The organism is Streptomyces sp. NPDC056161 (assembly GCF_042268025.1).
In the GTDB taxonomy this organism is placed as follows: Bacteria; Actinomycetota; Actinomycetes; order Streptomycetales; family Streptomycetaceae; genus Streptomyces.
In genome coordinates this window covers 1-112910 of the sequence record NZ_JBHJUV010000026.1, presented here as the reverse complement: position 1 = coordinate 112910, position 112910 = coordinate 1, and the positions used below count along the sequence as shown (strand labels likewise).

Genomic DNA, 112910 nt, shown 5'->3' with positions numbered 1-112910 from the left:
TGACCGTGCTGGGCCATCCGCTCACCGCCGAGTCGACGGCCGCCGTCGCCGCCCGGATCGCGAAGACCGGCGGCAACATCGACCGGATCTTCCGGCTCGCCAAGTACCCGGTGACCGCGGTCGAGTTCGCGGTGTCCGGCGTGGAGACCGAGCCGCTGCGCACCACCCTGGTCTCGGACGCGGCGGTGCTCGGCGTCGACATCGCGGTCGTCGCCGCGGGCCTGCACCGGCGGGCCCAGCGGCTGGTCGTGATGGACGTCGACTCGACCCTCATCCAGGACGAGGTGATCGAACTCTTCGCCGCGCACGCCGGCTGCGAGGACCAGGTCGCCGAGGTGACGGCCGCCGCCATGCGTGGGGAACTGGACTTCGAGCAGTCACTGCACGCGCGGGTGGCACTGCTGGCGGGACTGGACGCCTCGGTGGTGTCCAAGGTGCGCAGCGAGGTGCGGCTGACGCCGGGCGCGCGGACCCTGATCCGCACGCTGAAGCGGCTCGGCTACCAAGTCGGCGTGGTGTCCGGCGGATTCACCCAGGTCACCGACGACCTCAAGGAACGGCTGGGGCTTGACTTCGCCCATGCCAACACCCTGGAGATCGTCGACGGGAAGCTGACCGGCCGGGTCATAGGTGACGTCGTCGACCGGGCGGGCAAGGCGCGGCTGCTGCGCCGGTTCGCCGCCGAGGCCGGTGTACCGCTCGCCCAGACGGTGGCGATCGGCGACGGCGCCAATGACCTGGACATGCTGAACGCGGCCGGTCTGGGCGTCGCCTTCAACGCCAAGCCGGTCGTCCGCGAGGCCGCGCACACCGCGGTGAACGTTCCCTTCCTGGACACGGTCCTGTATCTGCTGGGCATCACCCGCGAAGAGGTCGAGGCGGCGGACGCCCACGACGAGACCGACGCGGCGGGTCCGCACGACGAGAGCTGACCCCCCCGGACCGCGCTCCCCCACCCCACCACTACCCGACGGCGTGTCCGGCGGCGCTGTGGCCCCGGCGGGCCCGCCGGGTAGGGCGCGGCGCCATATCCGCCGGGTGGTGCGCGGCGCCATCCGGTCCTGTCGGGTCCGGACACCGTGGCGGCGCCGGACCCTGACTGCGTCGTCTCCCCGAGCGAATCCCCCGACGGAGTCCCCCGCCCGTGCCGGACCCCGGCCGGCCCCGACGAGGCCGACGGAGATCAGCCGGTCACTCGGAGGGCGCCCAGTAGTCCGCCAGCGCCGCCTTCCCCGGCTCCAGGCCCTTCCACGAGCAGTCGAAGGACAGTACGGCGAAGGCTGCGGCGGGGAAGCCACGGCGCTCCATCCGCTCATGGGCGTCGCCGTCGGCGGTACCGGACAGGATCTCGGCCAGGCCGTGCACACCCGGGTTGTGGCCGATCAGGATCAGGGTCCGGATGTCGTCCGGGACCTCGTTGAGCACGGCGATGATCTCGCCGGGCGACGCCTCGTAGAGCCGCTCCTCGTAGACGGTTTTCGGCCGGTGCGGAAGTTCCTGCACGGCGAGCTTCCAGGTCTCGCGGGTCCGGACCGCGGTGGAGCACAGGGCCAGATCGAAGGAGAGGCCGTTGTCGGCCAGTCTGCGCCCGGCGACTGCGGCGTCCATGCGGCCCCGCTCGGCGAGCGGCCGCTCGTGGTCGGTCACCTGTGGCCAGTCGGCTTTCGCATGCCGGAAGAGGACGATCCTACGGGGTTCTGCGACGCTCATGAGATCCAGCTTCGCATGAAACAAACCGTGCGGCGCAGGGAGTTGACCAGCGGCATCCGGGCCTGCGGGCGCCCGGCCTAGCGGGCCACCAGCTGCTGCACACGTTCTATGAGGTGGGTGACGCCCGGATCACCGGTGGCCGCCTGGGCGTCCGAGGGATTCAGGACCAGCACCAGCAGGACGACGAAACCGAGCGTGGGAAGGGCCAGCGCCCACCAGGGCAGCCGGATGCCGACGCCGGCCGTGGTCGCCGAGCGGGGCTGTGTGCGCGTACGGGCCGACATGATCGCCTCCGCTGGTCTCCGAGTGGTCGGTGACCGCCTGGCGCGGTCACATCTCGAAGGTAGGCAATCCGCGGGCACCAACCCATCCGGTGATCCACCTACTTCACCCTGACACTCACCCCCTAGGGGATGGGGGGCTTTCCCCACCCCCGGGCGGCCGGGATGTGATCAGGGGGACAGGAGGGTCGCGACGATGGCGATGAGCGCGAAGATGGCGAAGAACGAGCCGAAGACGATCAGCATCTTCTTCTGGCCGTTCTGAGGGTTCGGGTCGAGCACGGGCATGCCGCCCAGTCTCGCATCCTCGGGGCGCGTCCGGGCCGCCGGGGCACCCGGAGACCGCTCCGGGCGGGTCGCGGTGGGCTGCGGCCCCACTCGCGTCGAGAGGGCGCCGCATCCGGATCACGGGCATGCCGCATCCGGATCGAGAGCGAGCCGCGCCCGGACGACGTCCGCACGGGCCGGCGGACGAAGGAAGACGGAGGACGGCCCCTCGCCCGAGCCGCCCTCCGTCCCGTCCGCCCACTCCGCCTCGTCCGCCGACGCCGTCCGCTCCCCGTCCTGTCCGCCCGCTCCGCCCGCTCCGGCCGCTCCGGCCGCTCCGGCCGCCGACTCCGTCCGCTCTGCGGGAGGTGCTGGTGGATGCGTCAGCCGGCCGCCTCTTCCTCGACGGTCCGGTCGCGGCCCGCCAATACGCCCACCGCGATCTGCGGGATCATGAGACCGGCCATGAGGGCGATGGGCAGGCCCCAGCCGCCGCTGCTCTGGTAGAGCACCCCGACCAGCAGCGGCCCGGGGATCGATATCAGGTAGCCGGTGCTCTGTGCGAACGCGGAGAGCTGCGCGACGCCCGCGCCGGTCCTGGCCCGCATGCCGACCATGGTGAGGGCCAGCGGAAAGGAACAGTTGGAGATGCCGAGCAGCAGGGCCCAGGCCCAGGCGCCGCCGGCCGGGGCCAGGTACAGGCCCGCGTAGCCGGCCAGGCCGCAGATGCCGAGCGCGAGCACGATCGGCCCCTGGCTGGGCAGCCGGGCGGCCAGCCGCGGAATCACGAAGGCCAGCGGTACGCCCATGAACATCGTGACGGCGAGGAGCAGACCCGCGGTGCTCGCGGAGACACCCGCGTCGCGGAAGATCTGCGCCATCCAGCCCATGATGATGTAGGCGGCGGTGGCCTGGAGCCCGAAGAAGACGGCGAGCGCCCAGGCCGTGCGACTCCGGGCGATCCGCAGCTCGGGCGCCTGGTCCCGCCCGGCCACCGCGGGCTCGGGCGCCTGATGCCGCGCATCCGCCGCCGGCCCCGCTGCCCGGGACCGCTCGTCGGTCGCGGGCCCCGAGGCCCGGCCGGGGGCGGTCCGCCGGTCCCGGACCAGCGGCAGCCACGGCAGGATCGCCGCGGCGGCGAGCACCGCCCACACGCCGAGCCCGGCCCGCCAACTGCCGCCGAGCGCCTCGGTCATGGGCACGGTGACCGCCGCGGCCAGCGCGGTGCCGAGGGCGAGGGCCATCGAGTACAGCCCGGTCATGGAGCCCACCCGGTCCGGGAACCAGCGCTTGACGATGACCGGCATGAGGACGTTGCTGACCGCGATGCCCATCAGCGCCAGGGCGCTCGCGGCGAGGAACCCGGCGGTGCCCCCGGCGAACGGCCGTACGGCCAGGCCCGCGGTGATGGCGGCCATGCCGGCGCACACCACCGCACCCGGGCCGAAGCGGCGGGCGAGCCGGGGGGCCATGACGCCGAAGACGGCGAAGCAGAACGGCGGTACGGAGGTGAGCAGCCCGGCCACGCTGCCGCTCATGCCGAGGCTGTCGCGGACCTCCTCCAGGAGCGCACCGAGGCTGGTGATGGCCGGGCGGAGGTTGAGCGCGGCGAGGACGATGCCGACGACGACCAGGCGCATCGCCCACGCGCGCGTGCCGTCCGCCGGGGGTGCGGAGGTGGCGGCGTCCGCCCCGGGGCGGGTGCCGCCCGCGGCGGGCGGCGCGTCCGTCTGCCGCTTCGTCGTGTCCGTCGGCCGGGTTTCCTTGCTCACCATGAATCTCATCATAGAATGATGGGATGATTGGCTGTCCATTCCCGGGGCTCCGCCCCCCGGGCCCGGCGTGCGAAGGTGTGCCATGCCCCTGAGCCATCCCCGTCGCTCGGCGCTGTCCGAGCAGGTCATCGCCGAGCTGCGGAACCAGATCGCCTCCGGCGAGTGGCCGGTCGGCTCCCGCATCCCGACGGAACCGGAGCTGGTCGAGCAGCTCGGTGTCGCCCGCAACACGGTCCGTGAGGCCGTCCGCGCGCTCGCCCACAACGGCCTGCTGGACATCCGCCAGGGTTCCGGCACCTTCGTCGTGGCGACCAGCGAGCTGGCCGGCGTGATGCACCGGCGCTTCGCCGACGCCGATCCGCGGCACATCGCCGAGCTGCGTTCCACGCTGGAGTCGTCCGCGGCGAGACTGGCCGCCGAGCGGCGCACCGAGAAGGACCTGAAGCAGTTGGAGGCCATCCTCGTGCGGCGCGAGGAGATCTGGGAGTCGGGTGACCCGGAGGCGTTCGTGACCGCGGACGCCACCTTCCACCTGGCCGTGGTGGCGGCCTCGCACAACGACGTCATGACCGCCATGTACGCCGACCTGGGCGAGGTGCTGCGGGACTGGCTGCGCGCGGACGTGGGGACCGGTCTGACGCCGGAGACGTACATGGACCACGCCCGGCTGGTCGACGCGATCCGCGCGGGCGACGCGGAGACGGCCGGGGCGGAGGCCGCGAGCTATCCGTTCCTGTGCCGTCCGGGCCGGCTCAGCCCGCCGTCTCCCGGCTGAAGGACGGGGAACACCACCGCGGGCACCGGCTGACGGCCGACCGTGAGGTGCTCCGCCCGGCCGGGGCGGTCGGCCGGGGCGGTCGGCCGGGGCGGTCGGCCCGGGGCCCAACAGGCTGAACGGACTAACGGGCCGAACGAGCCGAACGGGCCGAACGGATGGATCCCGACCGGCGGGGGCCCGCATGCGATCCCGAACGGGCCGAGGCCCGTACCCCTGCGGGTACGGGCCTCGGTCCACGGCCGGACGGACGGGCAGACGGCCGGCGGCCGGACGGACGGGCACGCGGCCGGTGACCAGTCCTCGGTCAGACGGCCGGTAGCCAGTCCTCGGTCAGACGGCCGGTGGCCGGTCCGCGGTCAGGCGCCGATGGCGTGCAGACCGCCGTCGACGTGGATGATCTCGCCGGTGGTCTTCGGGAACCAGTCGCTCAGCAGAGCGACGATGCCCTTGCCGGCCGGCTCGGGGTCGGCCAGGTTCCACTCCAGCGGGGAGCGGTTGTCCCAGATGGAGGCCAGGCCGTCGAAGCCCGGAATGGACTTGGCGGCCATGGAGGCGAGCGGGCCCGCCGAGATCAGGTTGCAGCGGATGTTCTGCTTGCCCAGGTCACGCGCCATGTAGCGGTTGGTGGCCTCCAGGGCGGCCTTGGCCGGGCCCATCCAGTCGTACTGCGGCCAGGCGAACTGGGCGTCGAAGGTGAGGCCCACGACCGAGCCGCCGTTCTGCATCAGCGGCAGGCAGGCCATGGTGAGCGACTTCAGGGAGAACGCCGAGACGTGCATGGCCGTGGCGACCGACTCGAACGGGGTGTTCAGGAAGTTGCCGCCCATGGCGTCCTGCGGCGCGAAGCCGATGGAGTGCACGACACCGTCGAGGCCGCCCAGCTCCTCCCCGACGATGTCGGCCAGCCGGGCCAGGTGCTCGTCGTTGGTCACGTCCAGCTCGATGACCTTGGTGGGCTTGGGCAGCTTCTTGGCGATGCGCTCGGTCAGCGTCGGCCGCGGGAAGGCGGTCAGGATGATCTCCGCGCCCTGCTCCTGGGCCAGCTTGGCCGCGTGGAAGGCGATGGAGGACTCCAGCAGCACACCGGTGATCAGGACGCGCTTGCCGTCGAGGATTCCGCTCATGGTGATCAGTGACCCATTCCCAGTCCGCCGTCAACGGGGATGACGGCTCCAGTGATGTACGAGGCGTCGTCCGAGGCGAGGAACCGCACCGTCGCGGCGATCTCCTCCGGCTGCGCGTAGCGGGCGAGCGGCACCTGCGCGACGATGTCCGCGCGCTGCTCGTCGGTGAGCGCCCTGGTCATGTCGGTGTCCACGAAACCGGGCGTGACGACGTTGAAGGTGATGTTGCGCGAACCCAGCTCCCGGGCGAGGGAGCGGGCGAAGCCGACGAGCGCGGCCTTGGAGGCGGCGTAGTTCGCCTGGCCCGCGGAGCCGAGCAGCCCGACGACGGAGGAGATCAGCACGACGCGTCCCTTCCGGGCGCGCAGCATGGCACGGTTGGCACGCTTGACCACCCGGAAGGTACCGGTGAGGTTGGTGTCGATGACCGAGGTGAAGTCCTCCTCGGACATGCGCATCAGGAGCTGGTCCCGGGTGATGCCGGCGTTGGCGATCAGCACCTCGACCGGACCGTGCTCGGCCTCGATCTCCTTGTACGCCTGCTCCACCTGCTCGGGGTCGGTGATGTCGCACTTGACGGCGAGGAAGCCGGACGGCGGCTCACCCGAGCGGTAAGTGATCGCGACCTTGTCGCCTGCGTCGGCGAAGGCGCGGGCGATGGCGAGGCCGATGCCCCGGTTGCCTCCGGTGACGAGAACCGAGCGGCTCAACGGATCACCCTTTCATTTGCGGTCTGACACATCCGCCCGAACACCTGGATGACAGGCGGCTACGTCGAAAACCTATCGGGCCGGGCACGCCTTGGAGCGATCGGGCGCCCACAGTGGCTCGCGCGGGTCGCTGTCGGATCCCTACAGAAAGCCCGGCACGACGGGCCGGAACCCGTGGCCCGCGGGACCGGCGACGCGGAGCGAAACATGTGGTCCGCGGACCCCGTCGCGCGACATGATCGGACCCGACAGGCCACGACAGCAGGGAGACCTCCGTGCCTCATTCCATCGACGAAGCCTTCACGGCGCTTCCGCTACGGGCCCTGGCCGACGCCGCGCTGGCACGCGCGCGTGCGCTGGGGGCCGCGCACGCGGACTTCCGGTTCGAGCGGGTGCGCAGCGCGTCCTGGCGGCTGCGGGACGCCAAGCCCGCGGGCACGTCCGACACCACCGACCTGGGCTACGCGGTGCGGGTCGTGCACGGCGGCACCTGGGGCTTCGCCTCGGGGGTCGACCTGACCCCGGACGCCGTCGCCAAGGTCGCCGCACGGGCCGTCGCGATGGCGAAGCTCTCCGCCCAGGTGATCAGGGCCGCCGGGTCGGACGAGGTCGTCGAGCTGGCCGACGAGCCGGTGCACGCCGAGCGGACCTGGGTCTCGTCGTACGAGATCGACCCGTTCTCGGTGCCCGACGAGGAGAAGTCGGCGCTGCTGGCCGACTGGAGCGCGCGGCTGCTGGCGGCGGACGGTGTCAGCCATGTGGACGCCTCGCTGCTCACCGTGCACGAGAACAAGTTCTACGCCGACACGGCGGGGACCGTCACCACCCAGCAGCGGGTGCGGCTGCATCCGCAGCTGACCGCGGTGTCGGTCGACGAGGCCAGCGGCGAGTTCGACTCGATGCGCACCCTCGCGCCGCCGGTCGGCCGCGGCTGGGAGTACCTCACCGGGACCGGCTGGGACTGGGAGGGCGAGCTGGAGCGGATGCCCGGACTGCTCGCCGAGAAGATGCGCGCGCCGAGCGTCGAGGCGGGCCCGTACGACCTGGTCGTCGACCCGTCCAACCTGTGGCTGACCATCCACGAGTCCATCGGCCACGCCACCGAACTGGACCGGGCGCTCGGCTACGAGGCCGCCTACGCGGGCACCTCCTTCGCCACCTTCGACCAGCTGGGCAAGCTGAAGTACGGCTCCGAGCTGATGAACGTCACCGGTGACCGCACCGCCGAGCACGGCCTGGCCACCGTCGGGTACGACGACGAGGGCGTCGCGGCCCAGTCCTGGGACCTGGTCAAGGACGGCACGCTGGTCGGCTACCAGCTGGACCGGCGCATCGCGAAGCTGACCGGCTTCGAACGCTCCAACGGGTGCGCGTTCGCCGACTCCCCCGGGCATGTGCCCGTGCAGCGGATGGCCAATGTGTCGCTCCAGCCGGACCCGGCGGGGCTGTCCACGGAGGACCTGATCGGGGGCGTCGACCGCGGCATCTACGTCGTCGGCGACCGGTCCTGGTCCATCGACATGCAGCGCTACAACTTCCAGTTCACCGGACAGCGCTTCTTCCGGATCGAGAACGGGCGGATCACCGGTCAGCTGCGGGACGTCGCCTACCAGGCCACGACCACCGACTTCTGGGGTTCCATGGCGGCCGTCGGCGGCCCGCAGACCTATGTGCTGGGCGGCGCCTTCAACTGCGGCAAGGCGCAGCCGGGCCAGGTGGCCGCCGTGTCGCACGGGTGCCCCGCCGCCCTGTTCAAGGGTGTCAACATCCTCAACACGACGCAGGAGGCCGGCCGATGAGCGCCCGTACCAACAAGCCGCACGAGATCGTCGAGCAGGCTCTCGCGCTGTCCCGGGCCGACGGGTGCGTGGTGATCGCCGACGAGCACTCGACCGCCAATCTGCGCTGGGCGGGCAACGCGCTGACCACCAACGGCGTCACCCGGGGCCGTACGCTGACCGTCGTCGCGACCGTCGACGGCAAGGAGGGCACGGCCTCTGGGGTGGTCTCGCGTTCGGCCGTGACCGCCGAGGAGCTTCAACCGCTGGTCCGGGCCGCGGAGGCCGCCGCGCTCGGTGCCGGGCCGGCCGAGGACGCCCAGCCGCTGGTCACGGGCGTGCCGGAGGCCCCGGACTTCACCGACGCGCCCGTCGAGACCTCGTCGGCGGTGTTCGCGGACTTCGCCCCGGCGCTCGGCGAGGCGTTCGCACGCGCGCGTGCGGGCGGCCGGGAGCTGTACGGCTTCGCCAACCACGAGCTGGTCTCCACGTATCTGGGCACGTCCACGGGGCTGCGGCTGCGGCACGACCAGCCGACCGGCACCCTGGAGCTGAACGCCAAGTCGCCGGACCGTACGCGCTCGGCGTGGGCGGGCCGCTCCACGCGGGACTTCAAGGACGTCGACCCGGGCGCGCTCGACGCCGAGCTGGCCGTGCGCCTCGGCTGGGCCGAGCGGCGGGTGGAGCTGCCCGCGGGCCGGTACGAGACGCTGCTGCCGCCGACCGCGGTGGCGGACCTGCTGATCTACCAGCTGTGGTCGGCGTCGGGCCGGGACGCGGCCGAGGGCCGGACGGTCTTCTCCAAGCCGGGCGGCGGTACCCGCCTCGGCGAGAAACTCACCGAGTTGCCGCTGACCCTGCGCAGCGACCCGGACGAGCCCGGCCTGGAGAGCGCCCCGTTCGTCGTCGCGCACTCCTCCGGCGGCGATCAGTCGGTGTTCGACAACGGGCTGCCGGTGCGGGCCACGGAGTGGATCGGCGACGGCGCGGTGAAGCACCTGACGACCACCCGGCACAGTGCGGCCCTGACCGGGCTGCCGGTGGCCCCGGCGATCGGGAACCTGATCCTGGACGGCGGCGACGAGCGCTCGCTGGAGGAGATGGTCGCGGCCACCGGGCGGGGGCTGCTGCTGACCTGCCTCTGGTACATCCGCGAGGTCGATCCGGCGACGCTGCTGCTGACCGGGCTGACCCGGGACGGGGTGTACCTCGTGGAGAACGGCGAGGTGACCGGGCAGGTCAACAACTTCCGGTTCAACGAGTCGCCGGTGGATCTGCTGGGGCGGGCCACGGAGGCGGGGCGTACCGAGAAGACGCTGCCGCGCGAGTGGAGCGACTGGTTCACCCGGGCCGCGATGCCCGCGCTGCGCATCCCCGATTTCAATATGAGCTCGGTCAGCCAGGGCGTATAACCTCGTAGGCGTTCCCGGTCGGCCGTCGGCCGGCCGGCCGAGATCATCCGAGGAGACACGAGAACCGTGACGGACATCGTCGACGAGCTGAAGTGGCGCGGGCTGTTCGCCCTGTCCACCGACGAGGATGCTTTGCGCAAGGCGCTCGCGGACGGTCCCGTCACGTTCTATTGCGGTTTCGACCCGACCGCGCCGTCGCTGCACGTGGGGCATCTGGTGCAGGTGCTGACCGTGCGCCGGCTCCAGCAGGCCGGGCACCGGCCGCTGGCCCTGGTGGGCGGCGCGACGGGGCTGATCGGCGACCCGCGTCCGACCGCGGAGCGCACGCTGAACGACCCGGAGACGGTGTCCGGCTGGGTGCACCGGCTGCGCGGCCAGATCGAGCCGTTCCTCTCCTTCGAGGGGGAGAACGCGGCGGTCATGGTCAACAACCTGGACTGGACCGAGGGCCTGTCCGCGATCGAGTTCCTGCGGGACATCGGCAAGCACTTCCGGGTCAACAAGATGCTGACGAAGGACTCCGTGGCCCGGCGCCTGGAGTCCGACCAGGGCATCAGCTACACGGAGTTCAGCTACCAGATCCTCCAGGGCATGGACTTCCTCCAGCTCTACCGGAGGTACGGCTGCACGCTCCAGCAGGGCGGCAGCGACCAGTGGGGCAACCTCACGGCCGGTCTCGACCTGATCCACAAGCTGGAGCCGCACGCGGACGTGCACGCGCTGGCGACGCCGCTGATGACCAAGGCGGACGGCACGAAGTTCGGCAAGACCGAGGGCGGCGCCGTCTGGCTCGACCCGGAGATGACGTCGCCGTACGCGTTCTACCAGTTCTGGTTGAACGTGGACGACCGGGACATCTCCACCTACCTGCGGATCCTGTCCTTCAAGTCCCGTACGGAGCTTGAGGAGTTGGAGCGGCAGACCGAGGAGCGTCCGCAGGCTCGGGCGGCGCAGCGCGCGCTGGCCGAGGAGCTGACGACGCTGGTGCACGGCGCCGACCAGACGGCCGCGGTGATCGCCGCGTCCAGGGCGCTGTTCGGTCAGGGCGAGCTGGCTGAGCTGGACGAGCGGACGCTGACGGCCGCGCTGTCCGAGGTGCCGCACGTCCGGGTCGCCGAGCTGGGGCAGGTGACCGACCTGTTCGCGGAGGTCGGTCTGGTGCCGAGCAGGTCGGCCGCGCGCCGCACGGTCAAGGAGGGCGGCGCCTACGTGAACAACGTCAAGGTCACCGCCGAGGACGCCGTCCCCGCCGCGGCGGACCTGCTGCACGGCCGCTGGCTGGTGCTGCGCCGGGGCAAGAGGAACCTGGCGGCGGTCGAGGTCACGTCCGGCTGAGGATCCGGCCGGGACGAAGTCGCAGGGCGGCTCCTCGCCAGGGGCCGCCCTGCGTCCTGTCCACGGGCGCCGTCGGTCCTGTCCGCCGGCGCCCTCAGGCCCTTCGCTCCTGCTTCCTGCGCCCCCACACCGCCATGTACGCCATGTCCCCGAGGAAGACGATGATGATCGCGGCGATGAGCTGGAAGAGATGCCGGGTCCAGTCGACACCGGGGGTCGAGGCGACACCGGCGGCGCGCGCGACCGCGTTGCCCACGATGGCGCCGAGGATGCCGAAGATGGTGGTCAGCCAGAGGGGACTGTGCTGCTTGCCCGGGATGACCGCCTTGGCGATGATGCCGAGCACGAATCCCACGATGATCGCCCACAACCAGCCCATGGTCGCCTCCTCGTCCGGCCCGACGTGAGCACTAGGCCCAGTTTCCGGCGGCCCGCCGTACGGCGCATGTCGGGCAAGGCCATGCGGTACGGGCGCGGGTGCGGCACACCTGTGCGCCCCGTGCGCCCCGTGCGCCCCGTGCGCCCTGTGCGCCACGTGCTCCGTCGCCGCCCGGGGCGGACGCCGCCCCGGTCTCGTGGGCGGAACAGGCGCGGCGTAACGTGGAGGCTGTCCTGGCCCGGTGTGCCCATCGGGTGCGGGCCTGGTACGGGCCGGGAGAATCCCGAGGCGGGCGGACGGTGAGCAGTGATGCGGAAGCAGCGCGGTGACGGCAACGTCCAGGTGTTCCGGATCACCGGCGCCCGGACGGGCCTGGCCGAGGACGTGCGCGGCCGGCAGCGCCGGTATGTCATCTCCATGTCCGTCCGGACCGTCGCGGTGATCCTGGCCGCCTCGCTCTGGAACGTCGAACGGCACGTCGCGATCGTGGCGTTGGTGCTCGGGGCGATCCTCCCCTACGTCGCGGTGGTGATCGCCAACGCGGGCCGGGAGCGGCCGCCGTCGCTCCCGTCGACCTTCGTGACCACGCCCCTGCGGCCGACGCTCACGCCGCCGCGGTCGGCGCCGCCCGCGGCGGACGGCCCCGCGGGGTCCGGTCCTGAGCACGCCGGGGCCGATCCGGCGAGCGGGGTGGGTGGTGAGCGGCCCGGCCCCGTGTGAGCTGGGCGGACGCACGGTGTGTGAGCTGGGCGGATGCACAGTCCGGCGGTACGAGGACCGGTCGTACAAAAGGCGACGCCGAGCAGCCACGGGGGGAGCTGCCCGGCGTCGGTCTTTCGCTCCGACGGGGGATGCGGAGCGCGTAGGAAGTATGTCACGGGTGGGCGGCGGCCCGGCACCGGAACGACATTTTGATCTGAGCTTTTCTTGAGCCGGCTGTGGACCGGGGCCCCGCCGCCGTCCCGGCCGCCCCGCTCGCACCACGACATCACCGAGCGGCGCTTACCACACTCCCATCGAAAACTCAAGCCAAAGCTCAAGAAAAGCTCAGATCAATCATGCAGTTCCAGTGCCGGGCAGCGGGGCACTCGCACCATACTGCCAACGCGCTCCGCACCCCGCAGGAGCGGCGGACCGGCAACGGTCGGCTCCCCCAGTCACGCGCCAGGAGGCCCCTCATGCTCGCGATCTGGCAGAACGTCAGGTTTGCCACGGCGTTCGTGGTGTTCGTGCCTCTGGCCTTCGTCTGCCTGACGCTGCTCGTCATCGGGCTGGCGGTGCTGGTCCTGCCCCGGTCACGGCATCCCAGTGCGTTCCGCGCCATGGGGATTCTCCGGCAGGTGGTCGAGGTGCTGGTGTCCGGGCGGCAGCCGGCGCTGCGTTCCTGACGTGCGGATTCGGTTAGGGTCAGGGACGTGAACGCGAATGTCCCCGGCACCGAACCGGCTTCTCCGCGCTGTTCTGCCAAGGGCTGTCCCGCCGACGCCGTGTGGGTGCTCGCGTGGAACAACCCCAAGATCCACACGCCGGAGCGGCGGAAGACATGGCTCGCCTGTGAGGAACACCGGGAGCACCTGTCCCAGTTCCTCGGCGTTCGGGGGTTCCTGAAGGACGTGGTGCGGCTGGAGGCGTGGCAGGAGCAGTCGGGGGGCTGAGGGCGGGGCTCGTGCGCCGGCTGTCGCCGACCGCCCCACGCGCGGAGCCGAATGCCGGTACGGCTCGACGCCCGTCCGACGCTCGCGCCCGTGCGGAGCCGTACTCAGCCTCCGATCGCGGACATCGGCCTGTCCGGCTGGATGAAGTCCGGGTCGTCCAGTCCCGCTCCCGCCTTCTTGCCCCACATCGCGAGCCGCCAGATGCGGGCGATCTCCTCGTCGGGCGCACCCGAGCGCAGCGCGCCGCGCAGATCGGTCTCCTCCCGGGCGAACAGGCAGGTGCGTATCTGCCCGTCCGCGGTCAGCCTGGTGCGGTCGCAGGCCGCGCAGAACGGGCGGGTGACGGAAGCGATGACACCGACCCGCTGCGGGCCGCCGTCGACCAGCCAGCGTTCGGCGGGGGCCGAGCCGCGCTCCTCGGCGCCCTCCGGGGTCAAGTCGAAGCGGGTGCGCAGGGTGGCCAGGATGTCCGCGGCCGTGACCATGCCCTCGCGTTTCCAGCCGTGCTGGGCGTCCAGGGGCATCTGCTCGATGAAACGCAGTTCGTAGCCGTGGTCCAGCGCCCAGGCGAGGAGGTCCGGGGCCTCGTCCTCGTTCAGGCCCGGCATCAGGACCGTGTTGACCTTGACCGGGGTGAGACCCGCGGCGCGGGCGGCGTCGAGGCCGTCCAGGACGTCCTGGTGGCGGTCGCGGCGGGTGAGGGCCTTGAAGACGTCCGGGCGGAGCGTGTCGAGGGAGACGTTGACCCGGTCCAGGCCGGCCGTCTTCAGGGCCGCCGCCGTGCGCCGCAGGCCGATGCCGTTGGTGGTGAGGGAGGTCCGGGGGCGCGGTTCGAGGGCCGCTACGCGCTCGACGATGCCGGGCAGACCGGGGCGCAGCAGGGGCTCGCCGCCGGTGAAGCGGACCTCGTCGACGCCGAGGGAGGTGACCGCGACGCCGACCAGGCGGACGATCTCGTCGTCGGTGAGCAGGTCGGGCTTGGCCAGCCACTGCAGGCCCTCCTCGGGCATGCAGTAGGTGCAGCGGAGATTGCACCGGTCGGTCAGCGAGACCCGCACGTCGGTGGCGACTCGGCCGTAGGTGTCGATGAGCACGTGGGCCCCCTCCCTCGTCCCGGACAGTCTTATTCCGTCACCTGCGAGCCTACGTGACACCGCTGACATCGGCCGGAGGCGGATCGCACGAGACACCGCGGGACAACACGGGGCCGCGTCGTGGATCCCCACGACGCGGCCGTCCGTACGGGTGGGTCAGTGCGCTCCGGTGCCGGTCAGGGACCGTACCTCCAGCTCGGCGTACTTCCCGGCGTCCGGTGCCTCCTTCGACAGGAGGGTGCCGACGGCGCCCAGCAGGAAGCCGACCGGAATGGAGACGATGCCGGGGTTCTCCAGCGGGAACCAGTCGAAGTCGGCACCGGGGAACATCGAGGTCTCCTTGCCGGAGACCACCGGCGAGAACAGCACCAGGCCGACCGCGGTGACGAGGCCGCCGTAGATCGACCACAGCGCGCCGGCGGTGGTGAACCGCTTCCAGAACAGGCTGTAGAGGATCGTCGGCAGGTTGGCGGAGGCGGCGACCGCGAAGGCCAGGGCCACCAGACCGGCGACGTTCAGGTCGCGGGCGAGGGCGCCCAGGACGATGGAGACGGCTCCGATGCCGACCGTGGCCCAGCGTGCCGCGCCCAGCTCCTGCTTCTCGGTGGCCTGCCCCCTCTTGATGACGTTGGCGTAGATGTCGTGGGCGAAGGAGGAGGACGAGGCCAGGGTCAGACCGGCGACGACCGCGAGGATGGTGGCGAAGGCGACCGCGGAGATCGTGGCGAGCAGGATCGCGCCCCAGCTGGAGTCCACTCCGCCGAGGTGGAGGGCGAGCAGGGGCGCGGCGGTGTTGCCCGCCTTGTTGGAGGCGATGATCTCGTCCGGTTTGATCAGCGCGGCGGCGCCGAAGCCGAGGGCGAGGGTCATCAGGTAGAAGACGCCGATCAGGCCGATCGCCCAGATCACCGACTTACGGGCGGCCTTCGCGGTGGGCACCGTGTAGAAGCGGATCAGGATGTGCGGCAGGCCCGCGGTGCCAAGGACCAGGGCGATGCCGAGCGAGATGAAGTCCAGCTTGGTGGTGCCCGTCGCGCCGTACTTGAGGCCGGGTTCCAGGAAGGCGGAGCCCTTGCCGCTGTTGCTCGCGGCCGAGCCCAGCAGGTCGGAGACGTTGAAGTGGAACTTCAGCAGGACCAGGAAGGTCAGCAGCAGGGCGCCCAGGATGAGCAGCACGGCCTTGACCATCTGCACCCAGGTGGTGCCCTTCATGCCGCCGATGGTGACGTACACGATCATCAGGACGCCGACCAGGGCGACGATGCCGATCTTGCCGCCGTCGCTGGTGATGCCGAGCAGCAGGGAGACCAGGACGCCCGCGCCGGCCATCTGGGCGAGCAGGTAGAAGATCGACACGACGATCGTGGAGGTGCCAGCCGCGGTGCGGACGGGGCGTTGGCGCATCCGGTAGGCGAGCACGTCGCCCATGGTGTAGCGGCCCGAGTTGCGCAGCGGCTCGGCGACCAGGAGCAGCGCGACCAGCCAGGCGACCAGGAAGCCGATGGAGTACAGGAAGCCGTCGTAGCCGAAGAGGGCGATGGCGCCCGCGATGCCGAGGAAGGACGCGGCGGACATGTAGTCACCGGAGACGGCGAGGCCGTTCTGGAAGCCGGTGAACTGCCGTCCGCCCGCGTAGAAGTCGCTGGCGTCCTTGGTCTGCCGGCCCGCCCAGACGGTGATGACGAGGGTCGCGGCGACGAACACCGCGAACAGGGTGATGATCAGCGTCCGGTGCTCGCTCGCCTCGCCCGCGGCGAGGGTGATCGCGGGGCTCATGCGCCGTCCTCCATCCGGGTCTTGATGGCCTCGGCCTTGGGGTCGAGCTTGGTGGCGGCGTGCCGCGCGTACCACCAGGCGATGAGGAACGTGGTGAGGAACTGGGCGAGGCCGAGGACGAGGGCCACGTTGATGTTGCCGGCCACCTTGGTGCCCATGAAGCCGCCCGCGTAGTTGGACAGCAGCACGTACAGCAGGTACCAGGCGATGAAGGCCACGGTCAGCGGGAAGGCGAAGGAGCGGTAGGAGTCGCGCAGTTCGCCGAACTCCGCGCTCTCCTGCACCGCGACGAACTCCTCGGTGGAGGGGAGTCGGTGATGGGGTTCAGAGTGGGGCGGTGTCTCGGTAGCCACGGAGTCTCCTCTGGTCGCGGACGGATCGGGGAAGGGGCTCGATCGTGCTGGTGCTCCCTGTCGAAGGTCCACGGCGCCACGCGAGGACAGGTTCAAGTCCTATGAGTTCTTTCTGAAGTCGTCTCCCCAAGTCATTGCTGGCCAGCGAGGCAGGGAGATAGTTTCGACCCGCACCACCCGTCATGTACCTGCCCGAACGGCACCTGTGTCCCGGGCGGGTTTCGTTTTCGGATGATGTGGAGACCCCATGTCTCATCTGCGCTCCAGACGCAGACCTGGCGTCGCCGCGCCGGTCGTGCTGTCGCTGACCGCCGCGCTGGGCCTGCTGCCGTCACTCGCGTCGGCGGCCCCCGCACAGGCGTCGGCTGCCCGGACGGCGGACGGCCCGGCGCTCGCGTACGTCGTCAACACCGCGACGGACCACCGCACCATCGAGTCGGTGGAGAAGGCGGTGACCGCGAACGGCGGCAGCGTCGTCGCGACGTACGACCGGATCGGGGTGATCGTCGCGCACTCGGCCGACCCGGACTTCGGCCGGACCCTGCGCGCCGTGCGCGGCGTGCAGTCGGCGGGCGCCACGCGCACCGCGCCGCTCAGCGCAGCGGGCACCACGGACGAGGGCGCCGTGCAGGTCCTGTCGGAGTCCCGGGCCGCGGAACTCACCCGGCGCTCCGCCGCGGGCCAGGAGCCCCTGGAGGCCGACCAGTGGGACCTGCGGGCGATCGGCGCCGACAAGGCCGCGCGGATCAACCCCGGCAGCAGGTCGGTGACCGTGGGCGTGATCGACACCGGGGTCGACGACACGCACCCCGACCTCGCCCCGAACTTCTCGGCCGCGCAGTCCGCGAACTGTGTGAGCGGCAAGGCGGACACGACGTACGGCGCCTGGCGGCCGGTGGACGCCGATCACGACCACGGCACGCACGTGGCAGGTGAGATAGCCGCGGCCCGCAACGGCATCGGGGTCGCGGGCGTCGCGCCCGGCGTGAAGGTCGCGAGCATCACCGTGGCACAGCCCGACTCGACGTCGCTGTTCTACCCGGAGAGTGTCGTCTGCGCCTTCGTCTTCGCCGCCGACCACGGCGTGGAGATCACCAACAACAGCTACTACGTTGATCCGTGGCTGTACAACTGCATGGACGACCCCGATCAACGTGCCATAGTCGACGCGGTCAACAGGGCCCAGTTGTACGCACAGCGCAAGGGCACGCTCAATGTCGCCTCGGCGGGCAACTCCAACGACGACCTCGACTCCCACGCCCTCGTCGACGACTCCAGCCCCGACGACTCGACGCCCGTCGACCGCACGGTCGACCCGCACAAGTGCTTCGACGTGCCGACCCAGCTGCCGGGTGTGGTCACCGTCGGCGCGACCGGCGTCAAGGGGGCCAAGTCGTACTACTCCAGCTACGGCAAGGGCGTCATCGACGTCGCGGCACCGGGCGGCGACAAGTACCAGATCCCGGACACGCCGTCGCAGAACGGCCGCATCCTGTCCACCCTGCCGAACAACCAGTACGGCTACCTCCAGGGCACCTCGATGGCCTCGCCGCACGTGGCCGCGGTGGCCGCGCTGCTGAAGTCCGCCCACCCGCGCGCCACCCCGGCCCAGTTGCAGGCGCTGCTCAAGGCCCAAGCGGACAACCCCGGGTGCCCGACCGACCCGTACGACGGGGACGGCGACGGCGTCGTGGACGCGACGTGCGTCGGCGGCAAGCACGTCAACGGCTTCTACGGGTCCGGCGTCGTCAACGCGCTGCGCGCCGTCGACTGACGCCCCCTCTTCTCTGCGCCCCACGTCGCAGGCCCCCCCACGCCAGGAATCCGCACGGCACGCTCGTATCGCGAACGAACTGGAGACACACACATATGACCGCGCCCCAGCCGCGTCACCTCCGCGTCCTGTCGATCCCGGTCGGGATGGCCATGGCCACGGCTCTCGCGTTCCTGCCGAACGCCACCGCGTCCGCCACGGACGCGACGACCACGGCGGCAGCCACCACCACGGCGGACGGGACCTCGCTCAGCTACGTCGTCAACGTCCGCCCCGGGCCGGGCACTTCGAAGCAGGTGCAGAAGGCCATCGGCCAGGCCGGCGGCACGGTGGTGACCTCGTACGACCAGATCGGCGTGATCGTCGCCCACTCGTCGGACCCCGACTTCGCCAAGACCATCCGCACGGTCCGGGGCGTCGAGTCGGCCGGTGCCACCCGCACCGCGCCGCTGCCCGCCCAGTCGACCACCGACGTCGGCACCCCGCAGGTGCTCAGCGCCGAGCAGGTCGAGCAGGCGCAGGCGGTCGACGGGCAGGACCCGTTGGAGCCCCTGCAGTGGGACCTGCCCGCCATCAAGGCGGACAAGGCGCACGAGAAGACCCTCGGCAGCCGGAACGTCACCGTCGCCGTCATCGACACCGGCGTCGACGACACCCACCCCGACATCGCGCCCAACTTCGACCGGAACGCCTCCGTCAACTGCGTGACCGGCAAGCCGGACACGGCCGACGGCGCCTGGCGGCCCAGCGCCGCCGAGAGCCCGCACGGCACGCACGTCGCGGGCGAGATAGCGGGCGCCAAGAACGGCGTGGGCATCACGGGCGTCGCTCCGGGCGTCAAGGTGGCCGGCATCAAGGTCGCCAACCCGGACGGCTTCTTCTACACGGAGTCCGTCGTCTGCGGTTTCGTGTGGGCGGCGGAGCACGGCGTCGACGTGACCAACAACAGCTACTACACCGACCCGTGGTACTTCAACTGCAAGAACGACCCGGACCAGAAGGCGCTCGTGGACGCCATCACCCGGGCCACCCGGTACGCGGAGAAGAAGGGCACGGTCAACGTCGCCGCGGCGGGCAACGAGAACTACGACCTCGCCGCCGACTCGATCACCGACCCGGTCTCGCCCAACGACGGCACCCCGTCGGACCGGGTCGTCGACCCGTCCGAGTGCTACGACATACCGACCCAGTTGCCGGGTGTCGTGACCGTCGCCGCCACCGGCGCGAAGGGCATCAAGTCGTCCTTCTCCAACCACGGCCTCGGCGTCATCGACATCGCCGCGCCCGGCGGTGACTCGACGGCCTACCAGCCGCCGCAGGCCCCGGCGACCAGCGGGCTGATCCTGGGCCCGCTGCCCGGCGGCAAGTGGGGCTACATGGCCGGCACCTCCATGGCCAGTCCGCACGTCGCGGGCGTCGCCGCACTGATCAAGTCGACCCACCCGCACGCCTCGGCGGCCCAGGTCAAGGCGCTGCTGTACGCCGGTGCCGACGCGACGCCGTGCACGGACCCGTACGACATCAACGGCGACGGCAAGGTCGACGCGGTGTGCGAGGGCCCGAAGAACCACAACGGCTTCTACGGCTGGGGCACGGCGGACGCACTGGCCGCCGTGACGAAGTAGACCGGACACGTAGACCGGTACACGTACACCGGTACACGTACACCGGTACACGTAGACCGGTACACGTAGACCGGACACAGGACCGGGTACGGACGGGCGGCCGGGGATGGATCCGGCCGCCCGTGTGCTCAACTCCGAGTCTTGATTCGATCAGGACTTGATCTGATCAACACTGCATAGTGAAGTCATGAACGATGTCCAGTCGGTCTGGGAGGCGCTCGGCGGCGATCCCGCTCTCCTCCCGCGCGTCTCGACCGTCGCCCACCGGGAGACGCTCGACGCGCGGCTGCCGGTGCGGGAGCTGGCGCGGACCTGTGTGGCGGCCTGCGCGCTGGCCGCCGCCGAGCTGGGCGCGCGGCGGGCCGGCCTCGCCGAGGTGCCGGCGGTCCGGGTCGACGACGCGGCCGTGGCCGCCGCCTTCCACAGCGAGCGGCTGCTGCGGATCGACGGCCGGGCACCGGTCGGGTTCGCGCCGCTGTCCCGGTTCTGGCGGACCGCGGACGGCTGGGTGCGCACGCACGCCAACTATCCGCACCACCGCAGGCGGCTGCTGGGCGCGCTCGGCCTCCCTGAGGACGCCTCGGTGGAGCGCGTCGCCGCCGTCCTCGCCGAGCGGACCGCGGCGGACGTGGAGGAGCGGGTGTACGACGCCGGCGGCCTCGCCGTCGCGCTGCGCACGCCCGCGCAGTGGGCCGGGCACGAACAGGCCGCCGAGGTGGCCCGGCGCCCCCTGGTCGAGTGCGCCACGGCCGGCGCGGCACACGCGCGCGTGCTCCCGCCCGTGGCGGCCTCCGACCTGCTCCCCGCGGCCGGGCTGCGGGTGCTGGACCTGACCCGGGTCATCGCGGGCCCGGTCGGCACCCGCACGCTCGCGCTGCTCGGCGCGGACGTGCTGCGCATCGACCCGCCGTGGCTGCCGGAACTCCCCGACCAGCACGCGGACACGGACTTCGGGAAGAAGTCGGCGACGCTGGACCTCCGGACCGACCGGGAAACCTTCGAGGAACTGCTGGCCGGGGCCGACGTCGTGGTCACCGGCTACCGGCCGGGCAGCCTGGACCGGTTCGGGCTCACCCCGTCGGCAGCGGCCGAACGGTGGCCCGGTCTGGTCGTGGCGCAGGTGTCCGCGTGGGGCACGTACGGACCGTGGGGCGGCCGGCGCGGCTTCGACAGTCTGGTGCAGGCCGCGACCGGCATCGCGGTGACCGAGGGCTCGGACGGGCGGCCCGGCGCGCTGCCCGCGCAGGCCCTGGACCACGGCACCGGATATCTGCTGGCGGCCGCGGTGCTGCGGGCGCTGACCGAGCGGACGTACGACGGCCGCGGACGGTCCGCGCGGCTCGCGCTGGCCCGGACCGCGGCCTGGCTGACCCATGGGATCGAACGGGACCCGGCGCCGGACGGCCCGGCGGCCGGTAGCGCCGGCGAGGGGACGGAACCGCGACTCGCCGAGCGGGACAGCCCGCTCGGACACCTGCGGTACGCCCCGCCGGCGGTCTCCTTCACCGACGGGCCGACCGACTGGGCCCGCCCGCCGGGCCGCTGGGGGACGGACGAGCCGCGCTGGGACTGATGGATCGGGGCACCACCCTCGGGCGGGCCGGTCGGCCGCTCGGGCGATGAGACCGCTCAGGCGGTGATGAGCACCTTCAGGGCGGTGCGCTCGTCCATCGCCCGGTAGCCGTCCGGCACGCCCTCCAGACCGATCGTCAGGTCGAAGACCGGCGAGGGGTCGACGGAGCCGCTGAGGATGTCCGGCAGCAGTTCCGGGATGTACGCGCGGACCGGCGCGACCCCGCCGCACAGTGCGATGTTCCGGTCGAACATGACCCGGAGGTCGAGACCTGTTCCGCTGCCGTGCGGCACACCGACGTAGCCGACCGTCCCGCCGTCCCGGGTGATGTGCACCGCCGTACTCATCGACTCCTCGGTGCCGACCGCCTCGACGACGGCGTGCGCGCCCTGGCCGCGGGTGAGCGCGCGGACGGCCTCGACCGCCGCCTCGCCGCGCTCGGCGACCACGTCGCCGGCACCGAAGCGGCGCGCGAGGTCCGTACGGTCCTGGTGCCGGCCCAGCGCGATGATCCGCTCGGCGCCCAGCCGCCGGGCCGCCAGGACGGCGCACAGGCCGACGGCGCCGTCCCCCACGACGGCGACGGTGGCACCGGGGCGGGCACCGGCGCCGAGAGCCGCGTGGTGGCCGGTGCCGAGGACGTCGGCGAGGGACACCAGGGCGGACAGCAGGCGGTCGTCGGACGCCGCGTCCCCGGGCAGCGCCACGAGCGTGCCGTCGGCGAACGGCACCCGCACCGCCTCGCCCTGCCCGCCGTCGTAGCCGACCGAGCCCCAGATGCCGCCGTGCACGCAGGAGGCCGTCAGGCCCTCCCGGCAGTAGTCGCAGACGCCGTCGCACCACTTGAAGGGTGCGACCACGAGGTCCCCGCGGCGGACGGTCGTCACCTCGGCGCCGGTCTCCTCGACGAAGCCCAGGAACTCGTGGCCGATCCGCTGTCCGGGCTGCCGGGGCGTCTCACCGCGGTACGCCCACAGGTCGCTGCCGCAGATGCACGCGCGCAGCACCCGCACCACGGCGTCGGTGGGCAGCCGCACGACGGGCTCGGGCACGTTCTCCACCCGGATGTCGTACGGGGCGTGGATGGTGGTGGCACGCATGGCCGAGGATCCTCCTCCGGGCGGTGACGAGCCCATTTCACGGTACGTCGCCCACGCGCCGCCCGCCGTCGGGCCGGTCCCGTGCCGTTCTCCCGGCCGCGCGGCTAGCTCACGACCGCCCCCAGCAGTGTTCCGACGGAGTAGGTGACCCCCATGGCGAGGGCGCCGCCGGTCACGTTCCGCAGGACCGCCCGGCCGGGGGCCGCCGCGCCCAGCCGGGCGCTGCTCCAGCCGGTCAGCACCAGCGCGGCCAGCACGGACAGCACGGTGACCGGGAGCCGCCGGTCCGCGGGCGGCAGCACGATGGCGAGCAGCGGCAACAGGGCGCCGACGGTGAAGGCGAGGAAGCTCGCCCACGCCGCGTGCCAGGGATTGGTCAGCTGGTCCGGGTCGATCCCCAGCTCCACGCGCGCGTGGATCCGCAACGCGTCCCGGGCCGTGTACTGCTCCGCCGCCTCCCGCGCCACCTCCCGGGACAGCCCGCGCTCCTCCAGCAGTCCGGTCAGCTCGTCCAGTTCGGCCTGCGGCTGCTCCTTCAGCTCCTGCTTCTCCACGGCCAGCGCGGCCATCTCGGAGTCGCGCTGGGTGGACACGGACACGTATTCGCCCGCGGCCATCGACAGGGACCCGGCGAGCAGCCCGGCGAGTCCGGCGGTGAGCAGGGCGCCTCGGTCGCTCGTCGCCCCGGCCACGCCGACGACGAGTCCGGCGGTGGACACGATGCCGTCGTTGGCCCCGAGCACGGCCGCCCGCAGCCAGTTCAGCCGGGAGCCGAGCGCACCGCCGTGGGGCTCGTCGTGCGTGGGTCGCGTCGGTTGCGTCACAGGACGGAGGATCGCACCCCGCGCGCGGGCGCGCCCGCACCGACGCTCCCGGCCGGGACCCGGCAGCTTTCCCGGCAACTTCCCCGGCAACTTCCCCGGCAACTTCCCGGCAACGGCCCCGGCGGCAGGGCTCCTTGCCGGCTCGACGGCCGCACACATGCCCGAACCGTGCGCCGCGGGTGGAAAACTGACGTGTTTTCCGGTGCGAAGGGCGGTGCCGGGAGCCTGGCGGCCAGGAGTGTCGGTCCCGGCCCGTATCCTCAATGACCATGCTCGAAGACCGTACGACCGCAGTGTCCTCCCCCACCCGGTGGCCGGTCGCGTATCCCCGGGGTTACGCGGTCGTTGACGTGGAGACCACCGGCCTGGCCAGGGACGACCGGATCATCTCCGCGGCCGTCTACCGGCTGGACGCGCGCGGCGAGGTCGAGGACCACTGGTACACGCTGGTCGATCCGGAGCGCGATCCGGGCCCGGTGTGGATCCACGGTCTGACGAGCGAGGTCCTGGCGGGGGCACCGCGCTTCGCGGACATCGCCGAGGAGTTCGCCGCGCGGCTCGCGGACCGGGTGCTGGTGGCGCACAACGCCGCCTTCGACTGGCAGATGATCGCACGTGAGTACGCGCGCGCGAAGCGCGAGGCGCCGGTGCGTCAGCGGCTGTGCACCATCGCGCTGTCCAAGGAGTTGGGCCTGCCGCTGCCCAACCACAAGCTGGAGTCGCTGGCGGCGCACTTCGGCGTCGTACAGCGGCAGGCGCACCACGCGCTGGACGACGCGCGCGTGCTGGCGGAGGCGTTCCGGCCCAGTCTGCGGGCCGCGGCGGCGGGCGACGTCCGGCTGCCGCTGCTGGAGTGCCGGCCGCTGACCGAGTGGAACGACTCGCCCGCGCCGCGGATCGGCCGGCAGGCAGGCGGCGGCTACGGCGGCTACCGCCCGACCAGTTGGCGTCCCGCCCGCAAACGGCCCACGTGCCCGTACCCCAACCCGGGGCGGTACGAGGTCGGCAAACGACTCAAGCAGGGGATGCGGGTGGCGTTCTCCGGGGACACGTCGATCGACCGCGAACTGCTGGAGGACCAGGCGACCGAGGCCGGGCTGCACGTGGCGACGAGCCTGTCCCGGGTCACCAGCCTGCTGGTCACGAACGACCCCGGCTCGGGCACCTCGAAGGTGGTCAAGGCACGGCAGTACGGGACGCCCGTGATCGACGAGGCGGCGTTCGGCCAGTTGCTGAGGGACGTGGAGCCGGCGGCTCCGGTGAAGTGACCGCACGGCGGACGTCCCGCCGCAGCCGTCGGCCGGTCCCGGCGGGAGACCGCGCAAGGGGCGGGCGGCGGTGCCCCGCCCGGGGCGCACGGCACCCGGTGACCGTACGCGCTCGGCGGACGTCCCCCGGCGTTCGTCCCTCCGTACGGCCGACGACGGCAGGGGCCCGTCCGGGAGGCCGTCCTCGCCGTGCTCCGGTCCCGGCGGGGCGGCCGTACGGACGGGTGATTGCCGTGCGACTCGCCCGGTGATCCCTCGCGCGCGCGACGACGACCGCTCACCCTGTGCCCTATGGCGAAATGCGAAGTTTGCGGCAATGAGTACGGAATGACGTTCGAGGTGCACGCCCAGGGTGTGGTGCACGTCTTCGACTGCTTCTCCTGCGCGATCCACCGCATGGCCCCGGTCTGCGAGCACTGCCAGGTCCCGATCATCAGCCAGGGCGCCGAGGTCGACGGCCTGTTCTACTGCGGGGCCCACTGCGCCCGCGCCGCGGGAAAGAAGGGGATCGTGGACCGGGTGTGAACCGGTACCCGACTGAATGCACCCGACGACCGAGTTGTACGGTCGATCCGTGTACCGCTTCCTGTTGACCCGCCAGTGGGTGATCCTCACCCTGATCGCCCTGCTCCTGATCCCGGTGATGATCAGACTGGGTTTCTGGCAGAAGCACCGGTACGAGGAACGCAGCGCCCGGAACCAGCTGGTCACCGACGCCCTGTCGGCCAAGCCGGTGCCCGTGGAACAGCTGACCTCACCCGGGCACACGGTGACGAGCACCGAGCGGTACCGGACCGTCACCGCGACCGGCGCCTTCGACACCGCCCAGGAGGAAGTGGTCCGCAGGCGTGTCAACGCCAACGACGAGGTCGGCTACCACGTCCTCACCCCGTTCGTGCTGACGGACGGCAAGGTGCTGCTGGTCAACCGCGGCTGGATCCCCGCGGACGGGGCCCAGACCGCCTTCCCGAAGATCCCCGCGCCGCCCGCCGGCCGCACCACCATCACCGGACGGCTGAAGGTCGACGAGACGACCGCGGCGAGCGGCATCAAGAACGTCGCGGGACTGCCGGACCGCCAGGTCATGCTGATCAACAGCGAGCAGCAGGCACGGCGGCTCGGCGCCCAGGTGCTCGGCGGCTACATCGAGCAGACGGGTCCCAAACCGGCGGGCGGCACGCCGCAGCAGATCTCCGACCCGGGCACGGAAGACGCCCCGCTGAACTACGCGTACATGATCCAGTGGTGGCTGTTCGCCGCCGCGGTCCCCGTCGGCTGGGTCGTCCTGGCCCGCCGCGAGGCACGGGAGCGGACGGCCAGGGCCGCGGCCGCGGAGACGGCCGCACAGGCGGAACCGGCCACCGTGTGACCGCCGGGCGCGCCACCGTGTGACCGTCGGGCGCGTCACCCGCCCGGCCGCGCCCCGGATTGTCACGGACACGCACCGGGAACCCGGAATTCCGTGCACCCCCGCATCGAGGACTACGCCCTCATCAGCGACGAGCAGACGGCGGCCCTGGTCGGCAGGGACGGCTCCGTCGACTGGTTGTGCCTGCCCCGTTTCGACTCCGGCGCCTGCTTCGCCAGGCTCCTCGGCGACGAGGACAACGGCCACTGGAGGATCGCACCGGTGGGCGCCGACGTGTGCAGCCGCCGCGGCTACCGCTCCGACACGCTGGTCCTGGACACCGAGTGGGACACCCCGGAGGGAACGGTACGGGTCACCGACCTGATGCCGCAGCGCGACCGGAGCCCTGAACTGATCCGGATCGTCGAGGGCGTCAGCGGGCGCGTCACCGTGCACAGCACGCTGCGCCTGCGCTTCGACTACGGCTCGATCGTCCCGTGGATGCGCCGCTCGGACGGCCACCGGGTCGCCGTCGCCGGGCCGGACGCGGTGTGGCTGCGCAGCGAGCCGCCGGTGCGGACCTGGGGCAAGGACTTCAGCACCCACTCGGAGTTCACCGTCGCGGCGGGCGAGAAGGTCGCCTTCGTCTTCACCTGGCACCCCTCGCACGAACCCCGGCCCGCGCTGGTCGACCCGTACCGGGCGCTCCGTTCCAGCGTGGCGGACTGGCAGCGGTGGGCCGCGCGGTGCCGCTACGACGGACCGTACCGGGACGCCGTCGTCCGTTCCCTGATCACCCTCAAGGCGCTCACCTACCGGCCGACCGGCGGGATCGTCGCCGCGGCCACCACCTCGCTGCCCGAGGAACCGGGCGGCGTGCGCAACTGGGACTACCGCTACTGCTGGCTGCGCGACTCCACCCTCACCCTCGGCGCGCTGCTGTCCGCGGGCTACCACAAGGAGGCCGAAGCCTGGCGCGACTGGCTGCTGCGCGCGGTCGCCGGCGACCCGGCGGACCTGCAGATCATGTACGGCGTGGCCGGTGAGCGGCGGCTGCCCGAGCTGGAACTGCCGTGGCTCGCGGGCTTCGCCGGGTCGGCGCCGGTGCGGACCGGCAACAACGCCGTCGACCAGTTGCAGCTCGACGTGTACGGCGAGGTCCTGGACTCCCTGTGGCTGGCCCGGCGTTCCGGCCTGTCGCCGAAGCCGCACATGTGGTCGATGCAGAACATCCTGCTGGAGTGGCTGCGGACCCAGTGGCGGCAGCCGGACGAGGGACTGTGGGAGGTGCGCGGCGGACGCCGGCACTTCGTGCACTCGAAGGTGATGGTGTGGGTGGCCGCCGACCGCGCGGTACGCACGCTGGAGGAGTATCCGGAACTCCCCGGAAACCTGGAGGGCTGGCGTACGCTGCGGGACGAGGTGCACCGCGAGGTGTGCGAGAAGGGCTACGACCCGGACCGGAACACGTTCACCCAGTACTACGGTTCGCAGGAGCTGGACGCCGCCCTGCTGCTCATCCCCCGTGTCGGCTTTCTGCCCCCGGACGATCCGCGGGTGGTCGGCACGGTGGACGCGGTCCGCGCGGAGCTGGGGCAGGACGGCTTCGTACGGCGCTATGCCGCCGACCCCACGCTCGACGGGCTGCCGGGCGGTGAGGGCGCCTTCCTCGCCTGCTCGTTCTGGCTCACGGACGCGCTGCACCTGACGGGTCGTACGCAGGAGGCGCGGGAGCTGTTCGACCGGCTGGTGGGTCTCGCCAACGACGTGGGCCTGCTGTCCGAGGAGTACGACCCGGCGGCCGGGCGCCTGCTGGGCAACTTCCCGCAGGCGTTCAGTCACATCGGTCTGGTGAACTCCGCTCTCGCCCTCTTCGGGGACGGCTTGGCAGGATAGGCGCCATGGATCTTGGACTGAAGGACCGGGTGTACGTCGTCACGGGGGCGACCCGCGGGCTGGGCAACGCCGCCGCGCGCGAGCTGGTCGCCGACGGGGCGAAGGTGGTCGTGACCGGGCGGGACGATCGGCGGGCCGCCGAGGCGGCGGCCGAGTTGGGCCCGGACGCGGTCGGGGTGGCCGTGGACAACGCCGACCCGGACGCTCCGGCGCGGCTGATCGCGGTCGCCCGCGAGCGGTTCGGCGGCTTCGACGGCGTCCTCATCAGCGTCGGCGGGCCGCCCGCGGGGTTCCTCGCGGACACCACGGACGACCAGTGGCAGGCCGGGTTCGAGTCGGTGTTCCTCGGCGCGGTGCGGATCGCCCGCGCGGCGGCGGCGGAGTTGGCCGCGGGCGGTGTCATCGGGTTCGTGCTGTCCGGTTCGGTGTACGAGCCGATCCCGGGGCTGACGATCTCCAACGGGCTGCGGCCCGGTCTCGCCGGGTTCGCCAAGTCGATCGCGGACGAGCTGGGGCCGCGGGGCATCCGGGTGGTGGGTCTGCTGCCGTCCCGCATCGACACGGACCGGGCGCGCGAGCTGGACCAGCTGTCGGCCGACCCGGCGGCCACCCGCGCGGCCCACGAGTCGCGCATAGCGCTGCGCCGGTACGGCACACCGGAGGAGTTCGGCCGCGTGGCCGCGTTCCTCCTGTCCCCGGCCGCCTCCTATCTGACCGGCATCATGGTGCCCATCGACGGTGGAATGCGGCACGGCTTCTGACCGGACCGAAAGCCGACCACAGGCAGCCCCCGACCGCGAGCGGCCCCGGCAGGGGGGGCAGGGCCGGACCGGCCTGACGCGTGGTTCCTCCCCCTGAAGCGGGGGGGGAACCACGCCACACGGCAACCGCCGGGCCGGCCGGCCCGATCCCACACGGCCGCCACCGGACCAGCAGGCCCGCTCCCACACGGCACCCGCCGACCCGGCCGGGGACGTGGCTGCCCTCACGCCGTCACGTCACGCGCTCCGCACGGTGCTTGACCGCCCGCAGGTGTACCTCCGCGGGCAGCGCCGCCAGGCCCGTGGAGTCGCGGGCACGGGCCAGGGACTCGGTGGTGAGGCCGTGCAGGGCGGCGCCGGGGTCGACGTCCGGTTCCAGTTGCAGCCAGACCCGGGCCTCGGGCGCGCTGCGGCGGCCGGTCAGCACCGCCTGGGCATGGGCCACTCCGGGCAGCCGGGCCGCGTCGTCGACGAAGGCGGTCTCCAGGGCCCGGCCCCGCAGCAGCGCGCCCGCGCCGTCACCCGTGTCGACGAGCACTTCCGCCAGCCGGCGGCGGCGCAGCAGCGCGGCCAGCCACCACAGCGCCAGCAGGACGAGCAGGGCGAGCACCCCGATGACCACGGGCCACCACCAGCCGGTGTCCCGCAGGCGGGTCCGTTCGGCGTCGCTCAGCAACACGTCGTGCGGTCCGCCGTGGATCCACCAGGACGGCATCCGGACACCGCCCTGACCCACGGCCAGGACCGAACCGCCGAGGGCGACAAGGAGCAGCCCGACGATCCCGATCAGCAGCCGGTTGACGATCCGCAGCACCGCCGTCACCCCTTCCGTCCGGGCCGCGCCACCTGCACCGACAGCGCGGGCGGCCGGACCAGCCCCAGCCCCCGGACCGCCTCGGCGAGCGTGAGGTCCAGGTCGGCGCGTACGTCGTCGAGTTCACGGAAGTGCGACACCGCTCGCACGTCGGCCCTGCGTCGCCGCATCCGCACCCGTACCGACCGTACGCCCGAGACCTCCATGGCCCGGTCGCGCAGCACCTGGGCGGCGGCGGCCCGCTGGAGGCCGGCCCGGACGTCGGCGTGGGTGCGGCGCATCGGCAGCAGGTCCCGCAGTCCCGGTGTGACGGCGAGCGCGATCAGCCACAGGCCGAGGACCGTGGTGACGGCGGCGCCGGCCAGCACCCAGGTGTCGTCGAGCGGCCGGAGCGCGAGCTGGTGGGCGAGCGCCCGGCGAACGTGCAGGGCGGGCCGGTCGGCCCGTACGGCGGCGACGTCGTACAGGAAGACGCCCGCGCCGAGCAGGAGCAGCAGCGCGACGACGGCGGCGGGCACCCGGCGCACCGACCAGAAGCGGCCGCCCCGGCCGTCCGGGCCCTGGGCGACGGGCGGCGGGTCGTAGTCCGCGGCCGACGCGGCCTGTTCGAGTGCGGGGCCGGCCGGTCTCTCGACGACCGGCAGGGGCTGGGTGCCGGTCTCGGTGCCGTGGGGCTCGCTCATCGCGTCCTCCCGTCCGCGCCGTGCGTCGGTGTCGGATGCAGCCGCTCGATCTCCACCGCGACCTCCGGTACCTCCATGCTCACCAACGCGCCTACCCGCTCGGCCACATGACGACGCACGGCCGCGCACCGGGCGCCGATGTCGGTCGGGTAGTCGAGTTCCAGGTGGACACGGACCCGGGCCGAGGCGGTGGCGGTGCCCCGGGTCCGGGCGGACTCGGGGACCGGGGGGCGCACCACGACGGTCGCATAGGGGGGTGCGGCCTGAGGCGGCAGGACACCGACCGCCTCCCGTGCCGCCTGCGCGGCGATCTTCGCGACCACCCGGTCGGCGATCCGGGTGGCGCCGCGCTCGCCGGGCACGACGACGGCGGCGGTCGCCCGGGTCCCGTCGGCCCCGTCGCTGAGGGACGTCATCGGCGCCGGCCGCGCTTGTCGTCGCGGGTCCGGAAGAAGTCCCCCGGTTCCAGGTCGCCCTCCAGGAACCGGCCGACGACGAATCCGATCGCCCCCAGGGCCGCCACCAGCAGGAACGCACCGAACCCGCCGAAATACCCGGCGAAACCCAGTGCCATACCGGCAATCATGCCGACCACGGCCATGCTCATGCCGCCCTCCTCAGCTCCTCAACCGCGTTGTCCGGAAGCCGTCGGGGCGTCACTGGATCCGCGGTTCCAGCTCCTCATCTTCTTCCTCCGGCAGCTTGACGTCACTCACGGCGATGTTGACCTCGACCACCTCAAGGCCGGTCATCCGCTCCACGGCGGCGATCACGTTCTCCCGGACGTCCCGCGCGACGTCGCCGATCGACACGCCGTAGTCCACGACGATCTCCAGGTCGAGCGCGGTCTGCACCTCGCCGACCTCGGCCTTCACCCCTCGGGTCGCCGACTTCGAACCGCCCGGCACCCGGTCGCGCACGGCCCCGAAGGTGCGGCTCAGCCCGCTCCCCATCGCGTGCACGCCCAGCACGTCCCGCGCGGCGAGTCCGGCGATCTTCTCCACCACCCCGTCGGCGATGGTGGTCCGGCCCCGGGTCGCCGGGTCGCCGCCGCCGCGTTTGGTGGCCTTGCGGGCCTGCGCCGGGCCCTCGTTCCCGCCCTCGGAGTCCGTCGTCCGGTTCTGCTCCGTCGCGTCGGTCATCGCCCGTACGCCCCTTCCCGATCCGTCGTCCTGCGACCACCGTATGTGCGGTGGCACGATCGTGCGCCGGGAATGCGGCAGGCTGGAGGAATGACGGCGGACCGATGGACCGGGGCGGTACGGCAACAGGTGGGGGCGGGCAGGCTGCTCGCGCTCGGCGGACCGCGGGACGGCGGGTGGATCACGGAGGCGGCGGCCGAGGCGGTGCTGCGGCACGCGGCGACGGAGGTGCCGGGGGTGCTGCTGGGCGCGCTGCGGATCACGCTCGCCGAACCGGACGGGGTGGGCGAGTCCGCCGTACCCGCGCCGCCGAGCGCGCTGCCCGCGGGACCGCTGCGGGTGGTGGCGGACTTCGCGGCCGTGGCCGCCGAGCCGTTGCCCGCGACGGCGGACCGGCTCCGGCAGGCCCTGGCGTCGGCCGCGGACCGGCGGCTCGGGCTGCCGGTGGCCGCGGTGGACCTGCGGGTGACCGCGCTGCTGGACGGACCGGCGGACGTTCCGCGGGTGCGTCCGCCGCGGCCGGGTCGGGCGCGGGAGAGCACGGAGCCCGACGAGACCCGCGCGGCGACGGCGGCGCTGTCCGTTCCGGGCGTGGCCCGGCTGACCGGCAGCCTGGGCGGTCTGGGCCGGGCCGTGCGCATCGAACACCGGGACGCGGCGGCCGCGTTGCCGCGCGGCCATGTCCGGGTGGAGCTGGCGGTGGCCGAGGGGCACCGGCCGCTGGACGTGGCCCGTGGGGTGCGGACGGCGGTGGCCGCGGAGCTGGCGGGGCAGCCGACGGTGGCGGTGCTGGTCACAGCGGTGGGCTGAGTCCGACCGGACGGCCCGTCCGACGCGGACACTGTTGGTGAGTGTCCGACGCAGCCCGGCCCCTTCGTCGGTTCGGCCGCCTCGGCCGCCGCGTCGGCTCGACCTGGTTCGGCCACGTCCTCGGCCCGACCGACTCGGCCACGTCCTCGGTCCGGCGGGTACGGTCGCGCCCTCGGTCCGCCCGGCTCGGTCCGTCGTGCCGGGCCGGTCGCCGCGCGGCCCGGTCGGCTCCGGATACGGATGCGGATACGGATGTGGCTCAGTCGCCGATGCCGGCCAGGTCCCGCAGCCGCCGTGCCTGGGCGGCCCGTTCGGCGGCACGCTGTTCCTCGTACGTCCGTCCGCTCGCCCCGCGCAGCAGGGCCTTGGTCTCCACGACGGCGTCCCGCGGCGCGGCCAGGATCGCCGCGGCCAGGTCGTGCACCGCGCCGTCGAGTTCACCGACGGGCACCGCGAGGTTCGCGAGCCCCGAACCCACCGCCTCCTCGGCGCCGACGAACCGCCCGGTCAGGCAGATCTCCAGCGCGCGGGCGTAGCCGACGAGTTCCACCAGCGGGTGGGTGCCCGTGAGGTCGGGGACGAGCCCCAGACCGGTCTCGCGCATCGCGAACTGCACGTCGTCGGCGACGACGCGCAGGTCACAGGCGAGGGCGAGCTGGAAGCCGGCGCCGATGGCATGCCCTTGTACGGCGGCGACGGTCACCAGGTCGTTCCGCCGCCACCAGGCGAACGCCTCTTGGAACGCGGCGATGACCGCGTCCAGCTCGGCGTCCTCACGGCGTGCCAGGTCGGTGAATGTCGGCTCGCCCGGGATGCCCTCCGGGGTGAACATCCGGCGGTCCAGCCCGGCGGAGAAGGACTTGCCCTCGCCACGCAGCACGACGACCCGCACGGAGCCCGGCAGCGACCGCCCGGCCTCCGCCAGCGCCCGCCACAGTGCGGGGCTCTGCGCGTTGCGCTTGGCCGGGTTGGTCAGCGTCACCGTGGCGAGCGTGTCGTCCACGGTGAGCCGCACGCCGTCCTTGTCGAGTGCGGGAGCGGCGAGGTCCTGCTGGGGCGAAGCCATGGGGCGCCTCCGATGGGTGCGGTCGACACGCAGTGCCGTACGGCATGCTAAGTGACTGCACAGTAACCACCCGGTCGATCTGGGGTCACCCCCAGGGCCCGTGACGGCGCTGGAGGGGAGGACCGGCCGGGTGGCCACCATCGAAGCCGATGGGCCGCCCGAATCAGGACGATGCGGCCTTCTTGCCCCGGGTCGCACCGCCACGCCCACGGAGCGTGACGCCCGACTCGCTGAGCATCCGGTGTACGAAGCCATACGAGCGGCCGGTCTCCTCGGCCAGCGCCCGGATGCTCGCACCGGAGTCGTACTTCTTCTTCAGGTCTGCCGCGAGCTTGTCGCGCGCGGCGCCGGTCACCCGGCTGCCCTTCTTCAGAGTCTCGGCCACCCGTGCCTCCTCATGGGAAGTGCGCTCTGGTCCCCTCATGATCACCCCTCCCGGGCCCGATGGCCACCCATTCGGCAAGGTCCGTGGGACACGGTTGTGACGACAGGAGCACATCCCCACATGCGGAATCTGTGATTCCGCACGGTGTATTCCATTCCGCCGAACGGGTTCATTCGTGAAATGCCAGGTCAGAGACGCACGACGGCCGACCCCTTGTCGACAAAGGGATCGGCCGTGAAATGCATGTATGACACACCCCGATACCAGGAGATCTCACACAGATGATGGATCACCGATAGGCCGAATGATCCATGCGCAGTGGATCATTCTTTTGATCAAGCCAGGGTGACAAGATCCGCGTAATCCGCGCCCCACAGGTCCTCCACGCCGTCCGGCAGCAGGATGATCCGCTCCGGCTGGAGCGCCTCCACGGCGCCCTCGTCGTGGGTGACCAGGACGACCGCGCCCGTGTAGGTGCGCAGCGCGCCGAGGATCTCCTCGCGGCTGGCCGGGTCGAGGTTGTTGGTCGGCTCGTCGAGCAGCAGGACGTTCGCCGACGAGACCACCAGGGTGGCCAGCGCGAGCCGGGTCTTCTCGCCGCCGGAGAGGACGCCGGCCGGCTTGTCGACGTCGTCGCCGGAGAACAGGAAGGAGCCCAGCACCTTGCGGACCTCGACGAGGTCCATGTCGGGTGCGGCCGACCGCATGTTCTCCAGGACCGTGCGGTCGGCGTCCAGGGTCTCGTGCTCCTGGGCGTAGTAGCCGAGCTTGAGGCCGTGGCCCGGGACGACCATGCCGGTGTCCGGCTGCTCGACGCCCGCGAGCAGGCGCAGCAGGGTGGTCTTGCCGGCGCCGTTGAGGCCCAGGATGACGACCCGGGAGCCCTTGTCGATGGCCAGGTCGACGTCGGTGAAGATCTCCAGCGAGCCGTACGACTTCGACAGGGCCTCGGCCATCAGCGGGGTCCTGCCGCAGGGCGAGGGCTCCGGGAAGCGGAGCTTGGCGACCTTGTCGGACTGGCGGACCGCTTCGAGGCCCGACAGCAGCTTCTCGGCGCGACGGGCCATGTTCTGCGCGGCGACCGTCTTGGTGGCCTTGGCGCGCATCTTGTCGGCCTGGGCGTTGAGCGCGGCGGCCTTCTTCTCGGCGTTCTGCCGCTCGCGCCTGCGGCGCTTCTCGTCGGCCTCGCGCTGCTGCTGGTAGAGCTTCCAGCCCATGTTGTAGATGTCGATCGCCGAACGATTGGCGTCCAGGTAGAACACCTTGTTCACGACCGTCTCGACCAGGTCGACGTCGTGCGAGATGACGATGAAGCCGCCGCGGTACGTCTTCAGATAGTCGCGCAGCCAGACGATCGAGTCGGCGTCCAGGTGGTTCGTCGGCTCGTCGAGCAGCAGGGTGTCCGCGTCGGAGAACAGGATCCGGGCCAGCTCGATACGGCGGCGCTGACCACCGGAGAGGGTGTGCAGCGGCTGGCCGAGCACCCGGTCGGGAAGGTTGAGCGCGGCGGCGATGGTGGCGGCCTCGGCCTCGGCCGCGTACCCGCCCTTGGTGAGGAACTCGGTCTCCTGGCGCTCGTACTGCTTCATCGCCTTGTCGCGGGTGGAGCCCGTGCCGGTGGCGATGCGCTGCTCGTTCTCGCGCATCTTGCGCAACAGCACGTCGAGGCCGCGGGCGGACAGGACGCGGTCGCGGGCGAGGACGTCGAGGTCGCCGGTGCGCGGGTCCTGCGGCAGGTAGCCGACCTCGCCGGAGCGGGTCACGGTCCCGGCGGCGGGGATGCCGTCGCCGGCCAGGACCTTGGTGAGGGTGGTCTTCCCGGCGCCGTTGCGGCCGACGAGGCCGATGCGGTCGCCCTTGGCGACGCGGAAAGTGGCGTTCTCGATGAGGATGCGGGCACCGGCGCGCAGCTCGATGCCTGAGGCGGAGATCACGGACAGACTCCAGGGCGAGTCGTTGGCGGGATGGGCGGCTGAGGACGTTCCCGCCGTCTAATGCGCGAGGAGAATGGCCATGGGGAGCAGTCTAACGGTGCGGTGCAAGCGTTTTATCGGGGTCCGGGCGGCCTGGGTCCGGTTGTTCCCGGTCAGGGGCTTGCGGGGCAGGGCGTTCCAGGGCAGGGCGTTCCGGGGCCGGACGGTCCAGGTCCGAGGCGCCGGGGTGCGGACGTCCGGAGTCCGAGTGGCCGGGGTGCGGGGGTTCCCGGTCGATGCCCGGCACCTTGTTGCCGAGGGGGGCGCGGTGCGGTGCGACGGGACCCAGGTCGTCGACGGCGACCAGTTGGTCGGTCCAGGCGCCCCGCGCGCAGGGCTGGGCGACGAGCAGGTTCGCACCGTACTGCGCGGCCCGGTCGGGCCGGAACGCGCAGCCCTCGCGCGCGGGCAGGATCCAGCGCAGGTCCCCGTCGGCGGTGCGGTACGCGGTGATGCGGTCCGGGGTGACCACGGCGAGCATGCCGTGGGACAGCGGGCGCAGGACGCCAGCCGCGCCGTGTGCGGTGAGCCAGCCGGTCGCCGCGGGCAGGGCGCGGTGCCAGCGCACGGAGCGGCCGTCGGTGTCGGTGACGAGTCCGTCGTCCCAGACGGCGATCGTGTGCCCGCGCGCGGGGAGCACGCCGAGCGGACGGCGGCCGTCGCGCGCGTAGCGCCAGCGCCGCTCGCCGCTCGTCGGGTCGTACGCCTCCACGGCAGCGCCGCGGGCCCGGACCTCCGTGGCGCTGCCGTGCGCGTGGCGGCCGTACGCGGTGAGGTGGTCCCCGTAGGGGGCGGCGGGGCGCAGGTGGTGGGCCGCGAGGAGCAGGGCCGCGAGGGCGGGGGCCACGAGGGCGACGACGGGCGCCCGGCCCGGCCAGCGGCGCGGGCGGCCTCCCGTGGCGGCGGGTCGCCGGGCGCCGGGGTTCGCCCGCAGTGGCCCGCGCCGCGGTAGGACGACCACCGATTCCCGCCCCCCTCCGGTATCCGCGGCTCCGGCATCCGCGGCTCCGGTACCCGCGTCCTCGGCGCCCGCGGCCCACTGAACAGGCGCAGAGCGTAATCAGGGACCGGCGCGGCATCGGGAGGCGGTGGTGCGACACGGCGGGCGGGCGGCGGGCGTCCCCCGTTCGGCCCTTCGCCCGGCGCGCCGTGCCGGGCGAAGGACACGCAGGACCCCTCGACCGGACGGCCGCTGATCACGGGCCTGACGAGCGCCGGCATCCGCGACGGGCCCGACGCGGCGGCGGCCGTGGGCGTCGACCGGATCCAGGGGCGGTACCAGGGGCGGGTGACGCCGGAGACGTGGACGCACGGGTCGGCGCAGCAGCGGCAGTCGTGGTTCCACGAGGGACACCGGACCGGGGAAATTGGGGCGGTGCGACACGTTCCGGTGAAGCCGGGGCCGGTTGTCGCCGGGCGATGTCAGTGCCGGGTGCAAGACTGGGCGGCAGGTCGGATCTCCGGGGAATGCCGGGCCCGTCGACCGGTGGCCGACCTGTTTCGGTGCGGCATGTTCACAGGGGAGTGATCGGTATGACAGGCACGGGCGGAGGGCGTCCGAGCATCTATCCGACGCTGCTGTACGCGGACGCGAAGGCGGCGATCAAACAGCTCACGGAAGCCTTCGGATTCACCGAACTGTCGGTGTACGAGGGCGAGGACGGCTCGGTGACCCACGCCGAGCTGGTGCAGGGCAACGGCGCGGTGATGCTGGGCTCCAAGGGCCGCGGCGGTGTCTTCGACACCTTGATGCGGGACGCGGGCCCGGCCGGGGTGTACATCGTGGTGGACGACGTCGACGGGCACCACCAGCGCGCCGTGGACCACGGCGCGGAGATCCTGGTGCCCCCGACGGACCAGGAGTACGGCTCGCGGGACTACACGGCCCGGGACGCCGAGGGCAACATCTGGAGCTTTGGGACATACGCCCCCGAGATAGGGATCTGACCCGCTCCCGCGGGGCCTAACCGCCGGTGTGCACCTGGAAGGCGGCCCGGCGCACCGCCTTGGCCAGGGCCGGGTCGGGGTGCGCGGCGGCGAGCGCGACCAGGACCTGCACGGTGCGCGGATGCCCCACCGCGCGCACCTCGTCCAGCAGTTGCGGGACGGTGGGCTGCACCGCGGACTCCAGGTGGCGTACGAGCATCGGCGCCTCGCCGTGGTCGGCGACGGCGGCGGCGGTGTCGACCCACAGCCAGGTGGCCTCCTCCCGGGTGAGGACCTCGTGGGCGTCCTCCGGGTCGGTGCCGTCGTGCTCGGCGAGCCACAGCAGGGCGTAGGGCCGCAGCGCCGACTCCTCGACGACGCCGCGCACGTCGGGCTCGGCGGGGGCGCCGACCACTCGCAGCGCCTCGAAGGCGAGGCCGCGCAGCAGGGCGTCGTCGCCGCGGGCGGCCACGATCAGCTCGGTGACGGCACTGCCGACGGGGCGGGCGGCGAGCCAGGCCCGGTACTCGGCGCGGGCGGCGTTGGGGCGGAGCTGGGCGCAGCCGCGGAGCATGTCCTCGGCCGCCTGCTCGATGTTCCCGGCCGGGCTCTGCGCGGCCACGCAGATCTGCTCCAGCTTGACCCACACCGCCCAGCTGCCGAGCGGGGTGAGAGTCGCCTGGCCGTCGCCGTAGGTGAGGGCGCCGACGGAGGCCAGGGCGTTCAGGGCCCAGTCGAGGAGCGGGGCGAGGACGGTGTCCTCGGCGGGCGCGGGCGCCACGGCGGTGGGCGCGTCGGCCGTCGGGAGCACGGCACCGGAGGTGGCGAGAGCCACCGGATCGGCCGCGTACGGGACTTCGCAGCGTTCGGTGCGCAGCTCGGTGACCCGCTGCTGGAGCAGGTCGAGAAGCTGCTCGACCGGGACCGGGCCGGCGGACAGCTGGAGGAAGGAGAGCACCTGGGGCATGGCCGAGACCACGTCCGCGACGGTCGCGTGCCGGTGCTCGGCCGGTTCCGGACGGGTCAGCGACCAGGCGTCGAAGAGGGCGACCCAGCCGCGCAGCACGGCGCTGTCGTCGCGGTCCCAGGCGCGCAGCCGCCAGCCGGGACGGGCGCTGGCGCCGTGCACCTCGACGAGGCCGGCGAGGCGGGCGGTGTCCCAGTCGGCGCGGACCTGGTCCGCCGTCAGGTGCAGATCGTCAGCCGCGCGTGCGGCGGTCGCGTCGGGGAGGGTGGCCATGCCGTCCTCGGCCGCGTCGGCGCGGCCGGGGCCGAGGGCGGCGTCGGCCCAGTGGGCGACGCGGGCCGCGCCCGCCAGGCGGAAGCGTGCCATTCTGGCCAGCTCCGAGGGGGCGGGGGTGCCCTCCGGCGGCCGGGGTGCGGGGCGGCTCGGGCGCCGCTGGTTCACAGCTCTGGGGGCGGCGGCCAGGGGTCGCGGTCGGACGAGTCGAAGCCTGGAGTCGCGCGGGATACGGGACGTCACGGGTGCAGTCTTCCGGTTGACGGTCCGAAAACCCAAACGGAATGTCACGGCGGGCGATGACAGTGGCCAACGCACGGGTACCGGCGGGGGCGGGTGGGCCAGGATCAAGCCAGTGGTACAGCCTGAAACGGAACGAATCACATGAGGGGGGTCAGGAACCGGCGCAGTTGCTCCTCGTACTCCTGCGGGTCGGCGTTCCACATGGCCGCGTGCGGGGCGTCCGGCACGGTGTGCAGGGCGACCCGGTCCGGGCGGCGGGCGGCCAGCCACCGGGAGTACGTCCACGGGGCCACGGTGTCGCCCGGACCGTGGATGAGCAGAGTCGGCACGTCGAGCCGGGCGGGGTCGGCCGTGCCGGCGAGGCCGTCGGGGTGCAGCCCGGTGCGGCCCTGTGCGGCGCGCACGGCGAGCGGCAGCACGGCGCCCGGAGTGTGCCGGGCCGTTGCCAGGGCGCGCACCGTGGCCCGCCAGTCGAGTACCGGCGAATCCAGGACCAGCCCGGCGACCCGGTCCCGCAGGGCGGAACGGGCGGCGACGCGCAGGGCCATGGTGGCGCCGGTGGACCAGCCGAGCAGGACGACGCGGCGGGCGCCGTACCGGACGGCGTAGCGGAGCGCCGCGTCCAGGTCGCGCCACTCGCTCTCGCCGAAGTGGTTCAGGCCGTCGGGCCGGCGGGGCGCGCCGAGGTCGCCGCGGTAGGCGAGGGCCAGCACCGGCAGGCGTCTGCGGTGCAGGAAGCCCACGACGTTCAGGGCCTGTTCGCGGGTGGTGCCCAGACCGTGCACGGCGATGGTCCAGGTGTCCCGGTGGCCGGGTACGAACCAGGCGGGCAGCGGGCCGAGTTCGCCGGGCACGTCGACGTCCGTGTGGGCGAGGTCGAGGGCGGAGGCCGGGTTGCCGACGAACACGTTCGGAGTGAGCCAGACCCTGTCGCCGGGCCGTACGGTGCCGTGCGTGACGCCTTCGAGACGGCGTACGACGGTGTCGGCGGTGTGGCGGGCGGAGGTCAGGACGGGTCCGACGACGGCGTGCGAGCCGTCGCCGGAGAGGCCGTAGCTGCCGGGGCGCAGGGAGGCCAGGTCGCGGGTGAGGGTGATCCGGCCCTCGGCGACGTCGTGCACGGTGAGCCGGGGTTCGGTGGGCAGCGGCCGGCCGGAGGGCGCCTTGAGCGCGGCGTCGCTGGCCATCCGCCCGGCGGCCACGCCGGCCGCACCCGCGGCCAGGGCGGCGGTGACGGCGGCGGCCGTCGCTGTGACAGTGCGCACGGTTCCAGTGTCCCGGCGGACCATGCGCTCGGCCAGCGGGAGCGGACGGGGCGGGGCCGGATGGGGTGGGGTGCGGGTGCGGTGTGGTGCGGTGCGGTGTGGTGCGGGGTGGGCTCGGGAAGCCGGGTGGGAGCGGACCGGGCGGGGCCCAGGGCCGGGGGCAGGAGGAATCGCGGGCAGGCGGAGTCGAGGGCAGGCGGAGTCGGGTGGGGCGAGGCCCGGGGGCAGTGGGAGCGGATACGGCGTGGCTCGGGGGCAAGCGGAGTCGGGTGGGGCGAGGCCCGGGGGCAGTGGGAGCAGATACGGCGTGGCTCGGGGGCAAGCGGAGTCGGGTGGGGCGAGGCCCGGGGGCAGTGGGAGCAGATACGGCGTGGCTCGGGGGCAGGCGGAGTCGGGTGGGGCGAGGCCCGGGGGCAGTGGGAGCGGATACGGCGTGGCTCGGGGGCAGGCAGAACCGAGGCCCGGTGGGGGCCTGCGGGGAGAGGCAGGCGGGCCCGCGCGTGGGCCGGCAGGGAGAGGTCCGGGGCGGGCGGAAGCGAAGGGGGCGTGGAAGGGGACGAGGGATGGGCCGACAGGGTGAGGTGGTGGCCGGGGGCGGCCCGGACGGTGCGGCGGGCGGGGCAGCCGGCCGGCCGGTCAGGGGCGCTGGCCGTAGCCGCGCAGGCGGTCCGCCGCCTGGGCCAGTTGGGCCGGGGTGAGGAGGGTGGGGGTATGGCCGGGCACCGAGGACGCGGTCAGCCACAGGCGGCACATCCACTCCAGTTGGGCGGTGCGGTCGTACGCCTGGTCGAGGGTGGTGCCGTGGGTGATCGCGCCGTGGTTGCGCAGGAGGCAGCCCGAGCGGCCGTCGAGGGCGCGGAGCATGTTCCCGGCCAGTTCTTCGGTGCCGTAGGTGGCGTACGGGGCGACCCGGACCGGGCCGCCCAGCGCGGCCGACATGTAGTGGATCGCGGGCAGTTCGCCGACGAGCGTCGAGACGGCCGTGGCGTACAGGGCGTGGGTGTGGACGACGGCCCGCGCGTCGGTGGCGCGGTAGACGGCGAGGTGCATGGGGAGTTCGCTGGTGGGCGCCAGCGTGCCGAGCACCTGTCGGCCGTCCAGGTCCACGCCGGTCACGTCGTCCGGGGTGAGCCGGTCGTACGGCACGCCCGACGGAGTGACGAGTACGAGGTCGCCGACGCGTACCGAGACGTTCCCGGAGGTGCCGACGACCAGTCCGTCGGACACGGTGCGGCGGGCCGCGGCGACCAGCGCCGTCCAGGCGCGGGCCGCCTCGGCGCCCGCGCCTCCATGTGGTCCGTGCTCCCGACACCGTTCAGCCATGTCGCGATCCTGCCGGGTGCGCAGGATCCCTTCAACGGATCGCCGCAACCCCCCTCCCATGCGACACTCCCAGTACCACCTCAGTTCACCTTTCGTTCATCCAGGTTTCCTACCTTCAACCAGCCAATGACTTCGAACGAATGCCTGGGTAAATGGAAGGCTTCTCGCTGATCCTCGCGATCGTGGTGATCACCGCGCTCGCGTTCGATTTCACGAACGGTTTCCACGACACCGCCAACGCGATGGCCACGACCATCTCGACCGGCGCACTCAAACCCAGAGTGGCGGTGGCCATGTCCGCCACCCTCAACCTGGTCGGCGCCTTCCTCTCCGTCGAGGTCGCCAACACGATCTCCAAGGGTCTCGTCGACGAGAGCGGCATCCGCCCCGAGGTCATCTTCGCCGCCCTGGTGGGCGCGATCCTCTGGAACCTGCTGACCTGGCTGGTGGGTCTGCCCTCAAGCTCCTCGCACGCGCTGATGGGCGGTCTGATCGGCGCCGCCGTCGCGTCCGCCGGCACGGGCGCCGTCCACGGCGACGTGCTCGTCACCAAGGTCCTCGTCCCGGCACTCGCCGCGCCCCTCGTCGCCGGGGTGGCGGCGCTGCTAGCCACCCGGCTGTCGTACTCGCTCGACGGCGCCGCGGAGGGCAAGGCCGCCGAGAAGGGCTACCGGGCCGGCCAGATCGCCTCCGCGGGTCTGGTCTCCCTGGCCCACGGCACCAACGACGCCCAGAAGACCATGGGCGTCATCACCCTGGCGCTGATCGCCGGCGGTGCGATCGCCCCCGGCTCGAACCCGCCCACCTGGGTCGTCCTCTCCGCGGGTCTCGCCATCGCGCTCGGCACCTACCTCGGCGGCTGGCGCATCATCCGCACGATGGGCAAGGGACTGACCGACCTCCGGCCGCGGCAGGGCTTCGCCGCCCAGACCAGCGCGGCGACCGCCATCCTGGCCTCCTCGCACCTCGGCTTCTCGCTCTCCACCACGCATGTCGTCTCCGGTTCCGTGATGGGCGCGGGGCTGGGCCGCAAGGGCGGGGTGGTGCGCTGGTCGACGGCCGGCCGGATGTGCGTCGCCTGGGCGCTGACGCTGCCGGCCGCCGCGCTCGTCGGTGCGCTCGCGGAAGTCGTCACGGAACTGGGTGACTGGGGCACCGCGGGTGTGGCCGTCTGCCTGGTCGGCTCCGCCGTGGGGATCTGGCGGGTCTCGCGGCGTGAGGTCGTGGACCACAGCAACGTCAATGAGGTGAACGGCACCCGGGAGTCGGCCGTTCCGGTTGGGCCGGCCGTTCCGGTTGGGCCCGCCGCTGTGGTCGAGTCGGTCGGTGTGGTGTCCGCCACCATCGGCGCCGGTTCCGCGGGTTCCGGCGGTTCCGCCGGTTCGCCCTCGGGGGCGGGCGGGCCGGCCGCTGCGGTCGCCTCGGCCGCGCCCGTCGCCGCCGATCCGGCCGGGCCGCCGCCGAGTGCCGCCGTCTGAGACGCGAGGAAGAAGCATCACCATGGACACCATGCACATCGACTGGGCGGCTCTCGGTTCCGTCTTCGGCGTCAGCCTCGGGGTCACCGTGGCGCTCGTGGGGCTGTTCACCCTCGGGGTGGCCGGATTGTCGCGCCGTGAACGGGCCGTTGCGCGGGGAGGTTCCGCGGGGGTGGCGTTGGCTGGGGCGTACGCCTGCTTTGTGGCGTGCGCCGCGGCTGTGGGGTATGGGATCTTTTTGATCGCGGGGTGAGTGGTTCGGGGCGTGGGGGTTTTGCGCAGTTCCCCGCGCCCCTACCGGGGTTCGCGTCGTTGCTCGGCCGCGCGTGCGTGGTCGTTTTTGCGCAGTTCCCCGCGCCCCTACCGGGGATCGCGTCGTTGCTCAGCCGCGCGTGCGTGGTCGTTTTTGCGCAGTTCCCCGCGCCCCTACCGGGGATCGCGTCGTTGCTCGGCCGCGCGTGCGTCGTCGGTTTTGCGCAGTTCCCCGCGCCCCTATCGGGGATCGCGTCATCAGTCCGCCGCGCGTGCGTCGTGGGTTTTGCGTGGTTCCCCGCGTGCCCATCCGGGGGAGTCGTCTCGGTATGAGGCTGGGCACACTCTTCCCTTGCAGGTCAGCGGCTGGTTGACGGTTCTTCGGGGGGCGTGGTGGACTTCCGGAGCCATGTACGGCGGCAGGAGAGGAAGCCGGTGCGAATCCGGCGCGGTCCCGCCACTGTCACCGGGGAAGGACTTCCCCGGGAGCCAGGAACTCTCGCCGCCGGTCTCGTCGAACCAGGGCGTGGACACCCTGAGTGAGGACATATCGCCATGCTCGGCTGCGGATTGAGATACAGCACCAGGTCGCTTCCCGACCCGACGGCCGGCTGAACCGGTGCGTGCCGATCGCGTCTTCGCGTACGGCGCCGCTCTCGGCCTCCTCGGCGATCTGCTCGTGGGCGATCCGCGCCACGGACATCCGGTCGCCGGGTTCGGGCGTGCCGCCGGCGCGGCGGAGCGGGTGCTGTGGCGGGACCACCGGGGGTGGGGAGCCCTGTACACCGCCGTGTGCGTCGGCGGTGCCGCGGGCCTCGGAGCGCTGGCCCGGCGGGCCGTGCGTGCCTCCCCCGCCGGTTCCGTGGCGCTGACCGGGGCCGTCACCTGGGCGGTGGTGGGCGGGACTTCGCTCGCCCGGGAGGCCCAGGCCGTCCGGCGGGCCCTCGACGCGGGGGACGTCACCGCGGCGCGGGCCCGGCTGCCGCATCTGTGCGGACGGGATCCGCAGGCCCTCGACGCCCAGGGGATCGCGCGGGCCGTCGTGGAGTCGGTGGCCGAGAACACGTCCGACGCGGTCGTCGGGGCGCTGGTGTGGGGGGCATTGGGCGGGGTGCCCGGGTTCGTCGCCTTCCGTGCGGTGAACACCCTCGACGCGATGGTCGGGCACCGGTCGCCGCGGCACCGGCGGTTCGGGTGGGCCGCCGCGCGGCTCGACGACGTCGCCGGCTGGCCGGGGGCACGGCTCACCGCGGTGCTCGCCGCCGTCTCGGGCCCGGACGCACGGGGTGCGGTGCGGGCCTGGCGGGCCGACGCCCACCGGCATCCGAGCCCCAACGCCGGCCCCGTGGAGGCTTCCTTCGCCGGGGCGCTGGACGTGCGGCTGGGCGGGACGCTGTCGTACGGGGGACGGGTCGAGCACCGGCCCGTGCTCAACGGCGGCGGGCGGGAGGTCGCCGCCGCGGACATCGACCGTGCGGTACGGCTGTCCCGCCGGGTCGGGCTGCTCGCGCTCGGCGTCACGACCGCAGCGCGGCTGGCCGTGCGGGGGCGCACGTCATGAGCGGTGGTGGGCTGCTCGTCGCCGGTACCACCTCCGACGCGGGCAAGAGCGTGGTCACGGCGGGGATCTGCCGGTGGCTGGTGCGGCAGGGCGTCGCGGTCGCGCCGTTCAAGGCGCAGAACATGTCCCTGAACTCGTTCGTCACCCGCGAGGGCGCCGAGATCGGGCGGGCCCAGGCGATGCAGGCCCAGGCGTGCCGGATCGAACCGACCGCGCTGATGAACCCGGTCCTGCTCAAACCGGGCGGGGAGCAGAGCAGTCAGGTCGTGCTCATGGGCAGGCCGGTGGGCGAGATGAGCGCGCGCGGGTACCACGGCGGACGCCAGGAGCGGCTGCTGGGAACCGTGCTCGACTGCCTCGCCACGCTGCGGGACACGTACGACGTGGTGATCTGCGAGGGCGCGGGCAGCCCGGCGGAGATCAACCTGCGGCGGACCGACATCGTGAACATGGGCCTCGCCCGCAAGGCGCGGCTGCCCGTGCTGGTGGTCGGCGACATCGACCGCGGGGGTGTCTTCGCGTCGTTCTTCGGGACCGTGGCGCTGCTGTCCCGCGCGGACCAGGAGCTGGTCGCCGGATTCCTCGTCAACAAGTTCCGCGGGGACGTCGGCCTGCTGGAGCCGGGGCTCGACATGCTGCGCGGCCTGACCGGGCGGCCCGCCTACGGCGTCCTGCCGTTCCGGCCCGGCCTCGGCATCGACGAGGAGGACGGGGTGGCCGTCTCCCTGCGGGGCGCGGTACGGGAGTCGGCGCCGGCCGCACCGGTCGGCGAGGACGTGCTGCGCGTCGCGGTCTGCGCGGTGCCGCTCATGTCCAACTTCACCGACGTGGACGCGCTGGCCGCCGAACCGGGCGTCGTCGTACGGTTCGTGGACCGGCCGCAGGAGCTGGCCGACGCCGATCTCGTCGTCGTACCCGGGACCCGGGGCACCGTCCGGGCGCTGGCCTGGCTGCGGGAGCGCGGGCTCGCCGAGGCGCTTGGCGACCGGGCCCGCGAAGGCCGGCCCGTCCTCGGCGTCTGCGGCGGCTTCCAACTGCTCGGCGAGCACATCGAGGACGCGGTCGAGTCGCGGGCCGGGCAGGTGAGCGGGCTGGGCGTGCTGCCGGTCCGGGTGCGGTTCGCCCGGGAGAAGACCCTCGCCCGGCCCGTCGGCGAGGCGTTCGGTGAGCGGGTCGAGGGCTACGAGATCCATCACGGCGTCGCCGACGTCACCGGGGGCGAGCCCTTCCTGGACGGCTGCCGGGTCGGCGCGGTCTGGGGCACGCACTGGCACGGCTCGCTGGAGTCGGACGGCTTCCGGCGGGCGTTCCTGCGCGAGGTGGCCGCCGCCGCGGGGCGCCGCTTCGTACCGGCGCCCGACACCTCGTTCGCCGCGCTGCGCGAGGAGCAGCTCGACCGGCTCGGCGACCTGATCGAACAGCACGCGGACACGGACGCGCTGTGGCGGCTCATCGAGTCGGGCGCGCCGCCAGGACTGCCCTTCATTCCACCGGGAGCGCCCGCATGAGCACAGTGTTGTTGTTGTCGACCGCCGACACCGATCTGCTGGCGGCACGTGCCTGCGGCGCGTCCTATCTGATCGGCAACCCGACGCGGATCGATGTCGCCGAGGAACTGCCGGCGCTGCTGCGGCGGGCCGACCTCGCCGTCGTACGGCTGCTGGGCGGCAAACGGGCCTGGGAGGACGGGCTGGCCGCGCTGCGGGCGTCGGGGGTCCCGACCGTGCTGCTGGGCGGCGAGAGCGTGCCCGACGCCGAGTTGATGGCCGAGTCGTCCGTGCCGTCCGGTGTGGTCGCCGAGGCGCTGCGCTACCTGGTGGAGGGCGGGCCCGACAACCTCGCCCAGCTCGCCCGGTTCCTGTCCGACACCGTGCTGCTGACCGGTGAGGGCTTCGACGGGCCGCGGACGATGCCGGAGTACGGCGTGCACGGCGAGCGGGCCGCCGTCGAGGGCCGCCCGACCGTCGGCGTGATCTTCTACCGGGCGCACGAACTGAGCGGCAACACCGCCTTCGTGGACACCCTGTGCGACGCGATCGAGGCGCGCGGCGCCAACGCGCTGCCCGTGTACTGCGGTTCGCTGCGCGACGCCGACGCGGGTCTGTACGAGATCCTCGGCCGGGCCGACGCGCTGGTGGCGACCGTCCTCGCCGCGGGCGGCACGCACGCCTCGCAGGCGTCGGCGGGCGGCGAGGAGGAAGCCTGGGACGTCGGGGCGCTCGCCGGTCTTGACGTGCCCGTGCTGCAAGGGCTGTGCCTCACCTCGTCGCGGGACGCCTGGGACGGGTCCGACGCGGCGCTGTCCCCCATGGACGCGGCGATGCAGGTCGCCATCCCGGAGTTCGACGGGCGGCTGATCACCGTGCCGTTCTCCTTCAAGGAGCAGGGCCCGGACGACGTGCCGGTGTACGTCGCCGACCCCGAGCGGGCCGACCGCGTCGCCGGCATCGCCGTACGGCACGCGCGGCTGGGGTACAAGCCCCACGCCGACAAGAAGATCGCGCTCGTCTTCACCGCCTATCCGACCAAGCACTCCCGGGTCGGCAACGCGGTCGGCCTGGACACGCCCGCGTCGGCGGTGCGGGTGCTGGACGCCCTGCGCGCGGCCGGCTACTCGCTCACCGAGTACCCCGCGGGCGGCGACGAGCTGATCCATCGGCTGATCGAGGCCGGCGGCCACGACGTCGAATGGCTCACCGAGGAGCAACTGGCCGCCGCGCCCGCGCGGGTGCCGCTCGCCGACTACCGGGCGTGGTTCGACACCCTCGACCCGGAGCTGCGCCGCGCCATGCTGGAGGCGTGGGGCGAGCCGCCGGGCGGTCTGTACGTGGACGGCGACGACATCGTGCTGGCCGCGCTCCGGTTCGGGAACGTCGTCGTGCTGATCCAGCCGCCGCGGGGCTTCGGCGAGAACCCGATCGCGATCTACCACGACCCCGACATGCCGCCGTCCCACCACTACCTGGCGGCCTACCGCTGGCTGGAGAACAGCTTCGGCGCCGACGCGATCGTGCACATGGGCAAGCACGGCACGCTGGAGTGGCTGCCGGGCAAGGGCCTCGGCCTGAGTGCCGGCTGCGCCCCGGACGCCGTCCTCGGCGACCTGCCGCTGGTCTACCCGTTCATCGTCAACGACCCCGGCGAGGGCACCCAGGCCAAGCGGCGCGGGCACGCCACCGTCGTCGACCATCTGGTGCCGCCGATGGCCCGCGCCGACACCTACGGCGACTTGGCCAAGCTGGAGCAACTGCTCGACGAGTACGCGCTGGTGTCCGACCTGGACCCGGCGAAGGCGCCCGCCGTCCGGGCCCAGATCTGGACGCTGGTCAAGGCGGCCGAGCTGCACCACGACCTGCACGTGGCCGAGCAGCCCGAGGACGCCGACTTCGACGAGTTCGTCCTGCACGTCGACGGCTACCTGTGCGAGATCAAGGACGTGCAGATCCGTGACGGCCTGCACGTGCTGGGCGGCGGCCCGGTGGGCGGGCCGCGCGTCAACCTGGTCCTCGCCGTGCTGCGCGCCGCCCAGGTGTGGGGCGGCCGGGCGAACGCGCTGCCCGGCCTGCGGGCCTCGCTCGCCGCTCACTTCGGGCTCAGCGAGAAGGAGCTGCTGGCCGAGCCGGGCGCGCCGCTGAAGGTGCCGGCCGAGCTGACCGACCTGGTCGAGGGGCCGGCCCGGACGGCTTCCGACGCCGTCGATCTGCTGGAGCAGCTGTGCCGGCGGCTCGCCGAGGGCATGGAGGCCCGCGACTGGGCCACGGCCGCGTGCGCGCCGCTGGTCCGGGAGGTGCTGGGCACCGGCCTCGCGGACGCGGTCGCCGTGCTCGAATTCGCCTGCGCCGAGGTCGTACCGCGGCTGGAGCGGACGACCGACGAGATCGGGCACATCCTGCACGCGCTGGACGGCGGGTACGTCCCGGCGGGCCCGTCGGGCTCGCCGACCCGGGGTCTGGTCAACGTCCTGCCGACCGGCCGCAACTTCTACTCCGTCGACCCCAAGGCCATTCCGTCCCGGCTGAGCTGGGAGGTCGGGCAGGCGCTCGCCGACTCGCTGGTGCAGCGGTATCTGGCTGACACCGGCGGCTACCCGAAGTCGGTCGGTCTGACAGTCTGGGGCACGTCCGCGATGCGCACCCAGGGCGACGACATCGCGGAGATCCTGGCGCTGCTGGGCTGCCGCCCGGTGTGGGACGACGCGTCGCGGCGGGTGACCGGCTTCGAGGTGGTCCCGCCGGCCGAGCTGGGCCGGCCGCGCATCGACGTCACGGTCCGGATCTCCGGTTTCTTCCGGGACGCGTTCCCGCACGTCGTCGGGTTGATCGACGACGCGGTACGGGCGGTGGCCGAGCTGGACGAGCCCGCCGAGGCCAACTACGTCCGGGCGCACGCCGACGAGGACACCGCCGAGCACGGGGACCGGCGGCGCGCGACGGCCCGTGTCTTCGGTTCCAAGCCGGGCGCGTACGGGGCCGGGCTGCTGCCGCTGATCGACGCCCGCAACTGGCGCAGCGACGCGGACCTGGCCGAGGTGTACGCGGTGTGGGGCGGTTACGCCTACGGGCGCGGTCTTGACGGGCGGGCGGCGCGCGGGGACATGGAGACGGCGTTCCGGCGGATCGCGGTGGCGGCGAAGAACGTGGACACCCGCGAACACGACCTCGTCGACGCCGACGACTACTTCCAGTACCACGGCGGCATGGTGGCGATGGTGCGGCATCTGACGGGCACCGGTCCCGAGGCGTACGTGGGCGATTCGGCCGTGCCGGACCAGGTGCGGACCCGGACCCTCGGCGAGGAGACGCACCGGGTCTTCCGGGCCCGGGTCGTCAACCCGCGCTGGATGGCGGCCATGCGGCGGCACGGCTACAAGGGCGCCTTCGAGATGGCGGCGACCGTGGACTACCTGTTCGGGTACGACGCCACGGCGGGCGTGGTCGACGACTGGATGTACGAGAAGCTCAGCGCGGAGTACGTCTTCGACGCCGAGAACCGGGACTTCATGAAGAAGTCCAACCCGTGGGCGCTGCGGGGCATCACCGAACGCCTGCTGGAGGCGGCGGACCGCGGGCTGTGGGCCGAGCCGGACGCTCGGACGCTGGACCGGCTGCGGGCCACCTACCTGGAGCTGGAGGGCGACTTGGAGGGCGACTTGGAGGGCGACGAGAAGTGACTACCCCCTTTCCGTTCACGGCCGTCGTCGGCCAGGACGATCTGCGGCTGGCGCTGCTGCTGAACGCGGTGTCCCCGGCGGTCGGCGGTGTGCTGGTGCGCGGCGAGAAGGGCACCGCCAAGTCCACGGCCGTGCGGGCGCTGTCGGCGTTGCTGCCGCGGGTCGACGTGGTCTCCGGGTGCCGCTTCTCCTGCGACCCGGGCTCCCCCGACCCCGCGTGCCCGGACGGGCCGCACGCGCCGGGGGCGTCCGGGTCCCGCCCGGCCCGCATGGTGGAGCTGCCCGTCGGCGCCTCCGAGGACCGGCTGGTCGGCGCGCTCGACATCGAGCGGGCGCTCACGGAGGGCGTGAAGGCGTTCGAACCCGGCCTGCTGGCCGACGCGCACCGCGGCATCCTCTACGTCGACGAGGTCAACCTGCTCCACGACCACCTGGTCGACCTGCTGCTGGACGCGGCGGCGATGGGCGCCTCGTACGTCGAGCGCGAGGGCGTCTCCGTCCGGCATGCGGCGCGCTTCCTGCTCGTCGGGACGATGAATCCCGAGGAAGGCGAACTGCGGCCCCAGTTGCTCGACCGTTTCGGGCTGACCGTCGAGGTGACCGCCTCGCGGGAGCCCGGACAGCGGGTGGAGGTCGTGCGGCGGCGGCTCGCGTACGACGACGACCCGGCGTCCTTCGCCGCGCGGTGGGCCGACGAGGAGGCCGCGGTGCGCCGCCGCGTCGTCGCGGCCCGGGAGCTGCTGCCGCGGGTGCGGCTGGGCGACGGGGCGTTGCGGCAGATCGCCGCGACCTGCGCGGCGTTCGAGGTGGACGGGATGCGCGCCGACATCGTGATGGCGCGCACGGCGACCGCGCTGGCCGCGTGGGCCGGGCGCACCGACGTGCTCGCCGAGGACGTGCGACAGGCCGCGCTGCTCGCGCTGCCGCACCGGCGCCGGCGCAACCCGTTCGACGCGCCGGGGCTCGACGAGGACAAGCTGGACGAGACGCTGGGGCAGTTCGCCGGCGAGGGCGACGACGGTCCCGACGGGGACGGTCCCGACGATCCCGGCCCCGACGATCCCGGTCCCGACGATCCCGGTGGGGGCGGACCGGACGGCGGTCCCGGTGGGGGCGGCGGGCGGCCCGACGCCGGGCCGCAGGACGGTGACACCGGGGCGGGGCCCGAGGAACCGGGTGCGGCGCGGCCCGCGCCCGCCGGGGCCGGCGAGCGGCCGGACACGGCGGAGTCCGCGCCCTCCGGGGCCGGCGAGCAGTCCGCCGTGGGGGCCGGCGAGCCCTTCCGTACCAAGGTGCTGAGCGTGCCGGGCCTCGGCGAGGGCGCCGCCGGACGGCGGTCCCGGGCACGCACCGAGCAGGGGCGGACGACGGGGGCCAGGCGGCCCCACGGGGCGCTCACCAAGCTGCACCTGACGGCGACCGTGCGGGCCGCGGCGCCGCACCAGCGGGCCCGCGGGCGGTCCGGGCCGGGCCTCGTGGTGCGCGGGGACGATCTGCGGCAGGCGACGCGGGAGGGCCGCGAGGGGAACCTCGTGCTGTTCGTCGTGGACGCCTCCGGTTCGATGGCGGCCCGGCAGCGGATGGGCGCCGTGAAGGGTGCGGTGCTGTCGCTGCTGCTGGACGCCTACCAGCGGCGGGACAAGGTGGGTCTGGTGACCTTCCGGGGTGCCGCGGCGGACCTGGCGCTGCCGCCGACCTCGTCGGTGGACGCGGCGGCGGCGCGGCTTCGGTCGCTGCCGACGGGCGGCCGGACGCCGCTCGCGGCCGGGCTGCTCAAGGCGCACGAGGTGCTGCGGGTGGAACGGCTGCGGGATCCGGCACGGCGGGCGCTGCTCGTGGTGGTGACCGACGGGCGGGCCACGGGCGGCCCGGAGCCGGTGGCGCTGGCGGAGCGTGCCGCGCGGCTGTTCGCGGCGGAGCAGGTCGCCTGCGTGGTCGTGGACTGCGAGTCGGGGCCGGTGCGGCTGGGGCTGGCGGCGGGGCTCGCCGCCGGTCTCGGCGGTACGGCCGTCACGCTCGACGAACTGCGGGCGGACTCGATCGCCGGGCTGGTCAGGGATGTGCGCGAAACGTCGAGGAGGGCCGCCTGATGCCGCAGGGGAAACCGGAGGTCGTACCGGACGACGGGCTGACGACACGGCAGCGGCGCAACCGTCCGCTGGTCGTCGTGCACACGGGCGTCGGCAAGGGCAAGTCGACGGCCGCTTTCGGGCTGGCGCTGCGCGCCTGGAACCAGGGGTGGCCGATCGGGGTGTTCCAGTTCGTCAAGTCGGCCAAGTGGAAGGTGGGCGAGGAACGGGCGCTGCGGGTGCTCGGGGACTCCGGCGAGGGCGGGTCCGTCGTCTGGCACAAGATGGGCGAGGGCTGGTCCTGGGTGCAACGGGACCTCCGGGACGGCAGGACCGGCAACTTCAGCAACGAGGAGAAGGCCCGGGAGGGCTGGGAGCAGGTCAAGCGGGACCTGGCGGCCGAGACGTACCGGCTGTACGTGCTGGACGAGTTCGCGTACCCGCTGCACTGGGGCTGGGTGGACACCGACGAGGTCGTGGAGGTGCTGCGGGACCGGCCGGGCACCCAGCACGTGGTGATCACCGGTCGGAACGCGCCCGAGGGGCTGGTCGGGTTCGCCGACCTCGTGACCGACATGTCCAAGGTCAAACACCCCATGGACGTGGGGCAGAAGGGCCAGCGGGGCATCGAGTGGTGAGGTCCGTACCCCGGTTGGTGGTCGCCGCGCCCGCGTCCGGCAGCGGCAAGACCACGGTGGCCACCGGGCTGATGGCGGCGCTGGCCGGCCGGGGGCTCGCCGTCTCCCCGCACAAGGTCGGGCCGGACTACATCGACCCCGGTTACCACACGCTGGCCGCCGGGCGCACGGGCCGCAACCTCGACGCCTACCTGTGCGGCCCGGAGCTGATCGGCCCGCTGTTCGCGCACGGGGCGCGCGGCTGCGACGTCGCGGTCGTCGAGGGGGTCATGGGGCTGTACGACGGGGCCGCCGGGGAGGGCGAGTCGGCGTCCACCGCGCAGGTGGCGAAACTGCTCGGGGCGCCGGTCGTGCTGGTCGTGGACGCGTCCGCGCAGTCGCGGTCGGTGGCCGCGCTGGTGCACGGGTTCGCCACCTGGGATCCGGCGGTGCGGATCGGCGGGGTGATCCTGAACAAGGTGGCGTCCGACCGGCACGAGGCGTTGCTGCGGGAGGCGTTGGAGTCGGTCGGGGTGCCGGTGCTGGGGGTGCTGCGGCGGGAGGCGGCCGTGTCGACGCCGTCCAGGCATCTGGGGCTGGTGCCGGTGGCCGAGCGGGACGTTGCCGCGGTGGCGGCGGTGGCCGCGATGGGGGCGATGGTCGCCGGCGGGTGCGATCTGGAGGGGTTGCTGCGGCTGGCCCGGGGTGCGGGTCCGCTGCCCGCGGCGGCCTGGGACCCCGCCGAGGCGCTGGCGGCCTCCGCCGCCGAGCCGCCACCGGCCCCGGCAGCCGTGTTCCCGACCGGTCCCGGACGGCCGCGTCCCGCACGGCCGCGTCCCGGAGTGCCGCACGGGCCGGCCGGCCCGCGGATCGCCGTGGCCGGCGGCGCCGCCTTCACCTTCTCCTACGCCGAGCACACCGAACTCCTCACCGCCGCCGGCGCCGACGTCGTACCGTTCGACCCGCTGCGGGACGAGCGGCTGCCGGAGGGCACCCGCGGGCTGGTCGTCGGCGGCGGGTTCCCCGAGGTGTACGCCGAGGAGCTGTCCGCCAACGAGCCGTTGCGCGGGGCCGTCGCCGCGCTCGCCGCATCCGGTGCGCCGGTCGCCGCCGAGTGTGCGGGGCTGCTGTACCTGTGCCGGGACCTGGACGGGCTGCCGATGTGCGGGGTGCTCGACGCCGGCGCGCGGATGAGCGAGCGGCTCACCCTGGGCTACCGGGACGCCGTCGCCGTCGGCGACAGCGTGCTGGCCGGGGCGGGGACGCGGATGCGGGGGCACGAGTTCCACCGGACCGTCGTCGAGCCGGGGGCGGGGACGGCTCCGGCGTGGGGCGTGCGGGGCCCCGAGCGGCGCGTCGAGGGTTTCGTGCAGCACGGGGTGCACGCGAGTTATCTGCACACGCACTGGGCGTCCCGGCCCGGTGTGGCCCGTCGGTTCGTGGAGAGGTGCAAGGCTTCCTAATGTTGTTGTCAAGCCGCCTCGGTGGCCGGTGGTGCGACTTGGTAGCACCGTCGGTCACGGATCAGGGCCCAGATGACGTTCACGCGGCGTCGTGCGAGGGCGAGGACCGCTTGGACGTGCCGCTTGCCTTCAGCTCTCTTGCGGTCGTAGAACGCCCGGGAATTGGGGTCACAGCGGATGCTGATGAGCGCGGAGGTGTAGAGGACGCGCTGAAGTCTGCGGTGGTAGCGCTGTGGCCGGTGCAGGTTCCCGCTGGTCTTGCCGGAGTCGCGGGGTGCCGGCGCGACGCCGGCGAAAGCCGCCAGCCGGTCAGGGGTCGGGAACGAGGCCAGGTCACCGCCGACAGCAGCGAGGAACTCGGCGCCGAGCAAGGGCCCGATGCCGGGCACGCTTTCGATCACTTCGGCGAGTTCGTGCTGGCGAAACCGGCCCTCGATGAGCTTGTCGGTCTCGGCGATTTTCTCGTTGAGGGCGATCACCTCCTTCGCCAGAGTGTGGGCCATCGCGGCGATGTGCCTCTCGCCGACGACTGCGGTGTGCTGGCGCTCGGCGGCCTGTACGGCTGCGGCTGCCAGAGCTTCGGCGCTGCGGACTTTGCGGTTGCGCAGCCAGGTCTCCAGTCGTTTGAGGCCGATGCGGCGCAGGGCGGCCGGGGTCTGGTAGCCGGTCAGCAGGATCAGCGGCCCGGCGTTGGTGACGTCCAAGGCCCGTTCCAGGGACGGGAACATGCTGGTCATGGTGGCGCGCAGGCGGCTGACAGTGCGCGTGCGGTCGGTCACCAGGTCGACGCGGCGGGCGGTGAGCAGTTCCAGTTCCACGGTCGCCTCGTTGCCGGGGCGGATCGGCTGGAGGTCGCGGCGCATGCGGGCTTGGTCGGCGATGACCAGGGCGTCGCGGGCGTCGGTCTTGCCCTCGCCCCGGTAGGAGTCGCTGGCGCGGTTCACTGCCTTGCCGGGGATGTAGACCAGCTCTTGGCCGTGATTGACCAGCAGTGTGATCAGCAGGCCGGGCTCACCACCGGTCATGTCCAGCGCCCAGGTGGCCTGGCCCTCGCCGGCCAGGCCGAGGACATCGGTGAGGAGTTCAAGCAGCTCGGGCTCGTCGTTGGCGACCCGCCGCGACAGCAGTGTGTTCCCTTCGGCGTCCAGCACCAGGCAGTGGTGGTGGGTCTTGCCGCAGTCGGTCCCGGCCCATATCCGGCTCATCGTGCTCCCGTCGGTCGTACCTGCATGTCACACCACGGACGACCTCGCCGGCATTGCTCTACACAGCGACCTGTTCGCACTTCCCAATTGGCGGCCGAGTCGTCGTGGAGGGCCGGGCGGCCAAGCCTCCCAAGCCACGGTCGGCAGCGTCATGAAAGCCACACCCGGTCCTCCTGGGTGAGCCAACCCTACGAATGGCTCGCTCAGCCCAAGCAGGAAGGTAGAGCGTCATGAGCAGCAGGCTGATCGGTGTCGGGATGGGGCCGGGCGACCCCGAACTGGTGACCGTGAAGGGGGTGAACGCGCTGCGCGCCGCCGCCGTCGTCGTCGTACCGGTCATGGACACCGGGGAGCGGGGGCGGGCCGAGGCGACCGTGCTGCACCACGTGTCCGGGGAGAAGGTCGTCCCGGTGGTGTTCGCGCTCAACGAGCGCACGGACCGGGCGCGCCGGGAGGCTGCCTGGGACGCGGCCGGGGCGCGGGTCGCGGCGCTGCTGCGGGAGCGCGGCACGGTCGCCTTCGCGACGATCGGCGATCCGAACGTGTACTCCACTTTCACCTATCTCGCGCAGACGATCGCGGAACTGGTGCCGGGGGTGGTCGTGGAGACGGTGCCCGGCATCACCGCCATGCAGGATCTCGCGGCCCGGTCGGGTGCCGTGCTGACCGAGGGGACCGAACCGCTCACGCTGGTGCCGGTGACCGCCGGGGCGGCGGTGCTCAAGGAGGCGCTGGCCGGGCCCGGCACGGTCGTCGCGTACAAGTTCGGGCGGCAGGCCGCCGAGGTCGCCGCGGCGCTGCGGGAGAGCGGGCGGCTCGGGGACGCGGTGTGGGGTTCGGCGCTCGGTCTGCCGGAGGAGTCCGTGCGGCCCGCCGCCGATCTCGACGGGACACCGCTGCCGTACCTGTCCACACTCATCGCACCGGCACGGCGCGACGGCTCACGGGGCGGCAAGCTGTGACGGCCGTCCCGACGCGCTCGGCCCGGGACGCCGGTCGGCCGCGGGCCTCGGCCGGACCCGCCCGCGGACCGCGCATCCCGGCCGGACCGGGCCACCGGCCCGCCACCTCGGCCGGCGACACCCGCCGGCCGCGGGTCTTCGCCGACCACCCCCGAGCCTCACCCCGCCACGCCCACCACCAGCCAGATGAAGGCGGCCCCCGCCACGGTGCACAGGACGGTCGAGCGGGCGGGGTGCTGGTGGTGCGCCTCGGGGAGGATCTCGGCCGCGGCGAGATACAGCAGCACGCCGCCGAAGAGGCCGAGATAGCCGCCGAGCAGTTGTTCCGGGATGGTGAGGAACACCGTGGACAGCGCGCCCACCAGCGGGGCGCAGGCGTCCGCGAACAGCATCGCGGCCGCCCTGCGCCGCGCGTTGCCGTACAGCCGGGTGAGGGTGAAGGTGTTGAAGCCGTCGGCGAAGTCGTGGGCGATCACGGCGAGCGCGACGGACAGGCCCATGCCGCCGCCGACCTGGAAGGCGGCGCCGATCGCCACGCCGTCCATGGCGCTGTGGCCGACCATCGCGCCGGCCGCGGTGAGCCCCACCTCGGGCGACCGCAGGTCCTGGGTGTGCGGGTGCGCGCCGGTGGGGGGCGGCGCGGTGAGCGGTGCCGCGGCGGCGCCGGGACCGGGCGGGCGCGGCGGCCCGGAGGGCCGAGCCGGGCCGGTCACCCCGTCCGCCCCGTCCACCGCAGGCGGCGCGGGGGCGACGCGTTCCGCGCCGCCGTGGGCCGTCCGGCGGGCCGCGAGCAGCCGTTCCACCAGGTGCGCCAGCAGGAAGCCGGCCACGAACAGCAGCAGGGCGCAGGGCACGCCGAAGACCTCCCGGCCGGCCGCCGCCAGCGCCTCGGGCAGCAGGTCCAGACCCACCACACCGAGCATCAGTCCGCCGGCCAGGCCCAGGACCAGGTGGCGGCGGTCGGTCACCCGCTGTGCCGTCCAGCCGCCGGCCAGCGTCATCAGGAACGCGCCGAGCGCGACGAAGACAGCCATGCGCCTTTGCTATCCGATCAGTCGCCGCCCGCGCACATCCGGCCCGCGCGCCCCCCGCACCAACCATGACTTTTCGTACGAGAGGACCCTTCTCATGGCCGCTGCCCCCACCGGCAAGGTGACCTTCGTCGGTGCCGGGCCCGGCGCCGCGGATCTGCTGACGTTCCGGGCCGCGCGGGCCATCGCCGAGGCCGACGTGGTGATCTGGGCGGCCAGCCTGGTCCAGGCGGAGGTGTTGGAGCACGCCCGCGCGGACGCGCGGATCCTGGACTCGGCGGCCCTGGCGCTGGAGGACGTCGTCGCCGTCTACGAGCAGGCCCACGCCGAGGGGCTGCGGGTGGCGCGGGTGCACTCCGGCGACCCGGCCCTGTGGGGCGGCACGCAGGAGCAGCTCGACCGGTGCGCGGAGATCGGGATCGAGACGGAGATCGTGCCCGGTGTCTCCGCGTTCTCCGCCGTCGCCGCGCTCGCGGGGCGGGAGTTGACCGTCCCCGAGGTCGCGCAGTCCGTGGTCCTCACCCGGCTCGGCGGCGGCAAGACGCCGATGCCGCCCGGCGAGGAGGTGCGCGAGTTCGCCCGGCACGGCACCACCATGGCCGTCTTCCTGTCCGCCGCGCGCAGCGGCCAGCTGGTGCGGGAGCTGCTGGAGGGCGGCTATCCGACCGACACGCCCGTCGTGGTCGCGTACCGGGCGACCTGGCCCGACGAGTTGGTGGCGCGCTGCACGATCGGCACGCTGGAGGAGACGGTCAAGGAGCACCGGCTGTGGAAGCACACGCTGTTCCTGGTCGGTCCGGCGCTGGCCGCGCGCGGCACCCGCTCGCACCTCTACCACCCCGGTCACTTCCACGGTTTCCGCAAGGCCGACCCCGCGGCCCGCAGGGCCCTGCGCGAGCGGGGCGCGCGCCCGTGACGGCGCTGATCACGGTGGTGGGCGCGGGCACCGGGACACCGGTCGCGGCGGACGCCCTGGCCGGTGCCGAGCTGGTCGTGGGCGGGCGGCGGCACCTGGACGCGGTACGGCTGCCGGACGGGGCCGAGCGGCTGGTGCTCGGGCCGCTCGCGCCCGCCCTCGACACCATCGGGGCGTACGTCCGCGCGGCCCGGCCGGTGACGGTGCTCGCCTCCGGCGACCCGGGGTTCTTCGGGATCGTGCGGGCACTGGCCGAACGGTTCGGGTCCGGGCTGCTCGATGTGCGGCCCGGTGTCCCGTCGGTCGCGGCGGCGTTCGCGCGCATCGGGCTGCCCTGGGACGACGCGGTGGTCGTCAGCGCGCACGGCCGTGAGCTGCGCACGGCGGTCAACGTCTGCCGGGCGCACCCCAAGGTCGCGGTGCTGACCGGGCCGGGCGCGGGCCCCGCCGAGCTGGGCGCGGCGCTCGGCCCGGAGCGGATCCTGGTGGTGGCGAGCGCCCTCGGTGATCCGGTCCGGGAGCGGGTGGAGCGGGTGACGCCCGCCGAGGCCGCCGCCCGGGACTGGGGTACGGCGGTGAGTGTCGTCGTCTGCCTGGACGAGTCCCGGGCGCCGGACGAGTCCCGGGCGCCGGGCGGGGCGCGGACGGTGGCCGGGGCGCGGACGGTGGCCGGGCCGGACGTCCGGCCGCCCGGCTGGGCGCTGGACGAGGCCGAGTTCACGCACCGCGACTCGATGATCACCAAGTTCGAGGTACGGGCCCTGGCCCTGGCCCGGCTCGGGCCGCGCCTGGGCGACCTGGTGTGGGACGTCGGCGCGGGATCCGGGTCGGTGGCGGTGGAGTGCGCCCGGCTGGGCGCCGCCGTCGTGGCCGTGGAGAAGGCCGCGGACGGCGTCGAGCGGATCCGGGCCAACGCGGCGGCCCACCGGGTCGACGTACGGGTGGTGCACGGCGAGGCACCGGCCGCGCTGGCGGAACTGGACGATCCGGACGCGGTGTTCGTCGGCGGCGGGGGCGGGGAACTGCCCGCCGTGGTCGCCGCGTGCGCCCGGCGGGCGCGGCGGACGGTGGTGGTCGCGCTGGCCGCCGTGGACCGGGTGCCCGCCGCGCGGGCCGCGCTCACCGGCGCCGGGTTCTCCTGCGCCGGGGTGCTGCTCCAGTCCGCGCGGCTCGCCCCGCTGCCCGGTGAGGTGACCCGGCTCGCGGCCGCCAATCCCGTGTTCCTGCTGTGGGGCGAACGGCCCCGCGCGAGTGTCGAAGGAGTTGCCCAGTGATCGGCCTGATTTCCGCCACCGCGGCGGGGGCGGCGGCGCGCGACCGGCTGGCCGCGGCGTGGCCGGAGCGGACGCGGCTGTACGGAGGTCCCGTCGCGGACGCCGTACGGGCCGCGTTCGCCGAGTGCGAGCAGGTGGTGTGCTTCCTGGCGACCGGTGCCGTGGTGCGGCTCGTCGCCCCGCTGCTCGGCGGCAAGGCGTCCGACCCGGGCGTGGTGTGCGTGGACGAGGCCGGGCGGTTCGCCGTGTCGCTGGTCGGCGGGCACGGCGGCGGCGCCAACGAACTCGCCCGGGAGGTCGGCGGGTTGCTGGGCGCGCGGCCGGTGGTGACGACGGCGACGGACGCGGTGGACGTACCCGGTCTCGACACCCTCGGCCTGCCGGTCGAGGGGGCGGTCGCGGCGGTCTCACGGGCACTGCTCGACGGCACGCCGGTCGCCCTGGACCGCGAGGTGACCTGGCCGCTGCCGGCGCTGCCGGTCGCCGACACCCACACGTACACGCACACCCGCACCGGCACCGGCACCGGCACCGGCACCGGCACCGGGGGGTACGCGATCCGGGTGACCGACCGGGACGTCGTACCCGGCGAGGACGAGGTGCTGTTGCGGCCGCCGACGCTGGTGGTCGGGGTGGGTGCCTCCCGCGGCGTCCCGGCCGAGGAGGTGCTGGAACTGGTGGGGGACGCGCTGCGGGACGCCGGGCTGTCGGCCGCGTCCGTGGCGGCGCTGGCCACCGTCGACGCCAAGGCCGGCGAACCGGGCGTCGTGGCCGCCGCCGAACGGCTCGGGGTGCCCCTGGTGACCTACTCCGCCGCCCAGTTGGCGCGGGTAGAGGTGCCGAACCCGTCCGCGGCACCGCTCGCCGCCGTCGGCACCCCGTCGGTCGCCGAGGCCGCCGCGCTGCTCGGCGGCGGCGAACTCCTCGTACCGAAGCGGAAGTCCGCGGCCCGGCCCGCGGGCGCGACCTGCGCGGTGGTCCGGCGGCCGGGGCGCGGGCGGCTCGCCCTGGTCGGCCTCGGGCCGGGCGCCCGGGACCTGCTCACCCCGCGCGCGAAGGCCGAACTGCGCCGCGCGTCGGTGCTCGTCGGACTCGACCAGTACGTCGCCCAGATCCGCGATCTGCTGCGGCCCGGCACCCGGATCCTGGAGTCCGGGCTCGGCGCCGAGGAGGAACGGGCCCGCACGGCGGTCGCCGAGGCCCGCGCGGGGCACGCGGTCGCGCTGATCGGCAGCGGGGACGCGGGCGTGTACGCCATGGCCTCCCCCGCGCTCGCCGAGGCGTCCGACGACATCGACGTCGTCGGGGTGCCGGGGGTGACCGCGGCACTGGCCGCCGGGGCGGTCCTCGGGGCGCCGCTCGGCCACGACCACGCCTCGATCAGCCTGTCCGACCTGCACACGCCGTGGGAGGTGATCGAGCGGCGGGTGCGGGCGGCGGCCGAGGCGGACCTCGTGGTGACGTTCTACAACCCGCGCTCCCGGGGCCGCGACTGGCAGCTGCCCCGGGCACTGGCGATCCTCGCCGAGCACCGCGCGCCGACCACACCGGTCGGGGTGGTGCGCAACGCCTCGCGACCCGATGAATCCAGCCAGTTGACCACCCTGGCGGAGGTGGACGCGGCGGCGGTCGACATGATGACCGTCGTGACCGTGGGCAACACGGCGACCCGACGGATCGCGGGCCGCATGGTGACCCCGCGCGGCTACCGCTGGCAGGACACCCGGCAGGAGGAGGAGACCAGGTGAACCGTGTGGTCCATCCGATCGAGCAGGAGTCCTTCCGGCGGCTGCGGACCCGCCTGGACACCTCGCGCTTCCCGCCGCTGACCCGGGCGGTGGTGGAGCGGGTGATCCACTCGGCCGCCGACCTGGAGTACGCGGGCGACCTCGTCATGGCCGAGGACGACCTGGTGCGGGCGCACGCCGCGCTGCACGCCGGGGCGCCCGTCGTGGTGGACGTCGAGATGGTCGCGGCCGGCATCACGCGCCGCGAGACCGTCTGCCGGCTCGGGGACGCGGTCGCCCGGCCCGGCCTGACCCGTTCGGCGCACGCGGTCCGGCTCGCCCACGACGCCGTCGGCCCCGGGGCGCTGTGGGTGATCGGGTGCGCGCCGACCGCTCTGGAGGAGTTGCTGACCCTGGACGCCTCCCCCGCGCTCGTCATCGGCCTGCCCGTCGGCTTCGTCGGCGCGGCCGAGGCCAAGGCCGCGCTGCGCGCCAGCGGGCTGCCCGCCGTCAGCAACGTGTCCGAGAAGGGCGGTTCGGCGGTGGCCGCCGCGGCCCTCAACGCCCTTCTGTACCAGCCCCCCACCGCACCGACCGAGGAGATCAAGTGACCACCCCGCCGCCCGCTCTGCTCATCGCCGGCCACGGCACCCGGGACGAGACCGGAGCCGAGGCGTTCCGCGCGTTCGTCCGTGAGCTGGGCCGCCGTCATCCCGAACTGCCCGTCGCCGGCGGCTTCATCGAACTGTCCGCGCCGCCGCTCGCCGACGCCGTGACCGACCTGGTGGAGCGGGGCGTGCGCCGGTTCGCCGCCGTGCCGCTGATGCTGGCGTCCGCGGGACACGCCAAGGGCGACATACCGGCGGCGCTGGCCCGCGAGAAGGAGCGGCACCCCGGGATCTCGTACGCCTACGGCCGCCCGCTGGGCCCCCATCCGGCCCTGCTCGACGTGCTGGAACGGCGGCTCGACCAGGCCCTGGGCACCGCCGCGCGCACGCCCGCCGACCGGGCCGACGTGACCGTGCTGCTGGTCGGCCGGGGCTCCACCGACCCGGACGCCAACGCCGAGGTGGTCAAGGCGGCGCGGCTGCTGTGGGAGGGGCGCGGGTACGCGGGCGTGGAGACCGCGTTCGTGTCGCTGGCGGCGCCGGACGTGCCGAGCGGGCTCGACCGGTGCGCCCGGCTGGGTGCGCGCCGGATCGTGGTCCTGCCGTACTTCCTGTTCACCGGTGTGCTGCCGGAGCGGGTGAAGCAGCAGGCCGAGGGCTGGGCCGCCGCGCGTGCGGAGCTGGACGTGCGCTGCGCGGACGTCATCGGGCCGGAGCCGGAGCTGCTCGACCTGGTGATGGAGCGGTACGCGGAGGCCGTCGCGGGCGAGGTACGGATGAACTGCGACGCGTGCGTGTACCGGATCGCGCTGCCGGGCTTCGCGCACAAGGTGGGGCTGCCGCAGCAGCCGCACTTCCACCCGGACGACGACGGCACCCACCCGCACGGCGGCCACACCCACGACGGCCACACCCACGAGAGCCACCCGCACGACGACCGTTCCCAGGAGGGGCACCACCCCGGGCACCACCACCAGGGCGGCCACGCCCATGCCCGCTGACGGCGGCACGCTCCAGCCGGCCGACGACGGCACCGGACCCGACCTGCGCCACCACGGGGACGCCGAGGTCCGCGACGCGGGCCCGGCACTGGTCGACCTCGCGGTGAACGTCCGCGCCGGCACTCCGCCGCGCTGGCTGCGGGAGCACATCGCCGGGTCGCTGGCCGCTCTCGCCGCCTACCCGGACGGACGCGCCGCGCGGGCGGCGGTGGCGGCACGGCACGGGCTCGCGACGGACCGGGTGCTGCTGACGGCGGGGGCGGCGGAGGCGTTCGTGCTGCTCGCCCGCGCCTTGAAGGTGCGCCGGCCGGTGGTGGTGCACCCGCAGTTCACCGAGCCGGAGGCGGCGCTGGCGGACGCGGGGCACACCGTGGACCGGGTGCTGCTGCGCGCGGCGGACGGCTTCCGGCTGGATCCGGCGGCCGTGCCCGAGGAGGCCGACCTGGTGGTGGTCGGCAACCCGACCAACCCCACCTCGGTCCTGCACCCGGCCACGACGCTCGCCGGGCTCGCCCGTCCCGGGCGGACGCTGGTGGTGGACGAGGCGTTCATGGACGCCGTGCCGGGCGAGCGGGAGGCGTTGGCCGGCCGGACGGACGTGCCCGGCCTCGTCGTGCTGCGCAGCCTGACCAAGACATGGGGCCTGGCCGGGCTGCGCATCGGCTACCTGCTGGCCGCCCCGGAGCGGGTCGCGGAGCTGGCGCGGGCCCAGCCGCTGTGGCCGGTGTCCACACCGGCGCTTGCGGCGGCGCAGGCGTGCGTGACGCCCCGGGCGCTGACGGAGGCGGCGCGCGCCGCCCACCGCGTCGCGGCCGACCGGGCCCACCTGGTGGCGGGCCTGTCCGCGTTCGCCGCGCGCGGGGTACGGGTGGCGGAACCGGCCGAGGGGCCGTTCGTCCTGGTCCGCGTGGCGGACGCGGCCGGGGTACGGCGGCGGCTGCGGGACCTCGGTTACGCCGTGCGCCGCGGGGACACCTTCCCGGGGCTGGGCCCGGACTGGGTCCGGATGGCCGTACGCGACCGGGCCACGACGGACGGCCTGCTGCGCGCCCTGGACTCCGCGCTGTCCGGACCGGCCGGCCCCCCGACCGGACCGGACCCGGACTGACCCCTCCCGCGCGGGGAGGGGCCGATGAGCGGACGCCCGCGGAGGGTCAGCTCCGGCGGCGGCGGGCCAGGACCAGCGCTCCCCCGCCCACGAGGACGAACGCGAGGGCGCCGGCCGCGAGGTACGGCGTCGTCGAGCTGCCGCCGGTCTCGGCGAGGCCGGCCTGCGCCGCGCCGCCCTGGGGCTGTACGCCGGACGCGGGTTCGGCCGGGCCGGCCGGGTCCGCGGGCTTCGCCGGGTCGGGCTTCGCCGGGTCGGCGGGCCCGGTGGGCGCGTCGGCCGCGGCGGGCGTCTCGCAGGTCGCCCTGGCAAGGGTGACGGTTCCCTCGACCTCGGCCACGTTCAGCTTCAACGGGTTGACGGAGACCTTCAGTTCGAGGGCGGTGGCCGCCGCCGTGCGGGTCGTGGTCGCCCGCTTCGCCAGGTCGAGGCGGACCTCGCCGACACCGGGCACCCGGACGTCCGTCGGACCGTCCGCGCTGAGCATGACCCGCTTGCCGAGCACCGTCACCGCGCCCAGCACGCCGGCGGAGGCGGCGGGCGGTTTCCCGGCCTCGCAGGTCGCCTTGGAGGTGACGGTCTCGATCTCGACGAGGGAGAGCAGCGGCAGGCCGGGCAGGTGCAGTTTGGCGTGGGCCAGGCGCACGGAGCCCTCGGCCCGGCCGTCGGTCACGGTGGCCCTGGCCGAGGCGACGTCCGCGCCGAGCACCGTGAACGGCTTGCCGCCGTCCACGCCGTCGAGCCGGGCGGACAGCGCGGTCCGGTCGGCGCTCTGCGGTGCCCGTACCTCGTTGAGGGAGACCGTGAGCGGGACGTTCACGGTCTTGTTGAGCAGGGACACGTCGAGCCCGGTGCGCAGGACGACGGCATCGGCGCTGCCCTGGCCGGTGGTCGCGTGCGCGGCGCTCGCGCCGGCCAGCGCCGCCGGGCCCGCGGCGAGGACCGTGGCCGTCGCGACGGCGGCCAGACGGCGTGCGGGCATGCGGAAGTTGTTGCTGTTCAAGGTGGTGGGACCCCCCAGTGGAATGTGCTTGGGACCCGGCCAGAATTACGCACTGTGGGTGAACAGTCAGCAATCCTCGGTTACTTCACTCATTCGTGGACTTTCCGTGAAGGATTTCGAATCCGCGGGCACAGGAGTTCCCCCGCGTTCACTCCCCCACCGCCCCCACCGCCCCGCGCACCGCCACTCGGCTCCCCGGCTCCCCGGCTCCCCGGTCACCCGGCCACCCGCCTACTCGACGATGTGTCCGCGCAGCACCACCCTGCGCGGGGCCGCCAGCACCCGTACGTCCGTCCGCGGATCCGCCTCGTAGACGACCAGGTCGGCGGGCGCGCCCTCGGCCAGTCCGGGGCGGCCGAGCCAGGCACGGGCGGCCCAGCTGGTCGCCGACAGCGCGTCCACCGGCGGGATCCCGGCGGTGACCAGTTCGGCGACCTCGGCTGCGACCAGGCCGTGCGCCAGCGAGCCGCCGGCGTCCGTGCCGACGTACACCGGGATGCCGGCGTCGTAGGCGTCGCGCACCGTGTCGTAGCGCCGCTCGTGCAGCCGCCGCATGTGCGCCGACCAGCGCGGGTACTTGGTTTCGCCGCCGTCGGCGAGCTGCGGGAACGTCGCGATGTTGACGAGGGTCGGCACGATCGCCACACCGCGCTCGGCGAACAGCGGGATCAGGTCCTGGGTCAGTCCGGTCGCGTGCTCGATGCAGTCGATGCCCGATTCGACCAGGTCGCGCAGGGAGTTCTCGGCGAAGCAGTGCGCGGTGACCCGGGCGCCGAGGCGGTGGGCCTCGGCGATGGCCGCCGCCAGGGACTCGGGCGGCCAGCAGGGCGCCAGGTCGCCGGCACCGCGGTCGATCCAGTCGCCGACCAGCTTGACCCAGCCGTCGCCGCGCCGCGCCTCCTGGGCGACATGGGCGACGAGCTGGTCCGGCTCGATCTCGTGGGCGAAGTCACGGATGTAGCGGCGGGTGCGCGCGATGTGCCGGCCGGCCCGGATGATCCTCGGGAGGTCCGCGCGGTCGTCGATCCAGTGGGTGTCCGACGGCGAGCCCGCGTCGCGGAGCAGCAGGGCGCCCGCCTCCCGCTCGGTCAGCGCCTGCTTCTCGGCGACGTCCGCGTCGACCGGGCCCTCGGTGCCGAGGCCCACGTGGCAGTGGGCGTCGACCAGGCCGGGCAGCGCCCAGCCGGTCACGGTGACCGGATCGCGGACGCCGGCCGGACGGTCGTAGGTGATCCGCCCGCCGACGACCCACAGCTCGTCGCGGACCTCGTCGGGCCCGGCGAGGATCCTTCCCTTCACGTGCAGCACCGTGTGGTCGCTCATGTACCGAACCTTAGTGAGCCGCTACTCCGCACCACCCACCCGGTCGGACGTCCCCTCCGCGACGTCCGCCGCCGCGGGGTCGAGGAGGCGGGCGAGGAAGTGCCGGGTCCGCTCGGTCCGGGGAGCGCCGATGACCTGGTCGGGGGTGCCGTCCTCGACGATCACCCCGCCGTCCATGAGGACGACCCGGTCGGCGACCTCCCGGGCGAAGGACATCTCGTGGGTGACGACCATCATCGTCATACCGTCGTCGGCGAGCATGCGCATCACGGCGAGGACGTCCGAGACGAGTTCCGGGTCGAGCGCCGAGGTCGGCTCGTCGAACAGCATGACCTCGGGGCCCATGGCGAGGGCGCGGGCGATGGCGACGCGCTGCTGCTGCCCGCCGGAGAGAGCGGCGGGGTAGGCGTCCGCCTTCTCGGACAGGCCGACCCGCGCCAGGTTCCGGGCGGCGACGTCGGCGGCCCGTGCCTTGTCCCGGCGCAGCACCCGGCGCTGCGGCAGGGTGAGGTTCTCGGTCACCGTCAGGTGCGGGAACAGGTTGAACTGCTGGAAGACCATGCCGATACGGCGGCGTGCGGCGTCGATGTCGACATCGGGGTCGGTGAGTTCGACGCCGCCGACCCACACCTGGCCCCGGGTCGGTTCCTCCAGCAGGTTGACGCAGCGCAGCAGGGTCGACTTGCCGGAGCCGGAGGGGCCGATGACGCAGACGACCTCGCCCCGGCCGACCTCCAGGTCGATGCCGCGCAGCACCTCGGTGGAGCCGAAGGACTTGTGCAGCGCGCGGACGCCGATCTCGGGCCGGCCGCTCATCCGACGGCCTCCTGGGTCCTGGACTCCATGCGGCGGACGACGAGGCTGAGCGGGACGGTGACCAGCAGGTAGCACAGGCCGGCCACCAGGATCGGCGTCGAGTTGGCGGTCTGGCCGGCCAGGTCCCGGCCGAACTTGGCCAGTTCGCGTTCCTGGAGGGTGACGCCGAGGAACAGCACCAGCGAGGAGTCCTTGAACAGGAGCACCAGTTCGTTGGTGAGCGGTGGCAGGACGATGCGGAACGCCTGCGGGGCGATGATCGAGACCATGGCCCGGGTGGGCGAGAACCCGAGCGAACGGGCCGCCTCCGTCTGTCCCCTGGGTACGGCCTGGAGGCCGGCGCGGATCGTCTCCGCCATGTAGGCGGCCGAGACCAGGCCGAGCGCGAGGGCGACCTTGCCGTACGTCCCGCCGGGGATCTCCGTGCCGGGGAAGGCGAGCGGCACGGCGACACCGACGAAGATGAAGATCAGCAGGGCGGGCAGGCCGCGGAAGATCTCGATGTAGACGCTCGCGAGCCAGCGGTAGGGGCCGACCGACGACAGCCGCATGAGGGCGATCACCATGCCGAGCACCAGTCCGACGGCGAAGCCGGACAGGGTGTAGAGCACGGTGTTCGTCAGCGCCAGCGTGATGACGTCGGGGAACATCTGCCGGGCGAGGTCGGCCTGCGCGAACTGGTTGCGCAGCCGGCCCCAGTCCGCGGTGACCGCGAGCGCGATCACCGCGGCGGCGAAGACCGCGTACTGGAGGGCCCGGGACAGCCCGCGCCGTCGGCGGCGGGTCAGTCTCCTGCCGCGCGGCGGGGCCGTGGTGTGCGCCGGGCCGGTCATGAGGCGGCGGGCGACGCGGCGGCGGCGTCGTACGGGCCGATCCACTGTTCGTACAGCTTCCGGTACGTGCCGTCCGCCTTGGCGTCCGCGATGGCCTGGTCGACGGCGGCGAGCAGCTCGGTGTTGCCCTTCTTCAGCGCGAAGCCGTACTGCTCGCCCGTGTCGAGGTTGTCCACGGTGCGGAACGCGTCGGCGTCGGCCTTGTCCTTGAGCCAGCCCTGGACGACCGGGTAGTCGATGACGACGGCCTGGACCTGGCCGGTGCGCAGGCCGCTGAGGACGGCGTCGGAGGACTCGAACGAGACCGGGTCGTAGCCCTTGCTCTTCGCGTAGTCCTCGCCGCTGGTCTGCGCCTGCGCGCCCAGCTTGGCGCCCTTCGCCTTGACGTCGGCCAAGGAGGTGAGACCGCTCTTGCGGTCGACGAGGACGGCCTGGGTGGCGTCGAAGTACGGGGTGGAGAAGTCGACGTTCTTCCTGCGTTCCGCGGTGATGGTCATGCCGGCGGCGGCCAGGTCGCACTCGCCGGAGTTCAGGAACGCCCCGGTCTTGAAGTTCTCGAAGGGCGTGTCCAGGATCTGCTGTCCGACGCCCAGCTTCTTGGCGACCAGGTCGATCAGGGAGACGTCGAAGCCCTGCACCTTGCCGTCGATCTCGGACTGGAAGGGCGGGTAGGGCAGGTGGGTGCAGGTGGTGAGCTGTCCGGCCTTGACCAGTTCGACCCCGCCGGCGGCGGTGCTGGACGCGCCGCCGCCCGAGGAACAGCCGGCCACGAGGGCCAGTCCGGCCGCGGCGGCGGTGGTGGCCAGGGCGCGAACCCGGCGCCGAAGGTGCGTGGTCACGGGACCTCCATGTCGTGTGCGGGGAAGCGGTGGATTCCTGCGTGCGGTTGCGCGGTGCGGTGCTCAGGCGGTGAGCTGCCCGGCCGTCGGGGCACTCCGCCGGCCGTGGGGCTGTCGGCCCGCGAAGTCACCGGTCAACGACGATGTGTGAGGGCCGGTTACCCTCGTCTGGATCGCCCCCTCGTGAGTGAAGTGAGCCGCGCCGTGACCCATCCGTTCCTGGATCTGCCCCCGCTGACCGCCGCGCGCTTCGCCGCCGTCGAGGACCGGGTGGCCCGGCTGCTGGACACCCGGCAGGACGTCGTGATCATGCAGGGTGAGGCGCTGCTGCCGCTTGAGGGCGCGATCCGGGGGACGGCGGGACCGGGCACGACCGCGCTGAACGTGATCACCGGACCGTACGGGCAGACCTTCGGGAACTGGCTGCGGGAGTGCGGTGCGACGGTGATCGATCTGCCGGTGCCCTTCCACACGGCGGCCACGGCGGACGGGATCCGGGCGGCGCTGGCCGGGCGTCCGGAGATCGACTTCGTCTCGCTGGTGCACGCGGAGGCGGCGACCGGGAACACCAATCCGGTCGCGGAGATCGGCGAGGTGGTGCGGGCGCACGGCGCGCTGTTCTACCTGGACGCGGTCGCCGCCGTGGGTGCCGAGCCGGTGCTGCCGGACGCCTGGGGTGTGGACCTGTGCGTGATCGGCGCGCAGAAGGCGATGGGCGGCCCGGCGGGGGTGTCGGCGGTGTCGGTGAGCGAGCGGGCCTGGACCCGGATGGCGGCGAATCCGCACGCGCCGCGCCGTTCCTACCTCTCCCTGCTCGACTGGAAGGAACGCTGGATCGACGCGGGCCGCAAGGTGCTGCCGCACGCGCCGGCGCAGTTGGAGATGCTGGCGCTCGACGCGTGTGCCGAGCGGATCGAGAGCGTGGGTCTGGACACCGTGATGGCCCGGCACCGCGGCGCGGCGCTGGCCACGCGGGCGGGCGCGGTGGCGCTGGGCGGGGGTCTGGAGCCGTATGTGTACGAGGTCGCGGACGCGGCGCCGGTGGCCACGACCCTGCGGGTGCCGTCGGGCCTGAGCGCGACGGAGCTGGTGGCGCGGGCGCTGGCGGACGATCCGGCGCTGCCGCTGGCCGCGGGGGGCGGCGCGCTGGCCAAGGAGATGATCCGGGTCAACCACTACGGGCCGGACGCGACGCCGGAGGCGGTCCTGGGCTGTCTGACGGCGCTGGGCGCGGCGCTGGCCGAGCGGGGGCCGGCGGTGGACGTGGCGGGCGCCAGGGGTGCCGCCGAGTCCGCCTACCGCGGCTGACCCCTGCCCGCGGCAGCCCCGGCGGCCGGACCTGGCGGCGTCCGCCGCGCCGAGCGGGACGGCCGGGCCGAGCGGAACCGCCGGGCCGGGCGGGCTCGTCCTCGCCTGCGGCCGAGAAGGCACGGGCGACGAACTCCCGACGCCCGACAACGCCGCACCCACCCGGCTCTCCCGCACGGCCGCGGACCGGTCCGCCGGTGTGACCCGAACCGCCGGTGTGTCCCGAACCGCGCGGACGGCGGGACATGCCCGGGGCGCCACGGGCGCGGCGTGCCATTCTCGCGACATGACCACCGACCTACCCCGAGACGAGCCCCCCGACGCACCACAGGCGTCACACCGGTCCCCGCCGAGCGACACGCCCCAGGCACCACACCCGCACCCCGCACCCCGCACCCCGCACCCCGCACCCCGCCGAGCGACGCGTCACCGGCCGTCACACCCGCACGGTGCGCCGGCCGACGCACCGCCGACACACCCCGCCGAGGCACCGGCCCTCACCGGACGACCCACCCCGACGCTCCCGGACGGCCGTCCTGCGGATGACCGGCGGCGGTCGTCCCATGCCCGACGACTGGCCGCCCTGCGACCGGGCCACGCCGACATCCTGCGCGAGCGCATCGCGAGCGCATCGCGAGCGCATCGCGAGCGCATCGCCCCAGTGACCGGGGCCTGAAATTCACGTCAATTCGCATTCCTTTTTGCAGATAGCTTTCCCGAGTTCTTCTGCCCGCTTTTCCGGAAGCTAAACAAGAAGATTTTCGAGCAGATTTCGACCGTGTGACACATTCCACACAGGGGGTCGATTCTTGTCTATTTGCGCAGGTCAAACGATTACGCCAGGCATCCCCAAGGGGCCGCTACACACCCCCAACCGTGCACTTCCGAATTCCGATCGCTAAATTCAATTCGCATGACTGCCGCACAAGCAGACCTGCTCATCGACCGTCCGACGGTGACGGACGGAGCCGCTCTCTGGCGCATTGCCAAGGACTCCGGGACCCTCGATCTGAACTCCTCGTACAGCTATCTGCTGTGGTGCCGCGACTTCGCGGGCACGACGGCGGTGGCCCGCGCGGCGGACGGGGCACCCGTCGGTTTCGTCACCGGGTACGTACGGCCGGAGCGTCCACGGACGCTGCTTGTGTGGCAGGTCGCGGTGGACGCGACCCACCGCGGCCACGGTGTGGCGGCCGCGCTGCTCGACGGGCTGACCGCCCGGCTCACCGGCGAGCAGGGCATCACCGGCGTCGAGACGACCATCACCCCCGGCAACACCGCCTCCGAGCGCCTGTTCACCTCGTACGCCGCCCGGCACGGTGCCCGTGTCAGCCGCGAGGTGCTGTTCGACTCGGGCCTGTTCCCGGACGGCCCCCATCAGCCCGAGATCCTGTACCGGATCGGGCCGCTCACCCCCCACCTGTCGCACTGAGGAGCGATCACCGTGACCATCACCCAGCCCGACCTCAGCGTCTTCGAGACCCTGGAGTCCGAGGTACGCAGCTACTGCCGCGGCTGGCCCACCGTCTTCGACCGTGCCCAGGGCAGCCTGATGTACGACGAGGACGGACACCGGTACCTCGACTTCTTCGCCGGCGCGGGCTCGCTCAACTACGGCCACAACAATCCGGTGCTCAAACGGGCGTTGATCGACTATCTGCAACGGGACGGGGTCACCCACGGCCTCGACATGTCGACCACGGCCAAACGCTCCTTCCTGGAGACCTTCCAGGACCTGGTGCTGCGCCCGCGCGACCTGCCGTACAAGGTCATGTTCCCGGGCCCGACCGGCACCAACGCGGTCGAGTCCGCGCTGAAGCTGGCGCGGAAGGTGAAGGGGCGCGAGGCGATCGTGTCGTTCACCAACGCCTTCCACGGCATGTCGCTGGGCTCGCTGGCCGTCACCGGCAACGCCTTCAAGCGGGCCGGGGCCGGAATCCCGCTGGTGCACGGCACGCCGATGCCCTTCGACCACTACCTGGACGGGCAGGTCCCCGACTTCCTCTGGTTCGAGCGGCTGCTTGAGGACCAGGGGTCCGGGCTCAACCAGCCCGCCGCGGTGATCGTCGAGACCGTGCAGGGCGAGGGCGGCATCAACGTCGCGCGGCCCGAATGGCTGCGCGGACTGGCCGAGCTGTGCGAGCGGCGCGACATGCTGCTGATCGTCGACGACATCCAGATGGGCTGTGGCCGCACCGGTGCCTTCTTCTCCTTCGAGGAGGCCGGCATCGTGCCCGACATCGTCACCGTGTCGAAGTCCATCAGCGGCTACGGGCTGCCCATGTCGCTGTGCCTGTTCAAGCCCGAGCTGGACGTCTGGGAGCCGGGCGAGCACAACGGGACCTTCCGCGGCAACAACCCCGCGTTCGTCACCGCCACCGCGGCCCTGGAGAGCTACTGGGCCGACGGCTCCGCCATGGAGAAGCAGACCCGGGCCCGGGGCGAGCAGATCGAGGAGGCCCTGATCGCCGTCACCGAGGAGAACCGCGCCGCGGTGAAGGAGTACCGGGGGCGGGGTCTCGTGTGGGGCCTGGAGTTCCACGACAAGGAGCGCGCCGGACGGGTGGCGCAGCGCGCCTTCGAACTCGGGCTGCTCATCGAGACGTCCGGCCCGCAGGGCGAGGTCGTCAAGCTGCTGCCCGCGCTCACCATCACCCCGGACGAGCTCGACGAGGGGCTGCGCGTCGTCGCCCGCGCCGTACGCGAGAGCGCCTGACCCGTCGGCAGTCGTCGGCAATCGTCCGTCACCGAAGACCGAGGAGGACTGCACCACCGTGATCGTCCGTTCGTTCAAGGAGATCGAAGGCACCGACCGTCATGTGAGGGCGGCGTCCGACACCTGGGAGAGCAAGCGGATCGTGCTCGCCAAGGAGCGGGTCGGCTTCTCCCTCCACGAGACCGTCCTGTACGCGGGCACGGAGACGTCGATGTGGTACGCCAACCACATCGAGGCCGTCGTCTGCGTCGAGGGCGCCGCCCAGCTCACCGACCACGAGACCGGGAAGACCTACTCGATCACGCCCGGCACCATGTACCTCCTCGACGGGCACGAGCGGCACACGCTCCGTGTCGTGGAGGGACAGGAGGACTTCCGCTGCATCTGCGTGTTCAACCCGCCCGTGACCGGACGGGAGGACCACGACGAGAACGGCGTCTACCCCCTGCTGACCGAACCCGAGGAGGTGTGACCGGCATGCCCGTCACCGATCTGTACCCCAGCCGCGGCACCGCCGAGGTGTCCGTCCCGCGCCAGGACCCGGTCGTCTGGGGCTCCCCGGACGCGCCGGGTCCGATCCCGGCCGACGGTCTGCGGGCCTTCGACCGCGACGGCTTCCTCCCCATCGAGCAGTTGATCACCGACGACGAGGTCGCCCGCTACCGGGGCGAGCTGGACCGGCTGATCGCCGACCCGGCGATCCGCGCCGACCAACGCTCGGTCGTGGAGCCGAAGTCGAAGGAGATCCGCTCCGTCTTCGAGGTCCACAAGATCAGCGAGGTGTTCGCACAGCTCGTCCGGGACGAGCGGGTGGTCGGCCGGGCCCGGCAGATCCTCGGCTCGGACGTGTACGTCCACCAGTCCCGGATCAACGTCAAGCCGGGTTTCGGGGCCAGCGGCTTCTACTGGCACTCGGACTTCGAGACCTGGCACGCGGAGGACGGGCTGCCGCGGATGCGGACGGTGTCCGTGTCGATCGCGCTGACCGAGAACCTCGACACCAACGGCGGGCTCATGATCATGCCGGGCTCGCACCGCACCTTCCTCGGTTGCGCGGGCGCCACGCCCGACGACAACTACAAGAAGTCGTTGCAGATGCAGGACGCGGGCACGCCCTCCGACGCGGCGCTGACCGCGCTGGCGGGCGAGCACGGCATCCGGCTGTTCACCGGCCGGGCGGGCTCGGCGACCTGGTTCGACTGCAACTGCATGCACGGCTCGGGCGACAACATCACGCCGTTCCCGCGCAGCAACGTCTTCATCGTGTTCAACAGCGTGGAGAACGCGGCGGTGGAGCCGTTCGCGGCGCCGGTGCGGCGGCCGGAGTTCATCGGCGCGCGGGACTTCACGCCCGTCCGCTGAGCGGCGTGAAGTCCCGGTCGGACCCCGGACCGCGGGTCCGGGGTCAGCCGGCCAGCACGTCCAGCAGCCGGTCGACGTCCGCGGGCGTGTTGTACAGGTGGAACGAGGCACGCAGATGGCCCGCCCGGTCGGAGACCTCGATGCCCGCGCGGGCCAGTTCCTCCCGGCGGTGGCCGAGTCCGGGCACGGAGACGATCGCCGAGCCGGGCGCGGGCACGGGTGCGTGGCCGCGCCCGGCCAGCCCGGCGCGGAAGCGGTCGGCGAGGGCCAGGTCGTGGGCGTGCACCGCGGCCACGCCGAGTTCCTCGATCAGCGCGAGCGAGTGGCGCAGCCCGGTGTAGCTGAACAGGGCCGGGGGCACGTCGAACCGGCGGGCGGAACGGGCGAGTTCCGCGACCGGCCCGTAGCAGCTGTCCCAGGGTTTCTCCCCCGCGACCCAGCCGGCCAGCACCGGCGTCAGCGCGCCGAAGTCCTCCGGAACGACGAGGAGCGCCGTGCCATGCGGTCCGAGCAGCCACTTGTAGCCGGCGCAGACCGTGAAGTCGAACGCGTCGGCGTCCATCGGCAGCCAGCCGGCGGCCTGCGAGAAGTCGACGTAGGTCCGGGTGTCGTGTGCCGTCGCCGCCGCGCGCAGTGCGGGCAGGTCGGCGACCCGGCCGTCCGCGGACTGCGCGGCGCTGACCGCGACCAGTGCGGTGCCCGGCCGGACGGACTCGGCGAGCCGTTCCAGCGGGACGGCCCGCACCTTGAGGTCGCCGCGGACATGGAAGGGGTTCACCACGGAGCTGAAGTCCCCCTCGGCGGTGAGGACTTCGGCGCCCGCGGGCAGTGAAGCGGCGATCACCCCGCTGTGCACGGTGACGGAGGAGCCCGCCGCCACCCGGGTGGCCGGGACCGCGGCCAGCCGGGCGAAGGAGGCGCGGGCCAGCTCGACGTCCTCGTGCAGCGGGCCCAGCGGACGGCCTTCGGCCCGCAGCGCCACCGCCTCGTGCAGGGCGGCGACGGTACGGGCCGGAAGCAGTCCGCTGCTCGCGGTGTTCAGGAAGGTGGTCTTCGGGGCGAACTCGGCACGGATCAGGCTCTCGAAGCTCTCCATGCGTCCACTGTGCGGGCCCGTGGTGCCGCCGTCCATCGCGCCGGTGGTACGGGGTTCCCCCAGCGCCGCTTATATGTCCGCCGCGGCCTGCGGTTTCCCGCTCCGGCGGCGGCTCAGTCGCGCGGCACCGCGCATCCGTCCGGGCCGCACGCGTCCGCCTGTCCCGCGTCGATCGGCTTGAGCGGTGAGCGCTCGCCCCAGGCTTGGGTCAGCGCCTGGGTGAAGACCTCGGCGGGCTGGGCGCCGGAGACGCCGTAGGTGCGGTCGAGGACGAAGAAGGGGACGCCGTTCGCCCCGAGCTGGGCGGCCTCGCGTTCGTCGGCGCGGACCTCGTCGGCGTACGCGGCCGGGTCCGCGAGCACCGCGCGGGCGGCGTCGGCGTCGAGCCCGGCCTCGGCGGCCAGCGCCACCAGCCGCTCGTCGCCCTCGCTGAACAGGGAGCGCTCCTCGGCGAAGTTCGCGCGGTACAGGATCTGGATCAGCGCGTCCTGACGGCCGTGCGCCTTGGCGAAGTGCAGCAGCCGGTGCATGTCGAAGGTGTTGCCGTGGTCGCGGCCCCGGCTGCGGTACGCCAGGCCCTCGGCGGCGGCCTGCGCGGCCAGGTTGTCCTCACCGGCCTCGGCCTGCGCCTCGCTCATGCCGTACTTCTTGGCGAGCATCGTCAGCACCGGTTGGACGTCGTCCTTGGCGCGGCCGGGGTCCAGTTCGAAGGAGCGGTGCACCACCTCGACGCCGTCGCGGTGCGGGAAGGCCGCGAGCGCCTTCTCGAAGCGGGCCTTGCCCACGTAGCACCAGGGGCAGGCGATGTCGCTCCAGATCTCGACGCGCATGTTCTCGGCTCTCTCCGGGTCCAATGACACGGGGACGGTCCCCGCCAGGCTGCGTGAACGTTCGAAGACCGTGTTCCATTCCCCGAGTGCGGGTCGGTGAGACGACCGGGGCGGGCCGGTGAGGCATCCGGCGCGGACCCGTACGGCGTCGGAGAAGGCGGCGGGGCGGTGCCGCCGTGCCGCCCCACGCGCCCGCGCCGGCGCGGTCAGCTGCCGTCCCGCAGGTCGCTCGGCCAGGAGGGTCTGAACTCGATGTGGTCGAAGGTCACCACGCAGCCCTCCCCCAGCGGCGACTGGGTCATGAACCCGGCCAGGGCCGCACCCGTCTCCTTCTCGCCGCCGAGAGTGAACAGTCGTACGAAGGTCCAGCGCTCGCCATCGCGGGAGGCGTGGCAGGCGAAGGCGCGGCCGGTGCGGCTGATCCGCAGCCAGACGGAGTTGCCGTCCACGGTGAAGGAGTTGGCGTCGTCGGAGTGGTCCCGGGTGACCACCGTGCAGACGGTGGGCACGTCCGGGGAGTACTCCAGGCAGAGCTTGGCCCAGGCCCGGTCGTCGGCGTGGACGTAGAGCACGCCGGCGTCGAAGGCGGCCCGGAAGCCCACCGTGACCCGGGCGATCAGCTGGAAGTCCCCGTCGGGGGCGCCGAGCAGCCGGGGTGCGTCGGCGGCCGGCTCCACCGCCTCCCCGGTCGGCGGCACGAACCGGTCCTGCGCGGGACCGGCCCATCCGGTGAGCACACCGTCCTCGTAGGTCCAGTGGCCGTCGGGTCCGTAGGTACGGAGGGGGAAGGGCAGTTCGGGAAGCTCCACGTCCATCGGGCGATTCTCGCAGCCCGGCGAGGGCCCTCCCGCAGGCGCGGGGATCCGCGCGCCGGACCACCGCCCGCACGCAGCAGCCGGGCCCCGCCCCCTCTTCCACGGCCGCCGCCCGCACGACGTGGCCACCACCGGCGCGCCTCCACGGCGCCACCGACGGCCGGCGTTCGGCGCCACCGCCCGGCCGTCCCGCACGGCGCCACCGACGGCGGTCCCTCGGCGCCACCGCCCGCCGGCCCCTCGGCGCTACCGCTCCAGCACCCCGTCGAACCGCCGGGGAAGCCCCAGCGGGTTGTCGTCGTGCAGTTCTTTCGGCAGCAGGGCCTGCGGCGTGTTCTGGTACACGACCGGCCGCATCCACCGCTCGACGGCCGTACCGCCCACGGAGGTCGACGTCGAGGTGGTCGCGGGGTAGGGCCCGCCGTGGTGCTGGGCCGGCGCCACCGCCACCCCGGTCGGCCACCCGTTCACCAGCACCCGCCCGGCCAGCGGGGTCAGCTCCGCGAGGATCTCCGCGCCCCGCCCCTGACCGGCCGCCTCCGCCGCGGACAGCTGGACGGTGGCGGTGAGGTTGCCGGGCAGCCGGGACAGCACGGCCGCGGCCTCCCCGTCGTCCGCGTACCGGGCCACCACGCTGACCGGGCCGAAGCACTCCTCCAGCAGCAGGTCGTGCGCGCCCTCGGCGGCCAGCCGGTCCGCGGGCACCGCCAGGACCCCGGCGCCGACCGTGTGCTCGCCGCCCGCGCCCGGGGTGACCGGCGACTCCACGCCCTCCAGGAGGCCGCGCTCGCGCACCCCGGCGACGAAGGCGTCCCGCATGCGGTGGTCGAGCAGCACCCCGGGTTCGGTCTCGCTGACGGCGTCGGCCAGGGACTTCACCAGCCGGTCGCCCGCCGCGCCGGACGGGACGAGGACCAGGCCGGGCTTGACGCAGAACTGGCCGGCCCCGAGGGTCATCGAGGCGGCGAGTCCGGAGCCGATCTCCTCCGCGCGCTCGACCGCGGCGGCCTCGGTCACCAGGACCGGGTTCAGCGATCCCAGCTCGCCGTGGAAGGGGATGGGCACCGGACGGGCGGCGGCCACGTCGAACAGGGCGCGCCCGCCCCGCACCGAACCGGTGAAGCCCGCGGCGGCGACCAGCGGATGCCGGATCAGTTCGAGGCCCGCCGCGAAGCCGTGCACCAGGCCGACGGCGCCCGCGGGGATGCCGTGCCCGGCGGCGGCGCGCCGCAGCACGTCGGCGACCAGCTCGGACAGGGCCGGGTGGTCGGGGTGGGCCTTGACCACCACCGGGTTGCCCGCGGCCAGCGCGCTCGCGGTGTCGCCGCCGGCGACGGAGAAGGCGAAGGGGAAGTTGGAGGCCGCGTAGACGGCGACGACGCCGAGCGGGACCTTGTAGCGGCGCAGGTCCGGGACGGGCGGGGTGGCGGTGGCGTCGGGGTGGTCGATGATGACGTCGAGGAAGGCGCCCTCGTCGACGAGGTCCGCGAAGGCGCGCAGTTGGTAGGCGGTGCGGGTGAGTTCGCCGGTCAGCCGGACCGGGCCGAGCGCGGTCTCCGCGTCGGCGGCCTCGACCAGCGGGTCCCGGGCCGCCTCCAGGCCGGCCGCGGCCGAGCGCAGGAAGGCAGAGCGGACGGCGCGGTCGGCCAGCGAGGTGCGTGCCGCACGGGCGGCGCGGACGGTGTCGTCGACCTCCTCGGCCGTGGCCTCCACCGCAACCTGCTCCCGCTGCTTCCCGGTACGCGGGTCGACACTCCAGACTGGTGCTGCTGCCACCGCGGGTCCCCTCCACTTGTCAGGCCGAGAGCGGCTCATCCACCAGGGGTGTTCGATATACTGAACACTGTCTCTGGTGATGAACCTGTTGCCGGAAACTATATCTCCAGGTTCTCGTCGAACGAATCAAACGACTCGAACAACGCCGAACGAAGGGGTCGAGGGCGATGGCGGCAGCCGAAGCAGGCGGCGGGGCGCAGGTCAAGTCCGCGGTGCGGACCGTTGAATTGCTCGAATACTTCGCCGGCCGCCCCGGCATGCACTCCCTCGCGGCGGTGCAGGAGGCCGTCGGATACCCCAAGTCCAGCCTGTACATGCTGCTGCGCACGCTCGTGGAGCTGGGCTGGGTGGAGACGGACGCGACCGGCACGCGCTACGGCATCGGGGTGCGGGCGCTGCTCGTCGGGACGTCGTACATCGACGGCGACGAGGTGGTCGCGGCGGCCCGCCCGACCCTGGACCGCCTCTCCGACGACACCACCGAGACCATCCACCTGGCCCGCCTGGACGGCACGAACGTCGTCTACCTGGCCACCCGCCAGTCGCAGCACTACCTGCGCCCCTTCACCCGCGTCGGCCGCCGGCTGCCCGCGCACTCCACGTCCCTCGGCAAGGCGCTGCTGGCCACCCACACCGACGAGCAGGTGCGCAAGCTGCTGCCGCAGACCCTGCCGGCGCTGACCGAGCACACCATCACCGACCGGGAGAGGCTCATCGACGAGCTGCACCAGGTCCGGGAGCAGGGCTTCGCCGTCGACCGCGAGGAGAACACGCTGGGGCTGCGCTGCTTCGGCGTCGCCATCCCCTACCGCACCCCCGCCCGCGACGCGATCAGCTGCTCGGTGCCGGTGGCCCGGCTGACCCCCGCCCACGAACAGACGGTCAAGGACGCCCTGTTCGACGCCCGTGACCGCCTGACCCTGGCCACGCGCAGGCTGTGACGGACCAGGGCCACCGCCGCGGCGCGACGGAGACGTCCGGCGGCCGGCCACCGGGGCGGCCCGCGGCCTTCCTGAACGGTTGATGAGAAAACGGACCCCGGGGAACGATTCTCCCCGGCCACACGTCCTTCAACCGGGATGAACAAGACAATCAGGCGGGTGTCCGTCTTCACGCTGCTGCTGGTGTTCGCCCTGCTGGTGCGGGCGACATGGGTGCAGTTCTACGACGGCCAGGCCCTCGCGGACGACAAGAACAACCGGCGGAACGTGATCGAGACGTATGCGGGTCCGCTCGGCAACATCATCGTGGCCGGGAACTCGATCACCGGCTCGGCGCGGACCTCGGGGAACAGCGACCTCGCGTACAAGCGGACCTACAAGGACGGTGCGCTGTACGCCGCGGTGACGGGCTACGCCTCGCAGAGTTACGCGCCCACCCAGTTGGAGGGGATCTACCAGGACCTGCTCAACGGCACGGACACCCGGCTCAAGACCGTCATGGACACGGTCACGGGCAAGCGGGCCGACCCCGGTGACGTGGTGACGACCATCGACCCGGGCGTGCAGAAGGCCGGGTTCGACGCGCTCGGGGACAAGAAGGGCGGCGCCGTCGCGATCGACCCGAAGACCGGCAAGATCCTCGCGGTGGTCTCGACCCCGTCGTACGACCCGTCCACGCTCACCGACGCGGGCACCGCGGGTTCGGCCTGGAAGAAGCTCAACGACGACCCGGACAAGCCGCTGACCAACCGCGGTCTGCGCCAGCCGCTGCCGCCCGGCTCGACGTTCAAGCTGGTCGTCGCGGCGGCGGCGCTGGAGGACGGCCTGTACTCCTCGGTGGACGAGAAGACCGTCAGCCCCAACCCGTACATGCTGCCGAACACCTCCACGCCGCTGCGGAACGAGAGCGCGTCCGCGCCCTGCGAGAACGCCACGATCCGTACCGCGCTGGAGTACTCCTGCAACAACGTCTTCGGGAAGATGGCCGTCGACCTCGGTCAGGACAAGGTGCGGGCGATGGCCGAGAAGTTCGGCTTCAACGACGACAAGCAGGACGTGCCGGTGCGCGCCTACACCAGCGTGTATCCGACCGGCATGGACGACGCGCAGACCGGTCTGTCCGGCATCGGCCAGTTCGACGTCACGGCGACCCCGCTCCAGATGGCCATGGTGTCGGCCGCCATTGCCAACGGCGGGCAACTGGCCTCGCCCCACATGGTGTCGCAGATCACCGACAGCGGCGGCGACGTGTTGCAGAACTACGACGACGGCTCCGGCACCGAGCGGATCATCAGCTCCACGACCGCCGACCAGCTCCAGTCGGCGATGCAGACGGTCATCGAACAGGGCACGGGTACGAACGCGCAGATCCCCGGCGTCACCGTCGGCGGCAAGACCGGCACCGCGCAGCACGGCGAGAACAACAGCAAGACGCCGTACGCCTGGTTCACCGCGTACGGCAAGTCGGACTCGACGGGCAAGGAGGTCGCCGTCGCGGTGATGGTCGAGCAGTCGGACGCGGCCCGGTCGGAGGTCAGCGGCAACGGGCTGGCCGCGCCGGTGGCCAAGGCGATGATGCAGGCGGCGTTGCAGAACTGACGGGGCGGCCGGTCGCGCCGGTCCCCGCACCCGCACCCGGCCTAACCCGCGTAGGGGTCCGGCACCTGGCCGGGCCGGGCCAGGAACTCGAAGTCGCAGCCGGTGTCGGCCTGGGTGATCTGCTCGCTGTAGAGGGCGCCGTAGCCGCGCTCGTAGCGGACCGGAGGCGGTGTCCAGCGCGCCCGGCGCCGGGCCAGCTCCGCGTCGCCCACTTCGAGCCGGAGGGTCCGTGCCGGGACGTCCAGGGTGATGAGGTCCCCGGTGCGCACCAGTGCCAGCGGCCCGCCGACATACGACTCGGGGGCCACGTGCAGCACGCACGTGCCGTAACTCGTACCGCTCATCCGGGCGTCGGAGATCCGCACCATGTCCCGCACCCCCTGCCGGAGCAGCCGGCGGGGCAGCGGCAGCATGCCGTACTCGGGCATGCCCGGACCGCCCTTGGGTCCGGCGCCGCGCAGCACCAGCACACTGTCCGCGGTGATGCCGAGCCCGGGGTCGTCGATGGTGCGCTGCATGGTGCGGTAGTCGTCGAAGACGACGGCGGGGCCGGTGTGCCTGAGCAGGTGCGGCTCGGCGGCGATGTGCTTGATGACGGCCCCGTCCGGACAGAGGTTGCCGCGCAGCACCGCGACCCCGCCCTCCGCGGCGACCGGATTGTCCCGCGGCCGGATCACGTCGTCGTCGTGCACCCGGGCACCGGCCAGTTGCTCGCGCAGGGTGTCGCAGGAGACCGTCGGCCGGTCCAGGTGCAGCAGGTCCGGGATCCGGGAGAGGAAGCCGGGCAGGCCGCCCGCGAAGTGGAAGTCCTCCATCAGGTACGTCCGTCCGCCGGGCCGGACGTTCGCCAGCACCGGCACGGTGCGCGCGACGCGGTCGAAGTCGTCGAGGGTGAGCCGGACGCCCGCCCGGCCCGCCATGGCGATCAAATGGATGACGGCGTTGGTGGAACCGCCGAGTCCGAGGACGGTCGTGACCGCGTCCTCGAACGCCTCGGGGGTGAGGACGGCGGACAGCCTGCGGTCCCGGTGGACCAGTTCGACGACGCGCAGCCCGGCCGCCGCGGCCATCCGGTCGTGCCCCGAGTCCACCGCGGGAATGCTGGACGCGCCCGGCACGGTCACTCCCAGCGCCTCGGCGGCGGCGGTCAGCGTGGACGCCGTGCCCATGGTCATGCAGTGGCCCGGCGAGCGGGCGAGACCGCTCTCCAGCTCGGCCATCTCGCAGTCGCCGATGAGACCGGCCCGCTTGTCGTCCCAGTACTTCCACATGTCGGTGCCCGAACCCAGCACCTCGCCCCGCCAGTGGCCGGGCAGCATGGGCCCGGCGGGCACGAACACCGTCGGCAGGTCGACGCTCGCCGCGCCCATGAGCAGCGCGGGTGTGGACTTGTCGCAGCCGCCCAGCAGGACGGCGCCGTCGACCGGGTAGGAGCGCAGCAGTTCCTCGGTCTCCATGGCGAGCAGGTCGCGGTACAGCATCGGGGTCGGTTTCTGGAAGGTCTCGCTGAGCGTGGCGACGGGAAACTCCAGCGGGAAGCCGCCCGCCTGCCACACGCCCCGCTTGACGGCCTGGGCCCGCTCGCGCAGGTGCACATGGCAGGGGTTGATGTCGGACCAGGTGTTGAGGATCGCGACGACCGGCTTGCCGAGGTGCTCCTCGGGCAGGTAGCCGAGCTGGCGGGTCCGGGCGCGGTGGCTGAAGGAGCGCAGGCCGTCGGTGCCGTACCACTGGTGGCTGCGCAGCTCCCGCGGGGCCCTGCGCGGGACGCCGGTCGCGGCCCGGCCCGGGGCGCCGCCGGTCATGCCGGCCAGCCCGCGACGATCGCGGCGACCTCCGCGCGCGTGTCCTCGGGCAGCCCGCTGCCGGGCGGCCGGACGTCGCGGCGGCACAGGCCGAGCGAGGCGAGGGCCTCCTTGACGACGCTGACGTTGTCGGCGGAGCCGTTCGCGGCGCGCAGTTCCTCGAAGCGGCGGATCCGTTCCCACACCTTCATCGCCGCCGGATGGTCGCCCGAGCGCAGCGCCTCGATCATGTGCCGCGACAGGGCCGGGGCGACGTTCACCAGGCCGGAGGTGAATCCGGTGGCGCCCGCGGAGAAGTACGAGGGGGCGTAGGTCTCGGCGAGACCGGCCACCCAGACGAAGCGGTCGAGGCCGGCGTCCCGGGCGAAGGCGGCGAACCGGGCGGCGTCCGGGACGGCGTACTTGACGCCGATCACGTTCGGGCAGGTGCCGGCGAGTTCGGCGAGCCGGGCGCCGGGCAGCCGGGCGTCGCGGACGTAGGGGACGACGCCCAGTTCGGGGACGGCCGCGGCGACGGCGCGGTGGTAGTCGACCCAGCCGTGCCCCGAGACGTAGGGGTGGACGGGCTGGTGGACCATCACCATCGAGGCGCCCAGCGCGCGGGCGTGCCGGGCGGAGGCGACCGCGGTGGGCACGTCGTGGCCGACGCCGACCATGATCTCGGCGCGGCCGGCGGCCTCGTCGGCGGTCAGCTCCGCCACCAGTCGGCGTTCCTCCGGGGTGAGGGCGTAGAACTCACCGGTGTTGCCACCCGGGGTCAGGGTGAGAACGCCGCCGTCGAGCAGGCGGCGCAGCAGGGCGCGGCAGGTGTCCCGGTCGACGCTGCCGTCCGCGGCGAACGGGGTCACCGGGACGGCCACCACGTCGGCGAGCGCGCGCCGCTGGTCCGCGAACGTCATGTCCGTCACCGGCCTTTCCCGTGCGGCGTCCGCTCCGGCTCCGCCCGGGGGAAGGCACGCCGCAGGAACGTCTCGATGTGGGTGTGCAGGGCGCCGGCCGCGCCGTCCGCGTCACCGGCCAGGGCGAGGCGCAGGATCTCCCGGTGCTCGTCGGCCTCCCGCTGCCAGGTGGGGTCGGCGGCCCAGGCGACGGCGGAGACCAGGGCGGCCTGGTCGCGCACCTCGTCGAGCATCCGGCCGAGCAGCGGGTTGCCGCACGGCAGGTACAGGGCGCGGTGGAACTCGCGGTTGGCCAGGGAGCGTTCGGCGGGACCGGTGGCGCGGCCGGCCCGGTCCAGCGCTTCGCGGGCCTCGTCCAGATGGGCGCCGCGCCGTACGGTCCGGCGCAGCGCCTCCGGTTCGAGGAGCAGCCGCACGTCGTGGACCTCGCGTGCCATGTCCGCGTCCACTGTGCGCACCGTGACGCCCTTGAACGGGCTCGGCACGACCAGCCCGGTCCCGGCCAGCGTCTTGAGCGCCTCGCGCACCGGGGTCTTGGACACCCCGAACTGCGCGGCCAGCTCGGTCTCCACCAGGGCCTGACCCGGCGTCAACCGGCCGGTCAGGATGCGGTGTCTGATCGCGTCCAGCACGAACTGCGTACGGGACGGGATCGGCGTGGGCACGGCGGTCATGCGCACCTCTCGGATCCGGCGCGGGTGATCTGGCGAAGGTGATCCGGCGCAAGTGCTCTGGCGAAGGTGATCCCGTGTCGTGTCTCGTACATGAGATACGACGTATGACGCGCCGAAGGTAGGAGGGGGCGCAGGATCCGTCAATGCCCCGGGCCGACCCATCCGCCTCATCAAGCCATGCCACCGCGCGAACACCCGGGCTACGGGGGCCCGGACCGGCGGGCCGGGCCAAGGTCGGTGGCGGACGTCCCACGGCGAGATGGTGCCGTCGCCGGACTCCACCGCCGAGTCCTGCTCGCCGGCCGCCGCCGGCGCGGACCCGGCCCGCAGGTGGAGACCGGACACGCCGCGCAGCTCGTCGTGGACGGCGTCGAGGTCCGCCGGATTCCCGGCCCGGATCCCGACCGCCGCACCCTGCTCGCCGCTCACCCTGCCCCGCCTTCCCCCGAAGCGCGTCGTCAGGCCCGGCGAGTGCCGCCCGGCGCGGTGGCGGGGCGAAGGGCGGTCCGCCCCGCCCGCGGACTACGCCTTCCAGCCCGGGTCGCGACCGCTCAGGCCGAGCGCCCGGTCCAGCAGCGGCGCGTCCTGCGGGACCGGGACGAGCGGGCCGAACAGGCCGCCGTCCCGGGGCGGGTGTTCGACCGTGGTGAGCAGGAAGGCGTACGCCGCGTCCAGGGCGGCGGGGTCGGGTGCGTAGGGCCGGCCGGTGGCACGGGCCAGGTCCCAGCCGTGGATGACCAGTTCGTCGACGGCCACGGCGCCCGCGACGGAACCGGGCAGGTTCACCCCGCCGGCCCGGGTCACGCCGGTCCAGGCGGCCGGATCGCGCCAGGAGTCGGCGAGTTCCGCGAGCGCCTTCGGCAACTCGGTACGCCAATCCGGGCCGATGTCCGGTGTGGCGGCGTTCGGGCTGGTGTCGGTGGTCGCGCCCAGCCGCTTGCGGCCCGCGTCCCGGAACGCCGCGGACAGCCCCGTCAGATGGCCCAGCAGGTTGCGCACCGCGAGGTCCGGGCAGGGTGTCGCCGCCGAGAGCTGCTCGTCCGTCACCTCCTCGGCGAGCCGCGCCACGATGAGGGTCTGCGGGCCGAGGTCGAGCATCGTGCCGGTCATGCGGGTCTCCTGTCACGCTGGGGGTCGTTCAGGGGGTGGACCGGCGGCGGCCTGGAAACTCATCGGCGGCGGGCGGAACCGGCACGGGGTCGCCGGCGGGCGGAACCGGCACCGCCCCCTCCGGCTCGGACCGCCGCCGCTCCCGCCAGGTCCGGCCACCGGACAGGCACCAGATCGCGATCACCGGGTCGCAGATCGCGCAGCCCAGCGAGGAGTCGTGGAAGAACGGCAGCAGCGGGCTGCCCTTGAGGTGGTGGACGACGTCCCAGGCGGTGTGCAGCAGCCAGCCGATCCCGACGAACGTCCACGAGTCCACGGCGCGGAAGGCGACGTACGTCATCACCACCGTGAAGGCGACGTCCCAGCCGTCCAGTCCGCCGCTGCTGAGGTAGGCGGCGCCCGCGCCCGCCACCATCACGGCGTTCAGGCGCAGCCGGTGGGGCTCGCGCAGGAGGCACATCAACAGGACGTAGAGGAGGCCGATGACGACCGGCACGACGTAGCGCATGCGGCTGACGCTAGGCCCGAGCGCGCGCCCGCCCCAGGGGCAGGAATGACGGATTCCGACGGATTCCCGCCGACGGGTTCCCGCTGGGGGTGGCCGGGCCGGGACGGCTCGGACCGCCGCGGTCCCCGCGGCTTCTCAGGCATCTGCCCGATGCCCGCGCGCCTGCCTTAGCACCACGATGACCGGACATGACGAGCAAGACGAGGGTCCGGACGTCCTGGACGTCCTGGACGGTGACGCGCGTGCTGCGCGACCGCGACGCGGGACTGTATCTGGCGGGGGTGGTGGTGTCGGGCTTCGGCTCGTCCTCGCTGTGGCTGGCGTCGGGCGTGTGGGTCAAGGACCTCACCGGCTCCGACGGGCTGGCCGCGCTGAGTCTGCTGGCGATGTGGGCACCGACCACAGCCGGGCCCGTCCTCGGCACGCTCGCCGACCGCGTACGGCGAAAACCGCTGCTCATCGCCCTGAACCTGATGCTGGCCGCCCTCCTGCCGGTCCTGTTCGCCGTCGACGCGCCGGACGACCTGTGGCTGCTGTTCGCCGTCCTGTTCCTGTACGGCGCCGCGGGCGTCGTACAGGACGCCGCCGAGTCGGCGCTCCTGCCCGCGGCCGTCGGCCCGGAGCTGCTCGGCGACTTCAACGGGCTGCGGATGACCGCGGGCGAGGGCATGAAGCTGGTCGCGCCGCTGGCCGGTGCCGGTCTGTACACGGCGTACGGCGGGGCGGCCGTGGCGCTGCTGGACGCGGTCACCTTCGTACTGGCCGCCGGGGTGTGCGCCCTGCTGCGCGTCGCCGAGGAGCCGCCGGGTCGCCCCGCCGGAAGCCGGCGGCAGCGGACCGCCGAGGGCGTCCGGCACCTGTGGGCGCACCCGACGCCGCGGGTGCTGGTCCTGGCGGGCGGCGCGACGATGTTCTTCACCGCCGTCAACGGCGCGACGACCTACGCCGTCGTGGACGGTCTCGGGCGCTCCCCCGCCTTCGCGGGGGTGCTGTACGCCGCGCAGGGCGCGGGTTCGGTGGCGGTCGGGCTGGTCTCCGGGCCCGCGCTGCGCCGGTTCGGCGACCGCGGGTTCGCGGCGGCCGGCATCGCCCTGGTGGCCCTCGCGGTGGCCGGGCGCGCGCTGCTGACCGAGCCGACGGCGCTGCTGTGCGGCGTGGCGGGCGGGGTGGGGCTGCCGTGTGTGCTGATCGCCGCGCTCACCGCCGTACAGCGCGAGACGCCCGGCCCGCTGCTGGGCCGGGCGTCCGCCACCGCGAGCACCCTGATGTTCACGCCGAACGTGGTCGGGCTGGCCGCCGGGGCCGCCCTGGTCGAAGTGGCGGACGTCCGGCTGCTGCTGCCCCTGCTCGGGGTGGCACTGCTGACGACGGCCCTGTCCCTGGCTCAGCGTCCGGCGAGCGCCTCCCGCACCGCCGCCAGGTCGCCGTCCGACGCCAGCCCCAGGTGATACAGGCGCAGTTCGGTGGCGCCCGCCGCGCGGGCTCGGGCCGCGTCCGCCGCCAGCGTGCCGGGGCTGCCGCCCATGCCGGAGACCACGGTGAGGTTGGCCGCCAGCACGGTGCCCGCGCGCCGCCGCCCGGCGAAGGGCGTGAGCAGACCCGGGCCGCCGGTGCAGGGCACGACGACTCCGTCCGCGACGGACAGGATGTGCTCGGGATCCACGCCCGCGTTGGCGCCGCAGTGGTACGACACCGGGTCCGCGTGCAGCAATACCTGGAAGCCCTCGGGCGCGGCGGCGCGGACGGCGGCGACGGCCGCCTCCTGGAGGGTGCGGGCGGTGTCGTCGCGCCACGCGCGCGTGGCGGCGGCCGACGGTGCGCCGAGGAGCTTTTCCACGCCCGTCCAGCCGCCGGCCTCCGGTGCGCCGCGCCACAGCGGCTCCAGCGCCGTCCGTACGGCGGCGGCCAGTTCGCCGGGGTCGGTGCCCCGCTCCCCGTACCCGGCGCGGCAGTCGGGGCAGAAGCACAGCGACATCAGGTACTGGCCGGCCTCGCCGAGGCCGACCCCGCCGATCTTGTCGTGGGCGTGCAGATGGGCCAGCCCGTACCAGCCGAGGGACTCCAGCTCCGTGCCGCGGGCGCCGGGGCGTACGGCGGCCTCGGCGGCGAGGTCGACCAGGTACGCGCGCGTGGCGGGCTGCGCGATGCAGGGGGCCCACGGGTAGCGGTCGCCGTAGGCGTTGACGACCGAGGTGTCCGGGTGCTCGGCGCCCAGCCGGGAGTTGTGCGCGAGGACGACCCAGGTGTGCACCTCCAGGCCGGCCGCGGCGAGCGCGTCGGCGGCCTCGCCGTAGGCGTCGCCCGGCGCCCAGTCGCCGGCCGGGTGCGGCCGCGGGGTGCGGCCCGCCCAGCGGTCGCCGAGGGGGTAGAGCACGGCGGCGTGTTCGGCGGTGACGATCCGGTGGCGCGGGTGGCGGGGGGTGAGCGCGCGGGTGGAGTGGTAGGCGGCGGCGAGGGTGATCTGGGCGGTGCCGAGCCCGGCGAACCGCGCGGGCGCCGCCGGGTCCCCGACCACGTCCCAGGGGTAGACGAACGCGGATGCCTTCACGCGGTCGCCGCCAGCAGCGCGTAGCCGCGTTCGATCACCTGGGCGAGCTGTTCGACGTGCTCCTCGCTCGGTTCGTGCAGCGGGGGCCGCACCCCGCCGACGTCGCAGCCGCGCAGCCGCACGCCCGCCTTGACCAGGGCGACGGCGTAGCCGCGGCCCTGCGCGCGCAGTTCGACGAACGGGCGGTAGAAGCCGTCCAGGAGCCGGTGCGCGGTGCTCTCGTCGCCGTCCCGCAGCGCCCGGTGGAAGGCGAGGGCGATCTCGGGGGCGAAGCAGAAGACGGCCGAGGAGTAGAGGGTGATGCCGAGGGCGTGGTAGGCGAGCTGGGTCTGCTCGGCGGTCGGCAGGCCGTTGAAGTAGAGGAAGTCGCCGGGGGCGTCGGTGCGTACGGCGCTGACGACGCGCTGCATCAGGTCGAGGTCGCCGAGGCCGTCCTTGAAGCCGATGATCCCTTCCGTGCGGGCGAGTTCGACCACCGTGGGCGGGGTGAACACCGCGTTGTCGCGCTGGTAGACGATCACCGGCAGGTCGGTCGCGGCGGCGATCTCCCGGTAGTGCCGCAGCAGGCCCTCCTGGCCGGGGACGACGAGGTACGGCGGCATGGCGAGCAGCCCGTCGGCGCCGGCGTCCCGGGCGAGGGCCGCGTAGCGCACGGCGAGCGCGGTGCCGTACCCGGCGCCCGCGACGACCGGCACCTCTCCTGAGGCGGCCTCGACGGCGACGCGTACGCAGGCGGCGAACTCCTCGGGCAGGAGCGCGTGGAACTCGCCGGTGCCGCAGCAGGCGAACACGGCGGCGGCCCCGGCCTCGACGCCCCGGCGTACGTGCGCGCGGTAGACGTCGAGGTCCACGGAGCCGTCGGGCGCGTAGGGGGTGACGGGGAAGAACAGCGGCCCGCTGGGGTTGCGGAGTCGCGCGGCGAGAGGGGCTGACGTCACGGGCGCTCCCTGTCGGTGCATGGGTCGGTGCATGTAGGTCGATGCATGTGGGTCGGTGCATGCGGGTCGGTGCATGTCTATGATCGATGTCTATATCTCTGAACAGATCCACGCTACGGGCCGCACTCGGGGCCGGTCAAGCGGGCAAACCCGCAACACGAGAGCGGATCCGCCCACTCCATGCCACCCTTGACGGGCCGGAGCGCCGCTCCTTAGCGTGTCCATGAATGTGAATGCCGGCCATGAATACAACTGTTGGCTCACCCGGCGGCGGTCGACCCGAGCCGTCGGCCGCCGGCTCGGGCCACCGGCGCGAACCCCCGACCCGAGGAGAGAGAGCATGCCCGCTCCCCGCACCGTCCTGCTCACCGGCGCCGCCGGCGGTCTCGGCACCCTGATGCGGGAACTGCTCCCGGACCACGGCTACGACCTGCGGCTGTTCGACATGCGTCCGATCGAGGGAGAGCCGGACGCGATCACCGCGGACCTCGCGGACACCGAGGCGCTGCGCGCGGCCGTGGCCGGCGTCGACGCGATCGTCCACCTCGCGGGCATCTCCCTGGAGTCGACCTTCGAGAAGATCCTGAAGGCGAACATCGAGGGCACCTACCACCTGTACGAGGCGGCCCGCCGGGCGGGCGTGCCGCGGATCGTCTTCGCCTCCTCCAACCACGCGGTCGGCTTCACCCGCGCCCCGCGCGGCGACGACCCGCTGATCCCGGCCGACACCCCGCGCCGCCCGGACACCTTCTACGGCCTGTCCAAGTCCTTCGGCGAGGACCTGGCGCAGCTCTACTGGGACAAGCACGGCCTGGAGACCGTCTCCGTCCGCATCGGCTCCTGCTTCCGGGAGCCGAGCAGCGTCCGCATGCTCTCGGTGTGGATGAGCCCCGCCGACGGCGCCCGCCTCTTCCACGCGGCCCTGACCGCCGAGCACGTCGGCCACACCGTCGTCTACGGCTCGTCCGCCAACACCCGCCTGTGGTGGGACCTGACCGGGGCACGGGCCCTCGGCTACGAACCGCAGGACGACTCGGAGCCGTACGCCGCGAAGCTCATCGCCGAACAGGGGGAGTTGACCCCCGACGACCCGGCCCACACCCACCTGGGCGGGCACTTCGTGAACGACCCGCCGATCTGGCCGTACTGAGGACGAGAGCCCATCCGGTCGCATCCATGACCAAACGGGCACGGCCCGAAGCGGAACCCGAACCGGGAGCGGCACGGAGCGCGGGCCGGGAAGCGGCGGAAAACTGTCGGCCGAATGGGCGGGCGGGCACCAAACGGGCCCGCCCGCCCGCGTATTCGGGCACGGACACCGCCCGTTCCCACCTCGTCCGAAACAGCCACGCAGGTCCGAGGCGGGCAATCCGCCCGGCGATCGGGCACACACGGGCAGCATCGGATCGGCAACAGACCTGGTCAGCGTCGCGCACCCGCTGTAAAACATCTCCCGTGGGCCCCACCGGGCCCGAACGGGCACACCTCAGCGTGGAGGCAGGTGACGCATGAGTTCCAAGACGGCCGAGGAACGGCAGCGAGAGATCGTGCGGGCCGCACGGACGACCGGCTCCGTCGACGTCACCGCGCTCGCCTCCGAGCTGGGCGTGGCCAAGGAGACCATCCGGCGCGATCTGCGCGCCCTGGAGGACCACGGTCTGGTGCGCCGCACCCATGGGGGCGCCTATCCCGTGGAGAGCGCCGGGTTCGAGACGACGCTCGCCTTCCGGGCCACCAGCCAGGTGCCCGAGAAGCGCCGCATCGCCGCCGCGGCCGCCGAACTGCTCGGGGACGCGGAGACCGTCTTCGTCGACGAGGGCTTCACCCCACAGCTCATCGCCGAGTCCCTGCCCGTGGACCGGCCACTGACCGTGGTCACCGCTTCCCTGCCGGTCGCCGGCGCCCTGGCCGAGGCCGAGAACGTCTCGGTGCTGCTCCTCGGCGGCCGGGTCCGCCCCGGCACGCTGGCGACCGTCGACCACTGGACCACGAAGATGCTGGCCGGCTTCGTGGTCGACCTCGCCTTCATCGGCGCCAACGGCATCTCCCGCGAACACGGGCTGACCACCCCCGACCCGGCGGTCAGCGAGGTCAAGGCACAGGCCGTCCGGGCCGCCCGGCGCACCGTCCTCGCGGGGACGCACACCAAGTTCGGAGCGGTCAGCTTCTGCCGGTTCGCCGACGTCGGCGCGCTGGAGGCGATCGTGACGAGCACCCTCCTCCCGGCGACCGAGGCCCACCGCTACTCACTGCTGGGGCCGCAGGTCATCCGCGTCTGACTGATCCGAACTCATATGCCAAGGCAATCCCCAGGGGTGCCGCGCACCGCCCCGCGCCCCTTGTATCCGCACATCTCAGTACGTCCTCACACCTACCAGGAGCCATCCATGCACACCCAGAGCCGATGGAGGCCGCGCGCCACGCTCGCCCTCGCCGCCGCAGGGACGCTGATCACTCCGCTGCTCGTCGGCTGCTCGGGCGCCGGCGGAGCCGGCGGCGGGTCCTCGGCCCACTCCATCAACGTCCTGATGGTGAACAACCCGCAGATGGTGGAGTTGCAGAAGCTCACCGCCGACCACTTCACGAAGGACACCGGCATCAAGGTGAACTTCACCGTCCTGCCGGAGAACGACGTCCGGGACAAGATCAGCCAGGACTTCGCCAACCAGGCCGGCCAGTACGACGTGGCCACGCTCAGCAACTACGAGATCCCGATCTACGCCAAGAACGGCTGGCTCCACCCGATCGACTCGTACGTCAAGAAGGACACCGCCTTCGACCAGCAGGACATCCTCAAGCCCATGCAGGAGGCCCTCACCGCGGCCGACGGCAAGCTCTACGGCGAGCCCTTCTACGGTGAGTCGTCCTTCCTGATGTACCGCAAGGACGTCTTCCAGAAGAAGGGCCTGACCATGCCGGCCAAGCCCACCTGGCAGCAGGTCGCGGACCTGGCCGCGAAGGTGGACGGCGCCGAGCCCGGCATGAAGGGCATATGTCTGCGCGGGCTGCCCGGCTGGGGGGAGATGATGGCTCCGCTGACCACGGTCGTCAACACCTTCGGCGGCACCTGGTTCGACAAGGACTGGAAGGCCCAGCTCGACTCCCCCGAGTTCAAGAAGGCCGCGCAGTTCTACGTCGACCTGGTCCGCAAGCACGGTGAGTCCGGCGCGCCGCAGGCCGGCTTCGCCGAGTGTCTGAACAACACGACGCAGGGCAAGACGGCGATGTGGTACGACGCCACGTCCGGCGCGGGTTCGCTGGAGGCCGCCGGGTCCCCGGTCAAGGGCAAGATGGGCTACGTCCCGGCCCCGGTCGACAAGACGGACAGCTCCGGCTGGCTCTACACCTGGGCGTGGGGCATCCAGAAGGCGTCCAAGAACGCCGACGACGCCTGGAAGTTCATCTCGTGGGCGTCCAGCAAGGACTACGAGAAGCTGGTGGGCGAGAAGGCGGGCTGGGCCAACGTGCCGGCCGGCAAGCGCAGCTCGACCTACGACATCCCGGAGTACCGCAAGGAGGCGGCCGCCTTCGCGGACGTCACCCGGGACGCCATCTCCAGTGCCAAGCCGAACGACCCGGGTGTGCAGCCCCGCCCCGCGCCCGGCATCCAGTTCGTCGACATCCCCGAGTTCACCGACCTGGGCACCAAGGTCTCGCAGGAGCTGAGTTCCGCCGTCGCGGGCCGGCAGTCCGTGGACAGCGCGCTGGAGAAGGCACAGAAGCTCGCCGAGGCCGTCGGCAAGAAGTACGAGGGATCATGACAGTCACCGCCCCCGCACGGGTCGCCGCCGCCACCGCGCGGCCGGCGATCCGGCCGCCGAACCGCATGCGCGCGTGGGTCACCCGAGCACCGCTGCTGCCCGCGCTGGTCTTCATGATCGTAGTGACCCAGCTGCCCTTCGTGGCGACCCTGGTGTTCTCGTTCTTCGACTGGAACGCGCTGTATCCGAAGGACCGTCACTTCACCGGTATCGACAACTACCGGCAGGTCCTGACCGACCCGGACCTGCGCCAGTCGGTGTGGACGACCATCGTGCTGACCGTCACGGTGGTCCTGGCCAGCCTGGTCCTGGGCCTTGCCGTCGCCCTGCTGCTCAACCGGAAGTTCCGGGGCCGCGGCCTGGTCCGTACGCTGATGATCGCACCGTTCCTGGTCGTGCCCGTGGCCGCCAGCCTGCTGTGGAAGCATGTGCTCTACAACCCCGAATACGGCCTGCTCAACGGATTGCTGCACTATGTGGGCGGCCCGCAGCCGGACTGGATCTCGGACAATCCGCTGATCGCGGTCGAGGCTTCCCTGGTGTGGCAGTGGACGCCGTTCATGATGCTGATCCTGCTGGCGGGACTGCAGAGCCGCGACAACGAGCAACTCGAAGCCGCGCGGGTGGACGGCGCGAGCGACTGGCAGGTCTTCCGCTACCTCACCCTCCCGCACCTGCGCCGCTACCTCGAACTCGGTGGCCTGCTGGGCTCGATCTACATCGTGCAGAACTTCGACGCGGTCTTCACGATCACGTCGGGCGGCCTGGGCACCGCCAACCTCCCGTACACCGTCTACCAGAGCTTCTACCAGGCCCACGAGAACGGCCTCGCCTCGGCAGCGGGCGTCGTGGTGGTCATCGGCTCGATCATCATCGCGACCTTCGCGCTGCGCGTGGTGTCGTCGCTGTTCCGCGAGGAGGTGTCGCGCGCATGAGCACCGTCGCAGCAAAGACCGTGAACGTACGGTCCCGCCGTCGCAGCGGAGCGGGGCTGGGCCTGGTGGCCTGGCTGGTGGGGCTGGTGTTCTTCCTGCCCATCGCGTGGATGGCCCTTACCTCCTTCCACTCCGAGACGGACGCCGCCACCAATCCGCCGTCCTTCGGGGCCTCCCTGACCCTGGACAGCTACCGCGAGTTCTTCGGCGCGGGCGGCGGGGCCGACCCCTGGCCCGCGCTGATCAACTCGGCCACCGCGTCGATCGCCTCGACCCTGTTCGTGCTGGTGCTGGCCCTGCCGGCGGCGTACGCGCTCTCCATCCGCCGGGTGCAGAAGTGGACGGACGTCCTGTTCTTCTTCCTGTCGACGAAGATGCTGCCGGTGGTGGCGGGCCTGCTGCCGATCTACCTGTTCGCGAAGAACACCGGCATGCTCGACAACATCTGGCTGCTGGTCATCCTGTACACCTCGATGAACCTGCCGATCGCGGTGTGGATGATGCAGTCCTTCCTCGCCGAGGTCCCGGTGGCGGTGATCGAGGCCGCCCGGGTGGACGGCGCCCGGCTGCCGACGATCCTGGCCCGTGTGGTGGCACCGATCGCCCTGCCCGGCATCGCCGCGACGGCGCTGATCTGCTTCATCTTCAGCTGGAACGAGCTGCTGTTCGCCCGGGTCCTCACGGGTGTGGTCGCCGAGACCGCCCCCGTCTTCCTGACCGGCTTCATCACCAGCCAGGGCCTGTTCCTGGCGAAGGTGTGCGCCGCGTCGCTCGTCGTCTCCCTGCCGGTGCTCGCCGCGGGGTTCACCGCCCAGGACAAACTGGTCCAGGGCCTCTCGCTGGGAGCCGTGAAATGAAGGCCGCCGTCATCGAGTCCGTGGGCCGCGCCGTCGTCACGGAGGTCCCGGACCCGACGCCCGGCCCGCGCGAGGTCGTCGTCGAAGTGGCCGCCTGCGGCCTGTGCGGCACGGATCTGCACATCCTCCAGGGCGAGTTCGCACCCAAGCTGCCGATCGTGCCCGGACACGAGTTCGCGGGCCGGGTCGTCGGGGTGGGCGCCCAGGTCACCGAGGTCGCGGTCGACGACCGGGTGGCGGTCGACCCGTCGCTGTACTGCTACGAGTGCCGCTTCTGCCGCGCCGGCCACAACAACCTCTGCGAGCGCTGGGCCGCGATCGGCGTGACCAACCCGGGCGGCGCGGCGCAGTACGCGGTGGCGCCGGTGGCGAACTGCGTGAAGCTGCCCGAGCACGTCCGCACCGAGGACGCGGCCCTGATCGAGCCCCTGTCCTGCGCGGTGCGCGGCTACGACATCCTCCAGTCCCGCCTCGCCACCCATGTGCTGATCTACGGCTCCGGGACCATGGGGCTGATGATGCTGGAGCTCGCCAAGCGGACCGGCGCGGCGAGCGTGGACATGGTGGATCTGAACCCGGCCCGGCTGGAGACGGCCCGCCGGCTCGGCGTCTCGGCGTCCGCCGCGAACGCCGACGAACTCGACCGGCCGCAGGGCTGGGACGTCGTGATCGACGCGACGGGGAACGCAGCGGCCATCCAGGACGGATTGGAGCGGGTGGCCAAGGCGGGCACGTTCCTCCAGTTCGGGGTCGCCGACTACGCGACCCGGGTGAAGATCGACCCGTACCGCATCTACAACCAGGAGATCACCATCACCGGCTCCATGGCGGTGCTGCACAGCTACGAGCGCGCGGCGGAGCTGTTCGCGAACGGTGTGCTCGACCCCGAGGTGTTCATCAGCGACCGCATCCCGCTGGAGCGCTACCCGGACGCGCTGGAGCAGTTCGCGGCGGGCGTGGGACGCAAGATCGTGGTGGTGCCGTAGGCAGACCGCCGGTGGCGGGGGCGCTCGGGGGCGAAGGCCCCTGGGCGCCCCCGCGGCCGTCCTGGGCCCGGCCGCGCGGGCGGCCGGTGGGACCGCTGGGCCGAACGGACGCAAGGTAAGGGAACGGTAAAGCGCTCTCGATCGTTACCTCTGGCATGACAGCTATGACCCCAGGCTCGAACATCCCTCTCTCCGCGTCCCGGGTGACGGTGGACGTCGCCGCCCCGGTGCGGCTCGACGTGTCGGGCCTGCTGCTCACCGCCGACGGCAAGGTGCGCTCCGACGAGGACTTCATCTTCTACAACCAGCCCTCGGGACCGGGCGTGACCTACCGCTCGGGCGGCGGCGCGGCACCCGACGCGATCATCGTCGACACCGCCGCCGTCCCGGCCGGCATCGAGAAGATCGTCGTGACCGCGAGCCCCGACGCCGCGGGCCAGACCTTCCAGGGCATCGAACCGACGGCGACGATCCGCGCCGCCGACGGCAACGTGGTCCTGGCGACGTTCACACCCCCGCAGCTCGGCACCGAGACGGCACTGGTGGTGGTCGAGATCTACCGTCGCGCCGGCCAGTGGAAGGCCCGCGCCGTCGGCCAGGGCTACGCGGACGGACTCGCGGGCATCGCCACCGACTTCGGCGTCACCGTGGAGGAACCCGCCCCGGCCGCGCAGCCGGTGGCCCCGCCGCCGCCCGCCGCACCGCCCGTCGCGCAGCCCGTGGCGCCCCCGATGCCCGCCGCTCCTCCGGCACCGCCGGCCGCCGCCCCCGGCACCGGGAAGATCAACCTGGACAAGGGCCGCGTCAGTCTCCAGAAGAACCAGACCGTCTCCCTCGTCAAGGGCGGCCGTCCGCTGCTGTCCCGGGTGCAGATGGGCCTCGGCTGGGAGCCCGCCTTCCGGGGCAAGGACATCGACCTGGACGCCTCGGTCATCGCCTACGGCCCCCAGCGCAACCACATCGACAGCTGCTACTTCGGCAAGCTGTCGATCCTGAACAACGCGATCAAGCACTCCGGCGACAACCTCACCGGTGAGGGCGGCGGTGACGACGAGGTGATCGTCGTCGACCTCGGCCGGATCCCGCAGGAGGTCACCGGCCTGGTCTTCACCGTCAACTCCTTCTCGGGCCAGAAGTTCACCGAGGTCGCCAAGGCGTACTGCCGCCTCGTGGACAGCGCGTCCGGCGAGGAACTGGTCCGCTTCGACCTGACCGGTGCCGAGCCGCAGACGGGTGTGCTGATGGCCAAGCTGATCCGCCAGTTCTCCGGTGAGTGGGAGATGACCGCGATGGGCGACTTCGTGAAGGCCCGCACGGTCCGCAACATGGTGAAGCCGGGCGCGCAGGCGCTCTAGTGCCCCGACAGGCACTAGGAAACACCGTCGGCCGGGCCGGCGCCGGCGCCTCCGGATCCCCGGGGCGGGATCCGCGGGGCCGCCGCGCTCTCTTTGCCCATTGATTGACTCGCCTTTATGGAAAACGCGTCGACACGGACCGGCATCCGAGTCCGGGTGGTGCCGGCCCGCTGCCGCGGGAAAATTCGGGGCGGGCACCCCGTTTCTTCGGCGCGGGGACGGCGATCAACCTGCGGGTCTTGATCGAATGACGTGAGCGGGCACCGTATGACGTGACGGAACGGCCCATCGCCAGTAGATATATGAGCAGTGTGACGGAGATCTCATCACCGGGTCCAGCAAGTGCGTGTCTACCTGTAGTTTCGTCGTCTTTGTCGCTGCTGCGTGGATCCCTTGACGGAAGGCATGCTTTCCCCGTCGAATCGTCCTGGCAGAGGGGGATACCGTGGAAATTCGTCACCTGGTGACGTTCCAGAAGGTCGCGACGCTGCTGAGCTTCACCCGCGCCGCGGAGGAGCTCAGCTACGCGCAGTCGAGTGTGACGACGCAGATCCGTGCGTTGGAGACCTCACTGGGGGTGGAACTCTTCGACCGGCTCGGCGGTCGGATCCGGCTCACGCCCGCCGGGGAGAAGCTGTTGGAGTATGCCGAGCAGATCCTGGCGCTGGCCGACGCCGCGCGTGCGGACGTCGCCGGCGGGGACGGCCCGTCGGGGACCTTGGTCATCGGCACGATGGAGAGCATCACGTCGTACCGTATGCCGCCATTGCTGGAGTTCTTCCACCACCGCTATCCAAAAGTTCACCTTTCGTTGAGGCCGAGTCTGTGCGCGGAAACCTGCCACGCGCTGCGCCAGGGAAGCTTCGACATCGGATTCCTCATGGAACAGGAGACCCGGCATCAGGGTCTGGAGACCGTGGTTCTGGCCGAGGAGCCGCTGGTGCTCGTTGCAGCGGCCAATCACCCCCTGACACAACGGGAGGAACTGACACTCGACGATTTACGCTCAGCATCGAAATTGGCCACCGAGGCCGGTTGCGCATATCGCGATCTGTTCGAGGATGAGCTACGGGGGGCAGAAACCATGCCTTTCCTGGAATTCGGCACCATAGAGGCGATCAAGCGGGGTGTCGGATCCGGGCTGGGAATCGCGCTGCTTCCTTCCGTGACCGTGGCCACGGAATTGGAGAAGGGCGAGATGACGGCACTGCCGTGGGACCCGCCGTTCTCCGTCAGTACGCAGCTGGCCTGGCGCAGCGGCAGGCGGCTGGGCCGGGAGCTGAAACTCTTCGCCGACCAGGCGGTACGGCTCATGCGGGAGTCGGCGCCACTGGCCGATTCGGGTTGACCCGCCAGGGCGGTCGAGGGTTCTCAGACGCTCACCGGCTCGGCCGCGAAGACGGAGATCCGGTCGGTGACGTCGTCGGGTGTCCGCCGCCTCGGCTCCTGCGGTTCTCCCGGAGTGCCGATGTACAGCCAGCCCAGCAGGCGTTCGGCAGGGCGCAGCCCGAGCAGGCGGCGGACCGGGGCGGATTCGGCGTACCTGCCGGTGCGCCAGATGCTGCCGAAGCCGCGGGCGTGCAGCAGCAGCCCCAGGGAGCCGACCATGGCGCTGGTGGCGGCCAGTTGCTCCCACTCGGGCACCTGGTGCTCAGCCACCGGCGTGAACACCAGGGTGGCCAGGAGCGGCGCGCGTTGGGTCTTGGCCTCGGTCCGGTCCCGTCGGAAGCCGGACGCCGAGGACGCACCGGCGAAGCTGCGGCCGAGTGCGACGCGTCCTTCGCCGCGTACCAGGATCCACCGCCAGGGCCGGAGCCTGCCGTGATCGGGGGCGGTGGCCGCGGCACGCAGCAGGTAGGCGAACTCGTCGTCGCTCGGGGCCGGTTCGACGAGGTTGCGTTCACTGCGGCGGCTCAGTACGGCCGTCATGACGTCCATGAGCGTTCCTCCTTCTGGTTCCTGCTCGCTCGGCCCGCTCCGGGGCCGGCTGCTCACCCGGACAGACGAAGCGGGGGCGGGGGCTCGGCAAGCCCCCGCCCCCGCCGGCCGGATCAGTAGTGGACGCGGCGGCTGTCGGCGGTCTGCCGGTAGCGGATGGACCACTGGCTGCGGCGCACGTACGTCCGCTGGAGCCAGCGGTCGGCGCCGTCGTAGCGCGCGGTGAACGGTGTACGGGCATGCAGTCCCTTGCGGTTGTTGATCAGAAGGGCCTCGCCCGGACGCAGGTACACCTGGTGGGCGGTCTCCCGGCAGGCGGCCTGGAGTCGGTCCAGGGCGGCCTCGGCGGCGGTGGTCATGCCGCGCACTCCGTTGGCGGAGGCGGATATCTCCGGGAACTGGTCGGGTCCGTTGATCATGGCGACCGGGTCGGAGAGCACCTCCTGTCCGCCGGCCACGTCCCGCACGTAGCTGCCGGGCGCGTTGAGCCGGAACAGCGGGCTGCGCAGCAGTTCCAGGGTGCGGGAGTCGAGGGCGCGGACGATGTCCCGGGCGTCCGCGTAGTGGGTCGCCGCGACCCCCTCGTGGTCGGCGCGCAGGCAGCTGAGGACGAGGAAGTCGGGGTTGCTGACGTCGTAGCGGCCGATGGCGTCATGGACGATGTCGTTGTGGAAGTTGAGGAAGACGACCGAGCCCTGGTTGGTCTGGCTCATCGCGCCGCCCTCGACGGGGATGACGTCGTGGACGAGATTGCCGTTCTTCTCGGTGAGGAAGCCGACCGGTTCGCCGAGCAGGCCGGACAGGCCGAGCAGGACCCCTTCGGCGACGTATGTCTTCTTGTCGGCGGCCGGGCCGCCGTTCGACGGGGTGCGGGGCAGCTCCGGGTCGACGGGGAGGTTGCGGACGTAGCCGACGCCGGGGGTGTCGTTGTGGCGGCCGAAATCGAGGATCTGCTGGAGCAGTTCGAGCGGCAGGCCGGCGAAGATCTGGTGGTAGCGCGCCATGGCGCGGTCTATGTCCCGGGTCGGATCGGGCTCGGCGGCCAGGTCTCGGCCGATGCTGTCCCGCGCGGCGTCGGGAAGTTCGATCAGCCCCAGGGTCTGCGGCGCGGAGACGGCGGTCTGGAGGGTGGTCGCGGTCATGGTGATCTCTCCTACGGTGAGGGGTGGTGGGTTCGGCGCGGAGTGGCGGGTTCGGCGCGGTGCGGGGTGGCGGTGCGGTGCGGGGTGGCGGGGACTTACAGGGCTCGGAGTCCGGCGGCCGGCTCAAGCGGTTCGGGCAGGGCCTCGTGGAGTTTCTGGGCGAGTTGCCGGGCCTGCTCGGCGTCCGCGGCGAGGTGGGTGGTGGCCCGGCTGCCGATGATCTCGGTGACCGGGATGCCCACGATCCGCGCCTCGGGCAGGTCGTGCATGCGCTGGAAGCGGCCGACGTCGAGGTAGCCGCCGACGACCACGAGGTGCGGCCCGTCCTCCAGGCGTACGGTGTCGATCCCTTCGGCGTGGAAGACGCTGTGCGCCAGGTCGGCCGCGGCCGCGGTGTCGTAGGCGAGGACCTCGGACCTGGTGTTGGCCACGACGCCGGCGGCCGGTGCGCCGTCGCCGCCGATGACCGTGCCGGAGGGGAAGGGGGCCCGGTTGTGACGACAGACCAGGACGATGCCGTGCTGCTTGGCGGTCCGCACCGACCTGCGGTGCAGGACCTTCGCCCCGTACAGGGACATCAGCGAGGCGGTGTCGTAGGTGACCTCGGGGAGCAGGCGGGCCCCGGTCACCGCGTTCGGGTCGGCGCTGTAGATCCCGTCGACGTCGGAGTGGATCTCGACGCGGTCGGCACCGAGTGCGGCGGCGACCAGGACGGCCGACAGGTCGGAGCTGTTCTTGCCGAGCCAGGTGGGACGGCCCTGGGCGTCGGCCGCCTGGCCACCGGGCACGATGACGACCTGGTGCTCGTCGAAGGCCCGCCGCAGCGGCTCGGCGTCCAGCCGCGCCACCTTGGCCCACATGAACGTGCTGTCGGTGACCAGGCCCTGCTGGTGGCCCGCGAGCACGGTGGCGGTGAGTCCGACGCGGTGCAGGGCGGCGGCCAGCAGATGGGCGCTGACGGTGTCGGCGAGGGTGAGGAGCCCGGCGACGGTGGCGTCCTCCGGCTGCGGGTTGGCCTCGTGCAGCAGGCCGCGCAGCTTCTCGGTCTCGCCCGGCATGGCGCTGACCACGACGGCCATCGGCCGCTGCTCCTCCTCGGCCCGCCGGCCCAGGGCGGCGGCGAGTTCGGCGTACGCCTCGGGGGACGGGAAGGTGGAGCCGCCGAACTTCAGGACGACGGGAGTGGTCACAGCACACCTCGCTCGGTGAGTGCTTCGGCGATCTGCAGCGCGTTCAGGGCGGCGCCGATCCTGACGTTGTCCGCGACGATCCACAGCCAGAAGCCGCGCGGGTTGTGGGCGGCGACGCGGACGCGTCCGACGTGGACCCGGTTGGGGTCGCCCGCGGTGCGCGGGGTGGGGAACGCGCCGACGGTCTCCAGGTCGTGGACGGTGACCTCGTCCTGCTCCGCCAGCAGCCGGACCAGTTCGGCCCGGTCCACCGGGTTGTGGCACTCGATCCAGGCGGCCTCGGAGTGGCTGTTGGCCACCGGAACGCGCACACAGGTGGTGGTGACGTCCAGGTGCGGCAGGGAGAGGATCTTGCGGGACTCCTGGAGCATCTTCTGCTCCTCGAAGGTGAAGCCGTCGTCCAGCATGCGGTCTATGCGTGGGATGACGTCGAAGGCCAGGGAGGGGCTGAAGGTCCCGGTCACGCCGGGTCCGCCGGGGTCGTCGAGGACCGCGCGGGCGCCGGCGTGCAGTTCGTCGATACCGGAGTAGCCCGCGCCGGACGCCGCCTGGTAGGTGCTGACCACCGCCTGGCGGATGCCCCAGCGTTCCTGGACCGGCGCCAGCAGCCGGACCAGTGGGATGGTGGAGCAGTTCGGGTTGGCGATGATGCCGCTCGCCGGGCGCTCGCCGAGTTCGTGTGCGTTGACCTGGGGGACGACCAGCGGGGTGTCGGGGTCCATCCGGAAGGCGCTGGTGTTGTCGATGACGAGGGCGCCCTGGGCGACGGCCTTGGGCACGAAGGTGGTGCTCACGCTGCCGCCGGCGGAGAAGAAGGCGACGTCGGTGGCGGAGAAGTCGAAGCCGTCCAGGTCCTGTACCTGGTAGGAGTGGCCCTCGGCGGTGATCTCGCGGCCGGCCGAGCGGGCGGAGGCGACCAGGTGCAGATCGCGGTAGCGGAAGCCGCGTTCCTCTATGAGCCGGAGGAGGGTGGTGCCGACCACTCCGGTGGCGCCCACCAGGGCTATGCGCGGTGCGGTCGGGTCGGTGACGCGGGGCATGGCTGGGGTCCTCTCTGACGGTGGTTCGGAATGGGGGGCGTCAGTCGGTGCCCGGGGCTCAGGCGGTGGTGCGCTCCGCGGACGCGGCGACCTGCTGTGCGGGGGCGTCCGCAGCGGCCTGGGCCGCGGCGGGGCGCAGCCGGGGGCGCCAGCCGAGGCTGATGCCGAGGGAGGCGGCGACGATGAGCGGGATGCCCAGGGCCTGGACCCAGCTGACGTGGTGTCCGTAGACGGCCCAGTCGCACACCATCGCGGCGGCGGGGTAGACGAAGGCCAGGACGGCGATCTTCGAGGTGGGCAGCTTCTGGTAGGCGGAGTACATCAGCACGTACATCACGCCGGTGTGGATGAAGCCGAGGCCGACCAGCCAGGCCCAGCCGTTGCCGAAGTGCGCGCTCTGGCCGAGCTGGGTGAAGGGCAGCAGCAGCGGGATGCCGAGCGTCACCTGGACCAGGGCGACCAGGTGGGGCTTCACGCCGGTCACGCGCTTGGTGATGATCGTCGACAGGCCGTAGAAGAGGGCGGCGAGCAGGGCGTAGCCGACGCCGACCAGGTAGGTGCTGCCGTTGGAGAAGTCGGATGTCGAGATGCCCGAGACGAGGACGAGGCCGAAGAAGGCGACGAACAGCCAGCCCGCCTTGTGCGCGGTGATCCGGTCCTTGAACAGCAGGGCGCCGAGCAGGACCACGAAGAATGGCTGGGTGTGGTAGACGACGGTGGCCACCGAGATCGAGGTCTTCTCGTAGGACTCGAACAGGAACGCCCAGTTGAAGACGATGAACACGCCGCCGAGCGCGGCGAGGCCCAGCTTCTTCGGGGTGAACCCGTGGTTCTTGAAGAATCCGCGGATCAGGCAGTACAGGCCGAGGAAGAGGGTGCCGAACACGCACCGGTAGAAGACCACGTTGAACGGCGAGGCACCGGATTCGACGACGAAGACGCCGATGGTGCCGGACAGCAGCATGGCCGCCGTGAGTTCGAGTGCGCCGCGGGTCTCCGGAGGCGTTTGTGATGTGCTCATGACATACTCCTGATTCGGAGGGGAGGTCGGGGGGTTCTGCGGGAGGTGGGAAGTTCCCGGAGATCCGAGCTGATGCAACGAAGCTACGAGCTTGGGTGCGGCCGGGTCCACGAGCTGCTGCGGAACGAAATCGATGCCCACATCAAGGTTGTCGATAGGCCCCGGTGAGCAGGCGGAACGCCGCTGCGGTGGCGGTGTGCGCGGCCGGTGGTGCCGGCCGCCCGCGGGGTGCGGGGATCAGTGCAGGGGCAGCGGATAGTGCAGCCCGCCGTCACTCCACAGGGCGTTCGCGCCGCGGCCGACGTCGAGGCCGGAGGCCGGGCCGAGGTTGCGTGCGTAGACGTCACCGTACGTGCCGACGGCGTCCAGGACCCGGTGCGCCCACCGCTCGTCCAGGCCGAGCGCCGGGCCGTGCCGGCCGGCCCGGTCGGCGGCGGCACGCGCCGCCCCGCCGTCACCCTCCTCCTGAACGGCACTCTCCGCCCCGACGAGGAACTGGAGCACCCACCGGCACACCCGGAACCAGCCCGGATCGTCGTCGCGCACGGCGAGCGCCATCGGCTCGCGGGAGATCGCCGCCTCCAGTACGACATGGTCGGCCGGACGCGGCAGGGTGGCCCGAGCACCGGCCAGGGCGATGCGGTCCAGGACGTAGGCCGCGCACGAGCCGTCCGCGTAGCCGGCCAGCGCCTCGGCGGGGGTCGCGTAGGCGACGGGCTCGACCTTGAGGCCGCGCGACCCGAACCACGCGGCCAGGTTGCCCGCCGTCGTGGTGCCGGCCTGGGTGGCGACCCGGTGGCCGGCGAGCTGTTCGGGGCTGGTTATTCGGTCCGCGGTGCGGACGAGGAAGCCTTCCCCGTCGTAGCAGGTGACCCCGGCGAACAGCACGGGCTGGGCGGCCTCGCGGCCGAGCGTCCACGACAGGTTGCAGGTGGCCACGTCCGCGTCGCCCGAGACGAGCCGGTTCAGCCGCTCCCCCGGGTCCGTCGGCAGCCAGTCCACCGCCGCCGGGTCGCCGAGCGCCGCGGCGGCCACCGCGCGGGCGACGTCCGTGTCGAGTCCGCGCCACGCGCCGTCGCCGTCCGGCAGGGACAGCCCGCGGATTCCCTGACTGACCACCGCCCGTACGGCGCCCCGCTCGCGCACCGTGTCCAGCGTCGCGACGGTCCTGTGCGTCATGATCGTCACAGCATTCCCCTCACCGCCGCGCCGACCAGCTGCTCGCGGTCGAACCGGCGCTCGTTGTAGCCCAGCATGTCGATCAGCGAACGCGCGGTCACCGGAGCGCTGCCGTGGCCGTCCGAGGCGGCCACGGGCATCGCGCCCGGATCGAACCAGCGCAGGGTGCCCCCGGGGTCGATGGCGGCCCGCGAGCGGTTGGCGTTGTCCTGGTGCAGGCAGTACGGCACGTCCAGGTACCCGTGGGCGAAGGCGCCGACCAGCGCGGACCCGACGTCGTCGCCGAACCGCAGCGTCGACGTGATCAGTTGCAGCGCCTCTTCGTAGATGCCGGTCTGCCGGACCGCTCCCCCGGTCGGTGCCGCCTGCCGTTCGTCGGCGGCCACGGCCGCGGCGAACTCCAGGGCGTCCACGTTCTCCTCGATGGTCGGGATCCGGTACGCCTCCACCGCGGTCTTCACGATCAGCCGCTCGGTGCCGCTGCGCACGGCGAGCCGCACGCTGTCCTCCAGCATCCGGTAGGCACCCACCGGTGTCCGCGGGAAGACACCCATGTACGTGTAGAGCACCACGTGCCAGTCGACGTCGTCGCCCAGCCACTGCGCGGCGAGCAGGCGCAGCGCCGCCAACGCCTCCAGGTCCTGTTCCGGGCTGGTCTGCTGCGCGTAGCTGACCGAGATGCTCCGCATGCCGTGCTCGCGGAAGAACATCCCCTCCAGCACGCTCAGTGCGATCAGCAGGCTCGGCGGGCACAACTGGCCCAGCATGCAGCCGCCGAAACTCTCCAGGTGCATCGTCTGCGGCCGGTCGGCCAGAATGCGGCAGCATTCGGCCCACGCCGCGGTGGCCTGCGGCAACGGCACGCGGCTGTAGGGCAGGCAGTACGAGACCGGGCCGCCCTCGGTGGCGTCCGCGCCGACGCGGGCCAGCGCGCCGAACAACTCCCTCGGGAGCGCGGAGCCGTGCCGGAACTGGACGGGGAAGTCGTCGTCGGCCACGCCCGTCAGCAGCCGGCGGGTCTCCTGCACGCCGTGGGCCACCACCGGGTATCCGTTGAGGTCGTCGCCCCGGTCCAGCGCCCGCCGGGCCGATTCGTGGTCGTTGACCCGGGTGTAGCTGTCGACGGTGACCGTACCGATGGAGGCTCCCCGCACGGCTCTCACCGCCTCCAGGCCGCGCCGCATGGTCGCCGTGTCGGCGAAGCCCATCCGGGGCTGCACCACCAGACCGCCCTGCTCGTGGCTGCGCCGGACGAAGCGGGAGAACCTGCCGTGCGCCGGGCTGAGCGGCAACGGCACGGTGGGCGCGGATCGCACAGGTACGCTGCCGCCCGATCCGCTGTTCATTTCATGCTCCCCGTCATTGCGAGTTCACGAGTGGGCCGGTTTTCCAACGCACCGAGAAAGGCATCGAATTCAGCGAGTCCGGCTTCCGCCTCGAATGCCGCATCGAATCCCGCCGCTACGAGTTCGCCACCGAAACGGGCGTTCTCGGATCCTCGGATACCGAGTTTCCCGCCGATGACAACCCGTAGATCAGCCAGTTCCGGATCGGCTCGGATCTGTGCGATGAGCCGGAGCCCGTCCAGGTGGCCGTGGCCGTTGACCGTGCTCACCACCAGGGCGTCAGGGCGGTTGCTCCGGCACTCGGCGATGATCACGTCGTCCGGGACGCACGCTCCGAGGTTGACCACCTCACCACCCCGCTCCTCCAGCAGCAACTGGAGGAAAACGAGGTTCCACATGTGGGCATCTGACGACACGCTGGTAACGACGAAACGCCTGGCGTGCGTCGTGGATATCTCGTCCATTACTTCCGTCCACAGGTCGGAGTTGCTGACGGGCTAAAACCTACGAGGCGGAACGATGCCCAGTCCATGACCCGCTGGGGAACGAAATCGATGCCCGCATCAAGACTCTCGATCCAGGCTGCCGGGAAAGCACGGCCGCCGGGCCCGAACCCGGGTCGGCCACGGCGTTTCCCGGCCACGGCGCGCGGGCGCGGTGGGCCGCACCTTACCCGGGGAGACGGCGCGCGGGACCGCTCCCGCTCGACGGAACCCGCGGGCACCCGGCGTCCGAAAGCCGCCGGGCGCCTGCCGGTCGCCCGCACCCGCCGGTCGCCCGCACCCGCCGGTCGCCCGCATCTGACGGGCCGTGCCGGGGCCGGTTCCCGGCCAGGTTCCAGGGCCTGCCCGGGACTCCGCCGGCGACCGCGGTGAACGGGGCCGTGCCGGGGGGCAGTTCCGGCGGGCGGGGCGCGCGCTCCTGAGTACGCGTGCTCAGGGGCGCGTACGGACCGTCAGGCCCGCGCCGGTGAACGGGGCGGTCCGAGCAGTACCGCGCAGGCGCCGGCGGTCAGCAGTCCGCCGGCGAGGAAGGTGTCGCGGACGTCCGCGTGCGGCAGGACCGGCCCGCCGAGCGCGGCGCCCGCCGCGATACCGGCGTTGTACGCACCCGAGTTGGCCGCGAGAGCGATGTCCGTGCGGCCGGGCGCGCACGCCGGCATCGCGTTCTGGGTGGTCATGAACACCGGACCGAGCGCACCGCCCATCAGCACCAGCCCCGGTGGCGGACAGGGTCCCGGCCGCCGGCACGGTCACGAACCGGCGGGTGTGGTGTCGGGGCCGGTCCCGTAGGCGGCGGGCTCCGTCTCCGGACGGGAGGTCGGCAGCGGTACGGCGATGGTCACCAGGGAGACGAGCCCCAGACCCGCCGGCCCGGCGACGGGCACCTGCCCGCCGGTCCGCTGCCCCAGCCAGGTCCCGGCGCGGCCGGCATCAGGGCGGCGAGCACCGCGGGTCCGTGCCGCGCGGGCCGGCGCGCCGTGGCTGTCCGGGGTCTCCCGGTCGGCGGTCGTCGTCCCTGCTCGGCGGCCCCGTCCATGGACGTACTCCACCGGGCTCGGCGTGCGCGCCGCAACCGAATTCGGACGGCGGGCGAGCGGTGCGCGCGGATGTCGGGCGAGTCCCCGCGAGGTACTGATTCCCGGCACCTGACGGCCGTCGCCGGACGAGGCGCACACCCGGCCGCCGCGCTGGCCGGGTACATCCGTCGGCGGTACGATTTCCGGAAGGCGTACGCGCCCGAACAACAGCGAAAAGGCAGCGGCTTCACCATGGAGGCGGGCCGCCCGGTTGCACGCCCCTGGGGCGACCTGCGGGATCGCGAAGGCCAGTGCGAACGGCACATCCACGACCGTCGCGGGCACGCTTCCTTCCAGCATCCACATTTTTCCCCGGGTCAGATTTCGACCAGACGTGCCGTTCCCGGACTTGCGGCGTCACAACCTCGGCGTCCGAGCAGCAATGGGACTCACATGGGCCGGCTCACCTTCGGTTACTCCATCTCGTACATTCCCCGCGCCACGCTGGTGAAGGCACTCGTCGGCGGAGTGACTCCGCTGGCGTCCCAGCAGGTCGGCGGCCATGAGTTGCTGCCCGCCGCAGTCCTCGCGGCCGGGCGGGCCGACCGAGGTCCACACTCCGCTCCCCGGCACCGGACGGGGGTGAGCCGCCGATGACACCCGGACCGCCGGCCGACGGCCTGTCCCTGATCGCCTCCCGCCACTGCAAGAGGGCCTTCCTGGACCGGGCGGTGCCCAGGGACGCCCTGGCGGAGGTCCTGCGCACCGCCGCCCACGCGCCGTCGAGCCGCAACACCCAGCTGTGGCAGGTGACGGTGGTGACCGGCGACAGCCTCACGGCGCTGGTGGACGCGCTGTGCGAGGCGTACGACCGCGGTGACCCGCCCCGTCCGGACTGCACCAGCCGGCCGCCGTCGCTCGACGACGCCGCCGAGCGCCGTGCCGAGCGAGCCGTGACGGGCGTGCTGCTGGCCAAGGGCCACGCCGTCCCGGACCGTGCGGCCGGCCGCGCGCACTTCCGGGACAACCTGCGCTTCTACGGGGCACCGGCCGCCCTGGTCTGCCATCTGCCCAAGAACGCGGTGTCCGGCACCTTCCTGGAGCTGGGCCTGTTCCTTCAGAACGTGATGCTGGCACTGGTGGCCAGGGGTCTCGCCAGTTGCCCGCAGTTCAGCGTCGCCGGCTACGGGGACGTGCTGCGCGCGCAGCTCGGCATCGGACCCGACCGGCTCGTCGTCTGCACCATGGCGGTCGGCTACGCGGACGAGACGGCCCAGGTCAATCGGTTCGTCCCGGGGCGGGCCGGGCTGGAGGAGTACGTCCAGTGGCGCGACTGAGCAGCGGACACGGTGCCGCCGCCGGGCGTCGGGCCCGGCTGGTCGCGGTGGCCGCCGAACCCGAGGACCTCACCCCGCACCGGCTGCGCGGCCTCGCCGGACTGGCGGACGAGCTGGAGATCCGCGCCGACCTGGTCGGCGACCCCGATCCCGCCCGGCTGCGCCGGCACTTCCCGGGGCCGCTGACCTACGCCCTGCGTTCCACGCGGCAGGGCGGACGCTCGGCCGCCGGCCCGGTCGCCCGGCGCACCCGGCTCCTGCGCGCGGCGGACCGCTACGACCTGGTGGACCTGGAGGCGATGGACGACGTGCAGCCGGAGCTGCTGGCGGCGATCCCCGCCCGGCAGCGGCGGATCTCCTGGCACGCGCCCGACCAGGCGGGGGGAGCCGGAGCCGGGCTGCCGGCGGCGGTGGGATCGCTCCGGAACCGGTTCGCCGCGATGGCCGCCGTACCGGCCGCCCTGTACCTCCTCGTGCCGCAGCCGGGCACCCAGTACGGATCGGCCGCGCCGCTGCTGCTCACCGGGCTCGCACGGACCGACGTCACGGCGTTCGCGTCCGGTCCGGCGGGCACCTGGACCCGGGTGCTGGCGCCGTGGCTGGGGGCGCCCGTCGTCTTCGGCCGGGCCGGTGCGCCGGGGGCGGACGGCATGCCGGACCTGGACCGGCTGCCGGCCGACTACGGGCTGCCCGCGCTGCCGCCGCTCAGCGGCCTGTACGGCATCGCCGGGCGCGCCCCGGGAGGCTCGCTGTCACCCCGGCTGCACAACGCGGCGCTGCGGGAGCTTCGGCTGCCCGCGCTCTACCTGCCCTTCCAGGTGGACCGGTTCTGCCCGTTCTGGCACTGGGGCGCGGGCTTCGGGTCGCTCGGCGGGCTGCCCCTGCGCGGGCTGACCGTGACCGCCCCGCACAAGGAGAGCGCCCTGGAGGTGGCCGACGTCGCCGACCCGGAGGCGCTGGGGTGCGGCGCGGCCAATCTGCTGTGGTTCGACGCCGGGCGCTGGCGGGCGGCCACCACCGACACCGTCGCCGCCCTGCGCACCCTCGCGCTGAGCGGAGCCGACCCGAGCGGCCGCAGCGCCGCCGTCGTCGGCTGCGGCGGGGCCGGCCGGGCCGTCGCGTGGGCGCTCAGCCGGGCCGGGGCCAGGGTGACCCTGGTCAACCGGGGGATCGCCCACGGCCGGGAGGCCGCCGCGCGACTCGGGCTCGGCCATGTGCCGCTGTCCCGGTTCTCCCCGGCGGGATACGACCTGCTCGCGCACGCCACGCCGCTGGTGGAACGGGAGCCGTTCCCGGTGGCCGCCGCCGACCGGGACGCGGTGGTGCTGGAGATGGCCTACCGCGACCCGCCGACCGCGCTCACCCGCGCCATCCGTGCCCGCGGGCTGAGGGGCATCGACGGCTGGGAGATCCTGTCCGTCGAAGTGCGCGAGCAGTTCCGGCTGATGACCGGCCACGCGATGCCGCAGACGGCGCCCCTGCGTGCCCTCGGCTCCGACCCGGACGGACGGTCCGGCACCCGCGCCCGCACCGCGTCAAGGGAACCGGCTCCGGCACATCGCACCAGGTGGGAGGCGCCATGACGACCCGTTCGACGTCCTGGTCCGGACCGTCCGCGTCCGGACCGCCCGGCGCACCCGACGCCTCGGCGCTGCTGGGCGAGTGGGTCAACACCGATCCGCACACCGCCGAGGGCGCCCGCCTGCTGCACGTGACGCGACGCGCGGACGGCGTGTTCGTGCGGGCGTTCGGCGCCGGCGGGCCGGGGCCACGGGACTGGGGCGAGGCACCCGCGGTCCTGTACACCCCGCCGGGCGCACCGTCGGCCGCCTGGTCGTTCTCGGTGGTCTACGACGTGGGCACCGCGCGCATCGCCGTCTGCGCCTACCACAAGACGGGCATTCTGGTGACCACCACCGCCACCGTCCTCAGCGGCGGCGGGGGCGCGGACCACTGGGCCCGTTCGTTCTTCCACCGGGCCGGGAGGCGGGCATGACGGTGCACGCGGTCGATCCGTCACCGCTGGCGGGCCGCTGGGTCAACTTCGACACCGCCGCCCTCGGCCTCGATCTGGTCGAGGCCGTGGCCGACGGCGACCGGCTCCTGCTGCGGATCACCGAGCGGGGCGATCCGCGGCCCGCGCCGGACGCGCCCGGCCCGCCCGCGGCCCCCGTCTCCGGCGCCACCCTGCCCGCGGTCCCGCTGGCCGACGACGTCGACACCGCGGAGGCCGTGGCGTTCCTCGCCGAGGGCCGGCTCGGCGACCGGCGGGTCGTCCTCGTCGGCTACGTCAACCGGGGACTGCTGACCATCGACGTCCACACCGTCCACCCCACCGCTGCGCGGACACCGAACGTGATGTACCGCGCCCACTTCTACCGCCGGGAAGGGGCCACACCCGTATGACCGACGACCCACGCCGCGCCACCGGACCGGCCCGCGGTCCGACGGCCGACGACGACCAGGGGGCGCTCGGCACCGTGGCGAAGCTCGCCGCGGAGAAGTTCGCCCCGCGCGCCGCGGACTACGACCGCGAGGCCGTCTTCCCCGCCGAGGACTTCGACGATCTGTTCGCCTGCGGAGTACTGGGCGTCACCGTGCCGCGGGAGTACGGGGGTCTGGGCTACGGGCCCCAGCAGCGCGACACCCTGCCCCTGTGGGAGATGACCACCATGCTGGCCAGGGCCGATCTGTCGCTGGCCCGCTGCTGGGAGGGGCACGCCAACTCGCTCGTCCTCATCGACGCGCTGGCCGCCCCGGAGCAGAAGCGCCGCTGGTTCTCCGGTGTGGTGGAACAGGGGGAGAAATGGGTCGCCTGGAGCGGCGAACCCCAGGCCCCGAAGCCGGGCGAGAACGTACGCTTCGGCACCGCGCTGACCCCTGTCGAGGGTGGCTGGATCCTCCGCGGCAGCAAGGCGTTCGCGACCGGCGCCACCGGAGCGCAGTGGGCGATCCTGCTCGTCGATCCGGACGGCCCGGGCGGGGCCCGCGGCACCCGAGAGGTCCGCGGGCGGCTCCTGCTGCTCGCCTGCGACCTGTCCGACCCGACCGTGACCGTGGACACCTCGTGGTGGGACCCCGTCGGCATGCGTGCCACGGTCAGCCATGTGGTGCGCTTCCACGACACGTTCATCCCGCGCGACCAGTTGGTCGGCGCCCCCGGCGGCTACTTCGACGGCCAGTGGCAGACCGCCTTCGTCCCCCATTACGCGGCCAGTTTCCTCGGCGGCGCGCTCGCCGCGTACGAGTACGGGCTGGCGTATCTGAAGCGGCAGGGCAAGGGCGGCGACCCCTATGTGCAACTGCGGGTGGGCAGCATGGCGGTCAACGTCGACACCGCCCGGCTCTGGCTGCGCCATGTCGCCGGTCTGTGGGACGAGGGCAGGCTCGACGAGGCCCGGATCGCCGGGGACAGGGCCTGGCAGGTGATCGCCCGGCTGGCCGAGGAGACGGTGCACCACGTCATCGACGCGTGCGGCGCCCGCAGCCTGATCCGTCCCAGCCCGGTGGAGCGGGTCCTGCGCGATCTGACGCTGTACAAGCTCCACGACAACGCCGATCACGTGCTGGCCACCGTGGGCCGGGCCGTCCTCGGCGAGGAGTACGACCCGTTCTTCCACCGGCTGTGAACCTCGGCCCGTGCCCGCCGTCCCGGAC

General features: G+C 73.0%; 107 protein-coding genes, 1 pseudogene and 1 riboswitch (1 of these 109 running past the window's edge). Of the genes and pseudogenes, 56 read left to right on the top strand and 52 right to left on the bottom strand.

Annotated elements, in window-relative coordinates; translation table 11 throughout:
* Positions 1-932, top strand: the 3' portion of a protein-coding gene (gene serB, locus ACFC09_RS24375) for a phosphoserine phosphatase SerB (RefSeq protein WP_376531888.1). It extends 304 nt beyond the left edge of the window; 932 of the gene's 1236 nt are visible here — the last part of the coding sequence; its start codon lies off the left edge, out of view; it ends in the stop codon at positions 930-932.
* Between the two features lie 259 nt (positions 933-1191).
* Here the strand turns inward: serB and ACFC09_RS24370 are convergent, their stop codons facing one another.
* From ACFC09_RS24370 to ACFC09_RS24355, 4 genes are all read right to left on the bottom strand, one after another.
* Positions 1192-1710, bottom strand: coding sequence for a histidine phosphatase family protein (locus tag ACFC09_RS24370; RefSeq protein WP_376531886.1), 519 nt, complete (start codon positions 1708-1710; stop codon positions 1192-1194).
* 77 nt (positions 1711-1787) lie between these two features.
* A complete protein-coding gene (locus ACFC09_RS24365) occupies positions 1788-1994 on the bottom strand; it encodes a hypothetical protein (protein ID WP_376531884.1) in 207 nt (68 codons plus the stop codon).
* A 168-nt stretch (positions 1995-2162) separates the two neighbouring features.
* Positions 2163-2279 carry an SGM_5486 family transporter-associated protein gene (locus ACFC09_RS24360; protein ID WP_376531882.1) on the bottom strand — a complete coding sequence of 39 codons (117 nt, stop codon included), beginning with the start codon at positions 2277-2279 and terminating at the stop codon, positions 2163-2165.
* Between the two features lie 362 nt (positions 2280-2641).
* The gene (locus ACFC09_RS24355; RefSeq protein WP_376531880.1) at positions 2642-4033 is read right to left on the bottom strand and encodes a CynX/NimT family MFS transporter; all 1392 of its coding nucleotides are present in this window, start codon (positions 4031-4033) and stop codon (positions 2642-2644) included.
* Between the two features lie 82 nt (positions 4034-4115).
* On the opposite strand from ACFC09_RS24355, the gene ACFC09_RS24350 reads away from it, so the two are divergent.
* Positions 4116-4808 carry a FadR/GntR family transcriptional regulator gene (locus ACFC09_RS24350; protein ID WP_376531878.1) on the top strand — a complete coding sequence of 231 codons (693 nt, stop codon included), beginning with the start codon at positions 4116-4118 and terminating at the stop codon, positions 4806-4808.
* A 359-nt stretch (positions 4809-5167) separates the two neighbouring features.
* Here ACFC09_RS24350 and fabI read toward each other — a convergent pair whose 3' ends face one another.
* Entirely contained in the window at positions 5168-5935 is a 768-nt protein-coding gene (gene fabI, locus ACFC09_RS24345; RefSeq protein WP_376531876.1) for an enoyl-ACP reductase FabI, read from the bottom strand.
* 5 nt (positions 5936-5940) lie between these two features.
* Positions 5941-6645: a 3-oxoacyl-[acyl-carrier-protein] reductase gene (gene fabG / locus ACFC09_RS24340; protein WP_376531874.1), complete on the bottom strand. Its 705-nt coding sequence runs from the start codon at positions 6643-6645 to the stop codon at positions 5941-5943.
* A gap of 275 nt (positions 6646-6920) precedes the next feature.
* Here fabG and ACFC09_RS24335 point away from each other — a divergent pair, with 275 nt between their 5' ends.
* The 3 genes from ACFC09_RS24335 to tyrS all read left to right on the top strand — a co-directional run bounded on the left by ACFC09_RS24335 (position 6921) and on the right by tyrS (position 11170).
* The gene (locus ACFC09_RS24335; RefSeq protein ID WP_376531872.1) at positions 6921-8444 is read left to right on the top strand and encodes a TldD/PmbA family protein; all 1524 of its coding nucleotides are present in this window, start codon (positions 6921-6923) and stop codon (positions 8442-8444) included.
* Positions 8441-9835, top strand: coding sequence for a metallopeptidase TldD-related protein (locus ACFC09_RS24330; RefSeq protein ID WP_376531870.1), 1395 nt, complete (start codon positions 8441-8443; stop codon positions 9833-9835). Before ACFC09_RS24335 ends, ACFC09_RS24330 begins: the two co-directional genes overlap by 4 nt.
* Positions 9836-9901: 66 nt before the next feature.
* Positions 9902-11170 carry a tyrosine--tRNA ligase gene (gene tyrS / locus ACFC09_RS24325; RefSeq protein WP_376531868.1) on the top strand — a complete coding sequence of 423 codons (1269 nt, stop codon included), beginning with the start codon at positions 9902-9904 and terminating at the stop codon, positions 11168-11170.
* A 94-nt stretch (positions 11171-11264) separates the two neighbouring features.
* Here the strand turns inward: tyrS and ACFC09_RS24320 are convergent, their stop codons facing one another.
* The gene (locus tag ACFC09_RS24320) at positions 11265-11549 is read right to left on the bottom strand and encodes a GlsB/YeaQ/YmgE family stress response membrane protein (protein ID WP_376531866.1); all 285 of its coding nucleotides are present in this window, start codon (positions 11547-11549) and stop codon (positions 11265-11267) included.
* 309 nt (positions 11550-11858) lie between these two features.
* On the opposite strand from ACFC09_RS24320, the gene ACFC09_RS24315 reads away from it, so the two are divergent.
* From ACFC09_RS24315 to ACFC09_RS24305, 3 genes are all read left to right on the top strand, one after another.
* Positions 11859-12269: a DUF3099 domain-containing protein gene (locus ACFC09_RS24315; RefSeq protein WP_376531864.1), complete on the top strand. Its 411-nt coding sequence runs from the start codon at positions 11859-11861 to the stop codon at positions 12267-12269.
* Positions 12270-12727: 458 nt separating this feature from the next.
* The gene (locus tag ACFC09_RS24310) at positions 12728-12937 is read left to right on the top strand and encodes a hypothetical protein (RefSeq protein WP_376531862.1); all 210 of its coding nucleotides are present in this window, start codon (positions 12728-12730) and stop codon (positions 12935-12937) included.
* A 27-nt stretch (positions 12938-12964) separates the two neighbouring features.
* Positions 12965-13204 (top strand): hypothetical protein, encoded by a 240-nt coding sequence (locus ACFC09_RS24305; protein ID WP_376531860.1) that lies wholly within the window; start codon positions 12965-12967, stop codon positions 13202-13204.
* Between the two features lie 104 nt (positions 13205-13308).
* Here the strand turns inward: ACFC09_RS24305 and moaA are convergent, their stop codons facing one another.
* The 3 genes from moaA to ACFC09_RS24290 all read right to left on the bottom strand — a co-directional run bounded on the left by moaA (position 13309) and on the right by ACFC09_RS24290 (position 16427).
* A complete protein-coding gene (gene moaA / locus ACFC09_RS24300) occupies positions 13309-14298 on the bottom strand; it encodes a GTP 3',8-cyclase MoaA (protein ID WP_376531858.1) in 990 nt (329 codons plus the stop codon).
* Positions 14299-14454: 156 nt separating this feature from the next.
* Positions 14455-16074: a cation acetate symporter gene (locus ACFC09_RS24295; RefSeq protein ID WP_376531856.1), complete on the bottom strand. Its 1620-nt coding sequence runs from the start codon at positions 16072-16074 to the stop codon at positions 14455-14457.
* The gene (locus ACFC09_RS24290; protein ID WP_376531854.1) at positions 16071-16427 is read right to left on the bottom strand and encodes a DUF485 domain-containing protein; all 357 of its coding nucleotides are present in this window, start codon (positions 16425-16427) and stop codon (positions 16071-16073) included. Before ACFC09_RS24290 ends, ACFC09_RS24295 begins: the two co-directional genes overlap by 4 nt.
* A 247-nt stretch (positions 16428-16674) precedes the next feature.
* Between ACFC09_RS24290 and ACFC09_RS24285 the strand changes: the two genes are divergently transcribed.
* The 3 genes from ACFC09_RS24285 to ACFC09_RS24275 all read left to right on the top strand — a co-directional run bounded on the left by ACFC09_RS24285 (position 16675) and on the right by ACFC09_RS24275 (position 21399).
* The gene (locus ACFC09_RS24285; RefSeq protein WP_376531852.1) at positions 16675-18201 is read left to right on the top strand and encodes a S8 family serine peptidase; all 1527 of its coding nucleotides are present in this window, start codon (positions 16675-16677) and stop codon (positions 18199-18201) included.
* A gap of 95 nt (positions 18202-18296) precedes the next feature.
* Positions 18297-19826, top strand: a complete 1530-nt coding sequence (locus tag ACFC09_RS24280) for a S8 family serine peptidase (RefSeq protein WP_376531850.1) — start codon at positions 18297-18299, stop codon at positions 19824-19826.
* Positions 19827-20013: 187 nt separating this feature from the next.
* Positions 20014-21399, top strand: a complete 1386-nt coding sequence (locus ACFC09_RS24275) for a CoA transferase (protein ID WP_376531848.1) — start codon at positions 20014-20016, stop codon at positions 21397-21399.
* Positions 21400-21455: 56 nt separating this feature from the next.
* Here the strand turns inward: ACFC09_RS24275 and ACFC09_RS24270 are convergent, their stop codons facing one another.
* Both ACFC09_RS24270 and ACFC09_RS24265 read right to left on the bottom strand, forming a co-directional pair.
* Positions 21456-22499 carry a zinc-dependent alcohol dehydrogenase family protein gene (locus ACFC09_RS24270; RefSeq protein WP_376531846.1) on the bottom strand — a complete coding sequence of 348 codons (1044 nt, stop codon included), beginning with the start codon at positions 22497-22499 and terminating at the stop codon, positions 21456-21458.
* A 104-nt stretch (positions 22500-22603) separates the two neighbouring features.
* On the bottom strand, positions 22604-23323 hold the full coding sequence (locus tag ACFC09_RS24265) for a VIT family protein (protein ID WP_376531844.1): 720 nt from the start codon (positions 23321-23323) through the stop codon (positions 22604-22606).
* A gap of 269 nt (positions 23324-23592) precedes the next feature.
* Between ACFC09_RS24265 and ACFC09_RS24260 the strand changes: the two genes are divergently transcribed.
* The 5 genes from ACFC09_RS24260 (at position 23593) to ACFC09_RS24240 (ending at position 28596) form a co-directional block, all read left to right on the top strand.
* On the top strand, positions 23593-24591 hold the full coding sequence (locus tag ACFC09_RS24260; protein ID WP_376531842.1) for a DEDDh family exonuclease: 999 nt from the start codon (positions 23593-23595) through the stop codon (positions 24589-24591).
* Positions 24592-24882: 291 nt separating this feature from the next.
* The gene (locus ACFC09_RS24255) at positions 24883-25116 is read left to right on the top strand and encodes a hypothetical protein (protein ID WP_376531840.1); all 234 of its coding nucleotides are present in this window, start codon (positions 24883-24885) and stop codon (positions 25114-25116) included.
* 49 nt (positions 25117-25165) lie between these two features.
* The gene (locus ACFC09_RS24250; protein WP_376531838.1) at positions 25166-25960 is read left to right on the top strand and encodes an SURF1 family protein; all 795 of its coding nucleotides are present in this window, start codon (positions 25166-25168) and stop codon (positions 25958-25960) included.
* Between the two features lie 93 nt (positions 25961-26053).
* Positions 26054-27835 carry a glycoside hydrolase family 15 protein gene (locus ACFC09_RS24245; RefSeq protein WP_376531836.1) on the top strand — a complete coding sequence of 594 codons (1782 nt, stop codon included), beginning with the start codon at positions 26054-26056 and terminating at the stop codon, positions 27833-27835.
* 5 nt (positions 27836-27840) lie between these two features.
* The gene (locus ACFC09_RS24240) at positions 27841-28596 is read left to right on the top strand and encodes an SDR family oxidoreductase (RefSeq protein ID WP_376531834.1); all 756 of its coding nucleotides are present in this window, start codon (positions 27841-27843) and stop codon (positions 28594-28596) included.
* A gap of 232 nt (positions 28597-28828) precedes the next feature.
* On the opposite strand, the gene amaP is transcribed toward ACFC09_RS24240, so the two are convergent.
* From amaP to ACFC09_RS24215, 5 genes are read right to left on the bottom strand one after another with little or no spacing between them, the layout of a single operon-like run.
* Positions 28829-29419: an alkaline shock response membrane anchor protein AmaP gene (amaP, locus tag ACFC09_RS24235; RefSeq protein ID WP_376531832.1), complete on the bottom strand. Its 591-nt coding sequence runs from the start codon at positions 29417-29419 to the stop codon at positions 28829-28831.
* Positions 29416-30093 carry a DUF6286 domain-containing protein gene (locus ACFC09_RS24230; RefSeq protein WP_376531830.1) on the bottom strand — a complete coding sequence of 226 codons (678 nt, stop codon included), beginning with the start codon at positions 30091-30093 and terminating at the stop codon, positions 29416-29418. The genes amaP and ACFC09_RS24230 overlap by 4 nt, the downstream gene beginning before the upstream one ends.
* Complete coding sequence (locus ACFC09_RS24225) at positions 30090-30509, bottom strand: Asp23/Gls24 family envelope stress response protein (RefSeq protein WP_376531828.1); 420 nt, start codon at positions 30507-30509, stop codon at positions 30090-30092. The genes ACFC09_RS24230 and ACFC09_RS24225 overlap by 4 nt, the downstream gene beginning before the upstream one ends.
* A complete protein-coding gene (locus ACFC09_RS24220; protein ID WP_376531826.1) occupies positions 30506-30700 on the bottom strand; it encodes a hypothetical protein in 195 nt (64 codons plus the stop codon). The genes ACFC09_RS24225 and ACFC09_RS24220 overlap by 4 nt, the downstream gene beginning before the upstream one ends.
* A gap of 49 nt (positions 30701-30749) precedes the next feature.
* Positions 30750-31235: an Asp23/Gls24 family envelope stress response protein gene (locus ACFC09_RS24215; RefSeq protein ID WP_376531824.1), complete on the bottom strand. Its 486-nt coding sequence runs from the start codon at positions 31233-31235 to the stop codon at positions 30750-30752.
* A 90-nt stretch (positions 31236-31325) separates the two neighbouring features.
* Here ACFC09_RS24215 and ACFC09_RS24210 point away from each other — a divergent pair, with 90 nt between their 5' ends.
* Positions 31326-32045, top strand: a complete 720-nt coding sequence (locus ACFC09_RS24210) for a nucleopolyhedrovirus P10 family protein (protein ID WP_376531822.1) — start codon at positions 31326-31328, stop codon at positions 32043-32045.
* A gap of 259 nt (positions 32046-32304) precedes the next feature.
* On the opposite strand, the gene ACFC09_RS24205 is transcribed toward ACFC09_RS24210, so the two are convergent.
* From ACFC09_RS24205 to ACFC09_RS24190, 4 genes are all read right to left on the bottom strand, one after another.
* Positions 32305-33111, bottom strand: coding sequence for an enoyl-CoA hydratase/isomerase family protein (locus ACFC09_RS24205; RefSeq protein WP_376531820.1), 807 nt, complete (start codon positions 33109-33111; stop codon positions 32305-32307).
* A gap of 163 nt (positions 33112-33274) precedes the next feature.
* A complete protein-coding gene (locus tag ACFC09_RS24200; RefSeq protein ID WP_004002281.1) occupies positions 33275-33496 on the bottom strand; it encodes a helix-turn-helix domain-containing protein in 222 nt (73 codons plus the stop codon).
* Positions 33497-33831: 335 nt separating this feature from the next.
* Positions 33832-35430 (bottom strand): ABC-F family ATP-binding cassette domain-containing protein, encoded by a 1599-nt coding sequence (locus ACFC09_RS24195; protein ID WP_376531817.1) that lies wholly within the window; start codon positions 35428-35430, stop codon positions 33832-33834.
* 91 nt (positions 35431-35521) lie between these two features.
* The gene (locus tag ACFC09_RS24190) at positions 35522-36430 is read right to left on the bottom strand and encodes a hypothetical protein (RefSeq protein WP_376531815.1); all 909 of its coding nucleotides are present in this window, start codon (positions 36428-36430) and stop codon (positions 35522-35524) included.
* 195 nt (positions 36431-36625) lie between these two features.
* Between ACFC09_RS24190 and ACFC09_RS24185 the strand changes: the two are divergent.
* Together ACFC09_RS24185 and ACFC09_RS24180 are read left to right on the top strand one after the other, a co-directional pair.
* Positions 36626-36863, top strand: a pseudogene (locus ACFC09_RS24185) (neutral zinc metallopeptidase); the annotation flags it as partial.
* A gap of 139 nt (positions 36864-37002) precedes the next feature.
* Complete coding sequence (locus tag ACFC09_RS24180; RefSeq protein WP_376531813.1) at positions 37003-37416, top strand: VOC family protein; 414 nt, start codon at positions 37003-37005, stop codon at positions 37414-37416.
* Positions 37417-37432: 16 nt separating this feature from the next.
* Here the strand turns inward: ACFC09_RS24180 and ACFC09_RS24175 are convergent, their stop codons facing one another.
* From ACFC09_RS24175 to ACFC09_RS24165, 3 genes are all read right to left on the bottom strand, one after another.
* Complete coding sequence (locus ACFC09_RS24175; protein ID WP_376531811.1) at positions 37433-38728, bottom strand: hypothetical protein; 1296 nt, start codon at positions 38726-38728, stop codon at positions 37433-37435.
* Between the two features lie 287 nt (positions 38729-39015).
* The gene (locus ACFC09_RS24170) at positions 39016-40143 is read right to left on the bottom strand and encodes an alpha/beta hydrolase (protein WP_376531809.1); all 1128 of its coding nucleotides are present in this window, start codon (positions 40141-40143) and stop codon (positions 39016-39018) included.
* Between the two features lie 636 nt (positions 40144-40779).
* Positions 40780-41466, bottom strand: a complete 687-nt coding sequence (locus ACFC09_RS24165; RefSeq protein WP_376531807.1) for a class II aldolase/adducin family protein — start codon at positions 41464-41466, stop codon at positions 40780-40782.
* 152 nt (positions 41467-41618) lie between these two features.
* Between ACFC09_RS24165 and ACFC09_RS24160 the strand changes: the two genes are divergently transcribed.
* The 8 genes from ACFC09_RS24160 to ACFC09_RS24125 all read left to right on the top strand — a co-directional run bounded on the left by ACFC09_RS24160 (position 41619) and on the right by ACFC09_RS24125 (position 54076).
* The gene (locus ACFC09_RS24160; RefSeq protein ID WP_376531805.1) at positions 41619-42944 is read left to right on the top strand and encodes an anion permease; all 1326 of its coding nucleotides are present in this window, start codon (positions 41619-41621) and stop codon (positions 42942-42944) included.
* A 31-nt stretch (positions 42945-42975) separates the two neighbouring features.
* Entirely contained in the window at positions 42976-43197 is a 222-nt protein-coding gene (locus ACFC09_RS24155) for a hypothetical protein (RefSeq protein ID WP_376531931.1), read from the top strand.
* 376 nt (positions 43198-43573) lie between these two features.
* A riboswitch (cobalamin riboswitch) is annotated at positions 43574-43718 on the top strand.
* A 97-nt stretch (positions 43719-43815) separates the two neighbouring features.
* Complete coding sequence (locus ACFC09_RS24150; RefSeq protein ID WP_376531803.1) at positions 43816-44757, top strand: cobalamin biosynthesis protein; 942 nt, start codon at positions 43816-43818, stop codon at positions 44755-44757.
* Entirely contained in the window at positions 44754-46265 is a 1512-nt protein-coding gene (locus ACFC09_RS24145) for a cobyric acid synthase (RefSeq protein ID WP_376531801.1), read from the top strand. Before ACFC09_RS24150 ends, ACFC09_RS24145 begins: the two co-directional genes overlap by 4 nt.
* Entirely contained in the window at positions 46262-49927 is a 3666-nt protein-coding gene (cobN, locus tag ACFC09_RS24140; protein ID WP_376531799.1) for a cobaltochelatase subunit CobN, read from the top strand. The genes ACFC09_RS24145 and cobN overlap by 4 nt, the downstream gene beginning before the upstream one ends.
* Positions 49924-52017, top strand: a complete 2094-nt coding sequence (locus tag ACFC09_RS24135) for a putative cobaltochelatase (protein ID WP_376531797.1) — start codon at positions 49924-49926, stop codon at positions 52015-52017. Before cobN ends, ACFC09_RS24135 begins: the two co-directional genes overlap by 4 nt.
* Positions 52017-52634 carry a cob(I)yrinic acid a,c-diamide adenosyltransferase gene (gene cobO, locus ACFC09_RS24130; RefSeq protein WP_376531795.1) on the top strand — a complete coding sequence of 206 codons (618 nt, stop codon included), beginning with the start codon at positions 52017-52019 and terminating at the stop codon, positions 52632-52634. Before ACFC09_RS24135 ends, cobO begins: the two co-directional genes overlap by 1 nt.
* Positions 52628-54076, top strand: coding sequence for a cobyrinate a,c-diamide synthase (locus ACFC09_RS24125; protein WP_376531793.1), 1449 nt, complete (start codon positions 52628-52630; stop codon positions 54074-54076). The genes cobO and ACFC09_RS24125 overlap by 7 nt, the downstream gene beginning before the upstream one ends.
* Before the next feature lie 8 nt (positions 54077-54084).
* On the opposite strand, the gene ACFC09_RS24120 is transcribed toward ACFC09_RS24125, so the two are convergent.
* The gene (locus ACFC09_RS24120) at positions 54085-55281 is read right to left on the bottom strand and encodes an IS110 family transposase (RefSeq protein WP_376531791.1); all 1197 of its coding nucleotides are present in this window, start codon (positions 55279-55281) and stop codon (positions 54085-54087) included.
* 230 nt (positions 55282-55511) lie between these two features.
* On the opposite strand from ACFC09_RS24120, the gene cobI reads away from it, so the two are divergent.
* Positions 55512-56243: a precorrin-2 C(20)-methyltransferase gene (cobI, locus tag ACFC09_RS24115; protein ID WP_376531789.1), complete on the top strand. Its 732-nt coding sequence runs from the start codon at positions 55512-55514 to the stop codon at positions 56241-56243.
* 158 nt (positions 56244-56401) lie between these two features.
* On the opposite strand, the gene ACFC09_RS24110 is transcribed toward cobI, so the two are convergent.
* Complete coding sequence (locus ACFC09_RS24110; protein ID WP_376531787.1) at positions 56402-57277, bottom strand: ZIP family metal transporter; 876 nt, start codon at positions 57275-57277, stop codon at positions 56402-56404.
* 94 nt (positions 57278-57371) lie between these two features.
* Here ACFC09_RS24110 and cobM point away from each other — a divergent pair, with 94 nt between their 5' ends.
* Genes cobM through cobC form a run of 6 tightly spaced genes read left to right on the top strand, consistent with a single transcriptional unit; the run spans position 57372 to position 63908 of the window.
* The gene (gene cobM / locus ACFC09_RS24105) at positions 57372-58190 is read left to right on the top strand and encodes a precorrin-4 C(11)-methyltransferase (RefSeq protein WP_376531786.1); all 819 of its coding nucleotides are present in this window, start codon (positions 57372-57374) and stop codon (positions 58188-58190) included.
* A 5-nt stretch (positions 58191-58195) separates the two neighbouring features.
* Positions 58196-59464 carry a precorrin-6y C5,15-methyltransferase (decarboxylating) subunit CbiE gene (gene cbiE, locus ACFC09_RS24100; protein WP_376531929.1) on the top strand — a complete coding sequence of 423 codons (1269 nt, stop codon included), beginning with the start codon at positions 58196-58198 and terminating at the stop codon, positions 59462-59464.
* A complete protein-coding gene (gene cobJ / locus ACFC09_RS24095) occupies positions 59461-61212 on the top strand; it encodes a precorrin-3B C(17)-methyltransferase (protein ID WP_376531784.1) in 1752 nt (583 codons plus the stop codon). The genes cbiE and cobJ overlap by 4 nt, the downstream gene beginning before the upstream one ends.
* A complete protein-coding gene (locus tag ACFC09_RS24090; protein ID WP_376531782.1) occupies positions 61209-61802 on the top strand; it encodes a precorrin-8X methylmutase in 594 nt (197 codons plus the stop codon). The genes cobJ and ACFC09_RS24090 overlap by 4 nt, the downstream gene beginning before the upstream one ends.
* Positions 61799-62800, top strand: a complete 1002-nt coding sequence (locus ACFC09_RS24085) for a sirohydrochlorin chelatase (protein ID WP_376531780.1) — start codon at positions 61799-61801, stop codon at positions 62798-62800. The genes ACFC09_RS24090 and ACFC09_RS24085 overlap by 4 nt, the downstream gene beginning before the upstream one ends.
* Positions 62790-63908 carry an Rv2231c family pyridoxal phosphate-dependent protein CobC gene (cobC, locus tag ACFC09_RS24080; RefSeq protein ID WP_376531778.1) on the top strand — a complete coding sequence of 373 codons (1119 nt, stop codon included), beginning with the start codon at positions 62790-62792 and terminating at the stop codon, positions 63906-63908. Before ACFC09_RS24085 ends, cobC begins: the two co-directional genes overlap by 11 nt.
* Positions 63909-63954: 46 nt before the next feature.
* Here cobC and ACFC09_RS24075 read toward each other — a convergent pair whose 3' ends face one another.
* The 5 genes from ACFC09_RS24075 to ACFC09_RS24055 all read right to left on the bottom strand — a co-directional run bounded on the left by ACFC09_RS24075 (position 63955) and on the right by ACFC09_RS24055 (position 68722).
* Positions 63955-64911, bottom strand: a complete 957-nt coding sequence (locus tag ACFC09_RS24075; protein ID WP_376531776.1) for an SCO1860 family LAETG-anchored protein — start codon at positions 64909-64911, stop codon at positions 63955-63957.
* A 231-nt stretch (positions 64912-65142) separates the two neighbouring features.
* The gene (locus ACFC09_RS24070) at positions 65143-66234 is read right to left on the bottom strand and encodes an amidohydrolase family protein (RefSeq protein ID WP_376531774.1); all 1092 of its coding nucleotides are present in this window, start codon (positions 66232-66234) and stop codon (positions 65143-65145) included.
* Between the two features lie 21 nt (positions 66235-66255).
* Positions 66256-67050, bottom strand: a complete 795-nt coding sequence (locus tag ACFC09_RS24065; RefSeq protein WP_376531771.1) for an amino acid ABC transporter ATP-binding protein — start codon at positions 67048-67050, stop codon at positions 66256-66258.
* Positions 67047-67883 (bottom strand): amino acid ABC transporter permease, encoded by an 837-nt coding sequence (locus ACFC09_RS24060; RefSeq protein WP_376531769.1) that lies wholly within the window; start codon positions 67881-67883, stop codon positions 67047-67049. The genes ACFC09_RS24065 and ACFC09_RS24060 overlap by 4 nt, the downstream gene beginning before the upstream one ends.
* Positions 67880-68722, bottom strand: a complete 843-nt coding sequence (locus ACFC09_RS24055; protein WP_376531767.1) for an ABC transporter substrate-binding protein — start codon at positions 68720-68722, stop codon at positions 67880-67882. Before ACFC09_RS24055 ends, ACFC09_RS24060 begins: the two co-directional genes overlap by 4 nt.
* Positions 68723-68926: 204 nt before the next feature.
* On the opposite strand from ACFC09_RS24055, the gene ACFC09_RS24050 reads away from it, so the two are divergent.
* From ACFC09_RS24050 to thpD, 5 genes are all read left to right on the top strand, one after another.
* Positions 68927-70030 (top strand): pyridoxal-phosphate-dependent aminotransferase family protein, encoded by a 1104-nt coding sequence (locus tag ACFC09_RS24050; protein ID WP_376531927.1) that lies wholly within the window; start codon positions 68927-68929, stop codon positions 70028-70030.
* Positions 70031-70943: 913 nt separating this feature from the next.
* Positions 70944-71462 carry a diaminobutyrate acetyltransferase gene (ectA, locus tag ACFC09_RS24045; protein ID WP_376531765.1) on the top strand — a complete coding sequence of 173 codons (519 nt, stop codon included), beginning with the start codon at positions 70944-70946 and terminating at the stop codon, positions 71460-71462.
* A 12-nt stretch (positions 71463-71474) separates the two neighbouring features.
* Positions 71475-72746 carry a diaminobutyrate--2-oxoglutarate transaminase gene (gene ectB, locus ACFC09_RS24040; protein WP_376531763.1) on the top strand — a complete coding sequence of 424 codons (1272 nt, stop codon included), beginning with the start codon at positions 71475-71477 and terminating at the stop codon, positions 72744-72746.
* 58 nt (positions 72747-72804) lie between these two features.
* The gene (locus tag ACFC09_RS24035) at positions 72805-73218 is read left to right on the top strand and encodes an ectoine synthase (protein ID WP_376531761.1); all 414 of its coding nucleotides are present in this window, start codon (positions 72805-72807) and stop codon (positions 73216-73218) included.
* A gap of 5 nt (positions 73219-73223) precedes the next feature.
* Complete coding sequence (gene thpD / locus ACFC09_RS24030) at positions 73224-74108, top strand: ectoine hydroxylase (RefSeq protein WP_376531759.1); 885 nt, start codon at positions 73224-73226, stop codon at positions 74106-74108.
* A 43-nt stretch (positions 74109-74151) separates the two neighbouring features.
* Here thpD and ACFC09_RS24025 read toward each other — a convergent pair whose 3' ends face one another.
* The 4 genes from ACFC09_RS24025 to ACFC09_RS24010 all read right to left on the bottom strand — a co-directional run bounded on the left by ACFC09_RS24025 (position 74152) and on the right by ACFC09_RS24010 (position 78625).
* Positions 74152-75204, bottom strand: a complete 1053-nt coding sequence (locus tag ACFC09_RS24025) for an aminotransferase class V-fold PLP-dependent enzyme (RefSeq protein ID WP_376531757.1) — start codon at positions 75202-75204, stop codon at positions 74152-74154.
* A gap of 113 nt (positions 75205-75317) precedes the next feature.
* Positions 75318-76034: a DsbA family oxidoreductase gene (locus tag ACFC09_RS24020; protein WP_376531755.1), complete on the bottom strand. Its 717-nt coding sequence runs from the start codon at positions 76032-76034 to the stop codon at positions 75318-75320.
* A gap of 206 nt (positions 76035-76240) precedes the next feature.
* The gene (locus ACFC09_RS24015) at positions 76241-76849 is read right to left on the bottom strand and encodes a DUF1349 domain-containing protein (RefSeq protein WP_376531753.1); all 609 of its coding nucleotides are present in this window, start codon (positions 76847-76849) and stop codon (positions 76241-76243) included.
* Between the two features lie 246 nt (positions 76850-77095).
* A complete protein-coding gene (locus ACFC09_RS24010; protein ID WP_376531751.1) occupies positions 77096-78625 on the bottom strand; it encodes an aldehyde dehydrogenase (NADP(+)) in 1530 nt (509 codons plus the stop codon).
* A gap of 167 nt (positions 78626-78792) precedes the next feature.
* On the opposite strand from ACFC09_RS24010, the gene ACFC09_RS24005 reads away from it, so the two are divergent.
* Together ACFC09_RS24005 and ACFC09_RS24000 are read left to right on the top strand one after the other, a co-directional pair.
* Positions 78793-79566 carry an IclR family transcriptional regulator gene (locus ACFC09_RS24005; RefSeq protein WP_376531748.1) on the top strand — a complete coding sequence of 258 codons (774 nt, stop codon included), beginning with the start codon at positions 78793-78795 and terminating at the stop codon, positions 79564-79566.
* A gap of 138 nt (positions 79567-79704) precedes the next feature.
* The gene (locus tag ACFC09_RS24000) at positions 79705-81165 is read left to right on the top strand and encodes a peptidoglycan D,D-transpeptidase FtsI family protein (RefSeq protein ID WP_376531746.1); all 1461 of its coding nucleotides are present in this window, start codon (positions 79705-79707) and stop codon (positions 81163-81165) included.
* A 41-nt stretch (positions 81166-81206) separates the two neighbouring features.
* Here the strand turns inward: ACFC09_RS24000 and araD are convergent, their stop codons facing one another.
* The 5 genes from araD to ACFC09_RS23975 all read right to left on the bottom strand — a co-directional run bounded on the left by araD (position 81207) and on the right by ACFC09_RS23975 (position 86161).
* On the bottom strand, positions 81207-82970 hold the full coding sequence (gene araD, locus ACFC09_RS23995; protein WP_376531744.1) for an L-arabinonate dehydratase: 1764 nt from the start codon (positions 82968-82970) through the stop codon (positions 81207-81209).
* On the bottom strand, positions 82967-83869 hold the full coding sequence (locus tag ACFC09_RS23990; protein ID WP_376531925.1) for a dihydrodipicolinate synthase family protein: 903 nt from the start codon (positions 83867-83869) through the stop codon (positions 82967-82969). The genes araD and ACFC09_RS23990 overlap by 4 nt, the downstream gene beginning before the upstream one ends.
* A 5-nt stretch (positions 83870-83874) precedes the next feature.
* Positions 83875-84543 (bottom strand): GntR family transcriptional regulator, encoded by a 669-nt coding sequence (locus ACFC09_RS23985; RefSeq protein WP_376531742.1) that lies wholly within the window; start codon positions 84541-84543, stop codon positions 83875-83877.
* A gap of 522 nt (positions 84544-85065) precedes the next feature.
* Complete coding sequence (locus tag ACFC09_RS23980) at positions 85066-85653, bottom strand: TIGR03086 family metal-binding protein (protein ID WP_376531740.1); 588 nt, start codon at positions 85651-85653, stop codon at positions 85066-85068.
* Positions 85654-85681: 28 nt separating this feature from the next.
* Positions 85682-86161: a DUF6010 family protein gene (locus ACFC09_RS23975; RefSeq protein WP_376531738.1), complete on the bottom strand. Its 480-nt coding sequence runs from the start codon at positions 86159-86161 to the stop codon at positions 85682-85684.
* Positions 86162-86349: 188 nt separating this feature from the next.
* Between ACFC09_RS23975 and ACFC09_RS23970 the strand changes: the two genes are divergently transcribed.
* Entirely contained in the window at positions 86350-87609 is a 1260-nt protein-coding gene (locus tag ACFC09_RS23970; protein WP_376531736.1) for an MFS transporter, read from the top strand.
* On the opposite strand, the gene ACFC09_RS23965 is transcribed toward ACFC09_RS23970, so the two are convergent.
* Positions 87546-88709 carry a hypothetical protein gene (locus ACFC09_RS23965; RefSeq protein WP_376531734.1) on the bottom strand — a complete coding sequence of 388 codons (1164 nt, stop codon included), beginning with the start codon at positions 88707-88709 and terminating at the stop codon, positions 87546-87548. The genes ACFC09_RS23970 and ACFC09_RS23965 overlap by 64 nt on opposite strands.
* Complete coding sequence (locus ACFC09_RS23960) at positions 88706-89647, bottom strand: 5-dehydro-4-deoxyglucarate dehydratase (protein WP_376531732.1); 942 nt, start codon at positions 89645-89647, stop codon at positions 88706-88708. The genes ACFC09_RS23965 and ACFC09_RS23960 overlap by 4 nt, the downstream gene beginning before the upstream one ends.
* Before the next feature lie 340 nt (positions 89648-89987).
* On the opposite strand from ACFC09_RS23960, the gene ACFC09_RS23955 reads away from it, so the two are divergent.
* The 8 genes from ACFC09_RS23955 (at position 89988) to ACFC09_RS23920 (ending at position 98889) form a co-directional block, all read left to right on the top strand.
* On the top strand, positions 89988-90797 hold the full coding sequence (locus ACFC09_RS23955) for an NAD-dependent epimerase/dehydratase family protein (RefSeq protein ID WP_376531730.1): 810 nt from the start codon (positions 89988-89990) through the stop codon (positions 90795-90797).
* Between the two features lie 358 nt (positions 90798-91155).
* Positions 91156-91926, top strand: coding sequence for a DeoR/GlpR family DNA-binding transcription regulator (locus tag ACFC09_RS23950; RefSeq protein WP_376531728.1), 771 nt, complete (start codon positions 91156-91158; stop codon positions 91924-91926).
* 108 nt (positions 91927-92034) lie between these two features.
* A complete protein-coding gene (locus ACFC09_RS23945) occupies positions 92035-93408 on the top strand; it encodes an ABC transporter substrate-binding protein (RefSeq protein ID WP_376531726.1) in 1374 nt (457 codons plus the stop codon).
* Complete coding sequence (locus tag ACFC09_RS23940) at positions 93405-94343, top strand: carbohydrate ABC transporter permease (protein WP_376531724.1); 939 nt, start codon at positions 93405-93407, stop codon at positions 94341-94343. The genes ACFC09_RS23945 and ACFC09_RS23940 overlap by 4 nt, the downstream gene beginning before the upstream one ends.
* Positions 94340-95200: a carbohydrate ABC transporter permease gene (locus tag ACFC09_RS23935; RefSeq protein ID WP_376531722.1), complete on the top strand. Its 861-nt coding sequence runs from the start codon at positions 94340-94342 to the stop codon at positions 95198-95200. The genes ACFC09_RS23940 and ACFC09_RS23935 overlap by 4 nt, the downstream gene beginning before the upstream one ends.
* On the top strand, positions 95197-96186 hold the full coding sequence (locus tag ACFC09_RS23930; protein ID WP_376531720.1) for a zinc-dependent alcohol dehydrogenase family protein: 990 nt from the start codon (positions 95197-95199) through the stop codon (positions 96184-96186). The genes ACFC09_RS23935 and ACFC09_RS23930 overlap by 4 nt, the downstream gene beginning before the upstream one ends.
* A gap of 164 nt (positions 96187-96350) precedes the next feature.
* Positions 96351-97541, top strand: coding sequence for a TerD family protein (locus ACFC09_RS23925; RefSeq protein ID WP_376531718.1), 1191 nt, complete (start codon positions 96351-96353; stop codon positions 97539-97541).
* Between the two features lie 445 nt (positions 97542-97986).
* Entirely contained in the window at positions 97987-98889 is a 903-nt protein-coding gene (locus tag ACFC09_RS23920; RefSeq protein ID WP_376531716.1) for a LysR family transcriptional regulator, read from the top strand.
* A gap of 23 nt (positions 98890-98912) precedes the next feature.
* On the opposite strand, the gene ACFC09_RS23915 is transcribed toward ACFC09_RS23920, so the two are convergent.
* From ACFC09_RS23915 to ACFC09_RS23870, 10 genes are all read right to left on the bottom strand, one after another.
* Positions 98913-99479: a nitroreductase gene (locus tag ACFC09_RS23915; RefSeq protein WP_376531714.1), complete on the bottom strand. Its 567-nt coding sequence runs from the start codon at positions 99477-99479 to the stop codon at positions 98913-98915.
* A 113-nt stretch (positions 99480-99592) separates the two neighbouring features.
* Positions 99593-100621, bottom strand: a complete 1029-nt coding sequence (locus ACFC09_RS23910; protein ID WP_376531712.1) for a TauD/TfdA family dioxygenase — start codon at positions 100619-100621, stop codon at positions 99593-99595.
* A 95-nt stretch (positions 100622-100716) separates the two neighbouring features.
* Positions 100717-101811 carry an aspartate kinase gene (locus tag ACFC09_RS23905; protein WP_376531710.1) on the bottom strand — a complete coding sequence of 365 codons (1095 nt, stop codon included), beginning with the start codon at positions 101809-101811 and terminating at the stop codon, positions 100717-100719.
* Positions 101808-102851, bottom strand: a complete 1044-nt coding sequence (locus ACFC09_RS23900; protein WP_376531708.1) for an aspartate-semialdehyde dehydrogenase — start codon at positions 102849-102851, stop codon at positions 101808-101810. The genes ACFC09_RS23905 and ACFC09_RS23900 overlap by 4 nt, the downstream gene beginning before the upstream one ends.
* A gap of 58 nt (positions 102852-102909) precedes the next feature.
* On the bottom strand, positions 102910-103872 hold the full coding sequence (locus ACFC09_RS23895) for a DMT family transporter (protein WP_376531706.1): 963 nt from the start codon (positions 103870-103872) through the stop codon (positions 102910-102912).
* Between the two features lie 237 nt (positions 103873-104109).
* Entirely contained in the window at positions 104110-105051 is a 942-nt protein-coding gene (locus ACFC09_RS23890; RefSeq protein ID WP_376531704.1) for a transporter substrate-binding domain-containing protein, read from the bottom strand.
* A 5-nt stretch (positions 105052-105056) separates the two neighbouring features.
* Positions 105057-106397, bottom strand: a complete 1341-nt coding sequence (locus ACFC09_RS23885; protein ID WP_376531702.1) for a methylaspartate mutase — start codon at positions 106395-106397, stop codon at positions 105057-105059.
* Complete coding sequence (locus ACFC09_RS23880) at positions 106394-106861, bottom strand: cobalamin B12-binding domain-containing protein (protein ID WP_376531700.1); 468 nt, start codon at positions 106859-106861, stop codon at positions 106394-106396. Before ACFC09_RS23880 ends, ACFC09_RS23885 begins: the two co-directional genes overlap by 4 nt.
* A 491-nt stretch (positions 106862-107352) precedes the next feature.
* On the bottom strand, positions 107353-107577 hold the full coding sequence (locus ACFC09_RS23875) for a hypothetical protein (RefSeq protein WP_376531698.1): 225 nt from the start codon (positions 107575-107577) through the stop codon (positions 107353-107355).
* A 72-nt stretch (positions 107578-107649) separates the two neighbouring features.
* Positions 107650-107949, bottom strand: coding sequence for a hypothetical protein (locus ACFC09_RS23870; protein WP_376531696.1), 300 nt, complete (start codon positions 107947-107949; stop codon positions 107650-107652).
* 420 nt (positions 107950-108369) lie between these two features.
* Between ACFC09_RS23870 and ACFC09_RS23865 the strand changes: the two genes are divergently transcribed.
* The 6 genes from ACFC09_RS23865 to ACFC09_RS23840 are packed head-to-tail and all read left to right on the top strand — an operon-like array spanning position 108370 to position 112882.
* Positions 108370-108573: a hypothetical protein gene (locus ACFC09_RS23865; RefSeq protein WP_376531694.1), complete on the top strand. Its 204-nt coding sequence runs from the start codon at positions 108370-108372 to the stop codon at positions 108571-108573.
* Positions 108570-109253: a nitroreductase gene (locus tag ACFC09_RS23860; protein ID WP_376531692.1), complete on the top strand. Its 684-nt coding sequence runs from the start codon at positions 108570-108572 to the stop codon at positions 109251-109253. Before ACFC09_RS23865 ends, ACFC09_RS23860 begins: the two co-directional genes overlap by 4 nt.
* Positions 109241-110836, top strand: a complete 1596-nt coding sequence (locus tag ACFC09_RS23855; protein ID WP_376531690.1) for a type I 3-dehydroquinate dehydratase — start codon at positions 109241-109243, stop codon at positions 110834-110836. The genes ACFC09_RS23860 and ACFC09_RS23855 overlap by 13 nt, the downstream gene beginning before the upstream one ends.
* Positions 110833-111249 (top strand): hypothetical protein, encoded by a 417-nt coding sequence (locus ACFC09_RS23850; protein WP_376531688.1) that lies wholly within the window; start codon positions 110833-110835, stop codon positions 111247-111249. Before ACFC09_RS23855 ends, ACFC09_RS23850 begins: the two co-directional genes overlap by 4 nt.
* On the top strand, positions 111246-111659 hold the full coding sequence (locus ACFC09_RS23845; protein ID WP_376531686.1) for a hypothetical protein: 414 nt from the start codon (positions 111246-111248) through the stop codon (positions 111657-111659). Before ACFC09_RS23850 ends, ACFC09_RS23845 begins: the two co-directional genes overlap by 4 nt.
* Positions 111656-112882 (top strand): acyl-CoA dehydrogenase family protein, encoded by a 1227-nt coding sequence (locus ACFC09_RS23840; protein ID WP_376531684.1) that lies wholly within the window; start codon positions 111656-111658, stop codon positions 112880-112882. The genes ACFC09_RS23845 and ACFC09_RS23840 overlap by 4 nt, the downstream gene beginning before the upstream one ends.
* The last annotated feature ends 28 nt before the right edge of the window (positions 112883-112910 follow it).

Coding starts and splice junctions, on each gene's coding strand:
- ACFC09_RS23850 (WP_376531688.1), top strand. CDS start 110,833: ATGACGACCCGTTCGACGTCCTGGTCCGGACCGTCCGCGTCCGGACCG.
- ACFC09_RS23915 (WP_376531714.1), bottom strand. CDS start 99,479: ATGGACGTCATGACGGCCGTACTGAGCCGCCGCAGTGAACGCAACCTC.
- ACFC09_RS24370 (WP_376531886.1), bottom strand. CDS start 1,710: ATGAGCGTCGCAGAACCCCGTAGGATCGTCCTCTTCCGGCATGCGAAA.
- ACFC09_RS24230 (WP_376531830.1), bottom strand. CDS start 30,093: ATGAGCGAGCCCCACGGCACCGAGACCGGCACCCAGCCCCTGCCGGTC.
- ACFC09_RS23950 (WP_376531728.1), top strand. CDS start 91,156: ATGAGTTCCAAGACGGCCGAGGAACGGCAGCGAGAGATCGTGCGGGCC.
- ACFC09_RS24180 (WP_376531813.1), top strand. CDS start 37,003: ATGACAGGCACGGGCGGAGGGCGTCCGAGCATCTATCCGACGCTGCTG.
- ACFC09_RS24070 (WP_376531774.1), bottom strand. CDS start 66,234: ATGAGCGACCACACGGTGCTGCACGTGAAGGGAAGGATCCTCGCCGGG.
- ACFC09_RS24255 (WP_376531840.1), top strand. CDS start 24,883: ATGGCGAAATGCGAAGTTTGCGGCAATGAGTACGGAATGACGTTCGAG.
- ACFC09_RS23890 (WP_376531704.1), bottom strand. CDS start 105,051: ATGACGCACAGGACCGTCGCGACGCTGGACACGGTGCGCGAGCGGGGC.
- ACFC09_RS23925 (WP_376531718.1), top strand. CDS start 96,351: ATGACCCCAGGCTCGAACATCCCTCTCTCCGCGTCCCGGGTGACGGTG.
- ACFC09_RS24025 (WP_376531757.1), bottom strand. CDS start 75,204: ATGGAGAGCTTCGAGAGCCTGATCCGTGCCGAGTTCGCCCCGAAGACC.
- ACFC09_RS24000 (WP_376531746.1), top strand. CDS start 79,705: ATGAACAAGACAATCAGGCGGGTGTCCGTCTTCACGCTGCTGCTGGTG.
- ACFC09_RS24175 (WP_376531811.1), bottom strand. CDS start 38,728: ATGGCACGCTTCCGCCTGGCGGGCGCGGCCCGCGTCGCCCACTGGGCC.
- ACFC09_RS23930 (WP_376531720.1), top strand. CDS start 95,197: ATGAAGGCCGCCGTCATCGAGTCCGTGGGCCGCGCCGTCGTCACGGAG.
- ACFC09_RS24060 (WP_376531769.1), bottom strand. CDS start 67,883: ATGACCGGCCCGGCGCACACCACGGCCCCGCCGCGCGGCAGGAGACTG.
- ACFC09_RS24165 (WP_376531807.1), bottom strand. CDS start 41,466: ATGGCTGAACGGTGTCGGGAGCACGGACCACATGGAGGCGCGGGCGCC.
- ACFC09_RS23935 (WP_376531722.1), top strand. CDS start 94,340: ATGAGCACCGTCGCAGCAAAGACCGTGAACGTACGGTCCCGCCGTCGC.
- cobM (WP_376531786.1), top strand. CDS start 57,372: ATGGCCGCTGCCCCCACCGGCAAGGTGACCTTCGTCGGTGCCGGGCCC.
- ACFC09_RS24160 (WP_376531805.1), top strand. CDS start 41,619: ATGGAAGGCTTCTCGCTGATCCTCGCGATCGTGGTGATCACCGCGCTC.
- ACFC09_RS23865 (WP_376531694.1), top strand. CDS start 108,370: ATGGGCCGGCTCACCTTCGGTTACTCCATCTCGTACATTCCCCGCGCC.
- ACFC09_RS23885 (WP_376531702.1), bottom strand. CDS start 106,397: ATGAACAGCGGATCGGGCGGCAGCGTACCTGTGCGATCCGCGCCCACC.
- ACFC09_RS24295 (WP_376531856.1), bottom strand. CDS start 16,074: ATGAGCCCCGCGATCACCCTCGCCGCGGGCGAGGCGAGCGAGCACCGG.
- ACFC09_RS24320 (WP_376531866.1), bottom strand. CDS start 11,549: ATGGGCTGGTTGTGGGCGATCATCGTGGGATTCGTGCTCGGCATCATC.
- ACFC09_RS24210 (WP_376531822.1), top strand. CDS start 31,326: ATGACGGCGGACCGATGGACCGGGGCGGTACGGCAACAGGTGGGGGCG.
- ACFC09_RS24360 (WP_376531882.1), bottom strand. CDS start 2,279: ATGCCCGTGCTCGACCCGAACCCTCAGAACGGCCAGAAGAAGATGCTG.
- ACFC09_RS24015 (WP_376531753.1), bottom strand. CDS start 76,849: ATGGACGTGGAGCTTCCCGAACTGCCCTTCCCCCTCCGTACCTACGGA.
- cobN (WP_376531799.1), top strand. CDS start 46,262: ATGAGCACAGTGTTGTTGTTGTCGACCGCCGACACCGATCTGCTGGCG.
- fabI (WP_376531876.1), bottom strand. CDS start 5,935: ATGAGCGGAATCCTCGACGGCAAGCGCGTCCTGATCACCGGTGTGCTG.
- ACFC09_RS23860 (WP_376531692.1), top strand. CDS start 108,570: ATGACACCCGGACCGCCGGCCGACGGCCTGTCCCTGATCGCCTCCCGC.
- ACFC09_RS23980 (WP_376531740.1), bottom strand. CDS start 85,653: ATGACCGGCACGATGCTCGACCTCGGCCCGCAGACCCTCATCGTGGCG.
- cobI (WP_376531789.1), top strand. CDS start 55,512: ATGAGCAGCAGGCTGATCGGTGTCGGGATGGGGCCGGGCGACCCCGAA.
- ACFC09_RS24240 (WP_376531834.1), top strand. CDS start 27,841: ATGGATCTTGGACTGAAGGACCGGGTGTACGTCGTCACGGGGGCGACC.
- ACFC09_RS24155 (WP_376531931.1), top strand. CDS start 42,976: ATGCACATCGACTGGGCGGCTCTCGGTTCCGTCTTCGGCGTCAGCCTC.
- ACFC09_RS23955 (WP_376531730.1), top strand. CDS start 89,988: ATGCCCGCTCCCCGCACCGTCCTGCTCACCGGCGCCGCCGGCGGTCTC.
- ectA (WP_376531765.1), top strand. CDS start 70,944: ATGACTGCCGCACAAGCAGACCTGCTCATCGACCGTCCGACGGTGACG.
- ACFC09_RS23875 (WP_376531698.1), bottom strand. CDS start 107,577: ATGACCACCCAGAACGCGATGCCGGCGTGCGCGCCCGGCCGCACGGAC.
- ACFC09_RS24315 (WP_376531864.1), top strand. CDS start 11,859: ATGCGGAAGCAGCGCGGTGACGGCAACGTCCAGGTGTTCCGGATCACC.
- cobC (WP_376531778.1), top strand. CDS start 62,790: ATGCCCGCTGACGGCGGCACGCTCCAGCCGGCCGACGACGGCACCGGA.
- ACFC09_RS24005 (WP_376531748.1), top strand. CDS start 78,793: ATGGCGGCAGCCGAAGCAGGCGGCGGGGCGCAGGTCAAGTCCGCGGTG.
- ACFC09_RS23895 (WP_376531706.1), bottom strand. CDS start 103,872: ATGAGCACATCACAAACGCCTCCGGAGACCCGCGGCGCACTCGAACTC.
- ACFC09_RS24215 (WP_376531824.1), bottom strand. CDS start 31,235: ATGACCGACGCGACGGAGCAGAACCGGACGACGGACTCCGAGGGCGGG.
- ACFC09_RS24145 (WP_376531801.1), top strand. CDS start 44,754: ATGAGCGGTGGTGGGCTGCTCGTCGCCGGTACCACCTCCGACGCGGGC.
- ACFC09_RS24260 (WP_376531842.1), top strand. CDS start 23,593: ATGCTCGAAGACCGTACGACCGCAGTGTCCTCCCCCACCCGGTGGCCG.
- ACFC09_RS24285 (WP_376531852.1), top strand. CDS start 16,675: ATGTCTCATCTGCGCTCCAGACGCAGACCTGGCGTCGCCGCGCCGGTC.
- ACFC09_RS23990 (WP_376531925.1), bottom strand. CDS start 83,869: ATGACGTTCGCGGACCAGCGGCGCGCGCTCGCCGACGTGGTGGCCGTC.
- ACFC09_RS24220 (WP_376531826.1), bottom strand. CDS start 30,700: ATGAGCATGGCCGTGGTCGGCATGATTGCCGGTATGGCACTGGGTTTC.
- ACFC09_RS24020 (WP_376531755.1), bottom strand. CDS start 76,034: ATGCGCGTCGAGATCTGGAGCGACATCGCCTGCCCCTGGTGCTACGTG.
- ACFC09_RS24330 (WP_376531870.1), top strand. CDS start 8,441: ATGAGCGCCCGTACCAACAAGCCGCACGAGATCGTCGAGCAGGCTCTC.
- ACFC09_RS24310 (WP_376531862.1), top strand. CDS start 12,728: ATGCTCGCGATCTGGCAGAACGTCAGGTTTGCCACGGCGTTCGTGGTG.
- ACFC09_RS23945 (WP_376531726.1), top strand. CDS start 92,035: ATGCACACCCAGAGCCGATGGAGGCCGCGCGCCACGCTCGCCCTCGCC.
- thpD (WP_376531759.1), top strand. CDS start 73,224: ATGCCCGTCACCGATCTGTACCCCAGCCGCGGCACCGCCGAGGTGTCC.
- ACFC09_RS23910 (WP_376531712.1), bottom strand. CDS start 100,621: ATGACCGCGACCACCCTCCAGACCGCCGTCTCCGCGCCGCAGACCCTG.
- cobO (WP_376531795.1), top strand. CDS start 52,017: ATGCCGCAGGGGAAACCGGAGGTCGTACCGGACGACGGGCTGACGACA.
- ACFC09_RS24350 (WP_376531878.1), top strand. CDS start 4,116: ATGCCCCTGAGCCATCCCCGTCGCTCGGCGCTGTCCGAGCAGGTCATC.
- ACFC09_RS24365 (WP_376531884.1), bottom strand. CDS start 1,994: ATGTCGGCCCGTACGCGCACACAGCCCCGCTCGGCGACCACGGCCGGC.
- ACFC09_RS24120 (WP_376531791.1), bottom strand. CDS start 55,281: ATGAGCCGGATATGGGCCGGGACCGACTGCGGCAAGACCCACCACCAC.
- ACFC09_RS24355 (WP_376531880.1), bottom strand. CDS start 4,033: ATGGTGAGCAAGGAAACCCGGCCGACGGACACGACGAAGCGGCAGACG.
- ACFC09_RS24205 (WP_376531820.1), bottom strand. CDS start 33,111: ATGGCTTCGCCCCAGCAGGACCTCGCCGCTCCCGCACTCGACAAGGAC.
- ACFC09_RS24110 (WP_376531787.1), bottom strand. CDS start 57,277: ATGGCTGTCTTCGTCGCGCTCGGCGCGTTCCTGATGACGCTGGCCGGC.
- ACFC09_RS24065 (WP_376531771.1), bottom strand. CDS start 67,050: ATGAGCGGCCGGCCCGAGATCGGCGTCCGCGCGCTGCACAAGTCCTTC.
- ACFC09_RS23975 (WP_376531738.1), bottom strand. CDS start 86,161: ATGCGCTACGTCGTGCCGGTCGTCATCGGCCTCCTCTACGTCCTGTTG.
- ACFC09_RS23845 (WP_376531686.1), top strand. CDS start 111,246: ATGACGGTGCACGCGGTCGATCCGTCACCGCTGGCGGGCCGCTGGGTC.
- ACFC09_RS24280 (WP_376531850.1), top strand. CDS start 18,297: ATGACCGCGCCCCAGCCGCGTCACCTCCGCGTCCTGTCGATCCCGGTC.
- ACFC09_RS23880 (WP_376531700.1), bottom strand. CDS start 106,861: ATGGACGAGATATCCACGACGCACGCCAGGCGTTTCGTCGTTACCAGC.
- ACFC09_RS23985 (WP_376531742.1), bottom strand. CDS start 84,543: ATGACCGCCGTGCCCACGCCGATCCCGTCCCGTACGCAGTTCGTGCTG.
- ACFC09_RS23970 (WP_376531736.1), top strand. CDS start 86,350: ATGACGAGCAAGACGAGGGTCCGGACGTCCTGGACGTCCTGGACGGTG.
- ACFC09_RS24275 (WP_376531848.1), top strand. CDS start 20,014: ATGAACGATGTCCAGTCGGTCTGGGAGGCGCTCGGCGGCGATCCCGCT.
- ACFC09_RS24270 (WP_376531846.1), bottom strand. CDS start 22,499: ATGCGTGCCACCACCATCCACGCCCCGTACGACATCCGGGTGGAGAAC.
- ACFC09_RS23900 (WP_376531708.1), bottom strand. CDS start 102,851: ATGCCCCGCGTCACCGACCCGACCGCACCGCGCATAGCCCTGGTGGGC.
- ACFC09_RS23940 (WP_376531724.1), top strand. CDS start 93,405: ATGACAGTCACCGCCCCCGCACGGGTCGCCGCCGCCACCGCGCGGCCG.
- ACFC09_RS24225 (WP_376531828.1), bottom strand. CDS start 30,509: ATGACGTCCCTCAGCGACGGGGCCGACGGGACCCGGGCGACCGCCGCC.
- araD (WP_376531744.1), bottom strand. CDS start 82,970: ATGACCGGCGGCGCCCCGGGCCGGGCCGCGACCGGCGTCCCGCGCAGG.
- ACFC09_RS23840 (WP_376531684.1), top strand. CDS start 111,656: ATGACCGACGACCCACGCCGCGCCACCGGACCGGCCCGCGGTCCGACG.